Origin of the sequence: Pandoraea anapnoica (assembly GCF_902459765.1) — a bacterium.
In the GTDB taxonomy this organism is placed as follows: domain Bacteria; phylum Pseudomonadota; class Gammaproteobacteria; order Burkholderiales; family Burkholderiaceae; genus Pandoraea; species Pandoraea anapnoica.
Map to the genome: position 1 here is coordinate 1 of NZ_CABPSP010000008.1, position 115,343 is coordinate 115,343.

Consider the following 115,343-nt stretch of genomic DNA (forward strand, 5'->3'; position numbering starts at 1 on the left):
CGCCACTGCCGTCGCTCTTCACACGAACCTTTACGTTGTAATCCACTACCCGTTTGACCGGTACCAGGATCTTCATGAACTCGCTCCAAAGTTACGTTTACGTCAATCCGCTGCCATTATAACCACTCGGCTGATGACGCATTATTTGCATATTTGAGGCATTTTGTGGCGAACGTTCATGTATCGCTTTCGACTTGCCACGAATGCACGATCCCTACGATCACAGCGTCGGAGGCAGGCCGGACGCGCTTACCCGGCGTCCGGCCACCCCGCACGATCGTGCTATTTTTATGCAAATCGCGACGCTCAGCCAGTTTCGTCGTGGTGCGTTTCCTCTAGAGAATTCACCCCGGCGCAGGACGGCCTATGATCGAATGGCGCACCCGATCATCACTGTGCCGTCGCACGTACGACGGTCACCCGGCCAACGCGCCAGGAGGAGACATGACAACGCATTCGGAATCGCGCCTGCAAGCCAGCGACGGACTGATGCTCCACGTCCATAGCTGGTACCCGGACACCGACGGCGACACAGCCCCCCCACTGCGCGCCGTGGTCGCCATCGTGCATGGCATGGGGGAGCACGGCGGACGATACGCGCGTCTGGCGGCGCATTTCGCGTCGCTCGGTATCGCGACCGTCACCTACGATCTGCGCGGTCACGGCCGCTCGGAAGGCGCGCGTGTCTACGTCAATCATTTCGACGAATACCTCAACGACACCGAGATCTTCCTCACGCACGTGCGCACGACCTTTGGGCCGACGCCGCTCTTTCTGCTCGGGCACAGCATGGGTGGTGCCATTGCAGCGCTCTACACAATCACGCGCGCGCCCGCAAACGTGAGCGGCCTGATGCTCAGCAGTCCCGCCCTCGCCCCGGGCGAACCGGTCGCGCCGTGGATGGTGAAGGTCGGTCGCTGGGTATCGCGCTGGCTACCGAAGGTGCCAGTCTTCAAGATCGATCCGGCCGCCATTGCCCGCGACAAGACCGTGGTCGACGCAGCGAAAAAGGATCCGCTCAACGCGTATCGAGGAACCCCGGCACGTACCGCCGCCGAATTGCTCGACGCCATGGCGCGCATTCACGCCAACGCCGACGCGTTGCATTTGCCGCTCTACGTCTTCCACGGCACCGCCGACCGGCTCACCGCACCGTGGGCAAGCGAACAGTTTCACGGCAACGCGGGGTCACAGGACAAGACCCTTCGGCTCTATCCCGGTCACTTCCACGAAACGCTGAACGACTTCGATCGCGAGAAGGTTATCGAGGAGCTGACGCATTGGCTGCTCGCGCACGTACCGGAAACCGCCACCGCAAAGCGCAAGCAACCGGAGCCCATGACGCATGAACCACTCGTGGGCGCAAAATCGACAGCAAAGCCCGCGCTCGGGACGCACCACGGCCACTGACGAACGCCTTCGCGCGGCGGCCCCGGAACCCGCCTCGCGAACAGGGTCTCGTCACGCAATACCTCGCTGCGCGTTACACTGAAGTCGTGTGGAATTGCGAGGAGCCTCCGGCATGCAAGCGCAGACGACGCAGACGAAATACTCGCCGCAAACGGTCACCGGCATGCATTTCTGGACGCCGACGATCTTCAGCATCAAGACCACGCGCCCCCCGGCCTGCAATTCACCGCCGGGCAGTTCGTGCGTCTCGGATTACCCGGCGCCGATGGCGAACTGATCTGGCGAGCCTATTCCTTCGTGAATTCGCCCGCCGAAGATACATTGGAGTTCTACGTAATTACGATCCCCGAGGGCCAGCTCACGCCCCGGCTTTCGGAACTCAAGGTCGGCGACGAACTGTTCGTCGATCACACCGCCTACGGCTTCCTCACGCTCGACCGTTTCACCGGCGGCGACGACCTGTGGCTGCTCGCCACCGGCACCGGCTTAGCGCCCTTTGTGTCGATTCTCCGAGACCCGGAAGTCTGGCAGCGCTTCAAACGCATCTTCGTCGTCCACAGTGTGAGATGGGAACGCGACCTCGCCTATTACGAGGAACTCCGTCACTTCTCGCATCCGGACGTCGATCCTGCGCTCGTCGACAAGCTGCACTTCGCGGTGAGCGTCACGCGCGAGCAAACACCCGGCGCGCTCTATGGACGCATCACGTCGTTGCTGGCTTCAGGAGAACTGGAAAAAGCAGTGGGCGCGACGCTCGATCCCGCCACGTCGCGCATCATGGTCTGCGGCAATCCGGACATGATCAAGGAATTGCGCGCCTGGTTCACCGGCAATGGTTATGCGGTGAGCCGCACGGCGACGCCCGGGCCGCTCGTACTGGAAAAGCAGTGGTGATGACGGCTGGCGCTCAGTCCGCAGGCTTCGTCCATTCCGGCGGACGCTTCTCGATGAATGCCTGCACGCCTTCGAGCGCGCACGCGTCCATCATGTTGCAAGCCATCGTCTGCCCCGCCATCTGATAAGCGGCTTCGATACCCGTCTCCGCCTGACGGTAGAACAGCCCCTTACCCGCGGCCACTGCAGCCGCAGGTTTGGCAAGAATCGAGCGGCACAGCGCCGCCACTTCACTGTCGAGGCGCTCCATCGGTGCGACACGATTGACGAGACCGCGCTCGCAAGCCGTCTGCGCATCGATGAAATCGCCCGTCAGCAGCATCTCCATCGCTTGCTTGCGCGTGAGATTGCGCGAGAGCGCCACACCCGGCGTCGCGCAAAACAAACCGACGTTGATGCCCGACACCGCGAAGCGTGCCGCCGACGCGGCGACCGCGAGATCGCACATCGCCACCAACTGACACCCCGCCGCCGTCGCGACGCCGTGCACGCGAGCGATGACCGGCTGCGGCATGCGCTGGATCGTCAGCATCACACGCGTGCATTGATTGAACAGCGTGCGGTAGTAGTCGAGCGACGGCTCGGCACGCATCTCCTTGAGATCGTGCCCCGCGCAGAATGCTGCCCCCGCAGCGGCCAGCACCACCACACGCGCCGTGTCGTCGCGCGCGACCTCGTTCAGCGCATGTTGCAGCGCGTCGAGCATCGCTTCGGAGAGGGCATTGAACTGACGCGCACGATTCAGCGTGAGCGTGACCACGCCTGCCAGATCGCCTTCACCATGCGTGACGAGTACCAGCGGCCCGGTGGCCACCGTCGGTTCCGATGACGTCATGTTGTCTCCTGTGCCGCCTCTCGCCCTTAATCCGATATGTCGGGAAGACCGGCGGCATTTCACATTCGTCGGACGCGTGCGACGCGCCGGGTTGCCGTCAGACGTCGGCGAGCACCTTCAGATGGGCCACGACGCTGCGTCCGAGCGCCGATAGGTTGTAGCCGCCTTCGAGGCAGCTCACGATGCGTCCCTTGGCGTGACGATCGGCAATGGCCTTGACTTCCTTCGTCATCCACGCAAAGTCCGCTTCGGTCAGCCCGAGGCCGCCGAGATCGTCTTCGCGATGCGCGTCGAAGCCTGCCGAGAAGAAGATCATTTCCGGACGGAATGCATTGAGGCGTCCCAGCCAGCCATACTCGATGGCTTCGCGTGCAGCCATACCGGACGTACGCGCTTCGAGCGGAATGTTGAGCATGTTCGGCGCAGGATCGTTCGCGCCGGAGAACGGATAGAACGGGTGCTGGAAGATGCCGCACATCAGCACGCGCTCGTCGTTGCCGAACGCGGCCTCGGTGCCGTTGCCGTGGTGAACGTCGAAGTCGACGATCGCCACACGCGACAGCCCGTGCACTTCGAGTGCGTGTGCCGCCGCAATCGCCACGTTGTTGAACAGGCAGAAGCCCATCGCACGCGTGGGCGTGGCGTGATGGCCGGGCGGCCGTATGCTGCAAAAGGCGTTGTCGAGTTCGCCACGAATGACCGCATCCGTCGCCGCAATCGCCGCGCCCGCCGCCCGCGTTGCCGCGCGCCACGAGTACGGGTTCAGCAGCGTATCGGGATCGATGGGGAAGTACCCGGATTCGGGAATGTTGTCGCGAATGAAGTCGATGTGCTCTTGCGTGTGCACAAGCCGCAGACTGGCCTCATCGGCCGCCGGGGCTTCACGGCGTTCGAGCAAGCCGTCGATGCGTCCCGCGATCAACTGGTCTTCGATGGCGCGCAGCCGTTCGGGGCATTCCGGATGCCACTCGCCCATTTCGTGACGCACGCAATCGGGGTGCGTATAAAACCCGGTAGCCATTCGTTGTGTCGCCTATCGCTTCGAATCGTTATATTGGGACGGGCGGGGGATGCCCGCCGCGCCGTGGTCTCCACGTCCGGTAGCGGCCGGGCGCAGAGCCTGGCTCGCGTCGCGAAAATGTGCCGCGAACATCACACGACATCACCCGCAAACGCGTGCCGATAGCCGGCATCCCCCATGAACACTGTCACGGACAGTGCACAGGCCTTAAGGTATCACAGGTGCACTCGGTTATACTGCCAAGCAGTCTCCCAGCAGACCCGTGTCAGCCGGTAAGGGCCGATCTCCCGAAATTCGGGACGGCAGGAACTGGCATGAATGGTTGACGCTCTAGATGGCATCTCGCTTTGAGTGAGCACCTTGCGTCACTCGAAAGTGCGCCCATCGGCATCGATAGCCATCGATAAGAGCGCCAACGCGACTAACGTGATTGCGGCCCAACCGTCGCATCGCATTCGGACTTCATACAGGCCTGACAGACAGCATGACATCACCGGTACGGATGTACGATTCTCTCCCGTTGGCGCACGCGCGCCACGCTCGACCGGACACTGCGCGCCCTCTCTCTGCGGCGTCGCTCCGGCAATTTTCCCGCTCGTCTCACGTGGCTCGCTCATTCGGCTCGCTCGGCCTCGCGCTGTGCCTGAGTGCATCGTTCGCGATGACGGCGTTGACGAGCGTCGACGCGCATGCGCAGACTCAGGCGCGCCCCAAGGCGGTCGCGCAATCTTCTCAGTCGTCGCAAACGGAGTTCGAGGAAGAAGTCGTGCCGCAACGTTACGCGGCGAACCCGGAAGTCGACGCGTTCATCAACGACCTCGTCGCGCGCAATGGCTTCAATCGTGGAGAGCTTCAGAAGATCTTCTCGCGCGTCGTGTTCTCCCAGACGGCCGCACGCCTTGTCGCGCCGCCCGCCACGCCGGGCCAGAAGAACTGGACGAAGTACGAGAAGAACTTCCTCGACAGCACCCGCATCAACGGCGGCGTGCGCTTCTGGAATCAGAATGCTGCGGCGCTCTCGCGCGCTGCACGCGAGTATGGTGTGCCCGAAGAGATCATCGTCTCCATCATCGGCGTCGAGACGATCTACGGGCGCAACATGGGCAACTTCCGCACCATCGACGCGCTCACCACGCTGGCGTTCGATTACCCGCCCGCCCGCAACCGTTCCGAGCGCATGGCGCTGTTCCGCAAGGAGCTTGAGAACCTGCTGCTGTACGCACGCGAGCGAAGCGTCGATCCGTTCAGCATCTACGGATCGTATGCCGGTGCCATCGGCATTCCGCAATTCATGCCGTCGTCGATCCGCAACTACGCGGTCGATTACAGCGGCGACGGGAAGATCAATCTGACGACCGACGTGGCGGACGCCATCGGCAGCGTCGCGAACTTCCTCAAGCAGCACGGATGGCAGGCGGGGCAGCCGGTGGTGTGGAACATCGCCAGCGATCGCGGCAGTCAGGGGCTGGCCGAAGCCGGTGCCGACGGACAACCCGAACCGCATTGGAAGCTCGGCGACTTCATCAAAGCCGGTATGCTGATGAACGAGCCGAAGCTCGATGTGGGCGGGGCGCTGGACACGCCGGTGCTGATCGTCGATCTGCCGACGCCGGGACAAGCCACGCAGTACCGCATGGGCCTCACGAACTTCTACGTGCTCACGCGCTACAACCGAAGCTTCTTCTACGCGATGGCGGTGTACGACCTGGCCGACGCGATCAAGGCGGCGCGCGCGCCGTAATCCCGGCGACATCGCAGACCGCAACGGCTTGCCGTCATCGTGAAAAACGGGACCCTCGGGTCCCGTTTCCGTTGGCGGCGCCGCAATTTGGCGACGGCAGCGACGACTTAGGCTGGGAACACGCCCGTCGACAGATAGCGGTCACCCCGGTCGCAGACGACGAACACGATGGTCGCATTCTCGACCTCATGCGCGAGATTCAGCGCAATCTGGCAAGCACCCGCTGCCGAGATGCCGCAGAAGATACCTTCTTCCGCCGCGAGACGACGCGCCATGATCTCGGCTTCGGCCTGCGTCACGGAGACGGTGCGGTCAACCCGCGCACGGTCGAAAATCTTCGGCAGATACGCTTCCGGCCACTTGCGAATGCCCGGAATACGCGACCCTTCAGCGGGCTCGGCACCGATGATCTGCACGGCTTCACTCTGCTCTTTCAGATACTGTGAGACGCCCATGATGGTGCCCGTCGTCCCCATCGCGGAGACGAAGTGCGTAACGCGTCCTTCGGTGTCGCGCCAGATTTCCGGGCCGGTGGTTTCGTAGTGCGCCAGCGGGTTGTCCGGGTTGGCGAACTGGTCGAGGATGATGCCGCGTCCATCGCGTTGCATCTGCTCGGCGAGGTCGCGCGCGTATTCCATGCCGCCCTTGACCGGCGTCAGAATGATCTCGGCACCGTAGGCACCCATGCTCTGGCGACGCTCGATGGAGAGGTCTTCCGGCATGATCAGGACCATCTTGTAGCCACGGATGGCGGCGGCCATGGCCAGCGCAATACCGGTGTTGCCCGACGTGGCTTCGATCAGCGTGTCGCCCGGCTTGATGCGCCCGCGCAGTTCGGCGTGTTTGATCATCGAGAGCGCCGGACGATCCTTCACCGATCCCGCCGGGTTATTGCCCTCGAGCTTGCCGAGAATCACGTTGTTGCGGCGACGGATTTCGTCGTCGGGCAAACGCACCAGTTGCACCAGCGGCGTATTGCCGATGGTGTCTTCGATAGTCTTGTAGGCCATTGCGCTAAGCTTTTTTCGGTCGGGAATCGAAACATTCTAATCCACCGGCCATGACCGCGCTCAGGGTAAGGTCTCGCGGCCCGGGGACGCGTCGATGCGCCCCCGGCTGCTGGCAACGTCAGAGCTTCGGTGCGCTCGCCGCAGCCGGGGCCTTGGCCTTCTTCGACTTGGACACCTTGGCCGAGCTTGCGTCACCGCTTGCTGCGGCCGAGCCCGATGCCGGGGACGGTGCTGCGGCAGCCGCCCCCTTCGCGGCGTCAGCCTTCGCATCCTTCGACTTTTTCGACTTGCTGGTCTTGGTGTCCGCCTTGTTGTTCGCCTTGGTGTCAGATGCGCTCGCGGTCCCCGTCGCCCCGGCCGCTGCTGCGGCACTGGTCGCGCCGGTCGCCGCCGGAAGCGGTGCACCTGGCTTGGCCGTCATCGTGGTCGCGCCCGGCGATGCGGGCTTCATCGTCGTACCGGCGGCCGGGGTAGGCGTGGGCGCCTTTTGCGTGGCGGTGGCAGGCACCGGCGTTGCAGGGGTCACCGGCTTGGCGGGCGTTACCGGTGCCGGGGCAGCAGGCGTCTGAGCGGCGGACGGTGCGGGTTTGGCTGGCGTGGCAGGCGTCTGTGCTACGGACGGTGCAGGCTTGGCAGGTGTGGGCGTCGGCGCAGCGGTCGCAGGGGCTTGCGCGACGGGCTTGGCCGGTGCTGCGGTCGCAGGGGCCGTAGCCGCCGCGCCACCGCCCTGTCCGTTGATCGTCATGCCCTCGGATTGCAGCGACGTCACCGACTTGGTGCCAAGGCCTTTGACGCGCTTGGCGACATCTGCCGCATCCTTGTAGGGCCCGTGGGCGTTACGCTCGTCGATGATCGCCTTGGACTTGACCGGTCCGATGCCCTTGAGCGTCTCGAGTTGCGACTGATCGGCGGTGTTGATGTCGACGGCCGCCATTGCCAGGCCACACAGGGTGAAGAAGGTAACAACCGCCAGCAAGAGTTTGCGAAGCATGATCTGTTCCTTGTAAGGTCACTCGGGCCAATGCCGTAGCGCACCGACACATCGGACACCCCGGACATCCCCGATACCCACTTAACGCCTCAGCGCCCGCACGGATGACACGGGGGATCAAACGACAACGGGGAGCCAATTGGCTCCCCGTCGGTGCTTGATCACCTGTCGACGCTTAGGGGGTCATTTACTGCGCCAGCAACCAGCGCACGTAACGCGAGACACCTTCGCCCACCGTGTAGAACGGCTGCTGATAGCCGCCAACCTGACGCAGGTGGTCGATGTTCGCCTGCGTGAAGCACTGATACTTACCGCGCAGGGCATCCGGGAACGGGATGTACTCCACGAGCCCCTGTTTGACCATGTCGTCAAGCGACAGCGCCGCTTCACCGGTTTGCGCGCGCAGCGTGTTGATCACGGCGACCGCGATGTCGTTGAACGGCTGCGCCCGGCCGGTGCCGAGGTTGAAGATACCGCTGCGCTCCGGGTGATCGAAGAAGTGCAGGTTGACCTTCACGACGTCCTCGACCGAAACGAAGTCGCGGCTTTGCGTACCGGCGGCATAGCCGTTGTACTCGCCGAAGAGCTTCACGCGGCCGTTTGCACGGAATTCGTTGAAGTTGTGGAACGCCACCGAGGCCATGCGGCCCTTGTGCGCTTCACGCGCCCCATACACGTTGAAGTACCGGAAGCCCGCCACCTGACTCGGCAGCTTGCCGCCCGCATCACGCATGGCACGGCGCACGATCTGGTCGAACAGGAACTTCGAATAGCCGTAGACGTTGAGCGGCTTCTCGTACTCGCGCGTCTCCACGAAGGTTTCCGACGCACCGTACGTTGCTGCCGACGAGGCATAAAGGAACGGCACGGTCTGCGCCTGGCACGCCTCGAACAGCGCCCGCGTGTAGCGGAAGTTGTTCTCCATCATGTAGCGGCCATCCGTTTCCATCGTGTCGGAGCAGGCACCTTCATGGAAGATCGCGCGCACTCGGCCGAATTCGCGGCGCTGAAAACGCGCGACGAAATCCGTCTTATCGAGGTAATCGCTGATTTCGCAATCGACCAGATTACGGAATTTGTCGGCACGCGTGAGATTGTCGACCGCCACGATGTCGGTCTCTCCGCGCTCATTGAGGGCTTTGACGAGGTTGGCGCCGATGAAGCCCGCGGCGCCCGTCACGATGATGGTCATGTCAGCTCGGAAAAGAGTTCGTTGTAATCGACGGTCGCCGTCCCCAGCTTGCCGACGACGATGCTGCCCGCGCGGTTGGCGAGCACCACCGCCTGCGGCAGCGGCAGCCCGGCCGACAGCGACGTGGCCAGCGTGGCGATCACCGTGTCGCCCGCGCCCGAGACGTCGTACACCTCGCGCGCCTGCGCGGGCACGTGGAGCGCGCCGCTTTCGGTAAAGAGCGTCATGCCCTCTTCCGAGCGCGTGAGCAGCAGCGCTTCGAGGCCGAGCGATTCGCGCAGATTCTGGGCGCGCGACGTCAGATCGTCCTCCGAATGCCAGACGCCAACGACCTGCTGCAATTCCGCACGGTTCGGCGTGAGAATCGTCGCACCGCGATAGCGTTCGTAATCGCTGCCCTTCGGGTCGACGAGCACCGCCTTACCGGCCGCACGCGCCGCTTCAATCATCGGTTGCACATGCGTCAGACCGCCCTTGGCGTAGTCCGAGAGCAGCACGACATCGTAGCTGGCGAGCAGTTGACGATATTGATCCAGCACCGCCAGCAGTACTTCGCGCGCGGGCTGGTTCTCGAAATCGATGCGCAGCAGTTGCTGCTGACGCGAGACGATGCGCAGCTTGATGGTCGTGGCGAGATCGGCGTCGCGCGTGACGAATGCCGTCACGCCGCTGGCATCCAGCATATCGACGATGCGCTCGGCGGGTTCGTCCTCACCGAGCACGCACAGCAGCCCGGCTTGTGCGCCGAGCGACGTCGCACCCAGCGCCACGTTCGCCGCACCGCCCAGGCGCTCTTCATTGCGCTTGACGTGCACCACCGGCACCGGTGCTTCCGGCGAAATGCGATTGACGTCGCCGAACCAGTAGCGATCGAGCATCACGTCGCCAACGATCAGCACGCGTGCGCGACTGAAGGCCTCGCGAGGCACGTTGGGCACACCCGGGGCCTGAATCGTGCGCGTGAGCGAAGTTGCCGTCGAAGTCATCCGTCGTTCCTTCAAATTCAGGCCGACTGGCCCAGGCCACGACCGATGGCGTGGTACTCGATGCCCAGCTCTTCCATCGCCTCCGGCTCGTACAGGTTACGACCGTCGAAGATCAGCGGCAGCGAGAGCGCCGTCTTCACCTTCGTGAAGTCCGGGCTGCGGAACGCCTTCCATTCGGTGACGATCACGAGCGCGTCCGAACCGCTCAGCGCGTCGTTTTGCGTCGCACAGAATTCGATGCGGGCATGTGCGTCGGCATCGTCGGCAAAATCCAGCGCAATCACACGGCGCGCTTCATCGAGCGCCACCGGATCGTACGCCCGCACCCGTGCGCCACGACGCACCAGTTCGGCAATCACGCGACGGCTCGGAGCCTCGCGCATGTCGTCCGTGTTCGGCTTGAACGCCAGGCCCCAAAGCGCGAACGTTTTGTCCTTCAGGTCATCGCCGAGACGCGTCACAATTTTGTCGATCAGCACGGTCTTCTGCGATTCGTTGACGGCTTCGACCGCGTCCAGAATGCGCAGCGGCAGGCCGTAGTCTTCTGCGGTGCGCACGAGCGCCTGCACATCCTTCGGGAAGCACGAACCGCCGTAGCCGCAGCCAGCGTAGAGGAAGTGGTAGCCGATACGCGGGTCCGAGCCGATCCCCTGACGCACGTCTTCGATATCCACGCCGACGCGATCGGCCAGATTGGCCAGCTCGTTCATGAACGAGATGCGCGTGGCCAGCATGGCGTTGGCGGCGTACTTGGTGAACTCGGCGGAGCGCACATCCATGTACAGCGTGCGTTCGTGGTTGCGGTTGAACGGCGAGTACAGGCGCTTCATCATCGCGCGCGCCTGCTGGCCGTCGGCATCGTCGTCCACGCCGATCACGATACGGTCAGGACGCATGAAATCGTCCACGGCCGCGCCTTCTTTCAGGAATTCCGGATTCGAAACGACGGAGAACTTCACGTCGGCGTTGCGCTTGGCAAGTTCTTCCGTGACCGCCGCACGCACCTTGTCCGCCGTCCCCACGGGCACCGTCGACTTGTCGACAATCACCTTGAAGCTCTTTGCGTAGCGGCCGATGTTACGCGCTGCCGCCACGACGTATTGCAGGTCGGCCGAGCCGTCTTCGTCGGGGGGCGTACCCACGGCGATGAATTGCACGTCGCCATGCGCGACCGACGCTTCGACGTCCGTCGAAAATTGCAGACGGCCGGCTTCGCGGTTGCGGGCGATGACTTCCTGCAAGCCCGGCTCGTGAATCGGCACGCCGCCGTTGTTCAGGATCTCGATCTTGCGGGGATCGACGTCGAGACAGAACACGTCATTGCCGACGTCAGCCAGACAAGCACCCGTAACTAAGCCGACGTAGCCGGAACCGATGATGGTGATCTTCATGATATTGGGGTGTGATAAATCTTACGAAGCCGCCGGCACGTCGGCACGGCGTGGCGTATAGGTCTCCCAGCCGTTACAGCCGGGGCATTGCCAATAGAACAGGCGCGCACGGAATCCGCATTGGTCGCAGACGTAGCGCGGCAACGACTTGGTGCGTTGCGTGATGAGCTTGCCCATCAGTTGCAGGTCGGACTGCGTATCGCCTTGGGCGGTGGCGGCGTGCGCTTCGAGCAGACGTGCCATGCCCGGCGCACTCGGGGCGCGATGCATCTGCTCGCGCATGAGCTTGAGTGCGGCCTCCGGACCTTCAAGCGAAACCGTCTTTTCATAGACGATTTCCAGCAGGTCGTCCGACGGATTCTTGCGCAGCGCCTCGCGCAACATAACCAACCCTTCAGGGGCGCGCCCCAGCGCTTCATACGCCTTCATCACGCGCTTGGCGGCCAGGCCGAGATACATCGGATTCTGTTCTTCGATAGTGCGCAACACGCACAGCGCACCTTCGGCGTCACCGGCGGCGAGCAGCATATCGCCGCGCAACAGCGGGGCACGCACATTCGCAGGGTTGACCGCCAGCGCGGCATCCAGCTCGTGGCCGACGGCGTCGACATCCTTGCGTTGCAGCGCTTCTTGCGCCAATTCGCAATGGAATTGCGCAATTTCCTTACGATACGAGACGGCCGGATCGAGATCGCTCAGCGTCTCGGCCTCCGCCAGCGCTTTGCGCCACTCCTTCTCGATCTGATAGATCGTGAGCTTCGCGTGCTGTGCCGCTTTGGCGTATGCGCCCGTGTGCAGACGGCTGAACGCGTCTTCGGCGCGGTCGAGCAGACCCGCCTTGAGGAAGTCGTGACCGAGTTCGTAGAGCGCGTGTTCCTGATCGGCTTGCGGCAGATCGTGTCGCGAAAGCAAATTCTGATGCACGCGAATGGCGCGCTCCGTCTCACCGCGACGGCGGAACAAGCTGCCCAGCGCGAAGTGAAGTTCGGTCGTCTCGGGATCGAGCTTGGCGACTTCGATGAAGGCGTCGATCGCCTTGTCCGGCTGCTCGTTCAGCAGAAAATTCAGACCGCGGAAATAGGATGCCGGCAGATTGCGGCTTTCCGAGAGCAGGCTGCGCAAATCCAGTCGTGCGGCGACCCAGCCACAGCCGAAGATCACGGGGATGGCAAGTAGCCACCAGACCTCGAATTCCATGAATGCGTGTTGTCGTTGAAACAGTCGATGAGGATGACGAGTATTGCGTGCCGCGGCTTCGCCTTAGACTGGCGGCAGCATCGGCGGCTGATCGCTCGCTTCGGGTTCCCGCTGAGCACGGGCCAGATCGCGTCGCGTGCGGCGCAACTCAAGGCGCTGACGCATCAGACTCGGCAACGTGGCGAGCACACCGATGACGCCACCGACCACGAAAAACGCCAGGCCGATCATGATGAGCGGCGCCGTCCACGTATGCCCCAGGAACAGGTTCAACGTGACCTCGCCGGTGTTGGCGAGCGCCAGGCACAGCAACACCACGAATACGATCAGACGAACGATCCAAACAATCAGCTTCATGCCGAAAGGCTCCTGCGGCAGGATTGCCGTATGTTTTGCGACTTGGGCCGGCCAAACGTGACGAGGCGGAACGACGACAGCGTCGAGCCCCTCCCCGCGTACCGGGCAGGCACGTGGGCGTATTGTACCGGATGTGCCCTGTGAGGCGTCGTTCCTGCAAATGCCTTCACATTTCCGGCGCTTGTCCGCACTCGCGGAGCATTGCCGAACGCCGGAGACAAAAAAAGCGCCCGAAGGCGCTTTTTTTGCGTAGTAGATCCCAAAGGGCCTTATTGGTCCGACGCCTTGTGATCAACCCGCTCTCGCAACTCCTTGCCCGGCTTGAAGTGCGGCACGAATTTCTCCGGCACCATCACTTTCTCGCCCGACTTCGGGTTGCGGCCGACGCGCGGTGGCCGACGGTTGAGCCCAAAACTACCGAATCCGCGGATTTCGATTCGATGACCGCGCGCAAGCGCATCGGCCATCGCGTCGAGAATCGTCTTCACCGCGAAATCGGCATCCTTGAGCACCAACTGGGGAAACCGCGCCGCCAACTGGTTGACCAATTCAGACTTGGTCATAGGCCTTGGACCTTACTGATTCTGGCTGTCCAGCTTGGCCTTGAGCAGGGCACCGAGATTCGTGGTGCCGCTCGCTGCCGAGCTATCCGACGACATCTTGCTGATCGCTTCCTGTTGCTCGGCCGAATCCTTGGCCTTGATCGACAGGTTGATGTTGCGCGACTTGCGATCGATGTTGACGATCATTGCGTTGACGGCTTCGCCTTCCTTCAGCACGTTACGGGCATCTTCCACACGGTCGTGCGAGATTTCCGATGCGCGCAGGTAGCCTTCGACGTCATCGCCCAGCGAAACGACAGCACCCTTCGGATCGACAGCCTTGATGGTGCCGTCAACGATCGAGCCCTTGTCGTGGATCGCCACGAACGTGTTGAACGGGTCGCCTTCGAGCTGCTTGATACCCAGCGAGATGCGTTCCTTCTCGACGTCGATGCCCAGAACCACCGCTTCGACTTCGTCGCCCTTCTTGTACTTGCGAACAGCTTCTTCGCCGGCTTCGCTCCACGACAGATCCGAGAGGTGGACCAGGCCGTCGATGCCGCCAGGCAGACCGATGAACACGCCGAAGTCGGTGATCGACTTGATTGCGCCCTTGATCTTGTCGCCCTTCTTGAAGTTGCGCGAGAAGTCATCCCACGGGTTCGGCTTGCACTGCTTCATGCCGAGGCTGATACGACGACGGTCTTCGTCGATCTCGAGCACCATGACTTCGACTTCGTCGCCCAGCTGGACAACCTTGGTCGGCGCAACGTTCTTGTTGGTCCAGTCCATTTCCGACACGTGAACCAGGCCTTCGATGCCCGATTCCACTTCGACGAATGCGCCGTAGTCGGTGATGTTGGTGACCTTGCCGAACAGGCGGGTGCCTTGCGGGTAACGGCGAGCAATGCCTTCCCACGGATCTTCGCCGAGTTGCTTAACGCCCAGCGAGACGCGGCCCTTCTCTTGATCGAACTTGAGGATCTTGGCGGTGACTTCCTGGCCAACCGACAGAACTTCGCTCGGGTGACGCACGCGACGCCATGCGATGTCGGTGATGTGCAGCAGGCCATCGATACCGCCGAGGTCGACGAACGCGCCGTAGTCGGTGATGTTCTTGACCACGCCCTTGACGATCGCGCCTTCCTTGAGCGTTTCGAGCAGCTTGGCGCGCTCTTCACCCTGGGTGGCTTCGATCACGGCACGGCGCGACAGCACGACGTTGTTACGCTTGCGGTCGAGCTTGATAACCTTGAATTCGAGGGTCTTGCCTTCGTACGGGGTCGTGTCCTTGACCGGACGCGTGTCAACCAGCGAACCCGGCAGGAATGCACGGATGCCGTTGACCATCACGGTCAGACCGCCCTTGACCTTGCCGGTAATCGTACCGGTCACGAGGTCGCCCGATTCGAGGGCCTTTTCCAGTTGCAGCCACGAGGCCAGACGCTTGGCCTTGTCGCGCGACAGCACGGTGTCGCCGTAGCCGTTTTCCAGGGCGTCGATCGCCACGGAAACGAAATCGCCGGCCTGAACTTCGACCTCGCCCTGATCATTCAGGAATTCTTCGATGGGGATGTACGCTTCGGACTTGAGGCCGGCGTTGACGACCACGAAGTTGTGGTCAACCCGAACGACTTCTGCGCTGATGACTTCACCAGCACGCATGTCTTGGCGGGAGAGCGACTCTTCGAAAAGCGCCGCGAAAGATTCGTTGGTCGAGGTTTGCAGGTCGGACATAAAAGTGGATTACGCCGCTGACGTCCGTCTACCGAGCGGGTTGACGCTAACGTACAACGGTTGGGTTAATGGTTAGACAAAGCCCGGCCGGATGACTGCATGAAACACCCGGTCAGGCGCCTTGCGGGTACTGCACTTGCGCGAACCATTCGAGCACCTGAGCCACCGCCTGATCGACGTTGAGCCCCGATGTGTCGAGTACCCGCGCACCCTCTGCCGGCCTTAGCGGTGCTTCCGCACGGGTACGATCCCGCGCATCACGCGCCTCAAGATCCAGCATGAGGCTGTCTATGTTAGCAGAAAATCCTTTTTCTATCAATTGCTTATACCGCCTCTCGGCACGCGCCTGTGGCGTGGCGGTCAAAAAGACCTTCAGATCGGCTTCCGGAAAGATCACCGTCCCCATGTCACGGCCGTCCGCCACAAGGCCCGGTGCGGTCTTGAAGCCCCGCTGGAGCGCCGTGAGCGCCTGGCGTACCGCCTTGTGCACTGCGATACTCGACGCCCGGTTGCCGATCGCCTCCGCACGGATCGCGTCGGTCACGTCTTCGCCGGCCAGCCAGATCCGCTGATCGCGAAAACGCACGTCAAGCGTCTCGGCGAGCACCGCCAGCGCGCTGACATCGTCCGGATCGATCCCGTGGCGCGCGCTCGCCAGCGCGGTCAGCCGGTAAAGCGCCCCGCTGTCGAGGTAATGAAAGCCCAGCTCGTCGGCCACGCGGTGCGCCACCGTGCCTTTGCCGGATGCCGTCGGGCCATCCACCGTAATGACCGGAATCGAGTCGTCCACCACCGTCAAATCAGGCATCCCTTCGTCTCTGTCTATTCAACACATTAAAAAATAATACTTCCCATCTAAATAATAATGATTATCATTTAGATATGGGCGCTATTTTGCGTCGCCGGAAGATGTCACTGCCATGCAAAGCCGCGATTATCCCTTAGCTCGCCCCGAATGGGTGCCGCCGCCCGATCGGCAAAACCGTACGCCGCGTCGCGCGCAGCGGTGGATGGGGTTCGCCGGGGCGGGAACGCTGATCGCCGTCGGCTATATGGATCCGGGCAACTGGGCCACGGCCATCGCCGGTGGCGCCCGCTATGGCTACACGCTGCTGAGCGTAGTGTTGCTCTCGAGCGTCATGGCATTGTTGTTGCAGTGGCTGGCCGCGCGCGTGGGTCTGGTGACCGGACGCGATCTCGCGCAACTCTCACGTAGCCAGTATAGCCGTCGCACCTCTCTGGCGTTATGGGGGCTTTGCGAGATCGCGATCATCGCCTGCGATCTTGCCGAGATCATCGGCAGCGCAGTGGCGTTGCAACTGCTGTTCGGTCTATCGCTACCCGTAGGCGTGGTGCTCGCAGGAGCCCTCGCATTCGCGATGCTCGGGTTGCAAGGCTTTGGGCAGCGACGCCTTGAAGGTGCCGTCGCCGCATTAATTCTGCTCACGGCGGGTTGCTTCGCGGCGCAACTGGCGCTCGCGAATCCCGACTGGGGCGCGGCCGCCGCAGGTCTGCGTCCGCGCAGCGAGATCGTGGCGCAGGCTGGCATGCTCTGGCTCGCCACCGGCATTCTCGGCGCGACAGTCATGCCCCACAATCTTTACCTCCACTCGGCACTGCTTCGCATGCGAGGCGAGGCCATGCCCGAACGCACGCCTGCGGCCATGCACCGTGCGCTGCGCACGACCCAATGGGACACCACGCTCTCGCTCGGTTTCGCGTTCCTGATTAACGCCGCGCTGCTGATCCTGGCCGCAGCCGTCTTTCATGCCAGCGGGAACACGTCGGTGGAGTCACTCGGCGACGCACACAAGCTGCTCGCGCCGCTGCTCGGCAATCAATGGGCCGGGGTGATGTTCGCGGTCGCGTTGCTCGCCTGCGGCCTGAATTCGACCGTGACGGCAACGCTTGCCGGCCAGGTCACGATGGAGGGCTTTCTGAATCTGCGAATGAGGCCCTGGCAACGTGCGCTTATCACGCGTGCGCTAGCCCTTGTTCCCGCCCTGTTGATTGTCGGCCACGGCGGAGAAGCACAGACGACGAACCTGCTGATCTTCAGTCAGGTGATTCTGAGTCTGCAATTGCCCTTCGCCGTGATTCCGCTCGTACGATTTGCTGGCGACGCGAAGCTCATGGGCCAATGGAGAGTACGCGGCATGCTGCTTGCAAGCGCATGGCTGATCGCTGGCGCGATCGTTGCCCTCAATGGCGTGCTCCTATGGCAGGCGCTGACCGGACAAGGGTGAGAGAACAGATGGGGCAAACATCGCTGAAGCGAATTCGCCCCAGCGATGATTCAAAGCTCGACCATCATTGAAGCCCCACCCGACTTTCAGGATGCGACTCGTGCGAACTCCGCGAAGTAGGTCGGGAATGTCTTGGCGACACACTTCGGATCGTTGATCGTGACAGGCACGCCGCCAAGGCTGACGAGCGAGAAGCACATCGCCATCCGGTGATCGTCGTAGGTGTCGATAGCAGCATTGGCAGTGAGCGTAGCCGGTGGCGTCACGCACAGATAATCGGCCCCCTCTTCCACCGTCGCACCGACTTTTCGAAGCTCAATCGCCATCGCCGCCAGCCGATCCGTTTCCTTCACTCGCCAACTCGCCACATTGCGCAGCGTCGTCGTACCATCCGCGAACAAGGCCGCGACTGCAATCGTCATAGCTGCATCGGGAATGTGGTTGAAGTCCATGTCCACGGCGCGCAGCTTGCCTGAGGGCGTATCGATGCCGTGCACCTCAATCGCGTCGTCGAACATCGTGACGCGCGCGCCCATTGCCGCAAGCGCGTCGACGAAACGCACGTCGCCCTGCATGCTGTCGCGCCCCACACCTTCGACGCGCAACGGCCCACCGCCGATGGCGCCGGCCGCGAGGAAATACGACGCCGACGACGCATCGCCCTCAACACGCACCTCTCCAGGACTCCGGTACTTCGCACCATCGGCATCGGCGGCAGGCAGCGTGAATCGCGACCAACCATCCTGACGCACGTCGATACCGAATCGACGCAGCAGGCGCAACGTGATGTCGATATACGGCTTCGAAATCAGCTCGCCCTCGACCTCCACAACGATCTCTCCCGTCGCGGACGGCAGCAGCGGCAACGTCAGCAATAGTGCCGTCAGGAACTGACTGGACACATCGCCGCGCACGCGAATCGGTGCGGCAGGCGCGATCACCTCAGCCGGCTTGATATGCAATGGCGGGTACCCGGCATTACCGATGTAATCGATCTGCGCGCCGAGCTGACGCAGCCCATCCACCAGATCCCCGATGGGACGCTCATGCATGCGCGCCACGCCCGAGACTTCGTAGTCGCCGTGACTCAGCGACAACGCGGCCGTCAACGGACGAATCGCCGTGCCCGCATTCCCCATGAAGAGCTTTGCGGCCTTCACCGGGAACACGCCGCCGCAACCCTCGACGATGAAATCGCGCGAGTCGCCGACCTGCGTCCACTTGACGCCCAGTGCGGCCAGCGCGTCGAGCATGACCTGTGTGTCGTCCGACGCCAGCAGCTCACGCACATGCGTCGTACCGCGCGAGAGTGCCGCGAGCAGCAGTACGCGGTTCGAGATACTTTTCGAGCCGGGCAGACGAAGCGTGCCTTCGGCGTGGCCGTAAGGGCCGAGATCGAGCGTTTCCATTACTTTTCCTGTTGCTTGGCCCAGTCCGTTCGCGCCTGACTGGTGCGAGCGAACACGGCCTCGAGGCCGGTACCGTCACCGGCATCGATCAATTGACGCAGCGAACCGAGGGTGGCGAGATAGCCGTCCAGTTCGGCGAGCAGCGCGTCGCGGTTGGCGACACAGATGTCACGCCACATCTCCGGGTTCGACGCCGCAATACGCGTGAAATCCCGAAAACCACCGCCAGCGAATCCGAACTTCAACGCAGCGTCCGGTGCGTCGAGAATCTGCGCGATCAACGCGTACGACAGCACGTGCGGCAAATGGCTGACCGACGCGAACACGCGATCGTGCTGTCGCTCGGTCATCTCCGAGACCCGCGCACCGGTCGCCTCCCACATCGCCCGCACGCGTACGACATCGCCTGCACGATTGGCCGGTTGCGGGCACAACACGACCCGACGGTCGCGGTAGAGATCGACCTTTGCGGCGTCGACACCGGACAGCTCCGCCCCGGCAATCGGGTGCCCGGGCACGAAACGCCAGGCCTCGTCGCCCAGTGCCTCGTGCGCGGCGGCGACGGCATCCGTCTTGGTGCTGCCAGCATCGGTCACGATCGTCTCGCCGCTCAGATGCACACGAATGGCCGCAAGCAGCGCCGGCGTCTGCGCGACGGGTGCGGCGAGCAGCACGATGTCTGCCCCCGAAACCGCGTCTGCCATCGACGTGGCAGCCCGATCGATCACACCAAGTTCGCAAGCCCGGGCGAGCGAGGCTTCGGTCCGGCCGACGCCTACGACTTCGTTCACCGCGTCAGCGGCTTTGAGCGCACGTGCCAGCGAACCGCCGATCAGTCCGACGCCGCAGATAACGAGTTTATTAAGACGCATGGTGGTCCGCCTGTCGTTCAGGCGGAACGCGGGTACGACCCGAGCACCTTGCAGTAAGCCGCATTCTGACGAAGCGCCTCGAGCGCTTTCGCAACGTTCTCATCGTCGCGATGCCCCTCGAAGTCGACGTAGAAGTAATACTCCCACGTACCACTCTTCGCGGGACGCGATTCGAAACGCGTCATCGACACGCCGTTGTTCGCCAGCGGTTCGAGCAACGCCACAACCGCGCCGGCGCGGTTCGGCACTGAGAGAATCAGCGACGTCTGATCGCGACCGCTCGGTGCAGGGTCCTGCGTACCGACGACGACGAAGCGCGTACGATTGTGCGGGTCGTCCTGCACGTGCGAGAAAGCGATTTGCAGTCCGTACTGCGTCGCTGCCGACTCGCCGGCAATCGCCGCGATGGACGGGTCGGCTGCCGCCATGCGGGCGGCTTCGGCATTGCTCGACACGGCCTGACGCTCAAGCTGCGGAAAGTGTGCCGTGAGCCAATGCTGGCATTGCGCCAGCGACTGTGCATGCGAGCAGATACGCGTCACGCCGTCGAGCGTGCCGGTGCGCGACATCAGGTTGTGATGAATCGGCAGCGCCACCTCGCCACCGATGGTGAGCGGGCTTTGCAGCAATAGGTCCAGCGTGCGCGACACAACGCCTTCGGTCGAGTTCTCGACGGGGACGACACCGAAATCAGCACTGCCCGCCTCGACAGCGCGGAACACTTCGTCGAGCGACGGGCACGGCAGGCCCTTCACGCTCTGGCCGAAATAGGACAAAGCCGCTTGCTCACTGTAGGTTCCCGCCGGGCCGAGATAGGCCACGGTCATTACCTTTTCCAGCGCGCGGCTGGCCGACATGATTTCGCGCCAGATAGACGCGAGATTGTCACCATAAAGCGGGCCGTCGTTAGCTTGTTGCAGACGCGAAATCACCTGCAGTTCGCGCTCAGGCCGGAACACGGCCGCGCCGAAACGCTTTTTGACCTCACCCACTTCCAGGGCGACAGCCGCACGTTGATTCAACAGCTTGAGCAGCTGCGCGTCGATAGCATCGATTTTCTCGCGCAAGGGGCGCAGCGATGCGTTCAGATCGTCTTCCATGGAGCGTATTGTCTTCTTGCTATGTGACATGGTCAGGCAACTCCCAGCGCGACGCTCTCAATCAAGTTGAGGAACACGCGTCGCACTGGCGATGTGCCCTCGTCAGCCGTGGCTGCGCTCGAATTCGCGCAGGTAGTCGACCAGTGCCTCGACGCCGGAAAGCGGCATTGCGTTGTAGATCGAGGCGCGCATGCCTCCCACGGACTTGTGGCCCTTGAGTTGCAGCAGGCCGCGCTCGCGAGCGCCAGCCAGGAAAATTTCATTCAGTGCGTCGTCGTTCAGGAAGAACGGCACGTTCATACGCGAGCGGCAATCCGGCGCGACCGACGTGCGATAGAAGCCGCTGCCGTCGAGATACCCGTACAGCAGATCGGCTTTCGCCTTGTTCGCTGCCTCCATTGCCGCCAGACCGCCCTGACGCTTGAGCCACTGGAATACCAGACCAGCGATATAGATGGCGTACGTCGGAGGCGTGTTGAACATCGAATCGTTCTCGGCCACGATCTTCCAGTCGAAAGCGCTCGGCGTGAACGGCAGCGCGCGGCCCAGCAGATCGTCACGAACGATGACGACCGTCAGCCCCGACGGGCCGATATTCTTTTGTGCACCGCCGTACATCACACCAAACTTCGACACGTCCATCGGACGAGAAAGAATGTGCGAGGAAACGTCGGCAACCAGCGGCACGTCCGGCAAGCCGGCAGCCGCCAGATCGGGGGTCCAGAAATACTCGACGCCGTGAATCGTCTCGTTCGTGCAGATGTGCACGTACGCCGGATCCTTCGAAAGCTTCCACTCGTCGACTTTCGGCAAGCGAGTGAACTTCTCGGCCTCGGTACTCGCGGCAATGTTGACGTCGCAATACTTGCGCGCTTCCTTCTCCGATTTGACGGACCACGAACCGGTCACGACGTAATCGGCCGTGCGGCGTTCATTGGCACGCGCGCCGCCCAGTAGATTCATCGGGATGATGGCGTTCTCGGCAAGCGCGCCACCCTGCATGAACAGAATGCGGTAATTGTCCGGGACGGCCAGCAGCTCGCGCAGATCGGCTTGCGCCTGCGCCAGGATGCTCATGAACTCCCGACCGCGATGGCTCATCTCCATCACGCCCATACCGGCACCGTGCCAGTCGAGCATCTCCTCGGCCGCCTGGGTGAGGACCTCGGCCGGCAATGCAGCCGGGCCGGCGGAAAAATTGAAAGCGCGCGTCATAATGGATTTGCTGCAGTAAAAGTGAAACGCAAGCCGGCGGAATTTGACCCGTGCGGCTTGCGTTTCACGTCTTGACTCGTTTAGCGGCTGCGGCAAAGACTCACTATACCGCCAGTTAGCCATCAGGTGCGGGCATCCGACCCAATTCAGACGCCAACCGACCGCCTCTCGGAATGATCCGATCCGACGTCTGCGTTGGTGGCGGCATTGAATCCCCCAACGCAAAATGGCCGTTTGCGATCTCTCGCAAACGGCCATTATCCGGCAATCCCCGAGGGGACCGACCGAAATTTACTTCTTGGCCGGAGCCTTCGGTGCCGACTTGGCAGCCGCAGCGATTTCGGCGTCAGCTTGCTTGCTGGTCGCGTCGATCGATTGCGGCATGTACTTCTGCATCAGACCGCCAACGACTTCCTGGCCAACCTGATCCTGCACCTTGATGTACTTCTGGCCGACAGCGCTCTTGTAGAAAGCGGTCAGACCCTTGATTTCGTCGGTGGTGTAGAACTTGCCGTATGCGTTGTACTGCGCTTGCACAGCGTCGTTCTTGAAGGCGTCGGTCGTGAAGACCTTGCCAGCGCCGTCAACCAGCTTCTGCACCGAGTTTTGTTGCAGCGTCGGCACGATGGCCTGCTTCTGCGCGTCGCTCAACGTCTTGTTCTCGACCAGTTGGCGCTCGAGCACTTGCGGGGCCAGTTGCTTGGCCTGACCTTGTGCACCTTCGCCGATCGCGCTGACGAGTTTGTTCGAGTCGATGGCGTCCAGCAGCTCCTTGATGGCTGCCTTCTTGTCCGCGTCAAGCGGAGCGCTCTGCTGAGCCATTGCCATTGCCGGTGCTGCGAGCAGCAGCCACATCCACTTCTTGACGTTGTGTTGCATAGTAATAGTCACTCCAAAGTTCGTCCGCCTTCGCTGACGATAAATAGATGCATCCTCGCCTGGGCACTTCACTGCATCGGGCCAGATTTTACTGACTTTTTGGGGCAATGCACCCCTAGATTACATCGAGTTACGCCGGTATTACTCCGTGACATCCGCTTCCGGCGTCTCATCGTCGCCTTGCGCATCGCCATTTTCGGCGACTTCCGCGTCGGACTCAACGATGCGTTGCAAACCCGAGAGCGTCGTCCCTTCGTCCAGGCTGATCAGCGTCACTCCTTGCGTGGCGCGACCCATTTCGCGAATCTCGGAGACGCGCGTGCGAATCAGCACCCCGCCGGTCGTGATCAGCATGATCTCGTCATCCGGATCGACCAGCGTCGCCGCAACCACCCGGCCGTTGCGCTCGCTCGTCTGGATCGCAATCATACCCTTAGTGCCACGGCCGTGGCGGGTATATTCCGTGATCGACGTGCGCTTGCCGTAGCCGTTCAAAGTCGCCGTCAGCACCGACTGCTGCTCGTTCTCGGCGACCAGCAGTGCAATCACGGTCTGACCGTCTTCGAGCTGCATGCCACGAACGCCACGCGCCTCGCGACCCATCGGACGCACGTCGTTCTCGTCGAAGCGCACAGCCTTGCCTGCGTCGGAGAACAACATGACGTCGTGGGCGCCGTCGGTAATCGCTGCGCCGATCAGCACGTCGCCGTCGTCGAGGTTCACCGCGATGATGCCCTTCTTGAGCGGACGGCTGAAGGCCGCGAGCGGCGTCTTCTTGACCGTGCCCAAGCTCGTTGCCATGAACACGAAGCGATCTTCCGTGTACTCCTTGACCGGCAGCACCACGTTGATCTTTTCGCCTTCCTGCAACGGGAACATATTGACGATCGGACGGCCACGCGAGTTCCGCGAACCCTGCGGCACTTCATAAACCTTGATCCAGTAGACGCGGCCACGGTTCGAGAAGCACAGGATCGTGTCGTGCGTGTTCGCGATGAACAGCGTATCGATCCAGTCGTCGTCCTTCGTGGCTGCCGCCTGCTTGCCGCGACCGCCACGCTTCTGCGCACGGTACTCGGACAGCGGCATCGACTTGATGTAACCCGAATGCGACAACGTCACGACCATGTCCTGCGGCGTGATGAGATCTTCGGTATCGAGTTCGGTTGCGTTGTGTTCGATGGTCGAGCGGCGGGCGTCGCCGAACTCGGCGCGCACGGCGGTCAGCTCTTCGCTGATGATGGCCGTCACACGCGGCGGGCTAGCCAGAATGTCGAGCAGGTCGGCGATTTGCGCCATCACTTCCTTGTACTCGGAAACGATCTTGTCCTGCTCCAGACCGGTCAGGCGTTGCAGACGCATCTGCAGAATTTCCTGCGCCTGCGTTTCCGACAAGCGGTACAGCCCATCCGGCTGCACGCCCACGGTAACGTCGAGTCCTTCCGGACGGTAGGCCGCCAGGCCACCCTGCGTTTCCGTCTCGGCGCGCGCCAGCATCTCGCGCACGACCGACGAATCCCACGACTTCTCCATCAACGCCGCCTTCGCGATCGGCGGCGTCGGCGCTGCCTTGATGATCGCGATGAAGTCGTCGATGTTAGCGAGTGCTACCGCCAGACCTTCGAGCACGTGGCCGCGCTCGCGGGCACGACGCAGTTCATAGACAGTGCGGCGAGTAATCACTTCGCGGCGGTGCGCCAGGAAGTGCACCAGCATTTCGCGCAGATTCAGCAGCTTTGGCTGGCCGTCGACCAGCGCCACCATGTTCATGCCGAACGTGTCTTGCAACTGCGTGTGCTTATACAGGTTGTTCAGGACAACCTCGGGTACTTCGCCACGCTTGAGTTCGATCACGACACGCATACCGCTCTTGTCGGACTCGTCGCGAATGTCGGAAATACCTTCCAGACGCTTTTCGTTGACAAGTTCGGCAATCCGCTCGAGCAGTGAGCGCTTGTTAACCTGGTACGGCAGCTCGTCGACGATGATCGCCACGCGCTGGCCGCGATCAATGTCTTCGAAGTGCGTCTTGGCACGCATCACCACACGGCCACGGCCGGTGCGATAACCTTCGCGCACGCCCGAAATGCCATAGATGATGCCGGCGGTCGGGAAGTCCGGCGCCGGAATGATCTCGATCAGTTCGTCGATGGTCGCTTCCGGGTTCTTCAATACATATAGGCAACCCTCGACGACTTCGTTGAGGTTGTGCGGCGGGATGTTGGTTGCCATACCCACGGCGATGCCCGACGAACCGTTGAGCAGCAGGTTCGGGATGCGCGCGGGCAGGATCAGCGGTTCCTTTTCGCTGCCGTCGTAGTTCGGTCCGAAGTCGACTGTTTCCTTGTCGATGTCGGCAAGCAACTCGTGGCCGATCTTGGCCATACGAACTTCGGTGTATCGCATGGCTGCGGCGTTGTCGCCGTCGACCGAACCGAAGTTACCCTGGCCGTCGACCAGCATGTAGCGCAGCGAGAAAGGCTGCGCCATGCGAACGATGGTGTCGTATACAGAGGCGTCGCCGTGCGGGTGGTACTTACCGATGACGTCACCGACAATACGCGCGGACTTCTTGTAAGCCCGGTTCCAGTCGTTGTTCAGTTCGTGCATGGCGAACAACGCGCGGCGGTGAACTGGCTTCAGGCCATCGCGCACATCCGGCAAAGCGCGGCCGACGATCACGCTCATGGCGTAATCGAGGTACGACCGCCGCATTTCTTCTTCGAGCGAAATCGGGAGAGTTTCTTTGGCGAACTGATCCATTATCCGTGTCTATCAAGCCCTAATCGCGATAGGCGGCTGCCGGCGATATGATCATGCGATTCTAACATGCCCGTCATAGGCATCCGAAACGAGCGTGATGCGATGCACAAGAGACGTCTGGCACGCCAAAACGTCAAACAAGGGAAAGAAATGAAACGGTTGGCGAGGGGCCTCAAAAGGTGTTGCGCTCAAACCACAACTGCGCCACGACGGGCGGCAAAGCTGGGGTTTTTCTCGCGAGCGTCCGAATCGCTATGGCAAAATGCCGTGGCATAAGTTAGACATTATTCGAAGTGCATGGGCCATGCTTTCGCGCATTTGCCGATGTTATACTTCGAGCGATGTAAGACTTTGGTTCTGTCGTCTAGGCTCGCAGTAAACCTGCGGTAATCTCATTTCGAGAGGAGAAATATGAATAAATTCGCTAAGCTCGCGATCGTTGCAGCTACCGCAGTGATGGCTGCTTCGGCTATGGCCCAAAACTACGTCCAGACCGCTCCGGGCCCGATTGCGGCCTCGAAGCAAGCCGTCAACGACAACTGGGTGAACGGCAGCGGCGAGTGGGTTTGGAAGAACGGCTCGGACGAACTGTGCTGGCGCGATGCGTACTGGACCCCGGCTACGGCCAACGCCAAGTGCGACGGTTCGATCATCGCTCAAGTCGCAGCTCCGGCACCGACCCCGGTCGCTCCGGTCGCTCCGGTTTCGCAAAAGGTCACGTACCAAGCTGACGCACTGTTCGACTTCGACAAGGCTGTCCTGAAGCCGGCCGGCAAGCAGAAGCTGGACGACCTGGCTGGCAAGGTTCAGGCTCTGAACCTGGAAGTCGTGGTTGCTACGGGCTACACGGACCGCATCGGTTCGGACAAGTACAACGACCGTCTGTCGCTGCGCCGCGCTCAAGCTGTGAAGGCTTACCTGGTCAGCAAGGGCGTCGAAGCCAACCGCGTGTACACGGAAGGCAAGGGCAAGCGTAACCCGGTTACGACCGATTGCAAGGGCCCGGTTAACGCCAAGCTCAAGGCTTGCCTCGCACCGGATCGTCGCGTGGAAGTCGAAGTCGTCGGCACGAGCAAGTAATACGCTCTACCGGCAACGAAAAAACCCCGCCTCGGCGGGGTTTTTTTTCGTCCTTCGATAACGATCAGGTAGCCGGATCAAACGATGTGCCGCGCGCCGGTGCGCCAACGACCTCAGGCCTCGCTCCCCAACTGTGGGTATTGGCGCCTGACCATGAACGCCATCAGCGCCTTGACCGGACGGTCGCGCCACCACGATCCGGTCTCCAGCGGCTTGAACATCATGCGCGTGGCGGCCTCCACCGGCATGTACTGCTTCATGACGTCGCCCGACTTCTCAAGGAAGGCATCCCATGTCATCGTCTCAAACGGCGGCGGCGTGCGCCAGAATCGGTTGAGCGGCTCGAAGGCAAACGCGATGTCTTCGTCGCGCACCAGTTCGCTGCGCGCCACCATCGTGCGCAACCGGCTGATGACCCCGTGCTGCTCCACCGCGTTGTATCGGTCGAAGGTCTTGCGGAAATAACGGTAGTGGCCCACTTCCTCGCTGCTCAGCTTATGCATCATCTGCTTGAGCTCCTCGACCGGCATATACGATTCGAGGCAGCGGTAGATCATGGCCGTCTGCGTCTCCGTGACGCACCGCGACAACGCTTCGAGCGCCAGCGACGGGCGCATGTACTGCACGTCGCAGCGTGGCTTGTAGCGCGCCAGAAACGCCTCGTAAGCCTGAGACCAGTCGAACTCCGGCCATACACGGGCGATATAGTCTTTCGCGAGTCGCCCGTGCTCGACTTCCTCGGGCAGCCAGGTGTCTTGAAGCCACGTGCGCATCTCGTCGTCGTCGCCATACATCTGGTTGAGCGTGGAGACAAACTCGGGGACACTGGTCTCGATGAACGACACCGTGGCAAGGGAATAGAAGATGAACGCGTTGCTGCGAACAGACGGCTCTGCTGCCATGACTCACGCTCCTATCGGCATAGGCGGTTGAACATGTACATGAAACGTCACGCGAAGGTTACAAAAGCATAGTATAGGAATTGGCCCAATATCGCAGTGCGGCAAACATTCGATGACAGATGCGTCGTCTTACTGCACGATGTCTTCACAATGCCAGCCGTACCGCGCCACCCCGAACACCGACACCTCATGACCCAACGCTACTGGTTGATGAAGTCCGAACCCGAAGAGGCGAGCATCGACGACCTCGCCAGCGCCCGGCAGCAAACCCTTCCATGGACCGGCGTTCGCAACTATCAGGCGCGCAACTTCATGCGCGACGACATGCAAGTGGGCGACGGCGTGCTCTTCTACCATTCGAGCTGCGCAGTACCCGGCATTGCCGGACTCGCCACGGTTGCTTCCAAAGCGTATCCCGATCCCACGCAATTCGACCCAAAGAGTCCCTACTTCGATCCCAAATCACGGCCCGACGCACCGCGCTGGCTGCTTGTCGACGTCAAGCTCGATCGCAAAACACGGCTCGTGCCGTTGACGGAAATGCGTGAAACGCCCGAACTCGACGGCATGCTCGTACTCGCACGCGGCAACCGTCTCTCGATCACCCCGGTGTCCCCCGAACATTGGAAATTCATTAGCAAGCACTTACTTAGAGCTTGATTTAGGAAAAGGATCCCAAGGGAACCAAAATTGTTGCGATAGCGTCTGTATAACGTTGCCGCCACACGCATAGTGCGGACCCACTCGCTAGCGATGTGGCGTCAACCGGTCAAACGTTCGCCGCCAAGATGCGAACTCACATTCGAAAAAGGACAACACTATGCGCAAGTCTCTCGCTGCTGCTCTTCTGATTGCGACTGCCGCCAACGCCGCGTATGCCCAGTCGGGCGACGAATCGACGCGTCAGGTTTCCGGCGTGCTGGGTCTTGAAGCGAACGCCACGAAGGAAGTGGAACAGGACACCGTGCACATCACCATGTCGGCACAGGAGCAAGGTCCCGATGCGGCCACCGTGTCGCGCAACCTCACGCAGAAGGCGAACAAGGCGATGTCCGTTGCCAAGAGCCAGAGCGCTGTCGACGTGCACACCGGCAACGTCTCGCTCTATCCGACGACCAACCGCGACGGCAAGATCACGGCCTGGCGCGGTCGTACCGAACTGCAAATGACGTCGAAGGATTTCGGCGCGGCGTCGCGTCTCGCGAGCCAGATTTCGGACCAGATGCAGATGGACGGTGTGTCGTTCTCGCTCTCGCGTGAAGCGCAGGAGAAGACGCAAGCCGAGCTGACCAATCAGGCGATTCAGGCGTTCCGCAATCAGGCGCAGAACAACGTGAAGGCGTTCGGTTACAGCGGCTACACGATCCGTCAGGTGCAGGTTGGCTCGAACGCGCCGATGATGCCGCGTCCGTACGCGATGAAGGCGATGGCCATGAGCGCCAGCGCCGACGCGGCCCCGCCGATGCAACTCGAAGGCGGCAAGACGCAAGTGACCGTCACGGTTTCGGGTACGGTGCAGATGAAGTAAGAGCGCCGTCCCGCAGACCTGCGGACAGCACAAAAAGCAATGCCGCCTCTGAAAATCAGAGGCGGCATTTTTTGCGACCTATGTGCCCGTTCGCGACGTCAGATCGCGACTCACTTGAAGCGGTCGCGCAGCAGGTTCTTCTGCACCTTGCCCATCGTATTGCGCGGCAGCTCCGCGACGACGTGCACACGCTTAGGCACCTTGAAGTTGGCAATGCGCTGCTTGAGTGCATCGATCACAGCGCGCTCGTCGGGTGCCTGCGCCCCGGCGCGCGGCACAATGACCGCGACCACCGCTTCGCCGAAATCCGGGTGCGGCACGCCGATCACGGCCGACTCGGCCACCCCGTCCATCTCGTCGATGAAGCCCTCGATTTCCTTCGGGTAGACGTTGTATCCGCCTGAGATGATGAGATCCTTCGAGCGGCCGACGATGTGCACGTAGCCATCCTCATCGAACTTCCCCACGTCGCCTGTCTTGAAGAAGCCGTCTGCGGTAAATTCCTCGGCCGTCTTCTCCGGCATGCGCCAGTAGCCCGCAAAGACGTTCGGCCCCTTTACCTGAATGTGCCCGATGTCGCCTTGCGCACTCGGCTGGCCGTCGTCGCCGACCACACGCACGGTCACGTCCGGCAGCGGCACGCCGACGGTGCCAGCACGGCGCACCTTCGCCGCGTCGCCGTGATACGGATTCGAGACGAGCATTACCGTCTCCGACATGCCGTAGCGCTCGAGAATCGTGTGTCCCGTGCGCTCGCTGAACGCGTCGAATGTCTCGCGCAGCAGCGGTGCCGAGCCCGAAATGAACAGGCGCATATGACGACACACTTCGCGATTCAGTCCCGGCTCGGCGAGCAGACGCACATAGTACGTCGGCACGCCCATGAATACGGTGGCCCTCGGCAGTTGATGCAGTACTTCGCGCGCATCGAACTTCGACAGCCAGATCATCTTGCTGCCGGAATAGAGCGCCCCATGACTTGCGACGAACAATCCGTGCACGTGGAAGATCGGCAACGCGTGCAGCAGCACGTCGGCGCCTCCTTCCGACTGAGGTTCGCGCCAACCCCAGAACGCATGCAGCACCCGCGTGTTGCTTGCGAGATTGCCGTGCGAGAGCATCGCGCCCTTGCTGCGCCCCGTGGTCCCCGAGGTATAGAGGATGGCCGCGAGATCGTCGGGTGCGCGCGGCACCGTGTCGAACGTGTCGCCGAACCACGCCGCGCGTTCAAGCAGCGAGCCGGTCCGGTCGTCGCCCAGCGTGAAGACATGTTTCGCGCCGTTCGTGAACGCAATCTTCGAGACCCAGCCAAAGTTCGACGGACTACACACCACCACATCCGGCTCGGCATTCTCGACGAAATAGGCGATCTCACTCTCGCGATACGCGGTGTTGAGCGGCAGATAGACGTACCCGGCACGCAACGTGGCGAGATACAGCAACAGCGCTTCGGGCGACTTCTCGACCTGCACGGCAACGCGGGCACCCGGCGTCAGATCCAGACTCGCGAGCAGGTTCGCGATGCGCGCGCTGGCGTGCTCAAGATCGCCCCAACTGTAGTAAAGCCCTTCGGGGGTCTCGATGGCGCACGCCGATTTATCCGCAGGGAAGCGTTCGGCAAAGAGTCGATAGAGGTTGGCGTCTTGCGTCATAAACAGAACCGGAAATCAATCAGAACGGGAAATACGTCGATAAACACTGCATAGAGAAGGCGAAGCGCACAAGGCGCACAAGACGCTCAACGCCCCCTGAAATCGGGCGGCCGCTTCTCGAGAAACGCGGCCACGCCTTCATGGTGATCGTGGGAGTCCCAGTAGGAGAAGGCTCGCTGCCACTCCGCCTCGGACAGCGGCGGCACTGGCGGCGCGAGTCGGGCAATCAGCCACTTGTTCAACTGCGCGGCAAGCGGTGCACCGGCCGCGATGCGCCGTGCGCAAGTGTAGCCTGCCTCCTCGACCGCCTCGTCGTCGACCACGCGGGTCAGCAGCCCTTTTTCGCGCGCCTCACTCGCGCCGAACACCCGCCCTTCGAGCAGGATTTCTAGCGTCGCCGCACGACCGGCCAACGCCAGCACGCCGCGCAACTCGCCCGGCGCCATAGGAAACCCGAGTTTGTTGATGGGCACGCCGAATCGCGCCCCCTCCCCCGCAATGCGCAAATCGCAGTGCGTGGCAATCTCCATACCTCCGCCCACACAAACGCCCTCGATCAACGCGACGCTCGGGTGTCGGCAACGCGCCAGCGCATCGAGCGTCGGTCCGATGATCTCGCCGTGATAGCGACGCAACGTGTCATAGCTGCCGCGCTCGACCGGAAACTCCTCGATATCCGCCCCGGCGGCAAAGTTGCCCTGCGCACCACGAACGACGATAGCGCGAACACGCGAGTCGTCGTCAAGCGCCTGCACATGCGCGCGTAGAGCGCGCCACATCGCCACCGAGATGGCGTTGAGCTTGGAGGGATTGGAAAGCGTGAGCGTCACCAATCCTTCGTCGAGCAGACTGTCGTCGCGCAGCACTTCGCCCACTACTTCGTTCACACGTGTCTCCATGAGGTTATCCGTCGTCACAGAAGACGCGACACCGCGCGCCCCAGCGCAGGCTCGCCGTCGATGAGCCGTTGCAGGGTCGCGTCGAGTTCATCGGGCTCGTAAAGATAATTCACCATCATTCCGCACGACTGCTTCGCGCCCTTCTTAGAGAGGTCAGCATGCCAGTTGATACGCTCCACGCGCGCGCCATTGCCGAGATGGAACCGCGCAACGGGGTCTCGCGGCTGTCCGCGCACGGTCTCGCGAGCAAGGTAGTGCGCCGCCAGCGCTTCGCCCAACGTGCGCTGCAACGCCTGCCCGCTCTTGCGATCGGGGGACGCCTGCAACCACGCCACCATCTGCGCCCCCGACGCTTGCGCCGCCAGCGACGGCTCCTGCGCAAGCAACTTCACACGCTTCGGCCCGAGGGCCGCGACAAGCGCTTGCGCCGACAGTTGCCGCAGCCAGTCGTTGAAGCCGGGAATCGGCGAGAGCGTTGCGAAGTTGCGCAGCTTCGGGAAGTCGACGTGCAACTCGTCGATCACACGCTTGAGCAGGAAGTTACCGAAACTCACGCCGCGCAGGCCCGGCTGCGTGTTCGAGATCGAGTAGAAGATCGCCCATCGCACGCGCCGCAGGTCTTCGAGCGGCGCTTTTTCGTCGAGCAGCGAATGAACGTCGGCCGCCATCTCCGGCACGAACGCCACCTCGACGAAGATCAACGGTTCGCGCGACATACGGGGATGGAAGAACGCGTAGCAGCGGCGGTCGGAATCGAGCCGGTTGCGCAAATCGGCCCACGACGAAATCTCGTGCACGGCCTCGTAGCGCATGAGCTTTTCGAGCAGCGACGCAGGCGAATCCCACGTGATCGGATGCAGTTCCAGCAGACCGACGTCGAACCAGGTCGAGAACAGGCTGCCCAGATCCTCTTCTAGCGCCGCCAGTCCGGGCAACACTGCGCGATGACGCAGCATGTCGGCGCGCCAGTTGACGAGGAACGGCAGACCGTCCGGCAGCGCGTTAAAGCGCTTGAGGAACCGCACGCGCGCGCTCCCCAACGCCCCGGCGAGACCGGTCGCCGTGCTGGTGGCGCGACGGCCGTCCTTCGCTGCATCCTTCGCCGCGTCTTTACTTGCGTCCTTGCCACTGTCCTTGATCGTGCCCTTGCCGTCGCTCCCAACTTCGCCATCGCTCGCGCAGATGTCAGCCACGACGGTGAGCAACGCCAGTTGCTCTTCGGCAGACGCCGTGCCATAGCGCGCCATGAACTCGCGCGCAGCTTCGTTGGCGGAAGAATCCGTCAGACGCGCTGAAAAGCACTGCGCCAGCTGTCGGCGCAACGCGTTCTCCGCCCGCGCCGACAGCGGTGCGGCGACGATCTTGCCGTCGCCCTTGCCGTCCTTGCCGTCTTTCGGTGCACCGCCCTGCCCGCCCGATTTGCCGCGTCCGAACCACTGCCCGAGCCGCTCCCCGAGCGTCGGCCTGGGCGACGGCACCGGCGCGCTCACGTCCGGCGCGCTCTCCGACGCACCGCGACCGGGTCCGGATGACGAGGGCGACGAAGACGCCGCCGCCATTGACGAATTCAGCGCTACAGGCACAGACATTGCGGACATGATCGGCTCATCCTTCATAGTTTCCTCTCAAGGCACGGGGCTCGGTTCGGCTGCCGCCATCTCACGTGATCTCACGTCATCCCATCAGCCGGTCCGGCAGCCACAACGACAGACCGGGCATCAGACAAATGAGCACGACAGCCACCACCATCAACACGACGAAAGGCATCACACCCCAGACGATGTCGCGCAATGCGATATCGGGCGCGGTGTTCTTGATCACAAAGATGTTGAGTCCGACTGGCGGGTGAATCAATCCCAGTTCCATGACAATCGTCATGACCACCCCGAACCACACCAGATCGAACCCGGCCGCGCGCAGCGGCGGCAGAATGATCGGCGCGGTCATCAGGATGATGCTCACCGGCGGCAGAAAGAAGCCCAGCACGACCACCATCAAGAGAATGGCGGCGAGCAGCACCCAGCGCGACAGTTGCAGCCCCACGATCCATTGCGCGGCCGACTGGCTGATGTGCAGATAGCTCATCACATACGAGTAAAGCAGCGACATGCCGATGATGAACATGAGCATGGTCGACTCGCGCAACGTCCCTGTGAGAATCGGCGCGAGTTGACGCGGCTTCCACATCCGGTAGATCACGGCGATGAGCGCGAGCGCCAGCAGCCCGCCCAGCCCGGCCGTCTCCGACGGCGTTGCGTACCCGCCGTAGAGCGCCGCCATCACACCGATGAGCAGCGTGACGAACGGCAGCACGCGCGGGAGCAGCGCCAGCTTCTCGCGCATCGTGGCCGGTGGCTCGCTTGGGAACGGCGACGGCGTGCCGTCGCGCGCCAGCGCCAACTGCGCGTTCGCGTATTCCTTGCGATAACGCCAGGCCGCGTAGCACGAGAACAGCCCCACGAGCAGCAGCGCCGGCACGATGCCCGCGAGGAACAGACGTCCCAGCGACTGCTCGGCGGCCACAGCATAGAGAATCATCGTGATCGACGGCGGCAGCAGGATACCCAGCGTACCGCCCGCCGCGATGATGCCCGCCGCAAACCCCGGCGAGTAACCGCGCTGACGCATCTCCGGAATCCCGGCGCTGCCGATGGCGGAACACGTCGCGGGACTCGACCCTGCCATGGCGGCAAACAACCCGCAGGCGAAGACGTTGGCGATGCCGAGCCCGCCCGGAATACGTCGCATCCACGCGTGCAGCGCAAGGTAGAGATCCTGACCCGCGCGCGACTTGCCGATGGCCGCGCCCTTCAGGATGAACAACGGAATCGACAGCAGCGTGATGCTCGCCATCTCCTCGTAGACGTTCTGCGTCACCGTGTCGAGCGACGACGCTGGCATGAAGCCGAACATGAACGCCACTGCGACAGCCCCCAGCGCGAACGCGATGGGCATCCCCGAAAACATGACGACGAGCGTTGCGCCGCCGTAGAGCAATCCGATCGTGAGCTCGCTCATGCGCGCCCTCCCGTGACGTGCTGCGTGGTGCCTCTCATCTCACACGCCCCGATGGCCACTTGCAGCAACAACTGGACGGTGAGCAACGTCATGCCGAATGCCATCAGGCCGTAAGGAATCGCCAGCGGCGGCCCCCATGTCGAACTGCTGGTCTGACCGTCGACATAGGCTTCCCAGAAGAGCGTCCATGACTTCCACGCGAAGAACGTGCAGAACAGGAACGTCAGAATGTCGACGAACCAACGTCGCACGCGATTCACGCGCGGGGAAAGCAGTGTCGTGATCGCTTCGATGCCGATGTGCCCGCGCAGATGCTGCACGTGCGCGGCCGACACGAAGGTCGCGCCGACCAGCAGGAACACGGCGGCCTCGTCCTGCCAGTCGGTCGCGAGTTTGAGTACGTGCCGCGCGAACACGCTGTAGCTGAGCACCAGCGCGGCCCCCACGAGCGCGAACATGCACACGACCATGAGCAGGCGGCTCACGCCCTGCAAGAGGGCGTCGAGCCGTCGCAACGCACGCGAACGGGCGACTGCCGGCTCCGCGCTCGCGACGGCCCCGCTCATGCAGGCACCTTCTCGGCCAGCGCGAGCAGCTTCGCGCACGTATCCGACTTGCTCGCGTAATCCTTCCACGCGGTGCGCCGGGCAATGTCGCGCCACTTCGTCACGGTCGCCTCGTCGAGGTCGTAGACCTTCGCACCGGCCTTCGTGTAGACGCTCGCGATCTGCGCATCGTCGGCCTTCGCCGCTTCCGTGCCGAACGCTTCCAGATCGGCCCCGACTTGCAGAATGACCTGCTGCTGATCGCGGGGTAGCTTGTCGAAGACCTGCTTCGACATGAGCAGTGGTTCCAGCATGAACCAGTACGACTTGTTGCGGCCGGTAGTCAGATGCTTCGAGACTTCTTCGAGACGGAACGACATCAGGCTGGTGGAGGACGTCATCGCCGCATCCATCGCGCCGGTCTGCATGGCCGCGTACAGCTCGTTCGACGGCAGCGAGATGACCGCAGCCCCCGCTTCCTTGAGCATCATGTCCATCTCGCGGCTACCGCCGCGCACCTTCAGGCCCTTTGCGTCCTCAGGTGCGACAAGCGGCTTGGACCGGCTGGCCACACCCCCGGCCTGCCAGACCCAACTCACGATCACAATGTCCTTCGCGGCGAGCACATCGGTCAGCACCTTGCCGATCTCGCCGTTGCGCCAGGCGTTGCCCTGCGCATATGAAGTCACAAGACCCGGCATCAATCCAATGTTCAGTTCCCTGACTTCGCCGCCCGCGTACGGCAGCGGATAGAGCGAGAGGTCGAGCGCCCCGCGACGCAACGCCGAGAACTGTGCGTTGGTCTTCATGAGCGAGCTGCCCGGATAGACCTGGAACTTCAGTGCGCCGTTGGTCCGCTTTTCGACTTCCTGAGCGAACTTGCGGCACAAACGGTCGCGAAAATCGCCTTCGGTCAGCGTGCCGCCGGGGAATTGATGGGAAATCTTGAGTGGGCCGGTTTGCGCGAATGCGCCGCCCCAAGGGCTGGCCAGACCACCGGTGACCAGCGCCGATGCGGCGCCGAGCATGAGTTGCCGCCGCAGCGGGGAAGGTGTTGTCTCCATGGCGTCTCCTGTCACTTTTGTCAGCGATGAACCTGCGAAGTCCGGTGCGTGACATCGCCCGAAGCCCGCTTCGCCAACCGCCGAAGACGGACGCCGGGTGCACCACCGGAAACGCCGGCACTGCATGTACGGATGACTGCTTTGTTTTTGAAGTTTCGAGTGCGCGAGTTGCCGCTCTCGGAATGAAATCGTATAGTTAAACCGTAACGGTGTATACAAATTGGCCGGTTAAAAAATACACTTTTGGCGTTTACCCCGATCTTCAACGGGGAATGCACGCGTTACTTTGGCAGCCATGAACCCCATCCGACCCCCGATCACGGGATCGAAACCCGACCGAGCGAGAGCGTCATGACCGTAAAACCGAAGCGATCGGAAGCGCTGCGACAGGCCATCGAGGAAAAGATTGCCGTGGGCGAGTACCCGCCCGGCATGCGACTGGACGAGGTCGAACTGGCCACTGCGTTCGGTGTGTCGCGCACACCGTTGCGTGAAGCACTGATTCAGTTGGCGTCGTCAGGGGTGATCGAGATCCGGCCGCGCCGGGGCGCGGTCGTCGCGCAAATCGACCCGCAGCGGCTGTGCGAGATGTTCGAGGTGATGGCGGAGCTGGAGTCGATGTGCGGACGGCTGGCGGCGCGCCGCATTACAGAAGATGAACTGGCCGAGCTACGGCAGACGCACGAAGCCAGCCGGGCGGCGGCCGAGGCGCGCGACATCGACACGTATTACGAAGTCAACGCGCACTTCCACGCGCTCATCTATCAGGCGAGTCACAACGCCTATCTTCAGGAGACGGCGCTGCAACTACACCGGCGTTTGCGTGTGTACCGCCGGTTGCAACTACGCGTGCGCGACCGGCCGCATCAGTCGTTCTCGGAACACGACGCCGTTTTTCGTGCCATCGAGGCAGGCGACGCGGACGCTGCATCGGAGCATCTGCGCGGCCACGTCACGGTGCAGGGAGAGCGCTTTGCGGATCTGATGGCGTCGTTGCATGCGCTCTCGCGCAAGGCGGGCTGAGGGCGGGCTGAGGGCATTATGCCCTCACGCCGCCGACGTCACCTGCGCGCGTCGATATGACCACACCAGCATGATCACGCCGGCGACGATCATCGGCAGCGACAGCCACTGGCCCATCGACAGACCGAACGACAGCAAGCCGAGGAAAGCATCCGGTTCGCGCGTGAATTCGGCGAGGAAGCGGAACAGGCCATAGCCGACGAGGAACATGCCCGACACAGCGCCCACCGGACGCGCACGACGCGCGAAGAACCACAGCAGCAGGAACAGCGCCACGCCTTCGAGCGCGAATTCGAACAACTGCGACGGGTAACGCGGCAGCCCGTGAAACTGCGCGAACACCATCGCCAGCGCGTGATCGGCCATCGCCTGCGGATGCGCGAACATCCACTGCGCATCTTCCGCGGCCGCTTGCGGGAACAGCATCGCGAAGCGCGAATCGGGCGACGTCACACGGCCCCACAACTCGCCGTTGATGAAGTTGCCCAGACGCCCGGCGGCCAGCCCCAACGGGATCATCGGGGCGATGAGATCGGTGCCTTCGAGCAGCGAGTGCCCGCGACGGCGCGTGAACAGCCACATTGCCACCAGCACCCCGAGAAAGCCCCCGTGGAATGACATACCGCCTTCCCACACCTTGAAGATGTCGAGCGGATTGGCCAGATAGAACGACAGCTTGTAGAAGATCACATAGCCCAGACGTCCACCGAAAATCACACCGAGCACGCCGTAAAACAGCATGTCGTCGAGATCCTGCGCCTTCCAGCCTTGCGCCGCGATGGACGGCTGGCGCACGCGCAAGCGTCCTACCAGCAGGAAAAGAATGAAGCCGACCAGATACATCAGGCCGTACCAGCGGATAGCGAGCGGGCCGAGATGAATCGCGACCGGGTCGAATTGAGGATGAATCAGCATGGATCAGAAGAATCGATTCGTGAACAAAAGTTCCGCCAGGGGACGCGGGGACTGCCTTCGCAAAGCGGCTGCCGTCTCCTCCGTCTCCTTGTTAGCAGCATGCGCTGTGCCGGTCGATGAAACGGCCCACCGGCACGCCACGGGATGGGCTGCACGATACCACGAGCATACGGCAGCGCGACATGTGCACGCGCTTGCACCTGCCACTTCCACGGTCCGGACACCCCGGAAGATCGGCTCAGCTGGAGAGCGTCGCACCCGGCGGGGTATGCGCCACGCCGCGCGCCGTCTCTAGAAACCCTTCGAGCACCGGCGTAACTTCGGCCGTGCGCCATAGCAGTCCGGTCTCGATCAGCGCGCTCGTCTCGCGCAGCGCCCGGTAGATCACCCCCGTGCGTCGCAAGTGGCAAAGCGATTGCGGCACCAGCGCCACGCCCATGCCCGCCGATACCAGACTGACAATCGTCTGCATCTGAATCGCCTCCTGTCCCACGCGGGGTGTGAGGCCGAGCGCCGCGTAGCATCCCATGATGATGTCGTAGAACGCCGGGGCCACGCGGCGGGGAAAGATGACGAGCGGCTCATCGGCGAAATCCGCCAGGCTCACCGGCGCACCGGGCTGGCCGTCGCTGCCCGCCGCTGACGCATCGTCCGCATTGCCTGCATCGCTGTGGCGTCCAGCAGGCAACGCAAGCATTAGCGGCTCCCGCACGATAGGCAGATAAGACAGTTCGTTGGCGTAGCGCGCAGGCACCGGCGGAATGAAGAGACCGGCGTCGATACGCCCGTCCATCAGCGCCTCGACCTGCACGTCGCTGGTCGCTTCGAGCAGTTGCAGCCGTACGCGCGGATAGCGTTCGCCGAACTCGCGTAACAGCGGGGGCAGGATGCCGTAGTCCGCCGTCGAGACGAAACCCAGCGAGAGCGTGCCGACCTCGCCGTGCGCGAGTCCTTGCGCGAGGGCGGGCAGCGCGTCGGCATCGGCCAGAATGCGGCGCACTTCGGGCAGCAGTTGCCGCCCCACGGCCGTCAGCTCGACGGAGCGGTTCGTGCGCACGAACAAGGGTGCGCCCAGCGACACCTCCAGCGCCCGGATTTGCTGCGAGAGCGGTGGCTGGGTCATCGAGAGCCGCTGTGCGGCGCGGCCGAAATGCCGTTCTTCGGCCACGGCGACGAAGTATCGAAACTGACGCAGGTCCATGATATGTTTTTCGACTCAATCCGAGTCAAATAATATATTTGACAAGCATTCAAGGAAAGACGAATCTTGACGTCCTCCCCATAAGACAAGCTGTAGTTTCACGGAAGACGACCATGCCTCATTACCGTTCCCGCACCTCCACGCACGGCCGCAACATGGCCGGCGCCCGCGCCCTGTGGCGCGCCACCGGCATGACCGACAACGACTTCGGCAAACCGATCATCGCCGTGGTGAACTCCTTCACGCAGTTCGTGCCGGGTCACGTGCACCTGCGCGATCTGGGCGCCATCGTCGCCAAGGAAATCGAGGCGGCGGGCGGTGTGGCCAAAGAATTCAACACCATCGCCGTGGACGACGGCATCGCCATGGGTCACGGCGGCATGCTCTACTCGCTGCCGTCGCGCGAACTGATCGCCGACTCCGTGGAATACATGGTCAATGCGCACTGCGCCGATGCCATGGTCTGCATCTCCAACTGCGACAAGATCACCCCGGGCATGCTCATGGCCGCCATGCGCCTGAACATTCCGGTCGTGTTCGTCTCGGGTGGTCCGATGGAAGCGGGCAAGGTCAAGTCGGGCGACGGTCAGGTCATCGCCAAGATCGACCTGATCGACGCCATGATCAAGGCGGCCGACCCGAAGATCAGCGACGCCGAAGTCGCCGAAGTCGAGCGCAGCGCCTGCCCGACGTGCGGCTCGTGCTCCGGCATGTTCACCGCGAACTCGATGAACTGCCTGACGGAAGCCATCGGTCTCGCCCTGCCGGGTAACGGCACCATCGTGGCCACGCACGCCTGGCGTCGCGGGCTGTTCGAGCAGGCCGGTCGTCTCGTGGTCGATCTGTGCCGCCGCTACTATCAGGAAGAAGACGCCTCGGTCCTGCCGCGCAACATCGCCACCAAGGCCGCGTTCGAAAACGCCATGACGCTCGACGTCGCCATGGGCGGCTCGACCAACACCGTGCTGCACTTGCTCGCCGCAGCACAAGAAGCGGGCGTCGACTTCAAGATGGCCGACATCGACCGCATCTCGCGCAACGTGCCGTGCCTATGCAAGGCAGCGCCCGCGACCGACAAGTACCACATCGAAGACGTGCACCGTGCAGGCGGCATCATCGGCATTCTGGGCGAACTCGCCCGTGGCGGCCTGCTCGACACGTCATGCGGCAACGTCCACAGCGGCACGCTCGGCAACGCCATTGCGCAATGGGATGTGACGAACAGCGCCAACGACAAAGCGCAAACGTTCTACAGCGCCGCCCCGGGTGGCGTGCCCACGACCATCGCCTTCAGCCAGTCGTCGACGTACCCGTCGCTCGACCTGAACCGCGAAGTGGGCTGCATCCGCGACAAGGAGCACGCTTACACGAAGGACGGCGGTCTGGCCGTGCTGTACGGTAACCTCGCCGACAAGGGCTGCATCGTGAAGACGGCTGGCGTCGACGAATCGCAATGGGTCTTCACCGGCCGCGCCCGCGTGTTCGAAAGCCAGGACGACGCCGTGGATGCCATTCTCGGCGACAAGGTGCAGGCGGGCGACGTGGTCGTGATTCGCTACGAAGGCCCGAAGGGCGGCCCGGGCATGCAAGAAATGCTGTACCCGACGTCGTATCTGAAGTCCAAGGGCCTTGGCAAGACTTGCGCCCTGTTCACTGACGGTCGTTTCTCAGGCGGCTCCTCGGGTCTCGTGATCGGCCACGCCTCGCCGGAAGCGGCCGAAGGCGGCACCATCGGTCTGGTGGAAGACGGCGACGTGATCGAGATCGACATCACCCAGCGCAAGATGCATCTGGCCGTGTCGGACGAAGAACTGGCCCGCCGTCGCGCCGCGATGGAAGCGCGTGGCGACGACGCATGGCAGCCGATCGGCCGCGAGCGTGTCGTCTCGCAAGCCCTGCAGGCCTATGCAGCACTCGCCACCTCCGCCGACCGTGGCGCAGTGCGCGATCTGTCGCAACTGAAGTTGGGCAAGCGCGGCTAATAGCGTGATGGGTTGAAACGTGAGCGGCGGCGGCCTCGGTAGACAAAGGCCCCCCGCTCACGCGCAGTAGCACAGCAATATCGCATCAAGTGGCGTTTCGTACCTATCGGGATGCCACTGTCAGTACAGCGTGATACAACAACGCCTATGTGCGGCGCTGCGGCGGCTCGTGGCGTGGCGCATCCCCACAGGAGAGAGACGTCATGGCATTCAACCGTCGTTCGCGCAACGTCACGCAAGGCGTGGCACGCTCGCCCAACCGCTCGATGTACTACGCGCTGGGCTACAAGGAAGAAGACTTCGACAATCCGATGATCGGCGTGGCCAACGGCCATTCGACGATCACCCCGTGCAACGCGGGGCTGCAGCGTCTGACGGACGCCGCAGTGGAAGCGATCAAAACCCATCAGGCCAATCCCCAGACCTTCGGCACCCCGACCATCTCCGACGGCATGTCGATGGGCACCGAGGGCATGAAGTATTCGCTCGTCTCGCGTGAAGTCATCGCCGACTGTATCGAGACGGCCGTGCAGGGCCAGTGGATGGACGGCGTGGTCGTCATCGGCGGCTGCGACAAGAACATGCCGGGCGGCATGATCGCGCTCGCACGCATCAATGTGCCGGGCATCTACGTCTACGGCGGCACGATCAAGCCGGGCAACTGGAAGGGCAAGGATCTCACCATCGTCTCCTCGTTCGAAGCCGTGGGCGAATTCACCGCCGGGCGCATGACCGAGGCCGATTTCAAGGGCATCGAAAAGAACGCCTGTCCGACAACCGGCTCCTGTGGCGGCATGTACACCGCCAATACGATGAGCTCGTCGTTCGAAGCGCTGGGCATGTCGTTGCTCTACTCCTCGACGATGGCCAACCCCGATCAGGAGAAGGTCGACTCGGCAGCCGAATCAGCGCGGGTGCTGATCGAAGCCGTCAAGCGAGATCTCAAGCCGCGCGACATCATTACGCGCAAATCCATCGAGAACGCCGTTGCGCTGATCATGGCCACGGGCGGCTCGACCAACGCCGTGCTGCACTATCTGGCGATTGCCCATGCGGCGGACGTCGAGTGGAGCATCGAGGACTTCGAGCGCATTCGCGCACGCGTGCCGGTCATCTGCGATTTGAAGCCGTCGGGCAAGTACGTGGCGACCGATCTGCACAAGGCCGGCGGCATTCCGCAAGTCCTCAAGATTCTGCTCGACGCCGGCCTGCTGCACGGCGACTGCATGACGATCACCGGCCGCACCATTGCAGAAGAACTGAAGGACGTGCCGTCGGTGCCGCGCGCCGATCAGCACGTGATCTTCCCCGTCGATAAGGCGCTTTACAAAGAGGGGCACCTCGCCATCCTCAAGGGCAATCTGGCCGAAGACGGTGCCGTCGCCAAGATCACCGGCCTGAAGAACCCGGTGATCACCGGCCCGGCGCGCGTGTTCGACGACGAGCAGAGCGCCATGGAGGCGATTCTGAGCGACAAGATTCAGGCGGGCGACATTCTGGTGCTGCGCTATCTCGGACCGAAGGGCGGGCCGGGCATGCCGGAGATGCTGGCACCGACCTCGGCGATCATCGGCAAGGGGCTCGGCGAGTCGGTCGGTTTCATCACCGACGGCCGGTTCTCGGGCGGCACCTGGGGCATGGTGGTCGGGCACGTGGCACCGGAGGCGTTCGTGGGCGGCACCATCGCGCTCGTGCAGGAAGGCGATTCGATCACCATCGACGCGCACAAACTGCTGCTCCAACTGAACGTGGCCGACGACGAACTCGCCAAACGCCGCGCCGCGTGGAAAGCCCCCGCCCCGCGCTACACGCGTGGCGTGCTCGCCAAGTACGCCGCACTGGCGCAACCGGCCAACAAGGGCGGCGCGACGGGCTGATTCGCACGCATGCCGCGCTGCCGCTGCACGCAAAGCGGCGCGACGAAATGCGTCGGAAGGCATCCGGCCTGAAGCAACGGCACGTCCCGCGACACGGCGGGCGTGCCGTTTTTCATGCGTCGTCGTGCCGCGCGAAACGGCGCAATTGCCGCCGTATAATGGCGCGTCGATGCATCTGCCCAAAGTCGTCGCCCACAGACGTCCCTGTCATGCAGCCTCGCATCGGATTCCGTCAACACGGTCGGGGAGTATCGAATGAAGGGATTTGCCGGCGCACGCGCCGGGACGATGATAAGCCTGTGGCTGATGGCAGCCGCTACCGCCCATGCGCAGTCAGGCACGAGCGCCGCACCGCAGTCCGATCTGCCCGATCACCGCGTCATGGAGAAGCTGGCCCGGGCACGGAACTGTATGACGTGTCACGCCACCGACCGCACGCTGCTCGCGCCGTCCTATCGCGACATCGCAAAACGTTACGCCGGGCAACCCGGTGCCACGGACGAACTGACGCGCTCCATCTCGGACGGAAGTCAGGGGAAGTGGGGCAAGATTCCGATGCCCGCGGGCTTGCAACTCGCGCCGGGCGAGGCGAACGATCTCGCACGCTGGATTCTCGGGATGATGCCGGGGTATCGCCCCTGATCGAAACGCGGGCCTCCCGCGTCCTCCGTCCTTTCGATCACCCCTGCGAGCGCACCTGTTTCGCCACCTCTTCGATGACGGCCTGCCGGATACGATCCGGCAGTTGCGCCTGCAAGGCGTCCGCCACCTGTTTGCCGATCAGTTGCACCAGCCAGGACGTCTGATCGATCAACGCGTCGTGACAGCGCCGCTCCACCATCGTCGTGATCTCGTCGGCCAGTTGCAGCGTGAGCCGTGCGCTCACACGCTCGGCAAACACCGCGACATCGGCCGGGACACCCTCCTCCGCCACCGGTGCGGCAACCTGCGCACCACCCGCAGCGCCCTCGGGTGCCGCTTCGCCCTCTGCGAGCACTTCGGTCAGCGTGGGAATGCCGGGGTCGTTGCGCTCGGGCTCGTTCGTCACGGTCAACCTCGCTGGTCGTAGTTGTTCAGGGTGTAGCCACGATCACGGTAGAAGCGATAACGCTCGCGCGCACCGGACAGGTCGTCGGGCGTGTCGCCGATGATTTCCACCACCCGTTCGAAACGCGCGAAGTGCGTGGGCACTCGGTTCGCCAGATTGAGCAAAACCTGATGGTGCTGCGCTTGCTCGTCAGGTCCGGCCAGCACGACCGGCGTCTGGGCCGCAACCGGGTCGGCCGTGAAGCAATGCGGGACGAACTCCAGCGGCGAGAACGTCCACAGGGTCTGATCGAACGCCCGCAGCACGTCGGGCTCACCGACGACCACGAGCGTCTGCCCGGCCCCGTAGACCTTGCGCGCGAACCGGCACGCGTATTCGAGCCGGTCCGCCACATGCGTGTGAAAGTCGACGCGGGTCACCGGGCTTCGCGATCGAGCAGGAACTGCGTGAGCAACGGCACCGGACGGCCCGTGGCCCCCTTCGCCGCGCCGCTCTTCCAGGCCGTACCGGCGATGTCCAGGTGCGCCCACTCGTACTTCTCGGTGAAGCGTGCCAGGAAACAGGCCGCCGTCACGCTACCGGCCGGACGCCCGCCGATGTTCGCCACGTCGGCGAAGTTCGACTTGAGCTGCTCCTGATATTCGTCTTCGACCGGCAGACGCCAGGCCGTGTCGCCCGTCGTGCGGCCGGCGGCCAGCAGCTCGTCGGCGAGCGCGTCGCTCTTCGAGAAGAGGCCCGAATTCACATGACCCAGCGCAATGATGCACGCGCCCGTGAGTGTGGCGACGTCGATCACCGCCGCCGGGTTAAAGCGCTCCGCGTAGGTGAGCGCATCGCACAGAATCAGACGGCCTTCGGCGTCGGTATTGAGCACTTCGATGGTCTGGCCGGACATACTGGTGACAATGTCGCCCGGCTTCGTCGCCTGACCGCTCGGCATGTTCTCCGTGGCAGGCACGATGGCGATGACGTTGAGCTTGAGGCCCATCTCGGCGACGGCGCGGATGGTGCCGAGCACGGAACCTGCGCCACACATGTCGTACTTCATTTCGTCCATGCCCTCGCCCGGCTTGAGCGAGATGCCGCCCGTGTCGAACGTCACGCCCTTGCCGACCAGCACAATCGGGGCCTGCTTGGCGCTGCCGCCTTCATACTTGAGGACGATGAACTGCGGCGGCTCGACCGAGCCACGGGCGACCGACAGGAACGACCCCATCTTGAGCGCCTCGATCTGCTTCGGTCCGAGGATTTCCGACTTGAGCTTGAACTCGCGCGCCAGCTTGCGGGCGGTATCGGCCAGATACGTCGGCGTGCACACGTTGCCCGGCAGATTGCCGAGGTCCTTGGTGAGCGCCATGCCGTTGGCGATGGCCTCGCCCTGCTTGGCGGCCAGCTTGGCGGCCTTCAGATCGTCCGGGGCGACCGAGAACACGACCTTTCGCAGCGCGGTATTGGCAGCTTCGGCCTTGCTCTTCATGCGCGTGAAGCGATAGGTCGCCTCGCGCAGGGCGAGCACAGAAGCGCGCACGGCCCAGGCGGTGTCCTGCCCCACGACCTTGGCCTGCGGCAGCGTCCAGAGCGCGTCCGTGGCGCGCGAGGCGAGCACGGCGCGCACGGCAGCACGCGTGGCTTCGTTGAAACCCTTCTGCGAGAGCTGATCTTCGCGGCCCAGACCGACGAACAGCACACGTGCCGGGCTCCAGCCGGCGACTTCGTGCAGCATTAGCGTGCTGCCGAGCTTGCCGTCGATTTCGCCGCGCTTGACCATGCGGGCGAGCAGACCCTTGCTCGCGGCGTCGAGCGCCTTAGCCAGCCCTGCGAGCGGCTGCTGCTCGAACACGCCAACCACCAGACATTCGGTCTTTGCATTGGCGAGACCGGCTTGGCCCGCCTTGGTCGAATCGAAGGCTTTTGTGCTAAAGTCCATCGCGCTTTCCTCGGGTAAAATTCGTACGAGCCGCAATTATCCGCTTTTTTCCGCGCTCGCCCAACCGCGAGAGCACCCAACCGTCATCACATGATTTTTCAGCGTTCCCTGCAGCGCGAGCTGAACTACACCGCCGGGGCCGTCTTCATGGTGCTGATCACCGTCATGCTAACGACGATGATGATCCGCATCCTGGGCTTCGCCGCGTCCGGGAAAGCCGATCCGCGCGACGTTCTCGTGCTCATCGGTCTGGCCGTCATCGGCTACCTCGCCGTCATTCTGATCGTGACGCTCTTCGTCTCGATCCTGTTCGTCCTGACCCGGTGGTACCGCGACTCCGAAATGGTCGTGTGGTTTGCCTCGGGACTGTCCATCACCGACTTCATCAAGCCGGTGCTGCGCTTTGCCACGCCCTATCTGGCCGTCATCGCCTTCTGCGCGCTGGTTGCCTGGCCCTGGGCGAACCAGCAGATCTCTCTGCTCGAAGCCCGCTTCGCCCAGCGCGACGACGTCTCCATGATCTCGCCGGGTCAATTCCGCGAGAGCGCGGCGAGCCATCGCGTGTTCTTCGTCGAGACGGTCTCGCCGGACGCTACCAAAGTCCACAACGTCTTCGTCTCCGGCACGGAAAACGGCAAGGTGAACGTCGTGGTGTCGAAAGACGGTCACATCGAGACGGCCAAGGACGGCAACCGCTATATCGTGCTGGAAAAGGGCCGTCGCTACGACGGCGTGCCGGGTCAGCCCGACTACCGCGTGATGGAGTTCGAGCGCTACGGCGTGAAGATCGACAATCCGACGACCGCAAGCACCGACAACACGCCGACCAAGGGCGTGCCTACTGCGCGCCTGTTCCGTGAAATCAAGAATCCGATCTTCCGCGGCGAAATCGTCTGGCGCGTGGGGCTGCCGCTGCTCGCACTGGCGCTCGTGCTGCTCGCCGTGCCGCTGGCCTATCAGAACCCACGTCACGGGCGCACCGTCAACCTCGTCATGGCCGTACTGATCTATCTGGGCTACACCAACCTGCTGAGCCTTTCGCAGGCATGGGTTGCGCAGGAACGTCTGCCGCTGGCCATCGGCGTGTGGCTGCTGCATGCACTCGCGCTGGCAGTCATCGTGCTGCTTTACGTGCGACGCGTGCGTTTTCGCGGGCTGTTCGGCCGACGCCGTAATAACGGTTCCGGCGCGGTGCGTGCATCGGAAGGGGCTCGCTGATGCGCGTCTATGAAAAATACTTCGCGCGCCAGATCTATCTGGCGTTCCTGTTCGTCTTGCTTGCGTTCGTCGGGCTGTTCGTCTTCTTCGATCTGGTGAGCGAACTGGGCGACGTAGGCCGGGGCGGCTACCGCTTCCAGCACGCGCTGGCCTATGTGCTGCTGTTCGCGCCGCAGCGCATGTACGAAATCATTCCGGTCGCATCGCTGATCGCGGCCATTTACGTGTGCGCCCAACTGGCCGGGAATTCGGAGTTCACGATCTTCCGCGTCTCCGGTCTGTCCACGGGACAGGCGCTGCGCTCGCTGCTGAAGATCGGTTTCCCGATTGTGCTGATCACGTTCGTCATCGGCGAGTACATCGCCCCGAGCGCCGAACAGCTTGCACAGAAGATCCGCCTCGAAGCCCTCGGCAGCTCGGTCTCGGCGGGCTTTCGATCAGGCGTGTGGGTGAAAGACACCGTCGATCAGGACGGCAACCGCGTCACCCGCTTCATCAACGTCGGCACGCTCAACCCGGATAACACCATTGCCGACGTTCGCATCTACGAGTTCGACGCAAAGCTGCACCTCGACAGCGTGCGGCTAGCCAAACTGGGAGAGTTTGCTGCGCCTAACTTCTGGAAGCTCACAGACGTGTCGGAAACGGTCTTCAGCGCCGTTGGCGACACCCCGGGCGACAACGATCCGTTGCGTGCGCTGGTGCAGAGCAAGCAGGTGCACATCGACTCGGTGCAGATGCGCTCGGAACTGACTCCGCAAATTCTGTCCGTGCTGATGGTCTCGCCCGACAACATGGCGATCGGCAGCCTGTACAAATACATCGGCCACCTGAAAGAAAACCAGCAGAACACCGATCGCTACACCCTCGCGCTCTGGCAAAAGCTGCTGTATCCGTTCGCCGTCTTCGTGATGATGGCGCTGGCCCTGCCGTTCGCCTATCTGCACGCCCGCGCCGGTGCCATTGGCCTGAAGGTGTTCGGCGGCATCATGCTCGGCATGAGCTTCCAGTTGCTGAACAATCTGTTCTCGCATCTGGGCCTGCTCAATACGTGGCCTGCCTGGTTCACCGCGGCATTACCGTCCCTGCTCTATCTGGTGCTCGCCATCGGCGCGTTGCGCTGGGTGGACAAGCACTGAGGACGCATCAATGCACGGCAAACCCGGCGTCGTTCTCTTTGCTCACGGCTCGCGCGATCCGCGCTGGGCCGAACCGTTCGAGCGTCTGCGCGACAAGCTGGTCGCGCAGCGCCCGGACGCCGACGTCCGGCTCGCATTTCTCGAACTGATGACGCCGAATCTGGCCGACGCAGTCGCCGATCTCGTCTCGCAAGGCTGTCAGGATGTCACCGTCGTTCCGGTGTTTCTGGGTCAGGGCGGTCACGTCCGGCGCGATCTCCCGGTGCTCGCCGACGCCTGTCGCAGCGCTCATCCCGGCGTCACCTTACGTCTGAGCGCCGCAGTGGGCGAAGACGATGCGGTGCTTCAGGCACTCGCCGTGTACTGTGCAAACGAACTGCCTCACGCCTGAGCGTCTGCCCCCCCGCCTCTCCCATCCCCCCTTCCTCACCTCCTCCGCACGCCAGTTCCGGCTGCTCCCGACTTCAGGGCTTTGAACGTAATCTGCAAGTCGTTCCGCCTGCTGCCCCGCCAAACTGATGTCTCGTGACCGGTGGACCGTTTTGATCTCACCCTGAGCTTTCACGCTTGGCGCCGGTTCCATGTCACTGCACGGTAGTCCCTTTTCGACGGGAGTCCTGGCATGTATTCAAGAGCCGCCGACACATCGGGTGCATCGGTTGTCCTTCCACGTGAGGACTACGAGATAGCCGACGCTGCGCATGCACTGAGGAGCGTCACCCACTTCGACAGACTGGCGACAAGCGCCCGGACAATTCTCGACGAATCCCCGGAGGCACAACCGGCGCTCGGTTTCATGTTGCGGCTTGCAGAGGAAGGCGTCTGCCGGGCCGACCTGGCGGCGTTGAACGACGGTCTCCTCGACCGCTTTGCACACGCGTTCGACACGCATCCGTGGTTGACGACCCACCTTCTGGATACGTTGCCGGGTCGACTTGCACGGCGCGCCCCGTGGGAAAGCGTCGAGGACGTTTGCCATTCGCTCCTCGGTTCGTCTGCCTTACGCGATCTCGAACGGTCCATGGCGCGCGCCGAGGGCTCACTACCGGAAACGTGCCGTTACGGCAGTGCCTGGCGCCGACACTTCTGCGAGTGGCGTCAGTCGATTGTCGACGCATGGCAGGACTTCCTGTTACTAGGCAGCGGCGTGCGTGCGTCGAACGACATCGTTCGGATGACGCTCACCTCGTCGCCGCCCGCCGACTCGCGGATATTGGATTTCAGCCGCGCCGGGGCAACCGGATACGCACTCGGGATTCTCTACGCCTCGTCGATCTGCCATGCCGTCCGTTCCGACTTGCCGCCCTCGCTGCCCCGGTATCGTTCGCCGACGCCCGATATCGACGTCGCACGGCCCGCAGCCGGGACATGTGCGCTTAAACCCGACGTTTGCGTCGCGGAATCGCCGCAAACAATCCTCGGTCGGTTGGAACACATCGTGGGCAACGTCGAGCACTTCGTCATGGAGACGGCCGTCCCCATCATCAGGCACCTTCCCTACGCGCTCGATCGCCTCCTGTTCCCCCCACCGTTGATGCTCCCGACGACCGCCGCCGACTTGTCTGCGACGGTCGCGCCGCCTCCCGCACTCCCCGACATGTCGCCGTCCCCCGAGCTGCAACGTCTGATCAACACGGCGCATTTCTGGCGGCATCGCGCAGCCACACACAAGGCGCTTTATGCCGCATTTTCTCCGTTGCTGACGTTTTCGCCACCGCCGAAAGAAGCGGAGTTGCTGCGCAGGCAATTTGCCAACGTCACTGAGTTCGTCGGCTTCGAATTGGCTGATCTCCGGCTCAGGCGCCATGCACCGACGGATCAACCTCGAATCAAGCAGGTAACACACTGGCCCCTCCAAGACGGTGCCCAGCGCGTTCGTGATCGCCGACTGAACATCGGGCATCCGGCGCAGGGGGTGAGTTTCGACATCAGCCTGGAGACCCGCCCCGGCGCAGTGTACGAATCGCCGACGGTCATGACAGCAGACCGATTCGACAGCATCGTCGCGCACTGGGATACCGCATGCCGCGAGCGGGCCGCCCGGACATGGCAGCCACCCACCGAATTCGATGCGATCGCAACGTCTCACCTCACCAACGCCACCATCACCACGCTTGCCCTCAGCGATCTGACACTGACCTACATCAACGGGCAGATCTCGAATGAGGCGTTTTATCTCGCACGAGCGGCGCTCTCCAACACAACGCTCTCGAAAGATCCGTCGGCACCCTCATTTTTGGCGCGCCGGCTCGAATTGACGATTCGCAGCGATGGCCAGGATCATGTCGCCGCCCCCGCCGGGACGTGCGTTATCGGCAAACCGTCCGGACACGGCGTCACGTTGCTGTACCTCCAGGGCGACGCACCGGCATGGCGCGCTTACTCCTCGTACAAAGTCTTTCTCGACGCTATCGATAACGACACGCTGTCGCTACGCGCCAAACTCAGTGAAAGGCTTCCGATTGCGATGTGCGACCAAGCCGCGAAAGACGTAGCGCTAGTGACGTTGCGCAAAACCAGCGTTGAACTGCCGCTTCAGATCGCCTCCCAGGCGACGCTAGACGTCATCAGGGCAGACGGCCCACTCCAGGCCATCCGACCCGACACCGCTCGCCGCATCGCGCAATACGGCAAATGGTTATCCGGTGCGAGCACGGAAGGTATGGAACAGGGACTGCACACCTTTCGACACGACTGTGCCCACGCAGGGATTGCGCTGCCCGGGCGTCCCATCGATATTTCGCTCGACGATGTCAGACGAATTGCTCATTTGGAAACGTTGCGATTCAACCTGTCGATGGCCGTCCCGCAGTTTAGGCAGATCACGCGGCGGCATCTCATGGACCGACTCGGACAAGCAGGCATCCACCCCCACGACCCCGATCAGATCTACGTCAAACTGGCCCATCGAGAAGCCTTAACGCTCACCAACGCCGTATTGCGTTCGACATCGTTCGAAGCCCTCTGGTGGGAATTGCCGCTGCTCGTGCAAAATGCCAACGGCCAGTACAGAACGATGGTCCGTCGGGGCTCGTCGTCGGATTTGCCGACAATGGCTAGCGACGTGATCGACAAGACCTTGGCAGAGGGACTGCGCCGCTCGTTCCACGACGCCGCCACCCAATTCTGGGAGACGTCGCGCGACAACGTGCGCAAGATACTCAAGGCGGAATTGATTGCGCAGGTGTGGCTATTGCGTGCGCAACGCAGAATGCCCGTCGATCAAGTGCATATTGCGGCGCGAGTCGCTGGGCCGATTGAACTCACTCGTCTCGATGGCGATGAACTCGCACGCGAGATTGGCGATCCGAACGTCGAGCGGGAACGGCTGAGCATCGGCGGCATGACGACGAGCCTGATGCGAGTCTCCATCGCCGGGCGCTCCCAATGCCTGCTGATCGCTCCCTATGACGAGGGCTTGCGTGTCTACGGCTTCGACGATCGCGACCGAATGGCATCCTGGTTTCGCGAACAACTGCGTGACGAGACCTCGCGCCAGCGCATCGTCGGCACGTTCGTCGATCGACGCCCTGTCTCCCCATCATGGTATGAGAAGGTCGAGCTCGACGCGCAGCGCGTGAGCGATGTGCGGTCCGTGGACACGTTCACAGCCATGGCGTCGGCGTACGAGGCGCGCCAACAACAACCGGATGCCACGCCCGGCGACACCCCGACGGCACGCCCGTTGTTAGCCTTCATGGACATGTTCTCGAAAGTCGATATCGCTTTCGGTTTAGGCACCTGGTTTCTCCCGTTCGCTCGCCCGGTAAGCACCGTCTACTCCATGATGGACGCCGGTATCGGCCTCACCGGCATCGGTATCGGCGCAGCAACCCACGACGGGGGCCTGTTCAGGCAAGGGTGGCAATCCATTTTGTCTGCGATCGGTGCACAGGGTCTGGCCGCCTCGAATTTCAAGGCCAAGCTCCTCATCACAGGCGACCCGCGCTACAAGTACTTCGTCTCGGAGGCACCGGTCGCAGCGGAAGCGTCGATTACCGGGCTGCATCGTGTGGGCACCCGATTCTATGCCGCCATCGACGCCGAGACCCGGGCCTATGTCGCATTCGATGAGTCGACAGGCTTCTTCCGTATGACGCAGGAAGCAACCTCGGACGTCGGGGACACCGAAGCTCCACTCATGCGCATGTCGCCTTCGGGGGATTGGCATGTCGTCTCGCCATCCGAATCCGCCCCGCCCGTACTCGAAGATCCGCATACCGCCTGGCGCATCGACCAGGGGTTTCGCTCGCGCTACGCGACGTTGCGCGACGCCCGCACCCCGGCATTCGACATCGCCCGTCGCTCGGTGACTGCCGTGGACACGTCGGCGACCACTATGCCGTTGTCGTGGCAATTACGCTTGCTCAAGCTCGATTTCCTGAATCCTGCGGAATCCGACCCTGAAGTGCTGGGCAATCTCGCCGGACGCATTGCCTGCCTGCAAAACGCCGTGGATGCGGCGGAGACGGTCGCGCTTAGCCCAATGGCCGAAGACGCGCGTCGCCTCGGCGCCACCTACCTCGGCGTCACACAAAGTCCGCGCATGTACGTGGGGAATGTTCGCATGGGCCTGCTACGCGCCTGTGCACTCGTTCCCTACCGATATTCGGTCGAGTCGATGGTGAGGCTATTCAATCAGCAGGCGCGACTGGTTCCGGAATTGTCGGCGTGGCTGGTGGCAGACCTGAGCCAATTGGGACGAATCGCCATCCAGTATCTGGATCCGTCACCGACTGGCCCGGACGTCCGGACGCTCGACACCCTCTTTGCGGGGCAGCAGGATACATCCCGCGCTTTTGAAGTGACAGCGGGAGCGCAAACGCTATTGCTGGGCCGCCATATTGGCCGTGCAGGTGCCGCAACCTTCTACTTTTTCGATCCGGCGAATGCCATCGTGGTACACCCCGAGTCCGCAGTGGTGCTAGGCCTGATGCGCGACCACCTGAGCGCCATTTTCGAGGGCATCTTGCCGACCGTCAGTGCCCGGGAAATCGATTTGGAATGGCTGAGTGAAATTCGTGTAGTCCGCCCGTTCACCGAGCCGGTCCCGATCCGCATCGCACTTCACATTTGAGGAGTGCATTTTCAGAGGAGCCTTTTGCATGATTTTCACGGAGTTGATTATCCCGGCGCCCGCCAATACGTGTCGCCCTATCGATGCACCGCCGCCGAACCCAATGTGTCCTCTGCGCCCGGATATCTCGCAGGATTTCACGGCGCTTCAACACGTCCCGAGCGGCGCGCTGCAACTTCGAGAATCGATTCGCACGTGCGAATGGTTCACGAACCGGATGGCGCAAATGCAGAAGAATATCGATGCGTTCAACGCCGCACTCGGCTCACTGACGCACAGAGACGACGCCAGGGCACTCAGGGCGCATGATGCACAGAACCTCGTGCTGGCGCACCTCATGTCGATGTCGTCCGATGCAGAGGTAGACAGCGCACTTCGCGAACTCATTCACGCCATCAATCACCGCCCTTGCGGAGAGTCGGTTGCCGACGTTTGCGAACGCCATTTCGGTCGAACGCTTCTGCAAGACTTCCAGCAGTGGTTCGCACGCACTGAGCAGGTCTATCAAGACCGTCTTAAGCACCAAACACGGAAGGAGTTTTTGGCGGCCCTGGTGGCGGTGGGCGTCCTTGGGCGCGAACGAGTCGCTGCGGCAATCGACGCCACCGTTCGTGCATTCCGGGTATTCAGGTGGGCCGGAACCGGCCACGATCCGCGAAACGAGATTGCCCGGGACAACCTAGGTGCACCACGTCCGGAGGTCGGCGACTGAGTCGCTAGAGCCCTCAACATACGCCATCACGCGGCCACCTGAAATGGTGGCTGCGCGTTCGTCAACACCGTCGCCCCCCAGACGCCACCCGCGGGAGTTCCAGACACATGTATTCGATCTCTGCGAGTCCGTCCGCCGTTGCGAGTACGGCTACGCAACCCGAGTTGCCTGCCGCGTCGAACCTCCCGCCGGACACCGTCGCGCGCCTCTCGGAATTCCAGCAAATCGCCGATGTCACGCTCAACTGGCTCGACGAATCCCCGGAATCCGCGCCTGCGCTCGGACTGCTTTTCTCACTCGTCAATCAGCGTGTGTCGTTCGACGATCTGTCGGCGCTCGACGACGACATCGTCTATCGGTTCGCCCGCCTCTTCGACGATCAGCCCCTGCTCGGCAGTTACGTGCTGGCTTGCCTGCCCGCGCAAATCCGGCATCGACTCCCCTGGGAGTCCGTCGAAGCCGTCGCCGAGCGAGCGCTGAGCGAATCGTCACTTCGCAGCCTGTCCCGATCGCTGTGCCGCGCTGACGTCGGAACCCCGGAAAGTGCAAGACACGGTAGTGCATGGGGGAAGTACTTCGCTCTATGGCGCGAACAGATCATTGGCTGGGCGCACGCGTTTCGGTGGGCAGGCTCGGGACATAACTGCGGAGGACCGGATACGCGAGCGATGCAACCGTACGCAACGGCACCCTCCCCCCGAGCGCCCGACATGAACTTCGGGCGAAGCGGCTGGACCGGATACGCCATCGCAATGCTTTACGGCTCGGCCATTGGCCACTGCCTCAGTCGCGTTCCGCATCTCGGACCGAGCCCCCTGCGCGACATTCCGATCACGCCCTTCGTTCCGGCGGAACCCATCGGCGCATGCGTCGGGCTGACTCCCGACCCTGTGTCGGCGCTCGACAACGCCGACGTTCGTGTCTCGGATGTCTTCGATGTCAACAGCCTAACCCGCACCGTCAACAAGGCATGGCAGTGGCTGTCGGACACGACGACGGACATGACCGGGCGTTCGATCAACGCGTTCGACGCATGGATGCCTCGCGATCCACTCCGCTTCACCGGCGCCTTCGCGGAGTCGCTCGATTCGCCCGAACCTTCCGTTCCGTCAGATCCTTCGGTTCCGAACGATCGTCCTGCCGAATTCGCAATTGCGACGTGGCGCGAACCGGAGCCCGCCTCCGCGACATACCACCGCGACTTCTTCTCCCTCTCCATCGCGGCCAATAGCTGGCACAACCGTGGTTCGGAACATCGGGCGTTACACGTCAAGTTCGAGCGATTGATGAACTTCTCCCCGCCGCCGACCGAGGCGGAATTGTTTAACACCACGATTTCGGACGAACCGGATTTCGCTAGCCTCGACCAGCCCGATATCGTGTTCAGACGCCACAAGCCGGTACCGGGAAGTACACGTCTGCTGGATGTGACTTACTGGAAGCTTTTCGACGCCGCACGAATGATACGTGCGGGGTCACTCGACATCGATAACCCGCCCGAGGGCGTCTATTTCGATGTGTGTCAGCGCTCCCCGCAAGGCGCGATACAGGGAAATCCCACGCTCGTGAGCGCGGAACGCTTTCGGGCGGTCGTTACCCAGTGGACGGAAAAGTGCGATGCGCTGGCAAAGCAGACCTGGTCGATTCCCGAATCATTGCCGGGTCAACTCGACTCCACACTGACCACAGCATCGCAAATCGCGCTGGCATTGAGCGACCTGACCCTGGGGTATCGACAAGGGCTGATCCCGCATCGGGCGCTAACTATGGTGCAAGACGTCCTTTCCCGATCGAGCCAGTTCCATATGCTCGGATCGCGTCCGACGTCGCGTCGGCTTATCGTCAAACTCACGCAGGGCAGCAGCAAACAGACTTTGGTTCCCGCTGGTACTTTCGTCATTTTCGAGCGTCCGCAAGGCGGCTTGACCCTGCTCTATCTGATGGGCGACGCCCAAGCATGGCGCGCTTTTGCATCTCCGGAGGAGCTGGCGAAGGCCATCGAAAAAAATGGCGGTGGTCTGCGCGACGTGCTTCTCGAACGGCTGCCACAATCCGTCGTCGGTGCGGGACTGGCCAACGCCCCGCCTGTCGCATTGAGCCCCGTCGCGCACACCGATCCCATTCGAATGGCAAACCGCGCCACGCTTGACGTCATGCGCGCCGAAGCTCCGCTGAAAGCTAGGCCTCTCACCACTGCCAACAGGATCAGGCAATACACGAACTGGTTGAGCGGTTCCTCCACCTCGGCCGTGGAAGAGGCGCTCGAAACGGCACGACGCGAGCGAGTCGACGCAGGCCTTCCGGCCTCACGACACAGCGCCGTGATCTCGCTGGCGCAGATCGACAGCATCCGCCACATTCAGGCGCTTCGCGCTCAGGTGTCGACAGCGATGCCGGACGTCCATCGTATGGCACAGGAGTTTGCAAGAGGCGTGCTGGATCGCTCCGGCCTGAGCAACACCGACCCGGACACGTTGTACGTGCGCATAGAGGGCTCCCCCGCCCCGATTTCTCTCACCGCCGCCTTACTCTACAAACTCCAGGTGCCCGACGCCGTCGCGACAGGCCCACTGCTCAGGCGCTCGCCCGAAGGGACGCTGCGCCCCGAGACGCAGGACTGGGCATCGGACAGCCCGTTTCCCGACGCTGCCGCCATTGTCAGCAAACTGGTCGATGGCCCTCCGGAAAAGACCATTTACGACGCCCTTGAGCATTTTTGGTCGACTTCTCGCAATACAGTTCGCCAGGTGCTCAAAAGCGAATTCATTGCGCAGGCCTGGCTACAACGCGCGAGCGGCGTACTCTCGGTCGAAGCGCGGCATCTGGCCGCACGTATCGCGGGCCCGATCGACCTGAATCGCTTCTACGAAATACAGCTGTCTTACGAAATCGTTTCGCCGAGAGTCAAGCGGGAATGGCTGCGCGTGAAGGGACACAATTCCACGCTGATGATTGTCTACGCGGAAGGTCAGCCGTCGGTGCTCCTGATCGCCGCATATCCCGACGGACCGCAAGTTCACGGTTTTGAAAGCCGGGCGAAGCTTGAAGACTGGTTTCAACAGCAAGCAGCCGACGATGACGCTCGCCGCCAGCTTGCGAGCGGCTTTAGTCCACCGCCACTCGACGACGAATGGCTTGTCGACGCAAGGCTCGACGCGGTAGGACAAGCTGTGCCGAGCCAGCCGGACACCTTCACCCTGCTCACTTTGGTGTACGAAGCGCAATCGCCACACGGTGCGTGGGCAAACGAGCGTATCCCCGGTCGTCGGGTGTTACTCAAGGCCATGGACTATCTGACGAAACTGGATCTGGCGGTTGGCTTTGCATCGTGGGCATTTCCTGCCGCCCAACCGGTCGGCACTGCCATTTCCATGGTCGATTTTAGTGTGGGCGTCGTCGGCGAGGGCGTGGCACTTCTGACCGGAGATAAGAAGCTGCACTCGCAGGCATGGCAATCCATGGTCTCGGCAGTCGTGGCGCAAGGCGCGGTGGCTGCGCGGTTTCCCGCACTCGCCTTCATCACGGGCTCCCCCCGATTCAACTATTTCGTGTCGCAACCGCCCGTTGTCGGTGAAGAGCTCATTCTGGGTTTGCATCGCACCGAGGGACGCCTGTACGCCGCCATCGATTCGTCGACCCGCGCTTACGTCGAGTTTGACAGCACGGTCGGGCACTTTCGCCTGATTCCGCCCGGCGGTTCGTCTGCCGCCGCGTCGAACGCCCCGTTCATGCGACTGGGATCCGAGGGACGGTGGCACGTCGCAACATCGGCCGATTTGCTACAGCCGGTGCTGGAGGAGCCGACCGTCGCGTGGCGTATCGATCAGAATTTTCTGGAACGCTACGATGGCTGGCGCAATAGACACGACTCGCTGTTCGAGAACGCCGTACGTGCGTATTCGGATACCGTATCGCAGCGCACGAGCCCGGTTGACGTGACCATTTCGGATCTCCGTCTGCTCAAGCTGGAATTCATCGATCGCACGATACAAAGCCCTGAGGCACTGGGCACACTCGCCGGTCGAATCAACGAACTGCAGAATGCCGTCGATGCCGCAGCGACGATCTCCGTCGCCCGGCTGCCCTCACAGGCAAGGGAGGTCGGCGCCCTCTATGTGCCGATCACACAGCGCTTTCGCCACTATCTCAGCCATCTGCGCACCGGTTTGCTGCGCGCGTCCGCCGTCGCGGCCTATTACGGCCGCGCCGAATCCGTCGCGAATCAATTCAATGCGTATGCGCAACTGTCTCCGTCGGCTTCCGAAGTCTTTGCCGAGGATCTCGCCATGCTGGGCATAGGCGACATTCCCTACCTTCCCCAGCCGCACGATCTCGTCGCCGGTTCCCGATTCGAGACCCTGCTCGAAGGGGCGCAGGACACCACGCGTCTGTTCGAGATTACTGCGGGAAGCCGCACGCTTTTGCTTGGCCGACGACTGTCGTCCACCGGCAATTCTCAATACGTATTCATGGACCCGGCGGTGGGAATCGTGACCCACTCGGACCGTGAGGAATTGACGAATCTGGTGAACACGCATCTGCGCGATGTGGCGTCGGAATACGAGATCCCTCTGGATGACGCCGGCAACTATGCAATAGACGTTGCCGAGATCGACGCCAGGGCGTTGGGCGACATGCCGTTGTTCCGCGACATCGATCTGTATGTACCGGTGCGCGAGGCTTTCAGAATCTAGCGACAACGCCCGGCCGGTGCTCGCGTGGCCTCAGGCGGCTTCGCGCGAAGCTGCCATCGACGACGACAGGCGAACCACTTCGTGGAGGGATTCTGCGTTGGCATCGGCAAATACCTCGCCGACGAGCAGCACACTGGGTTGGGAGGCGTCGAACCATGCCGCAGCGAGGCCCTGCGCCAACGCATCGAGACTGAGTAACACACGGCGTTCGCGCACCGTGGTTGCGGCTTCGACGATGGCCACCGGCGTGGTGGCAGATTTGCCTGCCGCGATCAGCTCTGCGGCAATGCGTTGTGCGGCGTCGCGGCCCATGTAATACACGAGCGAGTCGGCCGACGCCTGCGTCGCGATTTCCGCCGAATCGGGCGCACGGCTTTGCGTGACGAACGCGACACTGCGCGAGACGCCACGTAACGTGAGCGAGCGGCCGAGCGTCGCGGCACTCGCCAGCGCCGCCGTAATACCCGGCACCACTTCCACTTCGATACCCGCCGCTTCAAGCGCGCGCAGTTCTTCGTCCGCGCGACCGAACAACATCGGGTCGCCGCCCTTCAGGCGGACAACCACTCCGTGAGTACGTGCGTGATCGATCAACTGCTTGTTGATGAACTGCTGAGCGCTGGAGAGCTTTCCGCAGCGTTTGCCCACCGCGACAAGCTTCGCCTGCGGGCACAGGGCGAGCATGTCCGGCTCGACCAGTGCGTCGTGAAGCACCACATCGGCCTGTGCCAGCAGACGAGCACCGCGCACGGTGATCAGGTCCGCCGCCCCGGGACCGGCGCCTACCAGATACACCTTGCCCGGGAGCGGGGCGGATTGCGAATGCGTCGTCGTCATGATGCTGCCGTTGTTCAGTGGGGCCTGCACCGGCGAGGTCTGTGCGCGCCAAGTGCCTGCAATGCGAGATAAAGTGTGTCGTCGATGCGCTGCGAGTGAGGCTGTCAGGCCGCCAGTGCGCGAATCATGCCTGCCGCCACGGTGTGATGCGTCGCTTCGTCGATCAGCACAAACGCGCCCGTGGCCGGGTTGGCATCGTATGTGTCGGCGGCCACCGGCTTTTGCAAGCTGAGTTGCACGCGACCGATGTCGTTCATGGCGAGCGTCGTCTTGTCCGTGCCGTGCGAGAGCGTGCTCACGTCAAGCACCGTATCCACACTGCCGACCTTCACATACACCGTGCTGGTTGCCTGCTTGAGCAGATACTTGCGCTGCGGGGCGAGCGCATCTTCGTCGAACCAGCAGATGTCGGCCGCCAGCTTGCGCGACGGCTCCAGCCCCGAATCCGCGCTCACAAAGGTATCGCCACGCGACACGTCCACGTCTTCCGTCAGACGAATCGTGACGCACTGACCGGCAAACGCTTCTTCGAGCAGCCCGCGCGGGCCGACGATCTCGGCAACCGTCGCGTTACGACCTGCGGGCAACACGCGCAGCGTCTGACCCAGACGCACCGCGCCCGATTCCACACGGCCCATATAGCCACGGAAGTCGTCGGCATGGGAGCCGTCCTGACGCGCGACCAGTTGCACAGGGAAGCGCAGTTCGCCCCCCGTTTGCGCGACGGGCAGCGATTCGAGCATGTCGAGCAAAGGCTCGTCCTGATACCACGGCATACGCTCGCTCGCGTAGACGATGTTGTCGCCCTTGAGCGCCGACACCGGCACGAAGCGCACGTCCTGCAACCCGAGACGCTGCGCCAGTTCCAGATAAGCCGCACGAATCGCGTTGAACGCCGTCTCGCTGTAGTCGATCAGGTCCATCTTGTTGATAGCGACGATCACATGCTGCAAGCCCAGCAGCTTCACGATGGCGCTGTGACGCTTGGTTTGCGCGAGCAGTTCGGTCTTGCCCTCGACTTCGCTCACACGCGTGGCGTCGACCAGAATGATGGCGGCATGCGCCGTCGACGCACCCGTGACCATATTGCGGGTGTACTGCTCGTGGCCCGGGGTGTCGGCGATGATGAACTTTCGGCGCGCGGTCGTGAAATAACGATAGGCGACGTCGATGGTGATGCCCTGCTCACGTTCGGCTTCGAGGCCGTCGGTCAGCAGCGAGAAATCGATGTCTTCGCCTGCGGTGCGCTTGTGCTTGGCGCGTGCTAGCGCGGAGAGCTGGTCGGTCAGCACCGACTTGCTGTCGTATAGCAGACGGCCGATCAGCGTGCTCTTGCCATCGTCGACGCTGCCAGCGGTGATGAAACGCAGCACGCCGAGGTCTTCCTGATACGGGGTGAGGCTCATGATCTCTTCAACTCGATTGCGTGGCCCCTGAGCGACAACCTAGGTCGTGGGTCGCTCGGGTGGGCCGGTGTTCTTTCGATAGGGTCTGACGGTCGCTACAACGAATGCGCGCCTTAGAAATAACCCTGCTTCTTGCGCTGTTCCATGGCCGCTTCCGATGCCTGGTCGTCCATGCGGGTGGCGCCACGCTCGGTGATGTCGGTCACGGCCGTCTCGGCGATGATCTCCACCGGGCTCGACGCGACGCTCGCCACCGGGCACGTGCAGCTGATGTCGCCCACCGTACGGAAGCGCACCGACGCCAGTTCGCTCGACTCGCCGTCCTGCTTCGGCGTGAGTGGTGTGACCGGCACGAGCAAGCCGTTGCGGCGCACGATCTCGCGCTCGTGCGCGTAGTAGATCGACGGCAGATCGAGGTTTTCGCGGGCGATGTATTGCCACACGTCCAGCTCAGTCCAGTTCGAGATCGGGAACACGCGCAGATGCTCACCCTTGTGCAGCCGGGCATTGAACAGATGCCACAGTTCCGGGCGCTGGGCCTTCGGGTCCCACTGACCGAACTCGTCGCGGAACGAGAAGATACGCTCCTTCGCACGGGCCTTCTCTTCGTCGCGGCGCGCGCCGCCGATCATGGCGTCGTAACCGTACTCGTCGATGGTCTCAAGCAGCGTGACGGCCTGCGCGGCGTTGCGCGAATCCGTTTCGCGACGCAGACGCACCGTGCCACGCGCAATCGAATCTTCCACATGACCGACGACCAGCTCAGCGCCGAGCGCCTTGGCGTGGCGATCGCGGAATTCGATCACTTCCGGATAGTTGTGACCGGTGTCGATGTGCACGAGCGGGAACGGCAGTTGCGTCTTGCGTCCCGGGCCGAGGCCGAAAGCCTTGAGCGCGAGGTGCAGCACCACGACCGAGTCCTTGCCGCCCGAGAACAGCAGCGCGGGCTTGCGGCACTCCGCCACGACCTCACGCAGGATGTACATCGATTCGGCTTCGAGCCAGTCCAGATGATCCATTCGCGAGCCATTGGCCTGCGCGACTTCGTGCATCGCACCCATATTGTTCCCTTCCTTGACGATTCCGAGTTTTCCGAGATTCGGTCTATTCCGGTGTGCCGCTGCGCCCGTTGGCGCTTTGACTTGATCGCGTCACACCGTCTTGATTCTTGTTGCCTGATGGCCCTGTCGATCAGTTCGACTGCACCGACACAGGGATCTTGCTCAGGTTGCCCGCGTGCAGCCCGCATTCCTTGCTGTCGCGCGACTCCCACCACCAGCGCCCTGCCCGGCTGTCTTCCCCCGGGCGGATAGCGCGCGTACACGGCTCGCAACCGATGCTCGGATAACCGCGTGCGTGCAGCGGGTTGACCGGCACGTCGCGCGCAGTGAGGTAGGCCCACACCTGCGCTTCCGTCCAGTCGAACAACGGGTTGTACTTGGCGATGCCACGGGCGTCGTCCTGTTCCGCGAAGGCCAGTTCGCCGCGCGTCACCGACTGTTCGCGACGCTGACCGGTGAGCCATGCATCGGCGTCGGCGAGCGCACGGCCCAGCGGTTCGACCTTGCGGATCTGGCAGCAGGCTTTGCGCAAGTCCACGCTTTCGTAGAACGCGTTCGCGCCGTGATCGGCGACGTACTTTTCGACCGCGTCGGCTTGCGGCGCGTACTGCGCAACGTCATAGCCGTAACGCGTCTTGATCTTGTCGAGCATGCCGACCGTCTCGTCGTGCAGGCGTCCGGTATTGAGCGTGAAGACGGTGATCGGCAGTTGCTGGCGCAGAATCACGTGCGTGATGAGCATGTCCTCGGCGGCAAGGCTGCTCGCGAACTTCACGTTGCGATGCGCACTTGCGATGCGGGCGAGGCGCTCGGTCAGCACGGCTTCCATTTCGTCGAGCAGCGCCATGTCCTGATGCTCGGCATCGGACACTGTCGACGGCACTGCAACCGGGGCCGGTTCCCAGCGGGATTCGTTTCGCATATCGCGAACTCCTTGTTTTGTGTGGGGTGTCAGCCGACCAGCTTCACTGCCGCAAGCGTGAGCGTCGCCGCCAGCGCCCCGCGCACAATGCGCTCGGGCAGATGACGGGTGAGCTTCGCGCCGAGCCAGATCCCGGGCAGGGAGCCGATCAACAGACTGCCGAGCAGTGCCCAGTGCACCGTCTCAAGCCAGATATGGCCCAGCGCAGCGATGGCCGTGAGCGGCACCGCATAGGCGATATCCGTACCGGCGACTTCGGCCGGTTCCAACTGCGGGTACAGCATCAGGATCAGCGTCGCGCCAACAGCGCCCGCGCCAATCGAGGAAATCGTCACGAGTACGCCGATTACCGCGCCCACCACGACGGTGGCAATCGTTTGCGCACGGCCCGTCAGTTGCCAGTTCGGGTGCGCGCGCAATGCGGCCAGCAATTTGGCGCGGAACAGCAGCGAGAGCACGGTCAGCAGCACCGAGGCGGCAATCGTCAATTTGATGACGTGCAGCGTCGACTCGTCGATACCGCCAAGGCGCTTGAGGAACAGGATCGTGACCAGCGCCGCAGGCAGCGCGCCCAGCGTGAGCCGGCGCACGATATGCCACTTCACATGGCCGTGCGACCGATGCGCCACCGTCCCGAAACTCTTGGTGATGGCGGCAAACGCGAGGTCTGTGCCCACAGCGACGGGGGCCGCGTAACCCAGGAGCAAAGTCAGCAACGGCGTCATCAGCGAACCGCCGCCTACACCGGTCAGGCCGACCAGCAGGCCGACGCCAAATCCGGAAAGGGGTTCGAGCCACAGCGACATGGATGACGTTCCTGGTGGGTCCTAAATGCCTGTAGGGAATAACGTTATCGAAACAGTGGCACCCACTGTAATGAAAAGGCTATATACTTCAAACGAATTAAAAATTGTTTGTATATTTTCTAAAGTTATACAAATGAACCTGCATCAGTTCCGTTTCGTGCGCGAAGCCGTCCGCCAGAATTTCAACCTGACGGAAGCCGCCAAAGCGCTATTTACCTCCCAGCCGGGCGTCTCCAAAGCCATCATCGAGCTTGAAGAAGAGCTTGGTGTGGACATCTTTGCCCGTCATGGGAAGCGCATCCGTAACCTGACCGAGCCCGGTCGGATCATCTTCGAGTCCGTCGAGCGGATCCTGATGGAGGTGGAAAGCCTCAAGCGCATCGGCAAGGACTACGCCGCTCAGGATCAGGGCAGCCTGACCATCGCCACCACCCACACGCAGGCGCGCTACTCGCTGCCGCACGCCGTGGCCGAATTCAAGAAGCGCTATCCGAAGGTGCGTCTGTCGATCCTGCAAGGCAGCCCGACGCAGATCGCCGAGATGGTGCTGCACGATCAGGCCGATCTGGCGATCGCCACGGAAGCCATCGCAGGCTATAAGGATCTGGTGTCGCTGCCGTGCTATCAATGGCAGCACGTGGCGGTCGTGCCGCCCGATCACCCGCTGTTGCAACTGCCATCGGTGGGCATCGAGGATTTGGCGAAGTACTCGCTGATTACTTATGACCCCCAATTCGCCGGGCGCGCCAAGATCGATCAGGCATTCGCGCTGCGGCATGTGCAGCCAGACATCGTGCTCGAAGCCATCGACGCCGACGTCATCAAGACGTACGTCGAACTGGGACTGGGCGTGGGGATTCTGGCGGGTGTGGCGTTCGACCCCGAGCGCGACCGCAATCTCCGGGCGATTCAGGTGGGGCATCTGTTCGGGACGAACGTAACGCGCGTCGCCCTCAAGCAAGGCGCCTATCTGCGCGGATATGTTTTCACGATGGTTGAGCTTCTTTCACCGATTCTGACCCGTAAGCTGGTCGAACAGGCGCTGCGCGGCGAGCACGAAAGCTACGAGCTTTGAGGGATCAAAAGGCTTCGTTGATCTGAAAGTAGGCGCGCATGTGGTTGCCGTCGCCAAACGTCGGCATCATGCTCCACTGCACCTCTCCCCAACCGAACTTCCCATAGACGTCGAACGCCAGCACATCGCGCTGGCGAAACGTCGTGTAGTGGTCGCACGCCCATTCGAACGACTCGAACGATGTGCTGCCGTCGAAGGCGCGTCGGTATACGGCGGCCGTGAGCGATAGCGCCTGTCCTTTGTACGGATTGGGGATGAAGTCGCGCGTATCGTAAGAGAAGTTGGTGCTCAGACCGATACTGCGCACATACGGCCCGATGGGGTCTGTCACGAAAGCGCTCGCATCGCCCTTGTCGCGATTTACGGTGGAATCGAAGTGGGCGTCGACGCCGATGCCGAACGCACCGGTCGTCGTGCCAAAGCCGTGAATCGCCAACGTGGAGAGCTGGGTGGTCGGCAAAGCATCGTGCGTCTTATATAGACCGACAGCGGCCGCGCCGATGCCGACCTCCATCTCGGGGTTGTAGAACGGCCCCGGCATGACGCCCCAATCCATCCCACGACTGACGTCCACCTTGTCTGACGCGCCCAGCTTCGCGAGCAGGCGGTCGAGCCAGCCTTGCTGTGCGGCGATGTGATAGCGGAACCCTGCGCCGACGCTCACGACACGAATCGGGGAGTATTTTTCCCTGCTGGTCTGACGCGGACGGTGCGGTATGCTTACGCGATTCGACCAAAAGGAGACCTCATGCGCTCACCTCTTCGCGGCATCCGCCTGTCGGGTGTTTTGCTTGCTCTGATGTTGTCCGGCGTGGTGACGGCGGCCCGTGCCGACCTGACCGTCGGCATCGACCTGTCCTCGACGGGCCCGGCGGCCGCTATCGGCATTGCCAGCAAGAATGCCATGCAGCTTTGGCCTGACCAGATCGGCGGCCAGAAGGTGCATTACATCTTTCTGGACGACGCCTCCGATCCCGGAACGGCGGTGAAAAACACGCGCAAGCTCATCAGCGAAAACAAGGTGGACGTGATCGTCGGCCCGAACATCACGCCGAGCGCGCTGGCCATGCTCGACCCGATCTCCGAAGCGCAGACGCCGATGATCACGCTGATCGGTTCGGCGGTGGCGGTAGAGCCGCAGGACGCCAAACGTCGCTGGGCCTTCAAGATGGCCGCCAACGATTCGGCCATGGCTGACGTGATGACGCGTTACATGGCAAACCACGGCGTGAAGACGGTCGGATTCATCGGCTTTGCAGACGCCTATGGCGATAGCTGGCTGAAGGAATTCTCGAAGTTCGCCGCGCTGCGAAAGTTGCAGATCGTGGCGCAGGAACGCTTCAACCGGACCGACACGAGCGTGACCGGGCAGGCGCTCAAGCTGATGTCGGCGAAGCCGGACGCCATTCTGGTGGCGGGTTCGGGCACACCCGCTGCACTGCCGCAGCGCACGCTTCAGGAGCGCGGCTATACCGGCAAGATTTATCAGACGCACGGCATTGCGACGTACGACTTCGTTCGTGTCGGCGGCAAGGATGTCGAGGGCACCCTGTTCCCGACACAGCCGGGGGTCGTCGCCAAGACGCTGCCGGACGGACATCCAGCCCGCAAGGCGGCGCTCGCGTTCACGAAGAAGTACGAAGCGAAGTACGGCGCGGACACCGTGACCCAGTTCGCGGCAGATGCTTACGGCGTATGGGATCTGCTCAACGATGCCGTGCCGCGCGCCGCCAAGGTTGCGGCGCCGGGCACGCCCGCGTTCCGTGTAGCATTGCGCGACGCGCTTGAGTCGACGCATAACCTCGCGATTCCCAACGGCATCATGAATCTGAGCCCGCAGGACCACGTCGGTCTGGATCAGCGCGCCGGGGTAATGGGACAGATCAAGAACGGCAAGTTCGTCTACGTCTCCGACTGATTTCGGGCAACGGCACGATTGTCGGCGGTACCACGCCTGAGGCTTGGCACCGCCGGTGACGCAAAGCTGTCGAAGCGGGCTTGTGGCGGGAGAAAATATCAGTCATAATCTCGCCTTCGTCCGGTGAGCTATGAGGTTTGTCGAACGACTCACACTGCGACACCGTTCGGTGTCGGCACACCCGCCCAGGTGGTGAAATTGGTAGACGCAGGGGACTCAAAATCCCCCGCCGCAAGGCGTGCCGGTTCGATTCCGGCCCTGGGCACCAAAGCTTTTCCAAGACATCCGGCGATTCCGCCACGCTCCGCAATTCACTTTTTGCTCCGCAATTCGGTTATTTCGTAGGTTCGACTTTGTCGCCGAGACGGTCGCGCACGTAATGTTCGGTCATTACCAAAGAGCGGTGACCAAGTTGCTTTTGGGCTTTTCGAACATCTCCGGTTGACTCGGCTTTGTCGGTACCGGCTTTGGCCCGAAGGTCGCGAAACTGGAATGCATCCTTCGCGATACCGGCAGCCTCGCGCGCCGCGTCGAATCGAGTTCTCAAGCCTTGTTGCGTCAACCTCCGCCCCGACGCGTCAAAAACTAACGCCGATGTGATCGTCGCTTGTCGCTTGCGACGCAAACGGTCTGTCATCGTACATTCAGACCAGGGCTCGCAATATGGCAGCGATGACTGGCAACGATTCTTTCGCTCGCACTCACTTGAGCCAAGTATGAGCCGGCGCGGAAATTGTTGGGATAACGCGGTTGCCGAGTCCTTCTTCAGCAGTCTGAAAAAGGAACGCGTGCGAAAACGCGTCTACAAAACCCATGATCTGGCGCGCGCTGACATCTTCGATTGCATCGAAGTCTTTTACAATCGAACCCGACGCCATACCCATCTGGGTGGTATCAGTCCCGAGGCCTTTGAACGTGCCTTGGCGTGAGGCTGGAAAGTGTCTTAATTCGGGCAGCAGTCCACCGGATGAGAGGGCGCTACTCGAGAACTATCGCCACAGCCATCGAGAAGACCAAGCGGCACTGCGGAGGATGGGACTTGCTATGTCGAAACCGACCCCAACCAAAAGGAACGGAACGACCGCAGGCGAATAAGCCTTCTGCGCAAATACTTCAGTCTATTGGGAAATCGGGACTTGCCACGTGCGATGCATAGCCGAGACAAAAGGCGGGCACCCTAGGGACGGTGAGAGGCATTCAGCATCTCACCATCACGCGTCACCTGGGCTTAGATCGAGATGTTCTCTGGCCAAAGAAAGTAGGCGCCATGGCGGGATTTTGGCACGAACTCTATGCCGCAATTCTCCCCTAAAGCGGAGAGGACATGCTCACCGTTTATCAATTCAAAATAGCCGGCTGCTACGGCGCGCTCCAATAGTTCGCTCGTCCGTATTCCAAGACGCTTACCAAGCTTTGACGAGGGGAGCTTCGCTACCGCTCCTCCGGCCGAGCGCTCATCTGGCGGCACTGCGTCGACGACATCCCCGCCGGGACGCTCCAGCGATATACGAACTTCCTCGCTAATACGAATGATGCGCTGAGCCTCCTCATACACATCTCGATACAGATCGGCGTCTTCCGATCTCCGAACGAGTACTCCCATCTCGTTGTTATTGATCTGACTAAACTCGTACAGGTTCAGGCTCGTAACGACGCACAACTCCTCGCTCATGTAGCACTTGGCATCCAGGTTTTTGCAGTAGCTGGTGCGAACGTAGGTAAGCCCTTTGAGCCATTCGATTTCCGGCGGCTGCAACTCGCTCTTGCCATAGACCAACCTCACGTCAATTTTCAGGCGGTTCTTATCTGCAAGTAGCTCCTTTATTCGATCATTGAGCTTGAGGAATGGGCTGATCAGAATTACTCGATCAACGGCCCCTTTGATCAATTCCTCAAGAAAATAGTTTGTCGCACTGGTGTTCAAAAATTTCGCCACCAAATCCCTCGCTGAGGCAGATTACGGGGGGCGCTAAATGGTCTATAGCAAGTGCTTGTGTATATCGCCGAAAATCATCGACGGCCCACCGCATGAGATGGGCCGTCTTCAAAATTACATCACCAATTTCGGCTTTGCTCCGGGCTTCGGTGAGTGAAGTATGTAGTACGAGCTGAACAATCGTTCCGTCGCCACCATCGCCTCCGCAAAAGTATCGAAGTAAATTGCATGGTCAGGGTCCGATACATGCGCCCGATGGATTTCTCTCTCTTCCTCATCCCACGCGTAGCCGAGGTAACGGCCATGCGCATGAAACCAAATCACGTAGCCCTTACGAGGAAATGATGGCGGCAATGTCGCCAGTCGCCGCTTGTCATTGGGCGCGTCAGTTTGCTTGGTCGGGCCAACATCGTGCGGCGTGTTGCCGCGTTCGCTTGCGTCTGTCACGGTGCCTCCACTTGGATAGGAATAGTTCACTGGGGGACGTAACTCATCATGTCAGGCGAACAGATACTTGCGTTTCAGCAACTTCCGATAAATTTTTTGGCTAAACGGCCAATGCGCCGAAATACCTAAGACGGCGACCTGAATTCCGGAGAGGGAGAGGGTACGCGATTTAATAACTATTGATAAGCGTGCTAGAATGACCACCAACCTAGTCAACTCCAACCGGAGGGGAAAATCATGATCAGCGCAGAACTCGGGCGCTCGCTTGAGGAGTACGTCGCCGAACTGGTGAAGCGAGGCCGTTATGGCTCGAAAAGTGAGGTGCTGCGTGAGGGGGTCCGTCTGATTCAGGACCGTGAGTCGCAGCTTGCCGCGCTGGATGCGATGGTTGAGAAGGGCATTACAGACGCCGCAGCAGGAAAGGGCCAGCCGGCCGCCGATGTGTTCGACCGCCTTGAGAAGAAGTATCAGGCAAAGGTGAACGACGAGGGATGATCGTTCACTTATTGCCCGAAGCCATCGTAGACCTTGAGACCGTTGGCGACTACATCGCCCTCGACAATCCGCGCCGCGCCGTAACATTCATTCAGGAACTGCGGGACAGGTGTTTGAGCCTCGCGGACATGCCTTGCGCTTTCCCCGTCGTGCCGCGCTATGAGCGTTTCGGTATCCGACATCGCGTCTACGGTAACTACCAAATCTTCTATCGCGTGGTCGAATCGGACGAGCGTATCGACATCGTCCACATCCCGCACAGCGCACGAAATTACGCGGCGATTCTGTTTCCCTGACGGCATCCGTCGAAGTGCCGAGGACGGATAAGTGGTGCAGCGCGTGCCCTCAATAGCTCCCTAAACATCCCCCCAATAATCCGCCGGAATCACACCGCGCCGAGCCGCATTCTCATGAAAATCTGCACGTGGACGATGATTAGGGGGCTGACGTCCGGGAGCCTAGTCAATCAAGGCTCCGGACCCGATCTCAAACGATGATTTGGGATCAGAGAATCGCGGGGGTGCCATGTTCAAGCACTGGTTACACCGCTCCGCAAATGGGCTCGTCACCTAGGAACCATAAGGATTCCCGAGGGATGGTCAGTTACCGTTTGTGAAGCGCCGTGACATCGTAACTTCCCGATTCGTTGACGACTCGTCACACCCTCATAATTCCCCGCAGCAAGGCGTGCCGGTTCGATTCCGGCCCTGGCACCACAAGACTTATCTCCCGCAGTGCTTCCCCTCGGTTTGACGTAATTCTGGCGTAGCGACGCAGTCATTCGTCTCGTCTGACGGCTCATCCCTCGTCCCGCGCTGTGCTCACCGAACCCGACGTCTCGTCGACCACGACAATTTTCTCCAGCGCATGCCGGTCTTGAGACATGTGGTAATACCGCTTCATCCTGCCGTGAATGTCACGAGCCAACAGAACGTGCGTTCCGTCGACGGCAACGTCCTTCGCTTTGCGGACATCTGCCGCTTTCGCATAGAAATCCCGCCTCACCCCGTCGATGACTGGCATGGCATTTGTGAGCGCGCGACGCGTTTCCGACGTCATCTCCGATTGCAACGTCGCGTCCATTTCACGGGGAGAAGGTCCGAGTGCACGTGACGGCAATTGTCCCGCAATCGGACGCGCACGCATTAGCCCTCGTGCCATTCCTAAGGTCGCGCGTCGCGCTGACGGCAGCACCAGGTTCAGCTTGTTCAGCGTACCGATCCATTTTTGCCCTTCACCGGAATTCCCCGCGGGGTTCAAGTCGGCGTGGTGCGTCGCCACGACGAGGTTCGCATGCCGGTAAAGACTGCCGAAAATACCCCCGTCGACGCCCGTCTTTCCGCCGAACGCATTTTTCCTGAACTGCGTCCCAGACTCTTCGTAACTGCCGCTGATGTCGTTCGAGTATCGAACATAGTCCGCAATCGAGGCGGGCAGGACTTGCCTGCGTGTCCCGTCCTCCGCCGCGACCTGCATGCCACCGCTGCGAAACACCCCGGCAACATGCGCCATGTCCTCAGTGTTCACCATCACAGCGCAGGCTCTGCAATAGCTGAGAAAGGCATCCTCGGAAAGCGCTCGCCTGCATGACAGGGCGAACTCGGGCGTCAGTCCGCCAGCACGTGTCGAGTTAGCGTCGACGACTGCTTTGCCATGTTTGCGCATCGCATAAATCGTCAGACTGTCGTCATCCATAAAGCCCGAGGCATCCAGCGTCGCCAGCAATTCCCGGTTGCGACTCATCGTCCGGTCAGGCGGACAGAAGTTGAACTCACCGATGGCCATGGCTTCATTGACGCTTAGCCCCGGATTTCTCGTCAACGACTTCATCATCTCCAGGAAACCATCGAACGGATCGCTGCCCGGCGGCGTGTGAATCTGAATCAGCATCCAGGTTGCCAGCGCGCCGATGTTCACACTCGAATTGAACGGACGACCGTCGGTCGCGAGCGTGGCATCGTTGTAGGGAAGCGCCGACGCCTGCATCCCGATGTATCGACCGTAGCGCTCGGGCTGACCGCCCATCAACTGAATCGCCAGCGCCATCGCCACCGGTTTCGACATGCTCTGCTGCGAAAAACGGTGATGCATGTCGCCAACACTAACGATCGTTCCCGTACGCGTGTCCATCACCGAAATAGCGCGTTTCTCGCTGCGCGGATTCGTGCCGGGAATACCCTGAACGGGACACCCTTTGCCAACGGGCGAGGCGCGCGAACGAATGACTTCGTTCAGCAGCGCGGAATCCACGACATACGATGTCTCATAGACCGTCGAACGCGAGATGCCCTCTCGCGCCCCCTCACTCACGTTCCGAATGTGCAAAACGTCGGCGGCCATCACGCGACCGGCAGCATCTGCCAGACACGGTTGAGGGTGCACAGAAGCAACGTCATCCACGGAAATCCGTGGGACAAAAGACAGAATTTTCATGATGCGGCGACTTTCGTGAACTCGGAGATATCTGGTCTCAACCTGTTCGATGACCCTATTTCTCTCAGAGCTTCGCTTTGCGGCGAGGTCGCCGTGTGTCCCCGCCGTCATTGCAACGGCCTCGGCATTTCGAGAAGAGCATCCCTAAACGATTTTTTGTCTCCCTAAGCTACACGCACAACGAGGAAAGCCGATTCCATGGTTCGCTCATCGGCGTGCTCGCACCATCGCAGTGGTACGCCTGCCGACGGCTGGCGTGACGTCGTGAGAGCGCCATATGGCCTGCTCATCACATACTCGACGTGACAATCTCATCGGGTCCGTTCGCTACGGCTGGGCAACCGGGTAGCCGTCGCCCATGCATCACGTAATTTCCGAATCGGTTGATAGCGCGGAGATCTCGCGTCGAATGCTGCATAGTCCGAGTCAAATGCCTCGTGCCACGCGGAACACCGCGTAGCACATGGATCGACGCGTTCACCGGGTTTTCGCATTCAATTGGGAAAACCGCCGAAGCCTTACGCGTGACAGCGATCAGGCAGAGCGATTCGGACGATGCTGAAACTCACGTCACTTCACGCCTGCCATCATGAAAGCACCCTAACCGTACATTTATGGGAGACCTTCATGAACGCTTCTAAGGACGCGAAGACCGAGAAGAGCAGCGACGTCGTTAAGAAGAATCGCAAGCGCTGCAAAACACTGAACGTGCCGAAATCGCTAGCCCGCCAAGGTTACGTAGTTTGGTTTTATGAGCACGGGGAATATCTGGGATTGGCGTGGAACGAAACGGCTTCGGAAATTGAAAAAGCGCACGTCACCGACGACGATCACGCGATCTACTTCGAAACGTTCGCGCAAGCCGCAGTGGCGTGCGACAAGTTCGTCAGCCCGTGCCGTGTACTCCATTCGCCTGGCCCCGGCGAGCGGCCGAAACTCATGGGCTAATCGCAGCGGGCGGCCTGCCGTTGGTGGCGGGCCGTCCGTGTCGGCAGACGGTCTGAAAAGGTTACACAAGTGGCTGCCCCAGCATCGGCAAGCACACCGTTCAGGGCAGTCTCGCCCTTTGAGTGTGCGCCATGTCGGCGTCACGCCGAGGTAGCAATCTTAGTGATTACGGTGGGCTGATCTTCGAGAGAAAGTGCGTCGCGGCGACGAGCGCCGTGCCGACCGTCACGATGGTGCCGATCAGTCGCCAGGTGAGCGCGTGGAGTTCGCGGTGTAACCCGGCACCCAGCGCATGCATGTCCGATCTGACCGACGCGATCTCGCCTGCTATTTCGCTGCGCACTTTGCCGAACTCCTGATGCATCTCTCGGCGCAAGTCCCCAAACCCCTGATGCATTTCCTGCCGCAACTCTCCAAGCCCCCGGTGCATCTCCTGCCGCACCTTTCCGAACTCCTGATGCATCTCCTGCCGCACCTTTCCGAACTCCTGATGCATCTCCTGCCGCACCGTTCCGAACTCCTGATGCATCTCCTGTCGCACCGTTCCGAACTCCTGATGCATCTCGCTTCTGAGCCCGCCAACTTCGCGATGCGTCTCGGCACGAACCGTGCCGAACTCTCTAGCAAGATCTTCCTTGGTTGCCAAGGTCGGCAGCACTGCCTCGACCGACGCGATTCTTTCATGCAACCGCATCTCATCGTGCTTGTGCCGGGCATCCGCGTGCCCTACTTTGAACCGTGTAATACGTGAATCGATTTTCCGGAGTGTTCCCATCTTCATCTGCACCTTCTGTCGCATCGTCGCCCTCACCTCTCAGGCGTCGACACGTTGGATAAACGATGTGCAGCGACGGCGTTTTCGTGCGAAATATGCGGCTTTTTTGTGATCGTCCGGCTCCACTGCGCTCACGCCCGTCACTGCATGAGAACCACTCTATCCCGCAGCGCTGTGCTTTCGGTTCTACGTAGTCTCCGACACAGGTGAAGCGAGATGGGTGACGATTTCCTGCGCCGTCGCCCGCGCGCTTCGCATGACACCGATCAGCGTCGCTGACGCATACCCCGTCCACTCGCCGTAGCCAACCAGCCACAGTCGGGGTTCATCAACGCTCCTTGTCCCGGTGACGCGAATCCGCCCATCTGCCTGCGCAATGCCCAGGCCGCGCAAATGCCCCAGCGAAGGCCGAAATCCGGTGCACCAGATAACGACATCGACCGGCGTACGCGTCCCGTCTTCCCAGACGACACCGTCCTCGACGAATCGCGCGAACGAACGCACGGTGTGCAACGCCCCACGCGAGCGCGCCTCAAGCACCGACGGGACCATGACGATGTGCCCCAGCCCGCTATCGGGATATGGGTCCGGCAAGCCTTGCTGCACAGCCTGCCAGCGTGCCGTTGCGCGTTCGAACAGCACGCGCCCGTCGACGTCGTCCGGCAAGTAGGACGGCGGACTTAGCGTGACCCAGGTCGCCTCGCTCACCCGCGACACTTCGGCATAGATCTGCGCCCCCGAATTGCCACCACCGACCACCAGCACGCGCCGCCCACCCAGCCCCAGCGCGCCAGCGTATTCCGCCGAGTGCATCTGAAGTCCGCCGAACGCATCCTGCCCCGGATAGGATGGCACGTACGGCGAACGCCACGACCCTGTCGCACTGATGACCGTGCGGGCCAGCCAGTCACCGCGATCGGTACTCACCCGCAATCCGTCTGTCTGTGCGACCACGTTCGTCACGCTCACAGGACGCATCACCGGCACTTCATAGCGCGCTTCGTACTCACGCAAATACGTCACGACAGCGTCTCTCGACGGGTAATGCGTCTCGCCGCCGCGCATGGGCCACCCCGGTAGGGACGACCATTGCGCAGGCGAAAAAAGTTGCAACGACGGCCACGCCCGTTGCCATGCGCCGCCCGCAGTCGGCTGATCGTCCAGCACCTGATAGTTCACGCGCCATCGACGCAGGAAATACGCCGTCGCCAGCGCCGATTGCCCGCCACCGATCACGAGCGCATCGACGTGCCTCGTTGAGGAAGACGACTGCGGCGACACCGACTCCGGCAGACTCATGCCCCCTCCTCATCACCTGCCTGCACACGCGGCCCCACCTGACGGAAGTAGCGTCCTGGCGATTCGCCGAAGGCACGCCGGAACATGGCGATGAAATTGCTGGGGGTCGAGTACCCGAGCGAGTCGGCAATCGTACCGACGGGCTCGCCGTTTGCCAGCCGCTCCAACGCACTCACCAGACGCGCCTGTTGTCGCCACTGCGTGAATCCCATCCCCGTCTCGGCCACAAACAAGCGCCGCGCCGTGCGCGACGACATCCCGGCATGCTGCGCCAGCGCCTCCAGCGAGGCCTGTCCGCCAAGATCGTCGAGCACGGCACGCGCCACGCGCACTACGCGTGCGTCGTTCGGCATCGGCAGCCCGAGCGGCTCGGCGGGCGCTCGCGCGATCTCGTCGACCAGCACCTGCGCAAGCCGCATCTCCTCGTCCGTCAGCACGTCTCGCAGCGCCCACGACACGGCCCGTTTGACAAGCGCCGCCAGCAACTCCGACACGCCTACCACAGAAGGCGTGGACGGCAATGTCGTCGCAGCCGCTGGCGTTACCAGCACGATCCACCCGCTCACTACGCTCGATAGCGACACGCGGTGCGTGACGCCGGGCGGAATCCATCCCGCTCGGTAGGGCGGCAACACCCACGCGCCGAACGGCGTATGCACGTGCGCCAATCCCGCGTGAATACAGAACAATTGGCCCCTGACGTGCGAGTGCCAATCCAGCTCGCGCGTGCCGATCCTGAACAGACTTCGCTCGTGATCGCGCCCGCCGAAGGCCCACACGGGCGGACCGTCGAGCCGGTCGTTCGGCTTGTATCGAGCGAACGGCGAGTCGTCGAGTTGCATCAGCCCCACGTCGGGTTTCCTGCGCGACAGGTCAAGAGAATCGATGCCCATACGTTTGTCCGATGTTTGTCCGATTTGCATTGTTTAATGACCAAACGATGTTATCAGGTCACGACGCAGCGCGCAGACAATGAGCGAAGTGCCACTGCCGGCCGCCTTAGGACGGCCCATCGAAATCATGTCAGTCTTGCATGTCAACATCATCGGCGCGGGTCTGGGCGGCCTGTGCCTGGCGCAGGGCCTGCGCCGCGCGGGAATTTCGTTTGATGTCTATGAGCGGGATCCCGCACCCGACGCCCGCTTTCAGGGGTATCGCCTGCGCATCGACGCCAACGGTCTCGACGCCCTGACCGAATGCCTGCCCGACGGCGGCATCGACCGCGTTCGCGAGCGCGCGGCCGTCGCGCGTGCCGGTGGGCGATTCGTCACCCCTCAACTCGAAGACGCCAAGGTCGTCTTGCCGCCTAGCTGGCACGACGCGCACACCGATTCGGCCGTCACCGACCACCGCCAGCGCACCACGACCGCCGCCGCGCGCCCGACGCCGCACGTGCCCGACATCCCGGGCGACGTCAGTGTCCATCGCCAGACGCTTCGTGAAATTCTGCTCGACGGCATTCTCGATCGCGTGCATTTCGGCAAATCGTTCTCGCGCACGACCACGATTGCCGACGGCCGCCGTGTCGCCCATTTCGACGACGGCACGCACAGCTTGCCGGGGCTCGTGATTGCGGCAGACGGCACCCAATCCCGCGTTCGCGAATACGTGTTGCCGGGCATGGCCCCTCGGGAGACGGGCGACATCTGCATCTACGGCCTGACGCCGCTGTCGACCGCCCTGCTCGTGCTGATGGATGCCCACGGCGAGGCCACCACGATGGAAGGCAGCACCGTCGTGTTTGCCGACGGGTTCGCGGTCATCGTCGAGGCAATGCTGTTTCGTCGCCCGCCGCGTGGCGATATGGCAGCAGTGGCACCGGCGACCCCATCGACTGTGGGCACGCCGGGCGAAATGCCGCTCACCCCGGTATCCGATTACCTGTACTGGGCGTTCATCGGTCCGTCGCGAACACTGCTCGGCCCCGCTTACACCTGCGCGGAAATGCCGGACGCCATGCCGCTCGCCCGCATCGAGTCGATGACACAGTCATGGCACCCGCATCTCGGCTCGCTGTTCTCACACGCGGTCCCCGAAACGGTCCGCGTGTCGCCCGTGCGCAGCACCGCCAGCCCGCTGCCCTGGCAAATCGACGGCGTGGCCGGGCTGGGCGATGCGGTCCACGCGATGAGCCCCGCCGGGGGGCTTGGCGCCAATACGGCGTTGCGCGACGCCGCGCAACTAACCCGGCATCTGCGCACGGTCGCCGACGGCCACGTACCGCTCTGGCAAGCCATCACCGCCTATGAGCGCGACATGTGCGAGCGCGCGCGCGAGGCCGTGCGTCTGGCCGATGCGGGCGCTGCACTGCTCAACGCGCGTCGTGGCCCGTCGTGCGCATCGACACAGAAATCCGCCGATCTGATGCATTTGTGAGACGACCGCGATCCCGTGTTACTTTTACGGCAACGTTACTGCGCGTGAGGAGTGACTATGTACACCGTAATGGGTATCACGGGTCGCGTTGGCGGCGTGATCGGACACGATCTGCTCACGGCAGGCCTGCCACTGCGGGCCATCGTTCAGGACCCCGTCAAGTCGAGCCGATGGGCCACGCTTGGCGGCGAGATCGCCGTGGCGGAGAACGGTGACGCCGATGCGCTGACCAACGCCTTTCGCGGCAGCGAGGCCGTCTTCGTCATGCTTCCGCCGAACGCCGACCCGGAACTCGACTTCTCGCACGCGCGGCACCTGATCGACGCCATCGTCAAAGCACTCAGCGCCACGCACCCCAAGCGCGTGGTGTGCCTGTCGAGCATCGGTGCCGATTGTGACACCCCCAGCCTGATCACCGCGCTGCGTCTGTTCGAAGAGGCGGTGCGCGAGGTCCGCCTGCCGGTCACCTTCCTGCGCCCTGCGTGGCTGATGGAGAACTTTGCGTGGGACATTGCGCCCGCTCGTGAGCGTGGCGAACTGCCGAGTTATCTGGCACCGGTGGACCGGGCCATTCCGATGGTGTCGACGAACGACGTCGGCCATTTCGCCGCGCGTGCGATGCAGGAAGACTTCGACGGCGAACGCATCTGGGAAATCGAAGGCCCGGATCGTTATTCGCCGGACGACATTGCCGCTGCGCTGGCGCGCGCGCTCGTGCGAGACGTCAGTGCCGAGGCCGTACCGCGTGCAGGTTGGGACCCTCTGTTCCGTGCGCAAGGCATGCGCAACCCGCTGCCACGCATCCAGATGCTCGACGGCTTCAACGACGGCACTTTCAAGTTTCGCGACAACGGCGAGCAGGTCATGCGCGGGGAGGTCACGCTGCTCGAAGCGATTACTGCACTCGTTCGAGAAACCTGACGTCGAGAGCGAGCGTCTTCGGCTTCATGGTCTGCACCTGACGCCTTTGAGCTCGGTCACTGCGCCACGCCGCACGTGGGTGTCTGTGCGAGCAATGCGGGCCATCGCGCGGCCCACTCGCCGTCGTGCGAGAGGCCGGTGACGACAACCGTCTTGACGCACTTCCCGCCGACAGCCGCCGCATAGCGCTTCTCGACGTCCGGCGGCACCACTGTGTCCTGTGCGCTGCTGAAGTGGATCTGAGGTATCGTTGCGACCCGCGTTGCAACGTCGATCGGATTAAGCGATGCCGGCATCGCCGACACGTTATGTATGCGGTTCACATACTCGACATCGAGATTACCGGCGACCGTCCTCAGCGACGCGACGTCCTGTCGTCGGGCGGCAATCAGCGCGGCAATCGCGCCGCCGCCGGAATAGCCAACGAGCGCCAACCGCTGCCCGGGAACGCGCGCCACAATCTTTTCAACGGCCTCGTTCATTGCGTCAATGACGTCGGGCGCAAAGCGCTTTGCGGTCCAATACTGCACACCGCATGCCGGATTCAGTGCCATCGGCGTGAACTGACAGGGACGCGCGAGATACACCACGTTAGGCGACTTATCGGCCGCCGCAAGGGCCAGCCCCGTCGCGGCAACGGGCGTCGGATCGAGCGACGGCTCCGTTCGCGACAGCCACGCGAGTCCGTCGCCTTCGATGTAGACATTCACCGGCGCATCGGTCTTCTTGATGCGAGAGAACACCGTCAGCACGAACGGTCCCCCCGTCACCGTCTCACGACGCAAACCCGCCGGGTCGGCCAACGCCTGAGCGTGGCCATCGCGATCAAGGCTCGCGCAGCTTGACGTCAGTACCGCCGCCAGACACGCAAACGCACCGAGCGAAGCCTTAGCGTACATTCCGCGAGTCCGTGTCACGTCGTTCGGCGACGAAAGCCGCAAGTGCCCGCCCCATCCGATCGATCACAGGCGCCCACGCAGCACGCTCGGACTGACGGAACAATGTCATCTCCGGATACCAGGGCGAATCGTTGCGCACCTCAAGCCAGCGCCAATCCGGCACGAACGGTAGTAGCACCCAGACCGGACGCCCCATCGCGCCCGCCAGATGCACCGGTGACGAATCGATGGAAACGAGCAGATCGGACAGATGCAGGATGGCCGCCGTATCTTCGAAGTCCCGGATCTCGTCGCTGAGCGAAACCATCGAGAGGCCGGCTGGCGGTGTCGCAGCCTGTGCGGCAGCAGGCCCCTTCTGAATCGACAGGAACGTCGCCCCCGACGCGCCGAGCGGTGCAAGACTGTCGAGTGAAATCGAACGATTGTGGTCGTTCACATGCTCCGGACGTCCCGCCCATACGGTCGCCACCCAGGGGCGCGGCACGTTAGCCAGCCGCTCGCGCCAGACAGCGACGCGCTCGGGATCGGCGCTGAGGTAAGGCATCTCGCCCGGCAGATCCTCCAGCCGCAGCCCCATCGCCATAGGCAAGCTCATCAGCTCGCAGTGCATGTCGAATGGCTCGGTTAGCGTGCCGCGCGCCACGATATCCTTGTCGCCCCACATCCGTCGGGCGATGGACAACGCTTCGTGATTGACTTCGAAAATCACGCGCGCCCGACTGCGCTCACGCGCCCAGCGCGCCATGCGCATGAACTGAAACGTGTCGCCGTAGCCCTGCTCGTCGTGGATCAGCAGCGTCTTGCCGGGAATGGGACTGCCGTCCCAACGCGGGCGCTGCACCTTTCGCTCGATTGACTGCGTGTGTTCGAGGCTGTAGCGATAACGGTACTCCTGCCAGCCGCGCTCGAAATCGCCGCGCAGGAGCAGCGCTTCGGCCAGGTCGAATCGGTTGGAGAGATCTCCCGGCACCTGCCGCGCAAGCATATCGAGGACTTCGCAGCCTTCGCGCGTTTTGCCTTGCGAGCGCAACACCATCGCCAGCGACCGCCAGACGGACATCGGTGCCGCCCCCTGCGAGACCAACTCTCGCAACATCGTCTCCGCGCCCGCGTAATCGTGTGCCGCTACGCGCGCTGCAATGGTCGCGTGGAGGGCAGTTTTCGCCGCTTCGGCAGAGGACGCATCGGGTACGCTCACCGCTGCCAGATGAACTGCATTTGCCGCTGCCACCCCCCTCGCCGAACGCGTCAGCGTCGGCACTCCCGACGTGTTGCCGCTCGCATCGCCTTGCGTTGCCTGCCCTCGCGCTGCGACGTCGGCTTCCACGGCGGCAAGCGCCGCACGGGCATCGGCGCTCTCCGGCACGATCCGGACCGCCTCGCAGGCCGACGCCAGCGCCTCGTCGAGACGGCCGACCAGACGCAGGATGCACGCACGCGCCACCAGCGTGGACGGATGCCCGATCGCGAATGCCGACATCACTTCGACGATCTGCAACGCTCCGGTCACGTTGCGTCGTGCGAGTTCGACGTCGGCCAGATTGCGATAGGCATCGACGAATTGCGGATCGATCTCGATGGCGCGACGCGCCACGTCCGCCGCCTCGTCGAGCCGCTGCTGACGACGAAGCAGCGCCGCCAGATTGCTGTGCGTGTCGGCCCGCTGCGGGTCGAGTTCAAGCGCGCGGTGATAGTGTGCTTCCGCCTCGTTCGCCAGCCCCAGAAGCATCGCCGTATTGCCAAGATTATTCTGCGCATCGGCGGAGCCCGGCAGCAACTCGCTCACGCGCCGCAAACTCGCCAGACTCTGCGTCAATTGACCCGCTTCCTGCTGAACGATGCCGAGATTGTTCCAGCCCGCCGCAAATGTCGGATCCACCTCGACAGCTTTTTGCGCGGCCGCCATGGCGTCCTCGATTCGCCCGGCCTGACGATTCATCTCGGCGAGATCCGACCAGCACGCCGCCGGTGCCCCGGACGGCTTGCACACGATACGGAGATGACCGATCGCCATCTCCAGCTTCCCATAGGCGTGCGCCATCAGGCCAAGCAGATAATGCGCGTCGGGGTACTCCGGCGCCACTGCCAACACACGTCTGCAGAGTATCTCCGCCTGCTGCGCCTGCCCGGCTTGCCAGTGGGTGTGCGCCCGGGCGATGGCCTGAGGAAAGGTCAGCATCTCGGTCGCCGTTGGGCTGGCCGGACTATCGGAATGGGATGAAGACGGAGCGGAAGACATCGGAAGGGGTGAGCGTCGGTAGTTATCGCGCGATACTTTCACGGCGCTCGCCATCGTGTCAACGACGGCGAGCGCCCCTAACGGATCAACCGATCAGAACCGCTGCTGAACACGCACGATACCCGTATGGGACACGAAGCCTGAGCCCGCTTGCAGGTTGTATCGGATCGAAGCGCTCATGTTGTTGGCACGCACGAGCGTCAGCCCCAGCGCAATGTCCGCCAGATTGGATACCGGCGTCGCGCCCACGGTAGTGAATCCCGTCTGGCCAACCGGATCGGCCGCGAAGCTCGCGCCGGTCGCGACACCCGTCCGGTTGTACTCATGCACCCAGCGAACGGTCAGTTCCGGCATCCACGTCCCCGACGACGTCTCGAACGGCACACCGAGCCTCACCCCCAGCGCGCTACGCACCGAGTTTGCATTGGTACCGCCCACGGAAAGCGCCGCGCCGTTGCCGCCGGTTTCGGTATAGCCACTCTGATTCATGTGACTATAGGTCAGGCTGGCCAGCGGCGTGACGACGGCCCGACCCAGTGCCAACGGCCAGCCGAACTCGGCACTGCCCACATATTGCTGGCCGTTGAAGCTGCCGGTCGCCGCACCGTCGAAGCCCAGCATCGACACAAAACGAGTGGCGTTGTAGCGTTGCATCACCGCCGCGCCGGAAAGGTTCACGTACCACGGCTCCCCCGTATATCCTGCGTAACCGATCAGACCGTACGCATTCACATTAGTGTTGTTGCCCGATGTGCTACCGTCGTTGTTAATGACGGTGCGCGAAAACTGGAACGCGCCACCGGCACGCCAACGCTCGCCAAACGCTCGGTCGACACCGACGATCAGGCCGCCGTAGTTGGCACTATAGCCATCCACGCTCTCGCGCTCCGACTGGCTGGCATGACCGCCGAACGCCTGCCCCCACGCGCCCCACCCGGCGCCGACGTCACCGGTCGCAACGCCTGTACCGCCCGCCGACGCCAGACGCAAGCCGTTCACGCGCGAATTCACCACACTCATCGAATCGAACGTCGCCGCGCCGGCGGCGCGCACGTGCTGAGTCGGTGCCAGTTGCTTACCAACACGATTGGCCAGGGCGGTCGAGTTGTTGCCGAGCGCACCTAGCGTAGCGTTGAACAGGTGCAGCAGCGGCGCGCTGCCTATGCCGGTGTAGCCGAGCAGGCCACGCAGGGCCGACAGCGCGTTGGGCACCGAAGCGATGGTCGCGCTCGCGCGCGCATCGGGCAGCGAAGACGTGCCTCCCGTGCCACCGCTATTCCCGCCGTTGTTCCCACCGGTCGCCGTGCTCGCATCGACTACGGTCACCACCAGATCCTGATTTGAGCCATTGGCCACATTCGCACCGATCGCGCTGAGCGTAGTCGAGCCGTTGACGCGATAGACCAGGGAGCCTTCGTTGTAGTTGGCCGTGCCGGAGGTATCGATCACGATATAGCGCTGACCGACCGCAAAGTTATACCCCATCGATTGGAAGGCGATGGTCGAGCCGGCGGCGAGCGTCGTCGATCCCCGGACCAGGAGACGGCCGTAGCCGTCATCGAGGCCCGGACTACCGGTTGTCGTGGCATCGCTGCCCACCCCGATTTCCAGCGTGCCAAGGGCGTTCTGCTGGAAGTTACCGGATATCGTGATGGCGCGATCGAGATGCAGCGTCGCTCCGGTGTTGTACATCGTGAACGTGTTGCCCAACTGGACGTTGTCGTTGAGCACCAGCTTACCGCCCCAAAACTGCACGTTCGACAGCGGGTTGGAGATAGTGCCGACCGTACCACCATAACCGGACAGCGTGCCGAACCCGGTGCTGGACGGCTGGCCGACGATGCCGTCGGAGGACGCCCCGCTAATGGTCAGGTCTGCCGCTGTGAAGTTTTTCACGTTGCCGAGAATGGTGCCGGCGTTGCTGATCTGCCCTATCGTGCCGCCATCAAGCTGAATTGCAGTGGCACCGCTAATCACGCCGCCGTTCTCGTTGCTGATGGTTCCGATATTGCCAGCGCCGCTAGAGCGGATCGCGATGCCTGTCGCGCCGCCGTCGATCCTTCCGCCCATAACGTTACGGATCTTGCTGATCACGCCTGTGTTATCGATGCCGCCGGTCACCCCGCGGATCAATCCGTAATTGGCGAGCGTAACGATGCTGCCGCCGTAAGTCGTGCCGCCAATGACCGTATTCGCATTCACTACGCCGTAGACGGAAGTGCCGTTTCCGGTGCCCTGAATCGTGTTGGTGTTGTTAAGCAGTGCGATGGTACCGCCGACGTTGTTCACACCGGCGGACGCGCCGGTGATCAGACCGCGGTTCGAGATCGTTCCTAAAATTGCGACAGCGGCTGACGTGGGCTTATTGAGCACACCATAGTCACCGGAAATCGTGCCACCGGCCAGATTCGTCAGCAAAAAGATGCTTTGCGCGTTGTGGAAGCCAGCCGCGTCGCCGCTGCCGGCATTCGCGGCAATCACCCCCGAATTGCTGAGTTCGACGATGCTGCCGGCATTCAACACCGCAGCCCGGCCCGCGACAGTGCCGGTAGTCATAATCAAGCCGGAATTACTAAGCGAGACGATCGACCCGGCGCTCAGCACACCGATCGTGCCACCCGTGATCGTGCCGGCATTGGTGATCGACCAGAGAGTCCCCGCGGTGCCCGAAATACCGACTTGCCCACCAGAAATCAACCCACCATTCTCAATCGCGTTGATGTTACCGACATTCTGAATACCGAACTGCGCGTCACCGCTGATCGTTCCCTGAGCGCCGTTGTGAACCGTGTCTATGCGCTGATCGTTGGCGATACCGATCGTCGCGCCGTGAATTACGCCGTCATTCTGAACCCGACCGATGGAACCCCAAACCGTACCGTTACTGGTGTTGTTGATGCCCTGAATACCGCCGTCGATCGTGCCGATGGTCGTGCCGTCGCGCGTGTTGTTGATCGTGCCGATCCTGCCGCCAGCGACCAGAAGGCCATTTTGAATACCGGAGAGGGTGCCGCTATTGTTGATGACATCCGTTACGGCAGGAGCGGCCACAGTGAGCGACGTCACGTTAATGCCGTTGAGCCCATCCCGCATCGTCCCGGTGTTGGTAATCGTATGAATGGTGCCGTTCGATTGGACAGCGGACGCTCCGCCGGTGATCGTGCCATTGTTGACGAGTTGGGTCAGCTCCCCCCCTACAGTCACGCCATACTGACTGCCACTGATCAGACCATTGTTGTTCACCGTCCCGCCTGAACCCGCGAAAATGGCCAGGCCATAGCCGGCACCCGTGAGCGTCCCTGCCGGGTCGATGGTCACTGCGTTGAACGCATCCGAAAGCGTTGCCGAGCGCGCCCCCGTGTTGAAGACGTGCAAATTCGTGCCATCCCATTCCCACGGCAACGACAACGGAAACCCGCCAGCTGGCGCCCCGATGTAAATCTGCGTATCGCTACCGTCGCCATTGGTGACCGTACCCGCCTGCACCTGCCCCGTCGCACTACCCGAGGCCGCCGTAAGTGCCGCTGCGGCAGCGACTGCCACGCGGCGAGCGCGACGGTCGACAGAGCGCGACGTCCTCCCTCGCCCTGCAGCGATTTCCGAGGCCACCTGATACATGCCGAGGCTCGCGCTCCAGACGATGCAGTGGACGTGGTTCATCGATTTCCCCTAATGACGGTTTTCTTGTAACGACGATTGCAGCGCGGCGTCTCACGAAATGGCGCGCACAAACGCGAATACTTCGCTCACGCGGCGAAGTGTCTGAAACGATTTAATGAATCCGGGAGGCGCGGCGAATCACCGACGACCTGTCTGCTCGCGCAAACGCGTGTAATGTCTGGCTACAGTTCTATTAAAATCAGCGAATCCTTTCACACGCCTTTACCACTGTCAATCAGAGTCCGATAAAGCTTGAAACATCTTTGAGTTTGTTTATTTTTCATGCATTCGAATTAAATCAGCAAGCGTCCCCTAAGCATCCCCCCGAACGCCCGAACCAATACATACATCATCCATACAAATAAAAAGCGATCGCAGCCAGCTCAATGGCTGCGATCGCCCCTGCCGACTCAGCGTCGTGAGATCAGAAGCGCTGCTGTACGCGCACAATCCCCGTGTGCGACACGAAGCTCGACCCCACTTGCAAATCGTAGCGAACGGACGCGCTAAGGTTGTTCGCCCGCATCAGCGTCACGCCAAGCGACATTTCGGCCAGATCCGACACCGGGGTCGCGCCCACCGTCGTGAAGCCGGTTTGTCCGGTCGGGTCGGCCGCAAAGCTCGCGCCCGTGACTTGACGCGTGCGGTTGTACTCATGAACCCAGCGCAGACCCAGTTCCGGTGTCCATGTGCCCGACGCCGTCTCGAACGTCAGCGCAAACTTCGCCCCTAACGCGCTACGCACCGAACTACTGCCCGCACTGCCCACCGACAGCGCCGTGCCATTGCCGCCCGTTTCCGTGTAGCTGTTCTGATTCAGGTAGCTATAGGTGATGCTGGCGAGCGGCGTAATGACAGCTCGCCCCGCTGCCAATGGCCAACCGAACTCGGCGCTCGTCACATACTGCTGACCGTTGAAATTGCCGTTGGCCATGCCGTTGAAGCCTTGCATCGACACCAGACGCGTCGAGTTATAACGTTGCAGCACCACCGACCCGGTCAGGTTCACGTACCACGGCTCCCCCGTGTATGCGGCGTAGCCGATCAGGCCGTAGCCGTTCACGCTGGTCTGATTGCCCGACGTGCTTCCGTCGTTGCTGATGACGGTACGAGAAAACTGGAACGCACCACCCGCGCGCACGTGATCGCCGAACGCACGATCTGCCCCCACCAACAGGCCACCGTAGTTGGCTCTGTAGCCATCGACACTATCGCGTGCCGACTGGCTGGCATGACCACCGAATGCTTGTCCCCAGCCCCCCCAGTGCGCTGCGCTATCGCCCGTTGCGATACCCGTCCCACCCGCCTTTGCGATGCGCAGACCGTTGACGTGAGCATTGACGACACCCAGCGAATCGAACGTCGCCGCACCGGACGCCCGCGCGTTCTGTGCCGGGGCGAGCTGCTTACCGACCCGGTTGGCCGAATCGGTCGAGTGATCGCTCAGCGAGCCGAGTGTGGCGTTATACAGATTGAGCAGGTGCGGATCGCTCACACCGGTATAGCCCAACACGCCATGCAGCGCAGATGCCGCATTCGCGGCGGACGCGATGGTCGCGTTCGTCCGCGGATCGAAGGCTGCCAGCCCGATGCTGTTGCTGCCACCAGCGTTGCCACCTCCGGTCGACAGCGACGATGCACCGCCACCGGCCGCAGCCGCCGCTCCGGTGTTGATGCCACCATTGCCTGCACGGTTGTTCGCTCCCGTTCCGTCGGCAAGCGTCACGACCAGATTCTTGTGTGTGCCGTTCGCAACCTCCGAGCCGCTTGCGTCGAGCGACGACGAACTGTTCACGCTGTACACCAGCGAGCCCGCGTTGTAGTTGGCGGTACCTGCCGTATCGATCACGACGAACCGCTGCCCTGCTGCGAAGTTGTAGCCCAGCGATTGCAGCGCAACGGCCGATCCGGCGGCGAGGGTCGTGTTACCGCTCACGCTCAGACGGCCATAACCGCTGTCGATCGACGCATCGCCCGTCGTCACGGCATTACTTGCCACGCCGATCTGAAGCGTTGCCCCGGCAGACTGCGCGTAATTGCCCGATATCTGAATGTTCTTGTTGATCTGCAAAACCGACGCGTCGTTGTAGGCCGTGCGGCTGCCTGCCAGATCGAAGTTGTTGCCGATGACGAGATTCCCGCCGTTAAACCGCACGTCGGCATTAGTGCTGACAATTGTGCCGCCATAGGTCGGACCGAAGCTCGTGATCGTCCCAAACGTGCCGTCTGTCGCACCCGCGATGCGCAGATCGTTCGGCGAACGGTTGATGATCCAGCCCGCAATCGTGCCCGCGTTGTTGATCTGGCCGATGGACGACGTGGGTGCCTGATTCGAGATCGCGCCGCCCAGACCGGTGATCAACCCGCCATCCAGGTTGTTGATCGTGCCGATCGACGCATCGTTGTAGATGCCGTAGTAGCCGCCCGAAATCGTGCCCGCGTTATTGATCGCACCGACCGTTCCTGCGTAGTCGGTGCCTGAGACGAACGCACTGGAATTGAGAACAGCGGCGATGTCGGCCGTGGTGCCCCCGGTGGCAAGAATCCGGCCGGTGGTCTGATTGTCGATCACACCGATAGTGCCGCCGTTGTTCGAAATGCCTCGGGTCAAGCCTGTGATCGTGCCGCCGTTCGTCAGCGTGTTCAACTGCGCACCGGGTGCACCCGTTTTCATCGATACCACACCGTAGTAGCCCGAGATCAGCCCGGTATTGTTCAATTGTCCGAACTGTGCCGAGTTGAGCACGCCGTAGCCGTTCACGGCTTGAATCGTGCCCGCGTTGGACGCCGACGTCAGCACGTTACTGTTGTTCAGGCCTTGCGACGCGCCGGTTACCGTGCCTGAATTCACGAAACTGCTCAGCACACCGCCGTTGCTCACACCGCCGTATACCGCCGTCGACACCGATCCGCGATTCAGCAGCGTGCCGATGGTGCCACCGTTGTACAACCCCGAGCTACCCGAGCCCGTGGCGGCGATTACGCCGTTGTTTTCGATCACGCCGACGTTTGCCGTCGCGGAAGTCGCCAGCGCATAGGCGCCGGTCAGGGTGCCCGAGTTGGTCAACGTCCCCATGCTGCCGGTGATCGTCGTGAACGACGTCCCCGTCACGGACAGATTCGTGCCGTCATAGCTCCAGTCCGACGTCGCGCCCGGCACATTGGCGACCAGCGCAGTCGTCCCGCCCATCGCGCCGACATACGGCGCGGTGACCGTCACGACCAGATCCTGGCGACCACCATTGTTCACATTCGTGCCGCTGCCCGACAGATGAGGGCTGCCGCTGACGACATAGCGCAAGGTGCCCTCGTTGTACGTTGCCGAGCCTGCGGTGTCGATCACCACGAAACGCTGCCCTGCTGCGAAGTTGTAGCCCAGCGACTTCAGCGCGATAGTGGAACCGGCGTCGATGTTGCTGTTGCCCGAGACCACCAGTCGACCATACCCGGCGTCGGTCGCCAGGTCGCCAGTCGTGAGTGCGCCACCGGCGACGCCGATCATCAGGGTCCCCGTCGCCCCCTGAGAGAAGTTGCCGTTGACCCGAAGTGCGTTATTGACCTGCAATACGGACGAATCGTTGTAAACCGTGCGCGTGCCTGCCAAATCGAAATAGTCGTTCAGCAGAAGATTGCCGCCGTTGAAGTGCACGTCGGCATTTGTGCTCACGATTGTGCCGGTGTACGTCGGGCTGTAGCCGGTCAGCGTGCCGAACGTCCCGTCTGTCGCGCCGCTGATGTACAAATTGTTCGGCGAGCGGTTGATGATCCAGCCGGCAATCGTGCCGGCGTTGACGATCTGCCCGATGGAGGCGGTCGATGCTTGATTGGAAATCGCACCGCCCAGACCGGTGATCACGCCACCGGCCACGTTATTGATCGTGCCGATCGAATAGTCGTTGTAGATGCCGTAGTAACTGCCGGAAATCGTCCCGGCGTTACGAATGGCGCCAATCGTGCCCTGATAAGCGACACCGTTAAAGACCGCACTTGAATTGTGGACGGCCGCCGTGTCCGGTAAGGCACTCCCCGTCGCAAGAATCTGAGCGCCCGCCTGATTGTCGATGGCCCCGATATAACCGCCGTAGTTCGTCACCCCTTTGGTCGATCCGGAAATCGTCCCGCTGTTGGTCAACGTACCCAATACGGCGCTCGCCGCGCCCGATTTGAGCGCGCCGACGCCGTAATAGGCACCGTTGATCAGTCCGGCATTGATCAACTCGCCCATCTGCCCCGAGTTGTTCAGCACACCGTAACCGGCCGTCGAGCGGATCGTGCCCGTGTTAAGCACCGACGTCACCGCGCCAACGTTGTTCACGCCCTGCAGATTGCCCGTGATCGTGCCCAAGTTCTCCAGGCGGGAGATCAGACCGCCGTTGCCGATCCCCGCGAATGTCCCGGTGCTTACCGAGCCGCGATTGACCCACGTGCCGATCGTGCCGCTGTTGTACGAACCCGAGCTACCGCCCCCGGTTGCACTGATCACGGCATTGTTCTCGACACGCGCCACGTTGGCCGCCGCCGAGAACGACAGCGCATAAGCGCCGGTGAGCGTGCCCGCATTCGAAATCGTGCCGAGCCCCCCTGTGATGGTGGCGAAGGACGTCCCGGTCACCGTCAGGTTATTGCCGTCGAATGCCCACTGCGACGATGTGTTCGCCACCCCGCCGAACAAGGCCGTCGTGCCGTCCATCGTTGCCACGGGTACCGACTGCGCAAATACGGCGCCAGCGTTGAGCGACGCCAGTGCGAGTGCGGCAAGCGCTGACTTGCGGGTGCGACGACGATCCACCGACTGCGACCTTCCTCCGTGCCCACTGGCGACTTCGGAGGTCACCTGATACATGCCGAGGCTCGCACTCCACACCACGCGATAGATACGGTTCATTTGATCTCCCAGGGAGTTGTTGTTTTATTTAACGAAACACGAATTTCGCCATGCGTCCGGCCGCACCGCATGGCGAGTGCGGCGACATAGGCGCGACTTCGCCGCTTCGTCGCAATTTCAGTGCATGACGAAGCCGCAGAACACACGGAAATGGATTTGGACCGGCCGCGAAACCGGAAGCCGCTATGGCGTGGGCGGAGGAGATGCGTCGGGTCGTTTCATTGACCTGTCTTGATGAACAGCAATTGCCGCAGATGCACCGAATACGCGAGAAGTGGAACGGAACATTCGGACTACCCCTTTTTTCGGCGTCACGCTGCCGACTATTTTTTTGATGTTTTATTCGGAACAGGCGAATCCTTTCATACGCTTACACGACTGTCAATTGGCAATCCAAACTGACATGACATCGATGATTTCACCGAACGATGGCACCTGATCGCCGGGAATCCGCACACTGGTAACGTCCTCCCGATTGTCGGGACATTGTCACGATGAGCGAGCCTCGAAGGCTTGCGCTACACTCGCCGAACCGATCCAAGGACAGGAAATTCCCATGAGCACGAACATCGAATCCATCGCCGTCAATCGCAACGACGGCGCCGCCGCCTCGCTGGGCGATTACGCAGGCAAGGTGCGTCTGGTTGTGAACGTCGCATCGAAGTGCGGTCTGACGCCGCAATATGAAGGACTGGAGCGTCTGTATGAAGACAAACGCGCCGCAGGTCTGGAAGTGCTGGCGTTCCCCGCCAATAACTTCAAGGGTCAGGAACCGGGCACCGATGCCGAGATCCTCGACTTCTGCACCACGCAATACAACGTCACCTTCCCGCTGTTCGCCAAGATCTCGGTGCTGGGCGACGACCGTCACCCGCTTTACAGCGCACTGGTCGACGCAAAACCGGAAGCCACCGGCGAAGGCCCGTTCCGCGAGCGTCTGAAGGGCTTCGGTGTCGAGCGCGACAACCCCGCTGACGTGCTGTGGAACTTTGAGAAGTTCCTGATCGGCCGCAACGGTCAGGTCGTGGCCCGCTTCTCGCCGGATGTCAAGGCCGACGACCCGCGCCTGGTCGCCGCCATCGACGCCGAACTCGCGAAGTAATTTCACGTGCGCACTACGTAAAAATGCAAAAGGGGGCGATGCGTTGCGCATGCCCCCTCGTGCCGCGTCGTTTCCCCCCGGATTCGACGCGCTGCTACAACTCTGTGTCAGTACTCAGCGCTTGGCCGTATCGGTCATGAACTTGCCGGTCGGCGCTTCGCCGCCCTTCTTCTGGCGACGCGTATTGCCGTCGAGTCCACCATCCACCGCCCACTCCGCGAACACTGTCGGACCCGGCTCGAAATCGCGCGGTTGCCAGTCGGGCGTCAGGATGTCCTCGTCGGCGTAATACTCGATGAGCGCGCCGCACGGATTCTTGAAGTACCAGAAATACGCCGACGAGATCGGGTGACGGCCCGGCCCCAACTGCGTTTCCCAGCCACAGCGGTCGATATGCATACCGCCGCCGAACACTTCGTGGATGTCGCGCACCGTGAACGCCACGTGATTCAGGCCACGCTTGCCGTTGGGCAGCGCCAGCAGGAACAGGTCGTGGTGGCCGCCGTGCGGGGCGCAACGCATGAACGCGCCGCGATCCGGATACCGGTCGGACAACTCGAAACCGAGCTTGTCCTCGTAGAACTTCTGCGTGGCAGCCAGCGCATTCGTGAAGAAGACCACGTGGCCGACTTCGATCGGTTGCGCACGCTCGTACACCGGACTGGGCGTATTCACGCGCTGCGCGGGGCGTCCCCACGGATTCGTCGGCGCGCCCTGCACGTCCAGCGCGCGCTTGGCCGTCACTTCGACGCGCACGGCCAGACCATTCGGGTCGATGCAGCCCGTCGCACCCTCCTTGAAGAAGTAGCCCGGCTGATCGGCGAGACGGTCGGCGATGGCAGCCACTTCGTCTGCGCTCGTCACGCCCCACGTCACTTCACGCAGCGTCGGGCCATCTTCCATGGCCGGTGGCAGCGACAGATCGTCGTGACGCACCGCAAGCACACGGCAGCCGTTGAGCGTTTCGAAGCGCGCGCCATTGGCGTCGACGGCGATCTCGGTCAGGCCCCAGTCGGCCAAGAACCGGCGGCAGGTGTCGAGGTCGGTGACCCCGTAGGTAATTTGTTCGATGCCCAGAATCGTCATGACAGTCTCGGGAAAATCGGAAGTCTCGAATAAATGAATAGGCGCTCAGAGATCGAGCGTCAGATGCTCGCCCTTGCAACCGGACACGCAGATCATCATGACCTTGTTCCCGGCGCGCTCCGACGCGCTCAGCACCGAGTCGCGATGATCGGGGCAGCCTTCGAGCACACGGGTTTCGCATGCACCGCAAATACCCTCCATGCAGCTATGTTCGGCGTCTATGCCCGCCGCCAGAAGCGTGTCGAGCAGCGTCGCGCCAGCGGGCACGGCAAGCTCCTTGCCGGACTTCGCAAGCTTCACGACATAGCCTGCCGACGTCGCGGGCGGCGGCGCATCCGGTGCGGCCGCGAAGCGTTCGGTGTGGACGTTCGCGATGCCTGCCCCGGCACACGCGGCTTCGAAGGCGTCGAGCATGACGCCCGGGCCGCAGCAATAAGCATGCGTGCCCGCCGGTTGATCGGCCAGAAACGCCGCGAGCGACGCGGGCTTACCGTCGTGCTGGTCGTCGAAGTGATAGGTGATGTCGCCACCGAGCGCGTTCAGTTCGTTGACGAACGCCGCCTGCGGTGCCGTGCGCGCGCAATACATCAGCTTGACGCTGCGGCCGAGCGAGCGCAGACGCCGGTACATGCAGAGAATCGGCGTCACGCCGATGCCGCCTGCAACCAGCACCGAGTGCGCCGCCGTCTCGTCCAACGCGAAGTGATTGCGCGGCGCCGAGATCTCTAGCGTCATGCCGACACGGAAGTTGTCGTGAATAAAGCGTGAGCCGCCACGACTCTTCGGATCAGCCAGAATGCCCAGCACATAGCGGTTTTCCTCGCCCGGGGTATTCACCAGCGAGTAACTCCGCACCAGCCCGCTCGGCAGGTGCAGATCGATGTGCGCGCCGGGCGTGAATTCCGGGAACGGCGTGCTGCTGCCCGCCGCAGGCACGAGTTCGATGCTCATGATGCCCGCCGCCTCATAACGAAGCGTGCGCACCATTGCCGACAGGGTTGACTTGCTCATAACGCCGCTCTCTGATGTTGCTGATTTTCTTGACGTCCGTCCGGCTTAACCTGCGATGGCCGCGACAGACAAATCGATATCGAGACGCGCAAACGCCTCAATCTCCACACGCAGTTCCGGAAACACCAGACCGCTGACCGCCACGAGCGTCGAACACGGATATGCGCCGCCGTTCGCCGCCACGTCCGCGAAGAACTCACGGCGTGCGCGACCGACTTCGTCTTTGTCGGCGATATCGGTCACGTACACGACAAGCTTGTAGACATTGGCGAGACGGCCACCGCCAGCCTCGACCAGCGCGCGGATCTTGCCAAGCACCACCAGTGTCTGCTCGTAGGTCGTGAGTGGCTTTTCCGCATCACGCGTGGCCGGATGTGCCGTCATGCCCGACATCAGGATTTCGTTGCCGAACCGGATGCCATTGCTCCACGTGGCCGTCGCGAGATCGGGCACGGCTTGCGCACGAATGCGTTCGGCTTTGATGGCGGAAGGGTTTTGCATGATCGCGTCCATTAGGCGGCCGACGGCTTACGCCTTGCCCGGCTGCATGCGCTCAAGCTCTGCCTTCGCCAGATTCTTCAGATGGCGACGCAGACGCACGATACCCATGTCGTGTTGATACAGATGTTCGTTCTGGTTGGCGTCCGGCTCCATGTCTTCAAGCATCACGCGGTCCTGCTCCAGCACGTTCCAGTGACGCGCCTCCAGACGATTGCGATACAGGAAGCGCCACGTGTCGCGTTGCCAGCCATCGAGCTTTCGGCAGCGCCAGTGGAACACGGCGGCCAGCGTCGGGGAGATCGGCGTGTAGCTGCCCACGATCACGAAGTTGCCGCCGGGGCCGCCCGTCTTCGGGTACGGAATCTCCAGACGCATCCAGTGCGTCCCCGTGTCGGCCCATTCGGTCCAGTCGAAGTTCACATCGCGCTGGCCTTCCTTCTCGAACACGAAGCCACGGTCGGTATCGCGAATGCGGAACGCTGCCGTGTTGTCGCCCTCAGCCATCGAGTGCGACTGCTTGTGCAGATACGTGCCGTGCATCGGATCCATCACGTTATCGAGCACGTAACGGTAATCGCCCTTCCATTCCGTGTAGCAGAGGAACGACGAGAATGCGCCGTCGGCATCGAGTTCTTCCGGCAGCACCAACGGCGGCGGCGTCTCGATGTTTTCGGTGGCGTTGTACAACCAGATCGCTTCGTTGCGCTCGACGATGTGATACGCCTGCGTCGGACGCGAGCCTTCGAGCTTGCAGCCCGGGCTGCCTGGCACACGCATGACGGTGCCGTCGCAGCGCACCTGCACGCCGTGATAGCCGCAGGCGATGCGGTCGCCCATGACGATGCCCTTCGAGAGCGGCGCGCCGCGATGCGGGCAATGGTCGTCGAGGGCATGCACCTTGTTGTCCTGATCGCGCCAGAACACGAGCTTCTTGCCCAGACGGCGCAGCGAGACCGGCTCGCGGCCGATCATGTGCGACGGACAAATCGGGTACCAGAGATTCTTCAGGCCGCGCTCCAGAATGGCGTCGGCAGTGAGGATAGGCTGTTGCGTAGTCATGGGGGGACCTCCATCGCGAGCGCCGCCCGAGCGGCCATCGCGCTATGTGTTGTTTTTACTCTTCGGCCAGTCGTGCGATCTGCGCTTTGTAGACGTCTTCCGTCCACACGTCGCCTTCCTGCGGGCCGGGGCCAGTGCGATTCAGGTAGGCTACGAGGCCCGCCAGATCGTGTGTGCCCGACGCGTAGGCGCGCTCGATGGCGTCGCCCAGCAGGCTTTCGTATTGCGTCGGCTCATGACGACGCGCTTGATGCGGTTCCAGATAACGGTCCATCACTTCCCTCCATTGCGTACCCGCTCGCGAATACGCGCGTGCACGGGTACAAAGTCGTACGTCGGATAGCATTCGGTGCGAAACACGCCCCAGGCCGAGCGTTCCAGCTCCACGTTCACGACGGGCAGCAAATGCGGCGGCAGTTCCAGCGTGACGATCTGGCCGAAGCCCATCGCCACCGTCCACGACACCACCTTGACGCCTGCGGGCGGGAATCGCTCCCACCATTCGGCCGCCTTCAGACGCTCCTGAAAATCGTCGAGATTGTTCGACTGATCGTGACGCAGGAACACCGTCAGCATCATGGTCTCGGGCTGGGCGGAGCCCGGTGCGGTTTCGCTCATTGCTCTCTCGCCTGTCGCGTCGCTTACTGCACGAACTGGTTGGTGAACAGGTCTTCCGGCTTGGACTTCTCACGGATGACCTTCTCTTGCGCGTAGAAGTCCTGCAACTTCGTCACACGCGCCGGATCGAACGCGCCCAGACGTTGCTGGCCCGGATACACATTGCGGGCGTAGTACGTGAGGATCTTTTCGATCTCGGCTTCCTTGCCCTTGTATGCAGGCACGGCGGCGCAGTATTCCTTCGCAGCGCCCGCCGGATCGCGCATGATTTCTGCGACCGACTTAATCGTCGCGCGCACGAACTTGCGGATCATCTCCGGCTTCTCGGCGATGGTCTTGTCCGAAGCCAGAATCGCCTGCGCCATGCCCGGGAAATACTTGTCCGTCGACGTCATCGTGATCTTCACGCCAGCGTCTTCGATGTTCTGCGCCCACTCGGGCGTGCCGACCATCACTTCCGCCTTACCCGTCGCCACCTGCTGCCAGACGCCCGCCGGGCCTGCGCCCTGAATGCGTGCATCGTTACGCGTGAGACCGGCCGAGGCGAGCAGACCGAGCGTCGCGTAGAAGCCGGTGTCCTGATAGGCCAGCACGGTGATCGTCTTGCCCTTCAGATCGGCGGGCGACTTGATGTTGGCATCATCGCGCACGACCAGTTGGTGCAGCGTGCGGCCACCGAGCAGCGCCACACCCTTGATGGGAATGCCGTTCGGACGCAGCACGATCGGCGTATCGCCGAGACCACCGCCCAGATCACCGTTGCCGGATGCAAGCTGCTTGCCCACGTCGGCGCCGCCCTGCACGGTCAGCCAACGTACCGACAGACCTTCTGCCGCGTAGTAGCCCTTCTTCTCGGCCAGCATCAGCGGCGCGAAGGCCGGCAGATTCGCCGGGGCCGGGAGCAGATAGGTGATCTGCTGCGTCGCAGGCTGCTGCGCCATCACCGGTGCGGCCACGCCACTGAGTCCCGCCACGGCACACAGACCCGCCGTAAGAAAGGCGCGACGCGCCAACGATGCACGGAAAATCGACAACATATCTTTGCCTCGCTCAAGTTTCGGATGTCCGCGATGCCCCGTGCACCGCGGCTTGCCACTGTCATTGCCCACTTCTGCCGCCAACGTCAGACCCGGCCCGCCCAGGCGAGCGGATTTTCGTTCAGGCCCCAGTAAAGGCTCTTCTGATTCGTGTATTCCAGCAGTCCCAGACGACCCTTCTCGCGCCCCATACCGCTCTCCTTCCAGCCGCCGAACGGCGTCGAAATAGAGAACTGCTTGTAGGTATTGATCCAGACGGTGCCCGTCTCCAGCGCGCGGCCCACGCGCCATGCGCGCTTGAAGTCGAGCGTCCAGATACCGGCAGCCAGCCCGTAGACGCTGTCGTTGGCCTCGGCCAGCAGATCGGCTTCGTTTTCGAACGGCAGCACGGCCAGCACCGGCCCGAAGATCTCTTCCTGCACCATGCGTGCCTGATTTGTCAGGCCCGCGATGATAGTCGGCTGATAGAAGTAGCCTTTCTCGCGACCGTCGCCCGCAGGACGCTCGCCGCCGCACAGCAGCCGACCGCCCTCTTCCAGCCCGATAGCGACGTAGCGCTCGATGGATTCGCGGTGCGACGACGTCACGAGCGGCCCCATCTGCGTGTCTTCGCGCAGCGGATCGCCCACGCGCAATTGCTTCGCACCGGCGACCAGACGCTCGACGAAAGCGTCGAAGATCGCTTTGTGGACGAACAACCGCGAGCCTGCGATGCACGACTCACCCGACGAACTGAAGATGCCGTAGAGCACACCGGCCACGGCGTGGTCGATGTCGGCGTCGTCGAACACGATGGTCGGCGACTTGCCGCCGAGTTCGAGCGATACCGGCATCAGCTTTTCTGCGGCGAGACGTGCGATGCCGCGACCGACTTCCGTGCCGCCGGTGAACGCCACCTTCTTGACCTTCGGATGACGCACGAGAATGTCGCCAATGACCGAGCCCTTGCCGGGCAGCACCGACAGCACCCCACGCGGCACGCCTGCGGCTTCGCAGATGCGGCCGAGTTCGAGCGATGCGAGCGGCGTGACTTCCGCCGGTTTGAGCACCACGGCGTTGCCTGCGGCAAGTGCCGGGGCGAGCTTCTGAGCGTCCGACGCAATCGGCGAGTTCCACGGTGTGATCGCGGCCACCACACCCAGCGGCTCATGCACGCTCATCGTCAGAAAGTCGCCGCGCGACGGCGTGAGCGTCTCTTCCAGCGTCTCCAGGCAAGAGGCGAAGTAACGGAACGTGCCCGCCGCGCTCGCGACAAGTGCGCGCGTCTCGCTGATCGGCTTGCCGTTGTCGCGTCGTTGCAGATGCGCAAGCGCCTCGGCGCGTTGCGCGATGCCGTCGGCTACGCGATGCAGCACAGCAGCGCGCTGATGCGGCTTCAGGCCAGCCCAGTCGGCGCGACGCCACGCGGCGTCTGCGGCTTCTACCGCTTCGACGGCATCGTCCGCACCCGCGGCGGCGATCTCGGCGTTCACGCTTTCGTCGGCCGGATACAGGCTTTGATAGCGCTTACCGGTACCGGCACGCCATTCGCCGCCGACCAGAATGTCGCTCGAAAACCCTTGCAGCAAATCTTGATGGCTCATGAGTCTCTTCCTGCTAGATCACACAGTTCGCGACGCGATTGCGCAGTGCGCGAATGGCCGAGTAGGCGGTGAGCGCCGACGTCTTGGGGTTGTCCGGCAACGGCTTGCCGCACATCTCCAGCGACATTTCGCCGAACGCACCGCGCGCCACGATGTGATGCACGTTGCGGGTGCTCGTCGGGTCGGCGATCAGACGCACACGCGTCGCATCGAGCCCCAGCCCTGCGATGGCCACGGTCGCCGCGACGTTAGCGTTCTTCGGGTACAGACGCGCAGCATCCCGGGCGCTGCCTTCGAAGATCACGGTCGCCGTGGTGAGCGTGGCGAGATCGCACACCTGCTCGGCGGGCGTGCCCTGCCAGCCCATCGGCGGCTTGCGGCCCGTGTACAGCACCTCGTCCAGTCCGCCTTCACGGGCAGCAGCGATGGCGTCGATGCCGCCAATCGCGCCGGAGAGCAGCGTAACGGTCGATGCACCATCTTTCGCAGCTTGTTCGAGCGCCGCCAACAGATCGGTATCCGAGAGCGCGCCAATGGAGGCCACCGCGCAGTCGACACCCGACTTGAGCAGCGGCACAACGTGCCCCGACAGCGCGCTGTGTCCGGCGCATTCCAGAACGAAGTCCGGACGGCTTGAGAGCGCCTGCGTCGACGACACCACTTCGGTGCCCGCACGCACGCTGCCGCGCACACGCTCGGCGGCGTCTTCCGGCACGATCACATGGCCCACGCGCAGATACGGATCGCCCGCGCACGCTTCGTATACTTTCGAGCCGATTGCGCCGAAGCCGATGAGCGCAACGTCAACCGGACGATGATTCAATTCACGCATTCGCAGGCTCCCGGACCGGCGGACCGGCGAAATGCGACGCGAAGTTGCCGACCGACAGCATGTCGACTTCGAGCAGCACCGGACCGTCGTAAGCGACGGCGCGGGCCACGGCCCCTTCCGCCTGATCGATGGACGTAATGCGCTCGTGCTTGAGTTGCAGGCTCGCGCAAAACGCGGCGAAGTCCGGCTGATGCAGTTGCACGTAATGACGACGGCCACCGTACTGCGCATCCTGAATATTGCGGATCACGCCGTAGCACTGATCGTTCATCAGCAGAATCACGACGGGTGCCTTCTCCTGCACAGCGGTCGCGAGTTCGCCCACGTTCACCATCAGGCCACCGTCGCCGCACAGTGCGACCGTCTTCTTCGCATTGCCCGCGAGCGCCGCGCCAATGCCCATCTGCATGCCCTGACCGATGCCGCCACCGAGCGCGTGCACACCGGCGCGCGGCGAGAAGATCTTCAGCAGACGGTTGCCCCACGTGCTGTTCGAAATCGTGACGTCGCGCACCCAGTTGAAGTCGCGACCGAGCGCGCCTTGCAGCGCTGCCACGAGTTGACGATACGGACCGAGACCTTCGGCCACTTGCTTCACGGCAGCGTCACGCGCTGCAGCTAGGTCGGCGTGGAACGCCGGATCGACCGAGAGACGGCCTTGCAGGCGATCGGCCAGCGCGTTCAGCACGCTGGCGGCATCGCCCTGAATGAACATGTCGTTGCGATAGCCACGGTTGTCGGCCAGTCCGTCGGCATCGACGCGATACAGCGGACGCGGCAGCGCCAGCTTGTACTTGAGCGTTTCGTTACCGCGCAGACGCGAGCCGACCACGAGCACCGCATCGCACGTCTTGTAGAACTTCTCGACGGTCGGGTGAATGTTGAATGCACCCAGCGTGGCGGCGTGGTCTTCCGGCACGATGCCGCGACCCTGCACGCTCGTCACCACGCCGAAGCCCATGTCGACCAGACGCTTGACGGCAGCTTCCGCGCCACGCGCGCCGCCGCCGAGCCACAGCAGCGGACGATGCGCCGATGCCAGCTTGTCGGCCAGCGCAGCGACGCGAGCGTCGTCGTGCGTCGGCACGGGGACGTGCGGGGCAGACAGATCGGCCGGCCATTCGATTTCAGCGGCCTGAATGTCGATGGGGATCTCGACGCTCACCGGCCCTGTCGGCGCAGTCAGCGCAGCGCGCACCGCTTCGCGCACCGTCGCGAGCGCCGTATCGACGCAGCGCACGCGGTAAGCCGCCTTCGAGATCGAGTTGAGCATGCTCAGCTGATCCGGGGCTTCGTGGATGTAAGCGAGATCGCGGTCGAGGAATTCGGTTTCGATCTGACCGGTGATGTGCAACACCGGCGTGCCTGCCGTGAGCGCTTCGACCATCGCACCGGCCGCATTACCGGCGGCCGTGCCCGTGCTGGTGAACGCAACACCGAGTCCACCGGACACGCGCGACAGGCCATCGGCCATGTTCAATGCGCCAGCCTCGCCGCGTGCGCCCACGTAACGGATCTTTTCGCGACGCGCGATGGCGTCGAGGATCGGCATGTTGTGAATCGAGATCACGCCGAATGCGGTCTGCACGCCGCACTGTTCGAGAAACGCCGCGATGACTTCGCCGACGGTGGTTTTGTTAGACATGTCTTGCCAAGCCTCCGGAAACATCGATGTGGCTGCCCGTCGTATAGGACGACTGCGGGCTAGCCAGGAAAAAGATCGCTGCGGCCGCCTCTTCAGGCTTGCCCAGACGTTGCAACTGGATTTGCTTCTTGCGCGCGAGTTCGCCGGTCCACTCCGACCACGTCTTGCTGTCGCCCGCCTCTTGCGCCGCGGCGTAACGGCGACGCCACTGTCCCGACTCGACGAGCCCGATCAGAATCGAATTGACGCGCACGCCGTCGGGCGCGAACTCGCCCGCCATCGAACGCACGAGGTTCTGCACGCCCGCACGTGCCGACGACGTTGCCACCATGTGCGGCTCCGGTTGCAGCGCGAGCAGCGAGTTGACGCAGACGATGGCGGCGTCGCCCGTCTCGCGCGCGGCGTCGCGCAGCATCGGCAGGCAGGCACGCGTGGTGCGGATCACGCTGAAGTACTTCAATTCGAGTTCTTCGCGCCAGGCGTCGTCGGTCGTGTCGGCGAACGTCGACACACGGCCCTGCCCTGCGTTGTTCACCAGCATGTCGAGACGACCGAATTCGCCACGGATGCGCTCGGCCAGTGCGGCGACGTCGCCCTCGTCGAGCACGTTGCACCGCGCAGCGATGAGACGCGCCTGCGGATGGCGTTCGCGCAGATGCGCTTCGGCTTGCGCCAGCCGCTCGGGGTTGCGTCCGCAGATGGCGACGGCGGCCCCGGCGTCGAGCAGGCGCTCGGCGGTCGCCAGCCCGATACCGGACGTGCCGCCCGTGACCAGCGCTGCGCGCGAGGAAAGGTCGATCTTGATCATTTGAGTCCCAGTGACTTCATGTAGGGGGTGGACTTGCCGTCGCTCCCCGGGCGGTAGTTCAGACGGTGCGAGAGCGCATCGGCGGCTTCGCGCACCTGACCGATCAGGCCCGCGTCGAGCATCGATGCGTCGATGTTGGCGCGCGGAATCGTGACCGTGATAGCGGCGCAGATGCGACCCACGTCGTTGCGCACCGGTGCGCTCACCACACTGATACCCCGCTCGAACGACGAGGCCGACACGGCATAGCCGCGCTCGGCGTCTTCGCGTACGCGCTCGAACAATTCGGTCAACGATTCGGGCGTCTGCGGCGTGAATTTCTCCAGCGTCTTCTCGGGATACAGCGCGCGCAGTTCGGTGAGCGTCAGATCGCCCATCAGTACGTGACCGTGCACTGTGGCGTGCGCAGGCAGACGCGTGCCGACGTTGACCTTGATCGAGTTGAATACGCCCGCGACGCTTTGTGCCTTCGCGACGAACACGATGTCGCGGCCGTCGCGAATCACGATGTGCGACGTAAGTTGGGTCGCGTCGCGCAGACGCTCGATGATCGGAATGCCGAGGTCGGTCAGTTCCAGCGAACTGAGGTATTCGAAGCCTAGACGCAGCACGGCCACGCCCAGACGGAAGTTCTTTTCGCTTCCCGCACGCTCAAGAAAACCCATGGCTTCGAGCGTCTGCAACAGACGGAAGACAGTCGTGCGCGGAATGCCCAGCCGTTGCGACAGTTCCGGCGCACTGAACACCGGTTCGCGCGGCGAGAATTGCGTGAGGATGCGCAGGCCGCGCTCAAGACCCGGCACGAGATAGCGTGACTCGGCAGCGCCCTCGACAACCGCGTCGCCGTCGAGCGAGACGTTCTGATCGTCCTGCATGTTGTCGTCTTCGATGAGCGCTTCGCGCTTCGGTGTGGCCGGTGCCATCTCAGCGCTCCCCTGCCGCGACACGTTCGAGCCACGCGGCGAGCGCAGCGTTCAGAACGTCCGGCGTTTCGATGTACGACGCGTGGCCTGCACCGTCGATGACTTGCAGCGGCACGCCCGCGACGTTCGCGATGACCTCGCACGCGGCAGGCGACGTGATGCCGTCCTGCGCACCCACGGCCACAGCAACGGGACCGACCTTGGCGCTCACGTACTGCGTGAGTTCTCCAGCGACGTCGCCATTCGATAGCAGGTGCGTCGCCTGACGGTAGCCGACAGGCAACACCCGCGACATGTTCCATTTCACCCAGGCGCGCGGCAGATCGGCGGCGGCGGGGGCGACGAGGTTGTCGCTACGCTCACGCGCCATACCGGCGGGGCCGAGCTTATCGAGCATCGCCAGACGGCTATCGCGCTTGGACAGGCGCACCTCGGCATCGGCGCGGCCGTAGCCGTTGGCGGGCGAGCAGAGAAAGAGGCCGCGCACGCGTTGCGGCGCGCGGCTCGCAAACTTCGTTGCCATAATCGCGCCCAGCGAATGACCCACCAGCGCCACACGATCCAGACCGAGGGCGTCGAGCCACGCTTCGAGAGCGTCGGCATAGGCGTCGGGATGCGGCTCGTCGGCGGCGACATTCGAAGTCGCACCATAGCCAGGCGCATCCCATGCGTAAAGCTTTGCATTCAGTCCCGTGGCTTCAAACTGCGCCAGCCAGGACGCCGCACCGGAGCCGATACCGTGCAGCATCACGACCGGCACACCGGCGTCGTTCTCAGTGCCCGCGCAGCGATAGCCGACGGTGCCCGCACGCGTGGCGACGGTGCGATACGGAAACGCGTCCAGCCGTGCGCGCAAGGGCGCGACGACATCGTCTTCTGGCACTTCGTGTTGATGGGCTTCGGCTTGCATAGCGGCTTTCGTCTAACTTTTTGCGAACTTGATGCAGACTTCCGACTGCGTGAATTTCTGCCGATGCCGTGCGCGCATTCGACACACGGACACCGGACTTTTCCTTGCGGACTTACTTCATTTCGCGCTTGATCTTCGCGAGCGGCGAATCGGGCGGGTACGTCGGCGTGACCGGCTTTTGCGAGCCGAGCATCACGCACATCAGCGCGTCTTCGTCGCCGATGTTGATTTCCGTGCGGTACACACCCGGCGGCACCGAGATCAGATCGCGCTCGCCAAGAATCGCTTCCCACGTTTCACCGTCGCGCTCGCAGATCACCTTCATCTTTCCGCGCATGACGAAGAAGATTTCCTCGACGTCCATGTGGATGTGGCTCGGGCCGATGTTGCCGGCCGGGATCACCATCGTGGAGAACGTGAAGTGACCGGCAGGCACGGTGTTGACGTCCTTGGCCACACCGGTGCCGCCCGTACCGACGTAGCGCATCTGCGCACGGCGGTACTTCGGGTCGTAGTCGGCCTGGAACTTGAGGGCGTCCCAGTCGTATTTGCGCGTCGAGAAACGCGCCACGCGGGTCTCCAGCCAATCGCCGAATCCCTGGCCTTCGGCCTGCGTCCAGCTCTCGACAGCCTGTGGCGTCGCGGTGTTTTTAGCTTCGGCTTGCGCCATGATCTAACTCCTGAAAGGCGTTGCGAATGAGAGTGGCTCGTCAGGGCATGACGAAGCCGCCGTTGACCGGCAGAACCTGTCCGGTCACGAAACGGGAAGCGTCGGAGAGCAGGAACAGCACCGGGCCGACGACGTCGTCCGGCACTTGCGCACGCGGCAGCGCACGTCCCTCCAGATAGTGGCGATGGCGCGCCGCCGGTACATAGGCCGTGGCTTCGACTTCGACGAGCCCCGGCGCGATGGCGTTGACGGTGATGCCGTCCGGGCCGAGTTCGCGCGCGAGCGAACGCGTCATCGACATGACCGCGCCCTTGCTGGCGGTGTAGGCGAGCAGGCGCGGTGCGCCCCACAGCGCCGTGTCGGACGCGATGTTCACCACGCGGCCCTGCCCCGAGGCGCGCAGGAACGGCAGCGCGGCCATCGTCATGAGCCACGTGCCACGCACGTTGACGTTCATCACGGCGTCCCATATCTCGACGCTCAGCTCGGTGGCCATCTTGCCCCCCGAGTTGGTGATCGCACCGTTGTTGACGAGTCCGTCGATGCCGCCCATGTGCCGACCGGCCGCTTGCGCCGCAGCTTCCACCGACGCCGGGTCCGACAGGTCTACGCGCACGAACGACACCGCGTGTCCGGCGTCCTGCAATTCGGCGGCAAGCGCCTCTCCGGCGTGGGCAGCAATGTCGGCAATCGTCACTTGCGCGCCCCGTGCCACGGCGGCACGCACGAAGCCTTCGCCTAGGCCGCGCGCACCGCCCGTGATCAGCAGCTTCTTGCCGTCGAGCGGCGGCAGTGCGTCGATATCGAGCGGCATCACCGGGAGGGTCGACAGTTCGTTCACGATTCGATTCCTTGTGAAGTCCGGCGCTCAGGCGATGTTCATGGCTGCACGCGGCACGTAATGCAATGCACGACGCTCCAGCCACACCACTGCCGCGTAGGCCGCGATACCGATGACGGTCAGCCCGGCAATCGCGACGAACACCATCGCGGTATTGCCCTGCCCTTCGCCGTACACCAGCAGATAACCGAGGCCACGGTCGCCACCGACCAGCTCGCCGACGGTCACGCCGATCACGGCCAGCGTCGACGCGATGCGCAGCCCGGCGAACAACGCCTGCATGGCCGACGGGAATTCCACGAAGCGGAAGATCTGCCAGCGGCGGCCGCACAGCGCGCGCACCAGATTGACCATGTCGGGATCGACCGAGCGCACCGCGCCCAGCACGTTGATCATCACGGGGAAGAAGACGATCAGCACCGCGACGAGAATCTTCGGGTAGATCGTGTAACCCATCCACATCACGAACAGCGGCGCGAAGGCGACCTTCGGTGCGATCTGCAACGCGAGGATGTACGGCGAGAGCATGGCCTCGGTCGACGGCGACAAGCCGAGGATCACGCCGATCAGCACGCCCAGCGCCGAGCCGATCACGAAACCGGCAATCACTTCAAGCGCCGTCACACCGATGTGCAGCCACAGGTTTTCCACCTGGAACATGCGCACGCCTTCGACGAGCGTCGACGACAGCTTGGGCAACACGAATTCGGGCACGCCGAATGCCGTCGGGCCCCATTGCCACACGGCCGCGAAGATCAGCAGCAGCAAGAAGCTACCGGCGGTCAATTGCGTTTTGGAAAGGGATTTCATAGCGGAGATTCCAGTGTCTTGTGCGAGGGCAAACCGGTGTGGATCAACCGAGGTGGTCGTCGCGACCGACCTTGAGCAGTTCCATCAGATGCGCGACGTACTCGTTCATGCCCGCTTGCTTGCGGCGCTCGATGGGGTTGTCGCGATGCGGCAGATCGACGGTGATCTCTTCGATGATCGTGCCGGGACGCTCGCTCATTACGAACACGCGGTCCGACAGCGCAATCGCTTCCGCGAGATCGTGGGTGATCATCAGCGCGGTCTTGCCTTCGCTGGCGAGCATCTGCGCGAGGTCCTGCTGAAGCACCATCTTGGTTTGCGCATCGAGGGCCGAGAACGGCTCGTCCATGAGCAGCACGTCCGGCTCGACGGCCAGCGTTCGGGCGAGTGCCGCACGTTGACGCATACCGCCCGAGAGCTGGTGCGGGTAGTGGTTCTCGAAACCCTTGAGGTGGCAACGCGCGAGCAGCGCCTTCGCGACTTCGGCGCGCTCGGCCTTGCTGCGGCCACGGATCTGCATCCCGAGTTCGACGTTCTTCTGAATCGAACGCCACGGCATGAGCAAGTCCTTTTGCAGCATGAACGCGACTTGTTGCGACGGGCCGCGTACCGGCTTGCCCGCCAACGTCACCTGCCCTTCGCTGGGCGCGTACAGACCGGCGCCCATGTTGAGCAGCGTGCTCTTGCCGCAGCCGCTCGGGCCGATCAGCGAGACGAACTCACCAGCTTTGATGCCGATGGACACATCTGAGACGGCGGTCATCTCGCCCTTGCCCTGGCGATTTTTGAAACGACGCGTGACGCCGCGATATTCGATAGCGAACGGCAACGGTGCCGCTGCGGGCTGCGCGTGGCGCGCGTCGGCATACGCCTCGGCTGCGTTTGCGTCCTTCAACTGAATCGACCTGAGCATGGGAAACCACCGTGTTTCTTGATGTTCAACTTGCCTCGGGCAGCCTGCGGCGACTGTTCGCTTGCACGGCTTGCCAGCCTGTCTTTCTTTTTCGCGTCACGTTTTATATGTGAAACGTTGATTTACTTATGGATCAATTATAGGGAGTGACGGCCGCAGTCAAAATTGTTTTTTGACTAGGGGAAACCCGAATTCATGGGCTTTCCGGGGCGGCGCGCGATGTTTTGGGCAAAAAAAGCGCCGACGGGCAAAAGCCGGCCGGCGCATCAAGAGAGACCACTGGGTGAAAAAGTAAAAGTGCGCGAACGCGTCAGAACGAGTGGTGCACGCCCGACATGATCACGAGTTGGTTCGACGTCGACGACGGGCTGATCGTGTTGATCGCCGTCACCGCGCCGTTGCCGCTCGCATGCTGGTACGCGCCGCTCACGTAGACCTGCGTGCGCTTGGAGAACGCGTAGACGTCGCCAAGGCTGACCTGTGTCCAGCGCTTGCCCGACATATTGGTCGTGGCCGCGCCGAAGGTGATCGTGTTCGGCACGCTCGTTGCGAAGTTCACGCCCGCGTCGAACGATTGATAAGTGTCGTTGTAGCCGGGGGACTGAAGCTTCACACGCGTGTACAGCGCGTGCAGCAGCCACGGCCCGAAACCATAGGACACACCCGCGCCCATGTTCTCGACATTCGATGCCGCGTAGGTCGCAACCGGCTGGCCCTGGAACGTGGCACCGCCGAGCGCCGCGACGTTCGGCGTGCGGTTGTTCTCGTTCGAGTAGACGGCCGATGCCTTGAAGCCGCCGTTCGTGTAGTTCGCGGCAACGCTCCACTTGCGACCGTTCGCGAAGTTCGTGTTGTTGCCGAACGAGAGCATCGCACCGGCCTTGAAGCCCATGTAATCCGGCGTGACGTAGCGCACCGAGTTATCGACCTGCACGACGGACGTGTTGGCGAGTTCGTCGAGGTTGCCCGGGTGGAACATGTACCAGTTCATGCCCAGATAGGCCGTGCTGAACGGCCCCAGCCAGTCGAAGTTGAACGAGGTCATGTGGCCGATGGTGAGCGTGCCCATCTTGTCCGACTGCAAGCCGACCCACGACTGACGGTTGAACATCGAACCCGCCTTGATCGTGTTGCCCGTGAGGGTGGAGAAGCCGTTTTCCAGCAGGAAGATGGCGCGATTGCCGCCGCCCAGATCTTCCACGCCACGCAGACCCCAGCGGTCCGGCTGCGAGCCGCCCTGCTGCGCAATCCAGTTCGAACTGCCGCCCTGGTTGTTCACGAATGCCACCCCGGCATCCATGCTGCCGTACAGCGTGACGTTGCTCTGTGCGTGTGCTGCGACCGGCACGCCGAGCGCCAGCAGCGTTGCCGCCGCGACCGTCGTCATGCCCGGGATCCGCCCCATCGGAAACCGCTTCATCTGTGAACTCCTGTCGTTCGATGATTCGAGAACGATGGATACGTCCGCCAAAAGCGCAGCCAGGCACGGGTCAGCCCGCACCCAATACGCTTGTTTTGTGACGTTCCACCTGTGAAACGTTGGATTACTTATGAAACCAACTGAGCGAAGCTTAGGCCAGGAGACTCCTGTCGCTCGCAGCGGAGATGCACGAATTGATAGCGGCAAATTGGCGTGATAACGCACGCGTGTTGGGCGGAGAAAATCCCTTGACGCAGGCACCCGGCATGACACCGAACGTCCCGTCCACGTTGCCGGAAGTCCCATTCCGACAACGCTCGGTGTCACAGCCCGAACTCAGGATTTACCCGAGGAAGGCTTGCGGTCGATCGAATCAAAAACAATAATATTTGAACATCATGTTCATATTTGAACGTTTTATTTTTTCCGATTCATCGAGACGCTCGTCAAAGGATGTCCCTCATGCAAGCTCCCCTCATTGGCATCAACGGTGCCGGTATCGGCGGTCTGGCCGCCGCCATCGGACTGCTCCGCGCTGGTTTTCGTGTGCGCGTGTATGAGCAGGCGACGCAGTTCGCGCGCGTCGGTGCAGACATCAACCTGACGCCGAATGCGGTGCGCGCGCTCGACGGACTGGGCGTTGGCGACGAGCTTCGCAAGACGGCCGCGCAGCCGAGCCATCGCATCAGCCGCATGTGGGATTCGGGTGAAACGACGTCGTGTCTGGAAATGGCGCAGACCGCGCAGACGAAGTACGGTGCGCCGCAGCTCACGATGCATCGCGCCGATTTGCTGCAAGCGCTGGAGCAAGCCGTTCCGGCGGAAGCAATTGCACTCGGCAAGAAGCTCGTATCGTTCGAAGCGCCGGACGCAGGACAAACGGGCAACATCCGTCTGACGTTCGCCGACGGCACGCATGACGACGTCGACGTGCTCATCGGTGCCGATGGCATCCATTCGGTCGTGCGCCGTGGCCTGTTCGGGCAGGAGTCGCCGGAGTTCACCGGCGTGGTGGCGTACCGTGCCGTCGTCCCTGCCGAGAAGCTGAGCGGCGTGCCGAATCTCGGTGCGTTCACCAAGTGGTGGGGACCGAATCCGTCGAGCCAGATCGTGACGTTCCCGCTTAACCTCGGGCGTGACATCTTCGTGTTCGCCACCACACCGCAAGACAGCTGGACGCTCGAATCGTGGACCGCGCCCGGCGACGTGCACGAGCTGCGCGCCATGTATGCCGACTATCACAGCGAAGCGCGCGCCCTGCTCGACGCATGCGACAGCGTGCTCAAATCGGCGCTTTACGTGCGCGATCCGCTGCCGCAATGGTCACGCGATCGTGTGTCGCTGCTGGGTGACGCGAGTCATCCGATGATGCCGTTCATGGCGCAGGGTGCAGGCATGGCCATCGAAGATGCTGTGGTACTGTCTCGCCACCTCGCGGATGCGGGTACGCACGCCGATGCGACCACGCTGGCGAATGCACTGGCACGCTACGAAGCCGCGCGTCGCGAGCGCACCGCACGCGTGCAGATCGGTTCGCGTGGCAATCAGTGGCTCAAGGAAGGCGGCAACGCCGACTGGGTCTACGAATACGACGCCTGGCAAGTGCCGCTCGCCGCCTGAGTCCGTCAGGATTTCCGAGCATCGCCGTCCGATTTTGACGAAGGGATTCGAACGCATGACGAAAGCAATGTCCGCCAACACGCCAGCCGCAGGTGCCTCTGAGACTGAAGCACAAGACACCGCGCAAACGGGCCTCGTGACGCCGGTCATGCGCGCGCTCAAGCTGCTGCGCTACGTGGCGGACGGCGGCTCGACGGCGAATCTCAGCGACGTCGGACGTCGCATCGGCGTGAATCGGGTGACGGTCATGCGTCTGGTGGAAACGCTGCAATACGAGGGTGTGCTCGAACCGTTGCCGCACGGCGGACATCGGCTCGGTCTCGGGTTTCTGACGCTGGCCGCCAGCGCCCTCGCTGGCGAAGATCATCTCGCCACAGCACGACGCGTACTCACTCGCGTGACGAGCGAGACTGGACTGTCGAGTTATCTCACCGTGCTCGACGGCGCACAGGTGCGCTACCTCCTGTGCGAAACACCTGCCCTGCCCCTGGTGAGCAACATACGGGCAGGCAGCCGCGTCACAGCGCATCTGACGGCACCGGGCCGGTCGTTGCTGGCGCATCTGGGCACCGAGCGCCGCCGGGCCTTGCTCGGGCCTGAGCCGTTGGCGGCAGCCACTGCGCAGAGCGCGCGGACCTACGCTGCACTCGATGCACAGTTGTCCCGAGACCGCGAAGCCGGTTGTGCATGGAGTCAGGACGGCTTCGAAGCGGGTATCGACGCCTGCGCCGCTGCTGTGCTCGACGCGCACGGTCGGCCCTTGGCAGCCCTGAGCGTTGCCGGTCCCCGGGCGCTCGTCGGTACCGATTCGGTCACACGCGAGCGCACGGCTCGCGTCGTGAAGTCGGGCGCTGCCGATCTCGCCGTATTACTGGCAGACGCGCCAGCTTTCCTCGCGGCGGCGGAACGGGCTTGAGTCGTCGCAGGCAACGTCATCCCTTTGAACATGCGGTATCCACGGCAATGCTGCTCGTCGCACACCTCCACACGTCAGCGGAAATCGTGCGCTCGCCAGCATTGCCACGACGCGCGGCGTAACACGCGGTAACGAAGTTTTCGCCTTACTTTCCCCTCTCCCCCCCCCTGAACACCCGTCTCGGTTGCTAGGATTTTCTGTAAGAGGCGCAGACATGCCACATCGATTCCGCGCATGTCGACGCCCGCTTTGCGGCGAATTCAATGACGAAGAACTCTCTGAAATGGCAGCATGTGGCGCTCGCCAGCGTGCTATGTGGTGCCTCGGCGTTTGCACAGGCACAGGAAGCCACCGTGTTTGCGGGCGGCATGAACGCGCGTAACGACGATAACGCCCACACCTATGCGTGGGGTTTCGATTACCGTCAGGCGCTGAGCAAGCATTTCGCGACCAGCTTCACGTGGTTGAACGAAGGCCACGTACCGGATCATCACCGCGACGGCTTCGCGGTGCAGGTCTGGGCGCACCAGCCGCTCTTCGACCGTCGATTCGATGTCGCGGTCGGCGTCGGCCCATACCACTATTACGACACTGTCCAAGGCAGTCGCGGACGCCGCTACGAAGACGATCACGGTTGGGGCGCAATGTTTTCCGTCGCGGCGACGTGGTACTTCGAGAGCCGCTGGTACGTGCAGGCGCGCGCCAACTATGTACAGTCGCCATCGAGCGTGAATTCCGTCACTTATTTGCTCGGCGTCGGCTATCAGTTGGAGAAGCCGTCGTCACCCGGCCCGTTGTCGGGCGGCTCCAAGCCGGGATTACCAACGGGAGATGTGCTGACTGTGATGGCGGGGCTGTCCGTGGTGAACAGCCTCGATTCGCAGAATGCGGCGGCGGAGGCCATCGAATACCGCCACGGCTTCGGGCCGTGGTTCGACGGGACGGTGTCGCTCATCAACGAAGGACACAGCGATATCGGGAGTCGTCAGGGCGCAGCGGCGCAGGTGTGGATCAAGGACGATTTCTTCGACGACCGCTTCAGCCTCGGTCTGGGCTTCGGCCCTTACGTCACGTGGAATAAGTACAAAGAGAACCGTGCGGCAGGCGGAGCGCAGAACGTAGTCGCCGGTTTGCTGACGATGAGCGCCGCCTACCGGTTTGCCGATCACTGGGTCGGACGCATCTCGTGGAACCGCGTCGTCACCGGCTATGACCGCGACAGCGATATCTTCCTCGCGGGTGTCGGGTACAAGTTCTGACGCGTTGCGACGTTCTGTCGCACTCCTGTTAATTAACATCTTCATTAGAGTCTTCGCTCGACATTCCCTGTGGATGCCGGGTACCTCGAAACCCTTATACGACGAGGGTTTCAAGGCGATTCATTCTTCGCAATTCATTGTTGCGCCGCATGCGGTTACTCCTGCGACGTGGTCGTCCTACCTTAGAGGCGTAGGCGGTGCCGGACTCGAAAGCGAGCTGGCCGACCACCCAAGAAAAGCAATGACAGGAGAATAATCATGACCCGCACTCTTTCTCATCTGATGATCGCCGCAACCCTCGCTGTGGCCGCTGCCCCGGCAGCGTTCGCAGGCACCGGCGGCAATGGTTATCCGAACGAAAACTTCTTCTGGCAATCGAGCGTGTATAGCGAGCAGTTCGCCGTGCCACGCGCTCAGGTCAAGCAAGAACTGATCGACGCACAAGGCTCGCTGACGCAGACCGATAGCCAGTACCCGGTCCTCAAGACCTACGGCAACCCGGTGGGCGCTCACGTGCAAGGCTCGACCGCGCTGATGAACTCGACTTATCGGGGGAATTGATCGGTCTTGATGATCGCACTGAGCTAAGCGTCGGAAGCAACTCGATTGAATCTGCGAAGACGCTCGGCGTTTAGCTCGGTCGCAAAGAAACACCTCGCGCAATTTGGCGGGGTGTTTCTTTTTGGCGACAGAAATCAGGGGGATCGTCGGCTGAGCGGTCAGACAGCGATGGTTGAAAGCTGGCGTTCGCCGAGCGGCGTGACGCGCAGCGCCCGTGCCTCGCGCGTGGGTTCGAGCCATTTGGCGTCGAGACAAGTGCTGAGCAGCGCAGCGCCCAAAGCGCCGCCGAGATGCGGCTTGCGCTCGCTCCAGTCCGGACAGGTACAAGCGAAGCGACGACGCCGTGTGTGCGCCTGAGTGAGATCGACACCGAGGGCAGTCAGCCCATCGGTGCCTGCCTCGGTGAGCGCGACGTCACTACCATCGACGCGAATCCATCGACGGTCATGCATCCGCGCAAAGAGATCGACGGCGATCTCGCCAGCGAGATGGTCGTAGCAGGTGCGAGCGTGACGAAGGGGGATGGGGGTGGCACGGCTAACGGGCACCGGACGCGGCCGAAGCTCCCGCGTGGCAAGGACAGCACTGGCAAGCGCCTCGATAGCCGCAGCCGTCTCCGGCGTGGCGATGCGGAAATACCGATGACGCCCCCGCGCCTCTTGCGCAAGAACGCCACCATCGACGAGACGCGCAAGATGCCCGCTGGCACTGGATGGCGATAACCCCGCCACCAACGCCAACTCGCCCGCAGGACGGGCAGAGCCATCCATCAACGCCCAGAGCATGGTCATGCGGCCTGCGTCGGCAAGGAGGGCGGCAAGGGAACTGACGCCCGGTTCGGCATCTCGTGCGGTGTCCATGTCAGGACTCCTTTGAAGAATATGTCCGCAGTATAGGTCCGACGGTGCGTTCAACAGTTCAGGACATGATGAAACGTGGCAGACGCTTCATGACGCATCCTTGACATCATCGAGACAAGATTCAGAGGCCCTTCGCCATGTCAGTCGCCACCCTTGCATCGCCCACGCTGTCACACAACAGCCTTCCCCCGAACGCGCTGGAAGCCGTCACGCACCCCGATCCCTATCCGTACTACGCGTCGCTGGCCACGCGGCGCCCCTTCGGCTTCGACGCATCGCTCGGCCTGTGGGTCGCTGCCGGACCGGAGGCACTGACGGAGGTGCTGGGGCATCCGGCATGCGGGGTGCGCCCTGCGGGGGCTCTGGTGCCTGCGGCTTTAGCGAACGGGCCTGCAGGTGAGTGGTTCGGGGCGCTCGTCCGCATGAACGACGGGCCCGCCCACACGGCGATGAAGCCCTGGCTCAACGCGCAGCTTGCGACACTGCATGCCGACCGGGACGCGCTAGTCCGTCTGCACGACGCCAGTCAGGCCGCCTGCGCCGATGCCTACCTCGCGCGCGGCGACGCCCCTGCCGCCCGCCTCGACGACTTCGTTTTTCGTCAGCCCATCTACGGCCTCGCGGCATGGCTGGGCGTTCCCGCGGCGCAATGGATCGAAGTGCATGAAGATGTTCGCCAATTGGTCGCTGCAATGGCCGAAGCGGGCAAACCGTCGCCGCGCGCCGACGTGCTGACGCATGGACACCGCGCCGCCGCGGCGTTACGTCTGCGTGCCGTTCGCTGGCTCGACAACGACGCCACGCCCGACACCTGGCTGCGAGAAGTCGCCCGGCGCGCAACAGGCAACGACAGTGTCGACTTCGACGCCCTTACAGCGAACGTCGTTGGCCTCTTCACGCAAACCCACGATGCCTGCGCTGGTCTCGTCGCCAACAGCATCCGAAGGCTTGCACGAAGTGCGCATGTCACGTCTGCGGCGACCGCCCCGACAGACCTCGGCTTCGCCATCAAGACCGTCAGCGACGTCATCCGCTTCGATCCCCCGGTACAGAACACGCGACGTTTTCTGCACGCGCCCGCTGTCATCTGCGAACAGGCACTGGCACCGGGCGACGCCATTCTTGCCGTGCTGGCGTCTGCGTCGCCGAGCGCAGCGTCCGACGGTGTGGCATGGACCTTCGGGACCGGCGCTCACGCCTGCCCGGGACGCTCCCCCGCGAGCACGATTGCCGCCGTCGGTGTTCACGCGATATGCCAGGGCGGCGAAGACCTTTCGTCGCTGGCGAGAGGCGCCGAGTACCACCCACTTGGCAATATCCGCATCGCTCGGTTTTCCGCGTAAGCGTGGCGTTTTGAGACGGCTGACGACGATCCCCCAACATCGTTTTATCTGTCGAAATATTAATTTCATCTGATAAAACACAGTTCATTGACACGGCCCCCTTTACCCACAAGGCTTTGCGCGACGTCCCGCCGTCCACTCGGGATTTCAGGCAGCATGACACTTTCCTCTTCGCCACCCTCGTCCATCACCCTCTCCGGTCGCGGCAACCACGCGCGACGGACGGCGGACAGGCGACCGATGTTCCTGCTGCTCTCATGTCCAACACACTTTCCGACGGCATGCCGATGCCTGCACGGCTCTGGGCCGTGGCGACCGTCATGCTCGCTATCGCGTTGTCGGTGCTCGACAGCGCCATCGCCAACGTGGCACTACCGACCATCGCGCG

The 115,343-nt window shown here is 62.6% G+C and carries 98 protein-coding genes, 1 tRNA gene and 2 pseudogenes (1 of these 101 running past the window's edge); 34 read left to right on the forward strand and 67 right to left on the reverse strand.

Annotated features, from left to right (window positions below; translation table 11 throughout):
• Positions 1 to 76, reverse strand: a pseudogene (locus PAN31117_RS13940) (electron transfer flavoprotein subunit beta/FixA family protein); the annotation flags it as partial.
• A 392-nt stretch (positions 77 to 468) separates the two neighbouring features.
• Between PAN31117_RS13940 and PAN31117_RS13945 the strand changes: the two are divergent.
• From PAN31117_RS13945 to PAN31117_RS13950, 3 genes are all read left to right on the forward strand, one after another.
• Positions 469 to 1,410 (forward strand): alpha/beta hydrolase, encoded by a 942-nt coding sequence (locus PAN31117_RS13945; protein WP_150738883.1) that lies wholly within the window; start codon positions 469 to 471, stop codon positions 1,408 to 1,410.
• A 112-nt stretch (positions 1,411 to 1,522) separates the two neighbouring features.
• The gene (locus PAN31117_RS27345) at positions 1,523 to 1,687 is read left to right on the forward strand and encodes a hypothetical protein (protein WP_217429657.1); all 165 of its coding nucleotides are present in this window, start codon (positions 1,523 to 1,525) and stop codon (positions 1,685 to 1,687) included.
• Complete coding sequence (locus PAN31117_RS13950; protein WP_217429658.1) at positions 1,651 to 2,304, forward strand: ferredoxin--NADP reductase; 654 nt, start codon at positions 1,651 to 1,653, stop codon at positions 2,302 to 2,304. The genes PAN31117_RS27345 and PAN31117_RS13950 overlap by 37 nt, the downstream gene beginning before the upstream one ends.
• A gap of 13 nt (positions 2,305 to 2,317) precedes the next feature.
• Here the strand turns inward: PAN31117_RS13950 and PAN31117_RS13955 are convergent, their stop codons facing one another.
• Both PAN31117_RS13955 and PAN31117_RS13960 read right to left on the reverse strand, forming a co-directional pair.
• A complete protein-coding gene (locus PAN31117_RS13955; RefSeq protein ID WP_150738711.1) occupies positions 2,318 to 3,139 on the reverse strand; it encodes an enoyl-CoA hydratase in 822 nt (273 codons plus the stop codon).
• A 97-nt stretch (positions 3,140 to 3,236) separates the two neighbouring features.
• Entirely contained in the window at positions 3,237 to 4,160 is a 924-nt protein-coding gene (locus PAN31117_RS13960; RefSeq protein ID WP_150738712.1) for a histone deacetylase family protein, read from the reverse strand.
• Positions 4,161 to 4,764: 604 nt separating this feature from the next.
• On the opposite strand from PAN31117_RS13960, the gene mltB reads away from it, so the two are divergent.
• Positions 4,765 to 5,901: a lytic murein transglycosylase B gene (gene mltB / locus PAN31117_RS13965; RefSeq protein WP_370855759.1), complete on the forward strand. Its 1,137-nt coding sequence runs from the start codon at positions 4,765 to 4,767 to the stop codon at positions 5,899 to 5,901.
• A 107-nt stretch (positions 5,902 to 6,008) separates the two neighbouring features.
• Here the strand turns inward: mltB and cysM are convergent, their stop codons facing one another.
• The 10 genes from cysM to cmk form a co-directional block, all read right to left on the reverse strand.
• On the reverse strand, positions 6,009 to 6,911 hold the full coding sequence (gene cysM, locus PAN31117_RS13970; RefSeq protein ID WP_150738713.1) for a cysteine synthase CysM: 903 nt from the start codon (positions 6,909 to 6,911) through the stop codon (positions 6,009 to 6,011).
• Between the two features lie 118 nt (positions 6,912 to 7,029).
• Complete coding sequence (locus PAN31117_RS13975) at positions 7,030 to 7,902, reverse strand: ComEA family DNA-binding protein (RefSeq protein WP_150738714.1); 873 nt, start codon at positions 7,900 to 7,902, stop codon at positions 7,030 to 7,032.
• 187 nt (positions 7,903 to 8,089) lie between these two features.
• Positions 8,090 to 9,094: an ADP-glyceromanno-heptose 6-epimerase gene (gene rfaD, locus PAN31117_RS13980; protein ID WP_150738715.1), complete on the reverse strand. Its 1,005-nt coding sequence runs from the start codon at positions 9,092 to 9,094 to the stop codon at positions 8,090 to 8,092.
• A complete protein-coding gene (rfaE1, locus tag PAN31117_RS13985) occupies positions 9,091 to 10,080 on the reverse strand; it encodes a D-glycero-beta-D-manno-heptose-7-phosphate kinase (RefSeq protein WP_150738716.1) in 990 nt (329 codons plus the stop codon). Before rfaE1 ends, rfaD begins: the two co-directional genes overlap by 4 nt.
• A 17-nt stretch (positions 10,081 to 10,097) precedes the next feature.
• Positions 10,098 to 11,471: a UDP-glucose dehydrogenase family protein gene (locus PAN31117_RS13990; protein ID WP_150738717.1), complete on the reverse strand. Its 1,374-nt coding sequence runs from the start codon at positions 11,469 to 11,471 to the stop codon at positions 10,098 to 10,100.
• A 21-nt stretch (positions 11,472 to 11,492) separates the two neighbouring features.
• A complete protein-coding gene (gene lapB, locus PAN31117_RS13995; protein WP_150738718.1) occupies positions 11,493 to 12,668 on the reverse strand; it encodes a lipopolysaccharide assembly protein LapB in 1,176 nt (391 codons plus the stop codon).
• Positions 12,669 to 12,731: 63 nt separating this feature from the next.
• Positions 12,732 to 13,025 (reverse strand): LapA family protein, encoded by a 294-nt coding sequence (locus tag PAN31117_RS14000; protein ID WP_039400068.1) that lies wholly within the window; start codon positions 13,023 to 13,025, stop codon positions 12,732 to 12,734.
• A 269-nt stretch (positions 13,026 to 13,294) separates the two neighbouring features.
• A complete protein-coding gene (locus tag PAN31117_RS14005; protein WP_017232087.1) occupies positions 13,295 to 13,588 on the reverse strand; it encodes an integration host factor subunit beta in 294 nt (97 codons plus the stop codon).
• Positions 13,589 to 13,600: 12 nt separating this feature from the next.
• Positions 13,601 to 15,304: a 30S ribosomal protein S1 gene (rpsA, locus tag PAN31117_RS14010; RefSeq protein WP_039400075.1), complete on the reverse strand. Its 1,704-nt coding sequence runs from the start codon at positions 15,302 to 15,304 to the stop codon at positions 13,601 to 13,603.
• 112 nt (positions 15,305 to 15,416) lie between these two features.
• Positions 15,417 to 16,112 carry a (d)CMP kinase gene (gene cmk, locus PAN31117_RS14015; protein WP_217424881.1) on the reverse strand — a complete coding sequence of 232 codons (696 nt, stop codon included), beginning with the start codon at positions 16,110 to 16,112 and terminating at the stop codon, positions 15,417 to 15,419.
• 112 nt (positions 16,113 to 16,224) lie between these two features.
• Here cmk and PAN31117_RS14020 point away from each other — a divergent pair, with 112 nt between their 5' ends.
• Positions 16,225 to 17,550 (forward strand): Nramp family divalent metal transporter, encoded by a 1,326-nt coding sequence (locus PAN31117_RS14020; protein WP_150738719.1) that lies wholly within the window; start codon positions 16,225 to 16,227, stop codon positions 17,548 to 17,550.
• Positions 17,551 to 17,636: 86 nt separating this feature from the next.
• Here the strand turns inward: PAN31117_RS14020 and aroA are convergent, their stop codons facing one another.
• The 6 genes from aroA to gyrA form a co-directional block, all read right to left on the reverse strand.
• Positions 17,637 to 18,959, reverse strand: coding sequence for a 3-phosphoshikimate 1-carboxyvinyltransferase (aroA, locus tag PAN31117_RS14025; protein ID WP_150738720.1), 1,323 nt, complete (start codon positions 18,957 to 18,959; stop codon positions 17,637 to 17,639).
• A complete protein-coding gene (locus tag PAN31117_RS14030) occupies positions 18,959 to 19,831 on the reverse strand; it encodes a prephenate dehydrogenase (RefSeq protein WP_150738721.1) in 873 nt (290 codons plus the stop codon). The genes aroA and PAN31117_RS14030 overlap by 1 nt, the downstream gene beginning before the upstream one ends.
• 17 nt (positions 19,832 to 19,848) lie before the next feature.
• The gene (gene pheA / locus PAN31117_RS14035) at positions 19,849 to 20,931 is read right to left on the reverse strand and encodes a prephenate dehydratase (RefSeq protein WP_150738722.1); all 1,083 of its coding nucleotides are present in this window, start codon (positions 20,929 to 20,931) and stop codon (positions 19,849 to 19,851) included.
• A 102-nt stretch (positions 20,932 to 21,033) separates the two neighbouring features.
• Positions 21,034 to 22,146, reverse strand: coding sequence for a 3-phosphoserine/phosphohydroxythreonine transaminase (serC, locus tag PAN31117_RS14040; protein ID WP_150738723.1), 1,113 nt, complete (start codon positions 22,144 to 22,146; stop codon positions 21,034 to 21,036).
• 291 nt (positions 22,147 to 22,437) lie between these two features.
• Positions 22,438 to 23,025 carry a DUF2059 domain-containing protein gene (locus PAN31117_RS14045; RefSeq protein ID WP_150577708.1) on the reverse strand — a complete coding sequence of 196 codons (588 nt, stop codon included), beginning with the start codon at positions 23,023 to 23,025 and terminating at the stop codon, positions 22,438 to 22,440.
• Positions 23,026 to 23,166: 141 nt separating this feature from the next.
• Positions 23,167 to 25,788, reverse strand: coding sequence for a DNA gyrase subunit A (gene gyrA, locus PAN31117_RS14050; protein WP_150738724.1), 2,622 nt, complete (start codon positions 25,786 to 25,788; stop codon positions 23,167 to 23,169).
• 411 nt (positions 25,789 to 26,199) lie between these two features.
• Between gyrA and ompA the strand changes: the two genes are divergently transcribed.
• Complete coding sequence (gene ompA, locus PAN31117_RS14055; RefSeq protein WP_039400094.1) at positions 26,200 to 26,868, forward strand: outer membrane protein OmpA; 669 nt, start codon at positions 26,200 to 26,202, stop codon at positions 26,866 to 26,868.
• A 113-nt stretch (positions 26,869 to 26,981) separates the two neighbouring features.
• On the opposite strand, the gene PAN31117_RS14060 is transcribed toward ompA, so the two are convergent.
• Complete coding sequence (locus PAN31117_RS14060; RefSeq protein WP_150738725.1) at positions 26,982 to 27,770, reverse strand: hypothetical protein; 789 nt, start codon at positions 27,768 to 27,770, stop codon at positions 26,982 to 26,984.
• Positions 27,771 to 27,959: 189 nt separating this feature from the next.
• Here PAN31117_RS14060 and PAN31117_RS14065 point away from each other — a divergent pair, with 189 nt between their 5' ends.
• Positions 27,960 to 28,430 (forward strand): EVE domain-containing protein, encoded by a 471-nt coding sequence (locus PAN31117_RS14065; RefSeq protein ID WP_150738726.1) that lies wholly within the window; start codon positions 27,960 to 27,962, stop codon positions 28,428 to 28,430.
• Positions 28,431 to 28,590: 160 nt separating this feature from the next.
• Positions 28,591 to 29,298 (forward strand): SIMPL domain-containing protein, encoded by a 708-nt coding sequence (locus PAN31117_RS14070; protein ID WP_150665133.1) that lies wholly within the window; start codon positions 28,591 to 28,593, stop codon positions 29,296 to 29,298.
• 110 nt (positions 29,299 to 29,408) lie between these two features.
• On the opposite strand, the gene PAN31117_RS14075 is transcribed toward PAN31117_RS14070, so the two are convergent.
• The 6 genes from PAN31117_RS14075 to dctP form a co-directional block, all read right to left on the reverse strand.
• Positions 29,409 to 30,950, reverse strand: a complete 1,542-nt coding sequence (locus tag PAN31117_RS14075) for a malonate--CoA ligase (protein ID WP_150738727.1) — start codon at positions 30,948 to 30,950, stop codon at positions 29,409 to 29,411.
• Positions 30,951 to 31,036: 86 nt separating this feature from the next.
• The gene (locus tag PAN31117_RS14080) at positions 31,037 to 31,837 is read right to left on the reverse strand and encodes an enoyl-CoA hydratase/isomerase family protein (RefSeq protein ID WP_246189080.1); all 801 of its coding nucleotides are present in this window, start codon (positions 31,835 to 31,837) and stop codon (positions 31,037 to 31,039) included.
• 26 nt (positions 31,838 to 31,863) lie between these two features.
• Positions 31,864 to 33,447 carry a malonyl-CoA decarboxylase domain-containing protein gene (locus PAN31117_RS14085; RefSeq protein ID WP_246189081.1) on the reverse strand — a complete coding sequence of 528 codons (1,584 nt, stop codon included), beginning with the start codon at positions 33,445 to 33,447 and terminating at the stop codon, positions 31,864 to 31,866.
• A 76-nt stretch (positions 33,448 to 33,523) separates the two neighbouring features.
• On the reverse strand, positions 33,524 to 34,867 hold the full coding sequence (locus PAN31117_RS14090) for a TRAP transporter large permease (protein WP_150738729.1): 1,344 nt from the start codon (positions 34,865 to 34,867) through the stop codon (positions 33,524 to 33,526).
• The gene (locus PAN31117_RS14095) at positions 34,864 to 35,433 is read right to left on the reverse strand and encodes a TRAP transporter small permease (protein WP_150738730.1); all 570 of its coding nucleotides are present in this window, start codon (positions 35,431 to 35,433) and stop codon (positions 34,864 to 34,866) included. Before PAN31117_RS14095 ends, PAN31117_RS14090 begins: the two co-directional genes overlap by 4 nt.
• The gene (gene dctP, locus PAN31117_RS14100; RefSeq protein WP_150738731.1) at positions 35,430 to 36,476 is read right to left on the reverse strand and encodes a TRAP transporter substrate-binding protein DctP; all 1,047 of its coding nucleotides are present in this window, start codon (positions 36,474 to 36,476) and stop codon (positions 35,430 to 35,432) included. Before dctP ends, PAN31117_RS14095 begins: the two co-directional genes overlap by 4 nt.
• Positions 36,477 to 36,827: 351 nt before the next feature.
• Here dctP and PAN31117_RS14105 point away from each other — a divergent pair, with 351 nt between their 5' ends.
• Positions 36,828 to 37,499: a GntR family transcriptional regulator gene (locus tag PAN31117_RS14105; RefSeq protein ID WP_039400112.1), complete on the forward strand. Its 672-nt coding sequence runs from the start codon at positions 36,828 to 36,830 to the stop codon at positions 37,497 to 37,499.
• Positions 37,500 to 37,523: 24 nt separating this feature from the next.
• On the opposite strand, the gene lgt is transcribed toward PAN31117_RS14105, so the two are convergent.
• Both lgt and PAN31117_RS14115 read right to left on the reverse strand, forming a co-directional pair.
• On the reverse strand, positions 37,524 to 38,414 hold the full coding sequence (gene lgt / locus PAN31117_RS14110; RefSeq protein WP_150665138.1) for a prolipoprotein diacylglyceryl transferase: 891 nt from the start codon (positions 38,412 to 38,414) through the stop codon (positions 37,524 to 37,526).
• Between the two features lie 238 nt (positions 38,415 to 38,652).
• Positions 38,653 to 39,615 carry a LysR family transcriptional regulator gene (locus tag PAN31117_RS14115; RefSeq protein WP_150738732.1) on the reverse strand — a complete coding sequence of 321 codons (963 nt, stop codon included), beginning with the start codon at positions 39,613 to 39,615 and terminating at the stop codon, positions 38,653 to 38,655.
• Between the two features lie 113 nt (positions 39,616 to 39,728).
• Between PAN31117_RS14115 and ilvD (PAN31117_RS14120) the strand changes: the two genes are divergently transcribed.
• The 3 genes from ilvD (PAN31117_RS14120) to PAN31117_RS14130 all read left to right on the forward strand — a co-directional run bounded on the left by ilvD (PAN31117_RS14120) (position 39,729) and on the right by PAN31117_RS14130 (position 44,116).
• Positions 39,729 to 41,597, forward strand: coding sequence for a dihydroxy-acid dehydratase (gene ilvD / locus PAN31117_RS14120; RefSeq protein ID WP_150738733.1), 1,869 nt, complete (start codon positions 39,729 to 39,731; stop codon positions 41,595 to 41,597).
• Positions 41,598 to 41,800: 203 nt separating this feature from the next.
• Complete coding sequence (ilvD, locus tag PAN31117_RS14125; protein WP_150738734.1) at positions 41,801 to 43,474, forward strand: dihydroxy-acid dehydratase; 1,674 nt, start codon at positions 41,801 to 41,803, stop codon at positions 43,472 to 43,474.
• A 255-nt stretch (positions 43,475 to 43,729) separates the two neighbouring features.
• A complete protein-coding gene (locus tag PAN31117_RS14130; protein ID WP_150738735.1) occupies positions 43,730 to 44,116 on the forward strand; it encodes a c-type cytochrome in 387 nt (128 codons plus the stop codon).
• A gap of 37 nt (positions 44,117 to 44,153) precedes the next feature.
• On the opposite strand, the gene PAN31117_RS14135 is transcribed toward PAN31117_RS14130, so the two are convergent.
• Genes PAN31117_RS14135 through PAN31117_RS14145 form a run of 3 tightly spaced genes read right to left on the reverse strand, consistent with a single transcriptional unit; the run spans position 44,154 to position 46,449 of the window.
• Positions 44,154 to 44,522, reverse strand: coding sequence for a DUF2486 family protein (locus tag PAN31117_RS14135; protein ID WP_174990954.1), 369 nt, complete (start codon positions 44,520 to 44,522; stop codon positions 44,154 to 44,156).
• A 2-nt stretch (positions 44,523 to 44,524) separates the two neighbouring features.
• On the reverse strand, positions 44,525 to 44,941 hold the full coding sequence (locus tag PAN31117_RS14140) for a DNA polymerase III subunit chi (protein ID WP_150738737.1): 417 nt from the start codon (positions 44,939 to 44,941) through the stop codon (positions 44,525 to 44,527).
• Positions 44,938 to 46,449: a leucyl aminopeptidase gene (locus tag PAN31117_RS14145; protein WP_150738738.1), complete on the reverse strand. Its 1,512-nt coding sequence runs from the start codon at positions 46,447 to 46,449 to the stop codon at positions 44,938 to 44,940. Before PAN31117_RS14145 ends, PAN31117_RS14140 begins: the two co-directional genes overlap by 4 nt.
• 90 nt (positions 46,450 to 46,539) lie before the next feature.
• On the opposite strand from PAN31117_RS14145, the gene lptF reads away from it, so the two are divergent.
• The 6 genes from lptF to PAN31117_RS14175 all read left to right on the forward strand — a co-directional run bounded on the left by lptF (position 46,540) and on the right by PAN31117_RS14175 (position 59,289).
• Entirely contained in the window at positions 46,540 to 47,667 is a 1,128-nt protein-coding gene (lptF, locus tag PAN31117_RS14150) for an LPS export ABC transporter permease LptF (protein ID WP_150738739.1), read from the forward strand.
• Positions 47,667 to 48,806: an LPS export ABC transporter permease LptG gene (gene lptG, locus PAN31117_RS14155; protein WP_150738740.1), complete on the forward strand. Its 1,140-nt coding sequence runs from the start codon at positions 47,667 to 47,669 to the stop codon at positions 48,804 to 48,806. The genes lptF and lptG overlap by 1 nt, the downstream gene beginning before the upstream one ends.
• 10 nt (positions 48,807 to 48,816) lie before the next feature.
• Positions 48,817 to 49,197 (forward strand): sirohydrochlorin chelatase, encoded by a 381-nt coding sequence (locus PAN31117_RS14160; RefSeq protein ID WP_150738741.1) that lies wholly within the window; start codon positions 48,817 to 48,819, stop codon positions 49,195 to 49,197.
• Between the two features lie 231 nt (positions 49,198 to 49,428).
• The gene (locus PAN31117_RS14165; RefSeq protein WP_150738742.1) at positions 49,429 to 53,883 is read left to right on the forward strand and encodes a dermonecrotic toxin domain-containing protein; all 4,455 of its coding nucleotides are present in this window, start codon (positions 49,429 to 49,431) and stop codon (positions 53,881 to 53,883) included.
• Between the two features lie 28 nt (positions 53,884 to 53,911).
• The gene (locus PAN31117_RS14170) at positions 53,912 to 54,595 is read left to right on the forward strand and encodes a hypothetical protein (RefSeq protein ID WP_150738743.1); all 684 of its coding nucleotides are present in this window, start codon (positions 53,912 to 53,914) and stop codon (positions 54,593 to 54,595) included.
• A gap of 107 nt (positions 54,596 to 54,702) precedes the next feature.
• Positions 54,703 to 59,289 carry a dermonecrotic toxin domain-containing protein gene (locus tag PAN31117_RS14175; protein ID WP_150738744.1) on the forward strand — a complete coding sequence of 1,529 codons (4,587 nt, stop codon included), beginning with the start codon at positions 54,703 to 54,705 and terminating at the stop codon, positions 59,287 to 59,289.
• A 30-nt stretch (positions 59,290 to 59,319) separates the two neighbouring features.
• Here the strand turns inward: PAN31117_RS14175 and cobA are convergent, their stop codons facing one another.
• From cobA to PAN31117_RS14200, 5 genes are all read right to left on the reverse strand, one after another.
• Positions 59,320 to 60,126, reverse strand: a complete 807-nt coding sequence (cobA, locus tag PAN31117_RS14180; protein ID WP_150738745.1) for a uroporphyrinogen-III C-methyltransferase — start codon at positions 60,124 to 60,126, stop codon at positions 59,320 to 59,322.
• Between the two features lie 104 nt (positions 60,127 to 60,230).
• Positions 60,231 to 61,532: a sulfate adenylyltransferase subunit 1 gene (locus PAN31117_RS14185; RefSeq protein ID WP_150738746.1), complete on the reverse strand. Its 1,302-nt coding sequence runs from the start codon at positions 61,530 to 61,532 to the stop codon at positions 60,231 to 60,233.
• Positions 61,533 to 61,645: 113 nt separating this feature from the next.
• On the reverse strand, positions 61,646 to 62,593 hold the full coding sequence (gene cysD, locus PAN31117_RS14190) for a sulfate adenylyltransferase subunit CysD (RefSeq protein WP_046291108.1): 948 nt from the start codon (positions 62,591 to 62,593) through the stop codon (positions 61,646 to 61,648).
• 130 nt (positions 62,594 to 62,723) lie between these two features.
• Entirely contained in the window at positions 62,724 to 63,440 is a 717-nt protein-coding gene (locus PAN31117_RS14195) for a phosphoadenylyl-sulfate reductase (RefSeq protein WP_150738886.1), read from the reverse strand.
• A 104-nt stretch (positions 63,441 to 63,544) separates the two neighbouring features.
• Positions 63,545 to 64,321: a sulfite exporter TauE/SafE family protein gene (locus PAN31117_RS14200; RefSeq protein WP_150577680.1), complete on the reverse strand. Its 777-nt coding sequence runs from the start codon at positions 64,319 to 64,321 to the stop codon at positions 63,545 to 63,547.
• Between the two features lie 133 nt (positions 64,322 to 64,454).
• On the opposite strand from PAN31117_RS14200, the gene PAN31117_RS14205 reads away from it, so the two are divergent.
• A complete protein-coding gene (locus PAN31117_RS14205) occupies positions 64,455 to 65,396 on the forward strand; it encodes a CysB family HTH-type transcriptional regulator (protein ID WP_150738747.1) in 942 nt (313 codons plus the stop codon).
• Between the two features lie 4 nt (positions 65,397 to 65,400).
• Here the strand turns inward: PAN31117_RS14205 and PAN31117_RS14210 are convergent, their stop codons facing one another.
• A complete protein-coding gene (locus PAN31117_RS14210; protein ID WP_150738748.1) occupies positions 65,401 to 66,060 on the reverse strand; it encodes a BamA/TamA family outer membrane protein in 660 nt (219 codons plus the stop codon).
• 84 nt (positions 66,061 to 66,144) lie between these two features.
• On the opposite strand from PAN31117_RS14210, the gene PAN31117_RS14215 reads away from it, so the two are divergent.
• Both PAN31117_RS14215 and PAN31117_RS14220 read left to right on the forward strand, forming a co-directional pair.
• Complete coding sequence (locus PAN31117_RS14215; RefSeq protein WP_150738749.1) at positions 66,145 to 67,314, forward strand: ABC transporter substrate-binding protein; 1,170 nt, start codon at positions 66,145 to 66,147, stop codon at positions 67,312 to 67,314.
• A 183-nt stretch (positions 67,315 to 67,497) separates the two neighbouring features.
• Positions 67,498 to 67,582, forward strand: a tRNA-Leu gene (locus tag PAN31117_RS14220).
• A gap of 66 nt (positions 67,583 to 67,648) precedes the next feature.
• On the opposite strand, the gene PAN31117_RS14225 is transcribed toward PAN31117_RS14220, so the two are convergent.
• The gene (locus PAN31117_RS14225) at positions 67,649 to 67,951 is read right to left on the reverse strand and encodes a tyrosine-type recombinase/integrase (protein WP_150738750.1); all 303 of its coding nucleotides are present in this window, start codon (positions 67,949 to 67,951) and stop codon (positions 67,649 to 67,651) included.
• Between PAN31117_RS14225 and PAN31117_RS14230 the strand changes: the two are divergent.
• Positions 67,929 to 68,243, forward strand: a pseudogene (locus PAN31117_RS14230) (IS3 family transposase); the annotation flags it as partial. The gene PAN31117_RS14225 and the pseudogene PAN31117_RS14230 sit on opposite strands and share 23 nt — an antisense overlap.
• Before the next feature lie 299 nt (positions 68,244 to 68,542).
• On the opposite strand, the gene PAN31117_RS14235 reads toward PAN31117_RS14230, so the two are convergent.
• Positions 68,543 to 69,238 (reverse strand): phospholipase D family protein, encoded by a 696-nt coding sequence (locus PAN31117_RS14235; RefSeq protein WP_246189082.1) that lies wholly within the window; start codon positions 69,236 to 69,238, stop codon positions 68,543 to 68,545.
• A 126-nt stretch (positions 69,239 to 69,364) separates the two neighbouring features.
• On the reverse strand, positions 69,365 to 69,697 hold the full coding sequence (locus PAN31117_RS14240) for a hypothetical protein (RefSeq protein ID WP_150738752.1): 333 nt from the start codon (positions 69,695 to 69,697) through the stop codon (positions 69,365 to 69,367).
• Positions 69,698 to 69,934: 237 nt separating this feature from the next.
• On the opposite strand from PAN31117_RS14240, the gene PAN31117_RS14245 reads away from it, so the two are divergent.
• Together PAN31117_RS14245 and PAN31117_RS14250 are read left to right on the forward strand one after the other, a co-directional pair.
• Positions 69,935 to 70,192 (forward strand): type II toxin-antitoxin system ParD family antitoxin, encoded by a 258-nt coding sequence (locus PAN31117_RS14245; RefSeq protein WP_150738753.1) that lies wholly within the window; start codon positions 69,935 to 69,937, stop codon positions 70,190 to 70,192.
• Positions 70,189 to 70,488, forward strand: a complete 300-nt coding sequence (locus PAN31117_RS14250) for a type II toxin-antitoxin system RelE/ParE family toxin (protein WP_150738754.1) — start codon at positions 70,189 to 70,191, stop codon at positions 70,486 to 70,488. The genes PAN31117_RS14245 and PAN31117_RS14250 overlap by 4 nt, the downstream gene beginning before the upstream one ends.
• A gap of 502 nt (positions 70,489 to 70,990) precedes the next feature.
• Here PAN31117_RS14250 and PAN31117_RS14255 read toward each other — a convergent pair.
• Positions 70,991 to 72,736: a glutaminase gene (locus PAN31117_RS14255; protein WP_150738755.1), complete on the reverse strand. Its 1,746-nt coding sequence runs from the start codon at positions 72,734 to 72,736 to the stop codon at positions 70,991 to 70,993.
• Positions 72,737 to 73,180: 444 nt separating this feature from the next.
• Here PAN31117_RS14255 and PAN31117_RS27505 point away from each other — a divergent pair, with 444 nt between their 5' ends.
• Positions 73,181 to 73,573 carry a hypothetical protein gene (locus PAN31117_RS27505; RefSeq protein ID WP_246189083.1) on the forward strand — a complete coding sequence of 131 codons (393 nt, stop codon included), beginning with the start codon at positions 73,181 to 73,183 and terminating at the stop codon, positions 73,571 to 73,573.
• 166 nt (positions 73,574 to 73,739) lie between these two features.
• Here PAN31117_RS27505 and PAN31117_RS14265 read toward each other — a convergent pair whose 3' ends face one another.
• The 3 genes from PAN31117_RS14265 to PAN31117_RS14275 form a co-directional block, all read right to left on the reverse strand.
• Entirely contained in the window at positions 73,740 to 74,372 is a 633-nt protein-coding gene (locus PAN31117_RS14265) for a hypothetical protein (protein WP_150738756.1), read from the reverse strand.
• A gap of 162 nt (positions 74,373 to 74,534) precedes the next feature.
• Positions 74,535 to 75,647, reverse strand: coding sequence for an ArsO family NAD(P)H-dependent flavin-containing monooxygenase (locus PAN31117_RS14270; RefSeq protein ID WP_150738757.1), 1,113 nt, complete (start codon positions 75,645 to 75,647; stop codon positions 74,535 to 74,537).
• On the reverse strand, positions 75,644 to 76,489 hold the full coding sequence (locus tag PAN31117_RS14275) for an AraC family transcriptional regulator (RefSeq protein WP_150738888.1): 846 nt from the start codon (positions 76,487 to 76,489) through the stop codon (positions 75,644 to 75,646). Before PAN31117_RS14275 ends, PAN31117_RS14270 begins: the two co-directional genes overlap by 4 nt.
• A 178-nt stretch (positions 76,490 to 76,667) precedes the next feature.
• On the opposite strand from PAN31117_RS14275, the gene PAN31117_RS14280 reads away from it, so the two are divergent.
• Together PAN31117_RS14280 and PAN31117_RS14285 are read left to right on the forward strand one after the other, a co-directional pair.
• Positions 76,668 to 78,023 carry an FAD-dependent oxidoreductase gene (locus PAN31117_RS14280; RefSeq protein ID WP_150738758.1) on the forward strand — a complete coding sequence of 452 codons (1,356 nt, stop codon included), beginning with the start codon at positions 76,668 to 76,670 and terminating at the stop codon, positions 78,021 to 78,023.
• Positions 78,024 to 78,080: 57 nt separating this feature from the next.
• Entirely contained in the window at positions 78,081 to 78,944 is an 864-nt protein-coding gene (locus PAN31117_RS14285) for an NmrA family NAD(P)-binding protein (protein ID WP_150738759.1), read from the forward strand.
• A 56-nt stretch (positions 78,945 to 79,000) separates the two neighbouring features.
• Here the strand turns inward: PAN31117_RS14285 and PAN31117_RS14290 are convergent, their stop codons facing one another.
• From PAN31117_RS14290 to PAN31117_RS14305, 4 genes are all read right to left on the reverse strand, one after another.
• Entirely contained in the window at positions 79,001 to 79,843 is an 843-nt protein-coding gene (locus PAN31117_RS14290) for a cutinase family protein (RefSeq protein WP_150738760.1), read from the reverse strand.
• Complete coding sequence (locus PAN31117_RS14295) at positions 79,833 to 82,022, reverse strand: tetratricopeptide repeat protein (RefSeq protein ID WP_150738761.1); 2,190 nt, start codon at positions 82,020 to 82,022, stop codon at positions 79,833 to 79,835. Before PAN31117_RS14295 ends, PAN31117_RS14290 begins: the two co-directional genes overlap by 11 nt.
• A 153-nt stretch (positions 82,023 to 82,175) precedes the next feature.
• Entirely contained in the window at positions 82,176 to 85,742 is a 3,567-nt protein-coding gene (locus PAN31117_RS14300) for an autotransporter domain-containing protein (protein WP_150738762.1), read from the reverse strand.
• Positions 85,743 to 86,166: 424 nt separating this feature from the next.
• Positions 86,167 to 90,627, reverse strand: coding sequence for an autotransporter domain-containing protein (locus PAN31117_RS14305; protein WP_150738763.1), 4,461 nt, complete (start codon positions 90,625 to 90,627; stop codon positions 86,167 to 86,169).
• A 556-nt stretch (positions 90,628 to 91,183) separates the two neighbouring features.
• On the opposite strand from PAN31117_RS14305, the gene PAN31117_RS14310 reads away from it, so the two are divergent.
• A complete protein-coding gene (locus PAN31117_RS14310; RefSeq protein WP_150665167.1) occupies positions 91,184 to 91,729 on the forward strand; it encodes a glutathione peroxidase in 546 nt (181 codons plus the stop codon).
• 114 nt (positions 91,730 to 91,843) lie between these two features.
• On the opposite strand, the gene PAN31117_RS14315 is transcribed toward PAN31117_RS14310, so the two are convergent.
• The 18 genes from PAN31117_RS14315 to PAN31117_RS14400 form a co-directional block, all read right to left on the reverse strand.
• A complete protein-coding gene (locus PAN31117_RS14315) occupies positions 91,844 to 92,815 on the reverse strand; it encodes a VOC family protein (protein WP_150738764.1) in 972 nt (323 codons plus the stop codon).
• Between the two features lie 45 nt (positions 92,816 to 92,860).
• Positions 92,861 to 93,826, reverse strand: coding sequence for a PDR/VanB family oxidoreductase (locus tag PAN31117_RS14320; protein WP_150738765.1), 966 nt, complete (start codon positions 93,824 to 93,826; stop codon positions 92,861 to 92,863).
• 45 nt (positions 93,827 to 93,871) lie between these two features.
• Entirely contained in the window at positions 93,872 to 94,327 is a 456-nt protein-coding gene (locus PAN31117_RS14325; protein ID WP_150738766.1) for a RidA family protein, read from the reverse strand.
• A 27-nt stretch (positions 94,328 to 94,354) separates the two neighbouring features.
• Complete coding sequence (locus PAN31117_RS14330) at positions 94,355 to 95,386, reverse strand: Rieske 2Fe-2S domain-containing protein (RefSeq protein WP_150738767.1); 1,032 nt, start codon at positions 95,384 to 95,386, stop codon at positions 94,355 to 94,357.
• A 55-nt stretch (positions 95,387 to 95,441) separates the two neighbouring features.
• Positions 95,442 to 95,660, reverse strand: a complete 219-nt coding sequence (locus tag PAN31117_RS14335; protein WP_039400222.1) for a recombinase-like helix-turn-helix domain-containing protein — start codon at positions 95,658 to 95,660, stop codon at positions 95,442 to 95,444.
• Positions 95,660 to 96,004, reverse strand: coding sequence for a hypothetical protein (locus tag PAN31117_RS14340; RefSeq protein ID WP_150738768.1), 345 nt, complete (start codon positions 96,002 to 96,004; stop codon positions 95,660 to 95,662). Before PAN31117_RS14340 ends, PAN31117_RS14335 begins: the two co-directional genes overlap by 1 nt.
• Before the next feature lie 23 nt (positions 96,005 to 96,027).
• Positions 96,028 to 97,041 carry an ABC transporter substrate-binding protein gene (locus tag PAN31117_RS14345; RefSeq protein ID WP_150738769.1) on the reverse strand — a complete coding sequence of 338 codons (1,014 nt, stop codon included), beginning with the start codon at positions 97,039 to 97,041 and terminating at the stop codon, positions 96,028 to 96,030.
• An 86-nt stretch (positions 97,042 to 97,127) separates the two neighbouring features.
• Positions 97,128 to 98,624 (reverse strand): aldehyde dehydrogenase, encoded by a 1,497-nt coding sequence (locus PAN31117_RS14350; RefSeq protein ID WP_150738770.1) that lies wholly within the window; start codon positions 98,622 to 98,624, stop codon positions 97,128 to 97,130.
• Positions 98,625 to 98,637: 13 nt separating this feature from the next.
• Positions 98,638 to 99,456 carry an aspartate dehydrogenase gene (locus PAN31117_RS14355; RefSeq protein ID WP_150738771.1) on the reverse strand — a complete coding sequence of 273 codons (819 nt, stop codon included), beginning with the start codon at positions 99,454 to 99,456 and terminating at the stop codon, positions 98,638 to 98,640.
• Positions 99,449 to 101,101, reverse strand: a complete 1,653-nt coding sequence (locus tag PAN31117_RS14360; RefSeq protein ID WP_150738772.1) for a thiamine pyrophosphate-binding protein — start codon at positions 101,099 to 101,101, stop codon at positions 99,449 to 99,451. Before PAN31117_RS14360 ends, PAN31117_RS14355 begins: the two co-directional genes overlap by 8 nt.
• A complete protein-coding gene (locus PAN31117_RS14365; RefSeq protein WP_150738773.1) occupies positions 101,094 to 101,909 on the reverse strand; it encodes an SDR family oxidoreductase in 816 nt (271 codons plus the stop codon). The genes PAN31117_RS14360 and PAN31117_RS14365 overlap by 8 nt, the downstream gene beginning before the upstream one ends.
• Positions 101,906 to 102,784 carry an IclR family transcriptional regulator gene (locus PAN31117_RS14370; protein ID WP_150738889.1) on the reverse strand — a complete coding sequence of 293 codons (879 nt, stop codon included), beginning with the start codon at positions 102,782 to 102,784 and terminating at the stop codon, positions 101,906 to 101,908. The genes PAN31117_RS14365 and PAN31117_RS14370 overlap by 4 nt, the downstream gene beginning before the upstream one ends.
• A gap of 49 nt (positions 102,785 to 102,833) precedes the next feature.
• The gene (locus tag PAN31117_RS14375; protein WP_150738774.1) at positions 102,834 to 103,742 is read right to left on the reverse strand and encodes an alpha/beta fold hydrolase; all 909 of its coding nucleotides are present in this window, start codon (positions 103,740 to 103,742) and stop codon (positions 102,834 to 102,836) included.
• 112 nt (positions 103,743 to 103,854) lie between these two features.
• The gene (locus PAN31117_RS14380) at positions 103,855 to 104,412 is read right to left on the reverse strand and encodes a cupin domain-containing protein (RefSeq protein WP_150738775.1); all 558 of its coding nucleotides are present in this window, start codon (positions 104,410 to 104,412) and stop codon (positions 103,855 to 103,857) included.
• Positions 104,413 to 104,452: 40 nt separating this feature from the next.
• The gene (locus tag PAN31117_RS14385; RefSeq protein WP_150738890.1) at positions 104,453 to 105,226 is read right to left on the reverse strand and encodes an SDR family oxidoreductase; all 774 of its coding nucleotides are present in this window, start codon (positions 105,224 to 105,226) and stop codon (positions 104,453 to 104,455) included.
• 54 nt (positions 105,227 to 105,280) lie between these two features.
• A complete protein-coding gene (locus PAN31117_RS14390; protein WP_150738776.1) occupies positions 105,281 to 106,063 on the reverse strand; it encodes an ABC transporter permease in 783 nt (260 codons plus the stop codon).
• 43 nt (positions 106,064 to 106,106) lie between these two features.
• Positions 106,107 to 106,976 (reverse strand): ABC transporter ATP-binding protein, encoded by an 870-nt coding sequence (locus PAN31117_RS14395; protein ID WP_150738777.1) that lies wholly within the window; start codon positions 106,974 to 106,976, stop codon positions 106,107 to 106,109.
• A 310-nt stretch (positions 106,977 to 107,286) separates the two neighbouring features.
• Positions 107,287 to 108,363 (reverse strand): porin, encoded by a 1,077-nt coding sequence (locus PAN31117_RS14400; protein WP_174990969.1) that lies wholly within the window; start codon positions 108,361 to 108,363, stop codon positions 107,287 to 107,289.
• A gap of 495 nt (positions 108,364 to 108,858) precedes the next feature.
• Here PAN31117_RS14400 and PAN31117_RS14405 point away from each other — a divergent pair, with 495 nt between their 5' ends.
• The 4 genes from PAN31117_RS14405 to PAN31117_RS14420 all read left to right on the forward strand — a co-directional run bounded on the left by PAN31117_RS14405 (position 108,859) and on the right by PAN31117_RS14420 (position 112,752).
• The gene (locus tag PAN31117_RS14405) at positions 108,859 to 110,016 is read left to right on the forward strand and encodes an FAD-dependent monooxygenase (protein ID WP_246189084.1); all 1,158 of its coding nucleotides are present in this window, start codon (positions 108,859 to 108,861) and stop codon (positions 110,014 to 110,016) included.
• Positions 110,017 to 110,071: 55 nt separating this feature from the next.
• A complete protein-coding gene (locus PAN31117_RS14410) occupies positions 110,072 to 110,932 on the forward strand; it encodes an IclR family transcriptional regulator (protein ID WP_174990958.1) in 861 nt (286 codons plus the stop codon).
• Between the two features lie 263 nt (positions 110,933 to 111,195).
• Positions 111,196 to 112,191 carry a hypothetical protein gene (locus PAN31117_RS14415; protein WP_150738780.1) on the forward strand — a complete coding sequence of 332 codons (996 nt, stop codon included), beginning with the start codon at positions 111,196 to 111,198 and terminating at the stop codon, positions 112,189 to 112,191.
• 258 nt (positions 112,192 to 112,449) lie between these two features.
• A complete protein-coding gene (locus PAN31117_RS14420) occupies positions 112,450 to 112,752 on the forward strand; it encodes a DUF4148 domain-containing protein (RefSeq protein WP_150738781.1) in 303 nt (100 codons plus the stop codon).
• Between the two features lie 158 nt (positions 112,753 to 112,910).
• On the opposite strand, the gene PAN31117_RS14425 is transcribed toward PAN31117_RS14420, so the two are convergent.
• Positions 112,911 to 113,612: an ArsR/SmtB family transcription factor gene (locus PAN31117_RS14425; RefSeq protein ID WP_150738782.1), complete on the reverse strand. Its 702-nt coding sequence runs from the start codon at positions 113,610 to 113,612 to the stop codon at positions 112,911 to 112,913.
• A gap of 137 nt (positions 113,613 to 113,749) precedes the next feature.
• Here PAN31117_RS14425 and PAN31117_RS14430 point away from each other — a divergent pair, with 137 nt between their 5' ends.
• Positions 113,750 to 114,955, forward strand: coding sequence for a cytochrome P450 family protein (locus tag PAN31117_RS14430; RefSeq protein WP_150738783.1), 1,206 nt, complete (start codon positions 113,750 to 113,752; stop codon positions 114,953 to 114,955).
• A gap of 257 nt (positions 114,956 to 115,212) precedes the next feature.
• Positions 115,213 to 115,343, forward strand: partial view of an MFS transporter gene (locus PAN31117_RS14435; RefSeq protein ID WP_150738784.1) — the 5' end (the start) only. The gene runs 1,246 nt beyond the window's last position; only the first 131 of its 1,377 coding nucleotides appear in the window; its start codon is at positions 115,213 to 115,215; its stop codon lies beyond the right edge, outside the window.

What these genes read in the sequence shown, in the direction of transcription:
- PAN31117_RS27345 (WP_217429657.1), top strand. Translation starts at nt 1,523, where the DNA reads ATGCAAGCGCAGACGACGCAGACGAAATACTCGCCGCAAACGGTCACC.
- PAN31117_RS13955 (WP_150738711.1), bottom strand. Translation starts at nt 3,139, where the DNA reads ATGACGTCATCGGAACCGACGGTGGCCACCGGGCCGCTGGTACTCGTC.
- PAN31117_RS13960 (WP_150738712.1), bottom strand. Translation starts at nt 4,160, where the DNA reads ATGGCTACCGGGTTTTATACGCACCCCGATTGCGTGCGTCACGAAATG.
- cysM (WP_150738713.1), bottom strand. Translation starts at nt 6,911, where the DNA reads ATGGCCTACAAGACTATCGAAGACACCATCGGCAATACGCCGCTGGTG.
- PAN31117_RS13975 (WP_150738714.1), bottom strand. Translation starts at nt 7,902, where the DNA reads ATGCTTCGCAAACTCTTGCTGGCGGTTGTTACCTTCTTCACCCTGTGT.
- rfaD (WP_150738715.1), bottom strand. Translation starts at nt 9,094, where the DNA reads ATGACCATCATCGTGACGGGCGCCGCGGGCTTCATCGGCGCCAACCTC.
- rfaE1 (WP_150738716.1), bottom strand. Translation starts at nt 10,080, where the DNA reads ATGACTTCGACGGCAACTTCGCTCACGCGCACGATTCAGGCCCCGGGT.
- PAN31117_RS13990 (WP_150738717.1), bottom strand. Translation starts at nt 11,471, where the DNA reads ATGAAGATCACCATCATCGGTTCCGGCTACGTCGGCTTAGTTACGGGT.
- lapB (WP_150738718.1), bottom strand. Translation starts at nt 12,668, where the DNA reads ATGGAATTCGAGGTCTGGTGGCTACTTGCCATCCCCGTGATCTTCGGC.
- PAN31117_RS14000 (WP_039400068.1), bottom strand. Translation starts at nt 13,025, where the DNA reads ATGAAGCTGATTGTTTGGATCGTTCGTCTGATCGTATTCGTGGTGTTG.
- PAN31117_RS14005 (WP_017232087.1), bottom strand. Translation starts at nt 13,588, where the DNA reads ATGACCAAGTCTGAATTGGTCAACCAGTTGGCGGCGCGGTTTCCCCAG.
- rpsA (WP_039400075.1), bottom strand. Translation starts at nt 15,304, where the DNA reads ATGTCCGACCTGCAAACCTCGACCAACGAATCTTTCGCGGCGCTTTTC.
- cmk (WP_217424881.1), bottom strand. Translation starts at nt 16,112, where the DNA reads ATGCCTGATTTGACGGTGGTGGACGACTCGATTCCGGTCATTACGGTG.
- PAN31117_RS14020 (WP_150738719.1), top strand. Translation starts at nt 16,225, where the DNA reads ATGCAAAGCCGCGATTATCCCTTAGCTCGCCCCGAATGGGTGCCGCCG.
- aroA (WP_150738720.1), bottom strand. Translation starts at nt 18,959, where the DNA reads ATGGAAACGCTCGATCTCGGCCCTTACGGCCACGCCGAAGGCACGCTT.
- PAN31117_RS14030 (WP_150738721.1), bottom strand. Translation starts at nt 19,831, where the DNA reads ATGCGTCTTAATAAACTCGTTATCTGCGGCGTCGGACTGATCGGCGGT.
- pheA (WP_150738722.1), bottom strand. Translation starts at nt 20,931, where the DNA reads ATGGAAGACGATCTGAACGCATCGCTGCGCCCCTTGCGCGAGAAAATC.
- serC (WP_150738723.1), bottom strand. Translation starts at nt 22,146, where the DNA reads ATGACGCGCGCTTTCAATTTTTCCGCCGGCCCGGCTGCATTGCCGGCC.
- PAN31117_RS14045 (WP_150577708.1), bottom strand. Translation starts at nt 23,025, where the DNA reads ATGCAACACAACGTCAAGAAGTGGATGTGGCTGCTGCTCGCAGCACCG.
- gyrA (WP_150738724.1), bottom strand. Translation starts at nt 25,788, where the DNA reads ATGGATCAGTTCGCCAAAGAAACTCTCCCGATTTCGCTCGAAGAAGAA.
- ompA (WP_039400094.1), top strand. Translation starts at nt 26,200, where the DNA reads ATGAATAAATTCGCTAAGCTCGCGATCGTTGCAGCTACCGCAGTGATG.
- PAN31117_RS14060 (WP_150738725.1), bottom strand. Translation starts at nt 27,770, where the DNA reads ATGGCAGCAGAGCCGTCTGTTCGCAGCAACGCGTTCATCTTCTATTCC.
- PAN31117_RS14065 (WP_150738726.1), top strand. Translation starts at nt 27,960, where the DNA reads ATGACCCAACGCTACTGGTTGATGAAGTCCGAACCCGAAGAGGCGAGC.
- PAN31117_RS14070 (WP_150665133.1), top strand. Translation starts at nt 28,591, where the DNA reads ATGCGCAAGTCTCTCGCTGCTGCTCTTCTGATTGCGACTGCCGCCAAC.
- PAN31117_RS14075 (WP_150738727.1), bottom strand. Translation starts at nt 30,950, where the DNA reads ATGACGCAAGACGCCAACCTCTATCGACTCTTTGCCGAACGCTTCCCT.
- PAN31117_RS14085 (WP_246189081.1), bottom strand. Translation starts at nt 33,447, where the DNA reads ATGTCCGCAATGTCTGTGCCTGTAGCGCTGAATTCGTCAATGGCGGCG.
- PAN31117_RS14090 (WP_150738729.1), bottom strand. Translation starts at nt 34,867, where the DNA reads ATGAGCGAGCTCACGATCGGATTGCTCTACGGCGGCGCAACGCTCGTC.
- PAN31117_RS14095 (WP_150738730.1), bottom strand. Translation starts at nt 35,433, where the DNA reads ATGAGCGGGGCCGTCGCGAGCGCGGAGCCGGCAGTCGCCCGTTCGCGT.
- dctP (WP_150738731.1), bottom strand. Translation starts at nt 36,476, where the DNA reads ATGGAGACAACACCTTCCCCGCTGCGGCGGCAACTCATGCTCGGCGCC.
- PAN31117_RS14105 (WP_039400112.1), top strand. Translation starts at nt 36,828, where the DNA reads ATGACCGTAAAACCGAAGCGATCGGAAGCGCTGCGACAGGCCATCGAG.
- lgt (WP_150665138.1), bottom strand. Translation starts at nt 38,414, where the DNA reads ATGCTGATTCATCCTCAATTCGACCCGGTCGCGATTCATCTCGGCCCG.
- PAN31117_RS14115 (WP_150738732.1), bottom strand. Translation starts at nt 39,615, where the DNA reads ATGGACCTGCGTCAGTTTCGATACTTCGTCGCCGTGGCCGAAGAACGG.
- ilvD (WP_150738733.1), top strand. Translation starts at nt 39,729, where the DNA reads ATGCCTCATTACCGTTCCCGCACCTCCACGCACGGCCGCAACATGGCC.
- ilvD (WP_150738734.1), top strand. Translation starts at nt 41,801, where the DNA reads ATGGCATTCAACCGTCGTTCGCGCAACGTCACGCAAGGCGTGGCACGC.
- PAN31117_RS14130 (WP_150738735.1), top strand. Translation starts at nt 43,730, where the DNA reads ATGAAGGGATTTGCCGGCGCACGCGCCGGGACGATGATAAGCCTGTGG.
- PAN31117_RS14145 (WP_150738738.1), bottom strand. Translation starts at nt 46,449, where the DNA reads ATGGACTTTAGCACAAAAGCCTTCGATTCGACCAAGGCGGGCCAAGCC.
- lptF (WP_150738739.1), top strand. Translation starts at nt 46,540, where the DNA reads ATGATTTTTCAGCGTTCCCTGCAGCGCGAGCTGAACTACACCGCCGGG.
- lptG (WP_150738740.1), top strand. Translation starts at nt 47,667, where the DNA reads ATGCGCGTCTATGAAAAATACTTCGCGCGCCAGATCTATCTGGCGTTC.
- PAN31117_RS14160 (WP_150738741.1), top strand. Translation starts at nt 48,817, where the DNA reads ATGCACGGCAAACCCGGCGTCGTTCTCTTTGCTCACGGCTCGCGCGAT.
- PAN31117_RS14165 (WP_150738742.1), top strand. Translation starts at nt 49,429, where the DNA reads ATGTATTCAAGAGCCGCCGACACATCGGGTGCATCGGTTGTCCTTCCA.
- PAN31117_RS14170 (WP_150738743.1), top strand. Translation starts at nt 53,912, where the DNA reads ATGATTTTCACGGAGTTGATTATCCCGGCGCCCGCCAATACGTGTCGC.
- PAN31117_RS14175 (WP_150738744.1), top strand. Translation starts at nt 54,703, where the DNA reads ATGTATTCGATCTCTGCGAGTCCGTCCGCCGTTGCGAGTACGGCTACG.
- cobA (WP_150738745.1), bottom strand. Translation starts at nt 60,126, where the DNA reads ATGACGACGACGCATTCGCAATCCGCCCCGCTCCCGGGCAAGGTGTAT.
- PAN31117_RS14185 (WP_150738746.1), bottom strand. Translation starts at nt 61,532, where the DNA reads ATGAGCCTCACCCCGTATCAGGAAGACCTCGGCGTGCTGCGTTTCATC.
- cysD (WP_046291108.1), bottom strand. Translation starts at nt 62,593, where the DNA reads ATGGGTGCGATGCACGAAGTCGCGCAGGCCAATGGCTCGCGAATGGAT.
- PAN31117_RS14195 (WP_150738886.1), bottom strand. Translation starts at nt 63,440, where the DNA reads ATGGCGCTGCTCGACGAAATGGAAGCCGTGCTGACCGAGCGCCTCGCC.
- PAN31117_RS14200 (WP_150577680.1), bottom strand. Translation starts at nt 64,321, where the DNA reads ATGTCGCTGTGGCTCGAACCCCTTTCCGGATTTGGCGTCGGCCTGCTG.
- PAN31117_RS14205 (WP_150738747.1), top strand. Translation starts at nt 64,455, where the DNA reads ATGAACCTGCATCAGTTCCGTTTCGTGCGCGAAGCCGTCCGCCAGAAT.
- PAN31117_RS14215 (WP_150738749.1), top strand. Translation starts at nt 66,145, where the DNA reads ATGCGCTCACCTCTTCGCGGCATCCGCCTGTCGGGTGTTTTGCTTGCT.
- PAN31117_RS14225 (WP_150738750.1), bottom strand. Translation starts at nt 67,951, where the DNA reads ATGACAGACCGTTTGCGTCGCAAGCGACAAGCGACGATCACATCGGCG.
- PAN31117_RS14245 (WP_150738753.1), top strand. Translation starts at nt 69,935, where the DNA reads ATGATCAGCGCAGAACTCGGGCGCTCGCTTGAGGAGTACGTCGCCGAA.
- PAN31117_RS14250 (WP_150738754.1), top strand. Translation starts at nt 70,189, where the DNA reads ATGATCGTTCACTTATTGCCCGAAGCCATCGTAGACCTTGAGACCGTT.
- PAN31117_RS14255 (WP_150738755.1), bottom strand. Translation starts at nt 72,736, where the DNA reads ATGACGGCGGGGACACACGGCGACCTCGCCGCAAAGCGAAGCTCTGAG.
- PAN31117_RS27505 (WP_246189083.1), top strand. Translation starts at nt 73,181, where the DNA reads ATGCTGAAACTCACGTCACTTCACGCCTGCCATCATGAAAGCACCCTA.
- PAN31117_RS14265 (WP_150738756.1), bottom strand. Translation starts at nt 74,372, where the DNA reads ATGCGACAGAAGGTGCAGATGAAGATGGGAACACTCCGGAAAATCGAT.
- PAN31117_RS14270 (WP_150738757.1), bottom strand. Translation starts at nt 75,647, where the DNA reads ATGAGTCTGCCGGAGTCGGTGTCGCCGCAGTCGTCTTCCTCAACGAGG.
- PAN31117_RS14275 (WP_150738888.1), bottom strand. Translation starts at nt 76,489, where the DNA reads ATGCAACTCGACGACTCGCCGTTCGCTCGATACAAGCCGAACGACCGG.
- PAN31117_RS14280 (WP_150738758.1), top strand. Translation starts at nt 76,668, where the DNA reads ATGTCAGTCTTGCATGTCAACATCATCGGCGCGGGTCTGGGCGGCCTG.
- PAN31117_RS14285 (WP_150738759.1), top strand. Translation starts at nt 78,081, where the DNA reads ATGTACACCGTAATGGGTATCACGGGTCGCGTTGGCGGCGTGATCGGA.
- PAN31117_RS14290 (WP_150738760.1), bottom strand. Translation starts at nt 79,843, where the DNA reads ATGTACGCTAAGGCTTCGCTCGGTGCGTTTGCGTGTCTGGCGGCGGTA.
- PAN31117_RS14295 (WP_150738761.1), bottom strand. Translation starts at nt 82,022, where the DNA reads ATGCTGACCTTTCCTCAGGCCATCGCCCGGGCGCACACCCACTGGCAA.
- PAN31117_RS14300 (WP_150738762.1), bottom strand. Translation starts at nt 85,742, where the DNA reads ATGAACCACGTCCACTGCATCGTCTGGAGCGCGAGCCTCGGCATGTAT.
- PAN31117_RS14305 (WP_150738763.1), bottom strand. Translation starts at nt 90,627, where the DNA reads ATGAACCGTATCTATCGCGTGGTGTGGAGTGCGAGCCTCGGCATGTAT.
- PAN31117_RS14310 (WP_150665167.1), top strand. Translation starts at nt 91,184, where the DNA reads ATGAGCACGAACATCGAATCCATCGCCGTCAATCGCAACGACGGCGCC.
- PAN31117_RS14315 (WP_150738764.1), bottom strand. Translation starts at nt 92,815, where the DNA reads ATGACGATTCTGGGCATCGAACAAATTACCTACGGGGTCACCGACCTC.
- PAN31117_RS14320 (WP_150738765.1), bottom strand. Translation starts at nt 93,826, where the DNA reads ATGAGCAAGTCAACCCTGTCGGCAATGGTGCGCACGCTTCGTTATGAG.
- PAN31117_RS14325 (WP_150738766.1), bottom strand. Translation starts at nt 94,327, where the DNA reads ATGCAAAACCCTTCCGCCATCAAAGCCGAACGCATTCGTGCGCAAGCC.
- PAN31117_RS14330 (WP_150738767.1), bottom strand. Translation starts at nt 95,386, where the DNA reads ATGACTACGCAACAGCCTATCCTCACTGCCGACGCCATTCTGGAGCGC.
- PAN31117_RS14335 (WP_039400222.1), bottom strand. Translation starts at nt 95,660, where the DNA reads ATGGACCGTTATCTGGAACCGCATCAAGCGCGTCGTCATGAGCCGACG.
- PAN31117_RS14340 (WP_150738768.1), bottom strand. Translation starts at nt 96,004, where the DNA reads ATGAGCGAAACCGCACCGGGCTCCGCCCAGCCCGAGACCATGATGCTG.
- PAN31117_RS14345 (WP_150738769.1), bottom strand. Translation starts at nt 97,041, where the DNA reads ATGTTGTCGATTTTCCGTGCATCGTTGGCGCGTCGCGCCTTTCTTACG.
- PAN31117_RS14350 (WP_150738770.1), bottom strand. Translation starts at nt 98,624, where the DNA reads ATGAGCCATCAAGATTTGCTGCAAGGGTTTTCGAGCGACATTCTGGTC.
- PAN31117_RS14355 (WP_150738771.1), bottom strand. Translation starts at nt 99,456, where the DNA reads ATGCGTGAATTGAATCATCGTCCGGTTGACGTTGCGCTCATCGGCTTC.
- PAN31117_RS14360 (WP_150738772.1), bottom strand. Translation starts at nt 101,101, where the DNA reads ATGTCTAACAAAACCACCGTCGGCGAAGTCATCGCGGCGTTTCTCGAA.
- PAN31117_RS14365 (WP_150738773.1), bottom strand. Translation starts at nt 101,909, where the DNA reads ATGATCAAGATCGACCTTTCCTCGCGCGCAGCGCTGGTCACGGGCGGC.
- PAN31117_RS14370 (WP_150738889.1), bottom strand. Translation starts at nt 102,784, where the DNA reads ATGCAGGACGATCAGAACGTCTCGCTCGACGGCGACGCGGTTGTCGAG.
- PAN31117_RS14375 (WP_150738774.1), bottom strand. Translation starts at nt 103,742, where the DNA reads ATGCAAGCCGAAGCCCATCAACACGAAGTGCCAGAAGACGATGTCGTC.
- PAN31117_RS14380 (WP_150738775.1), bottom strand. Translation starts at nt 104,412, where the DNA reads ATGGCGCAAGCCGAAGCTAAAAACACCGCGACGCCACAGGCTGTCGAG.
- PAN31117_RS14385 (WP_150738890.1), bottom strand. Translation starts at nt 105,226, where the DNA reads ATGCCGCTCGATATCGACGCACTGCCGCCGCTCGACGGCAAGAAGCTG.
- PAN31117_RS14390 (WP_150738776.1), bottom strand. Translation starts at nt 106,063, where the DNA reads ATGAAATCCCTTTCCAAAACGCAATTGACCGCCGGTAGCTTCTTGCTG.
- PAN31117_RS14395 (WP_150738777.1), bottom strand. Translation starts at nt 106,976, where the DNA reads ATGCTCAGGTCGATTCAGTTGAAGGACGCAAACGCAGCCGAGGCGTAT.
- PAN31117_RS14400 (WP_174990969.1), bottom strand. Translation starts at nt 108,363, where the DNA reads ATGACGACGGTCGCGGCGGCAACGCTGCTGGCGCTCGGCGTGCCGGTC.
- PAN31117_RS14405 (WP_246189084.1), top strand. Translation starts at nt 108,859, where the DNA reads ATGCAAGCTCCCCTCATTGGCATCAACGGTGCCGGTATCGGCGGTCTG.
- PAN31117_RS14410 (WP_174990958.1), top strand. Translation starts at nt 110,072, where the DNA reads ATGACGAAAGCAATGTCCGCCAACACGCCAGCCGCAGGTGCCTCTGAG.
- PAN31117_RS14415 (WP_150738780.1), top strand. Translation starts at nt 111,196, where the DNA reads ATGACGAAGAACTCTCTGAAATGGCAGCATGTGGCGCTCGCCAGCGTG.
- PAN31117_RS14420 (WP_150738781.1), top strand. Translation starts at nt 112,450, where the DNA reads ATGACCCGCACTCTTTCTCATCTGATGATCGCCGCAACCCTCGCTGTG.
- PAN31117_RS14425 (WP_150738782.1), bottom strand. Translation starts at nt 113,612, where the DNA reads ATGGACACCGCACGAGATGCCGAACCGGGCGTCAGTTCCCTTGCCGCC.
- PAN31117_RS14430 (WP_150738783.1), top strand. Translation starts at nt 113,750, where the DNA reads ATGTCAGTCGCCACCCTTGCATCGCCCACGCTGTCACACAACAGCCTT.